This window comes from Sphingomonas sp. GW821-FHT02B09, from assembly GCF_059421875.1.
The window spans coordinates 396,885-512,227 of the sequence record NZ_JBWKVV010000001.1 but is presented as its reverse complement, the minus strand read 5'-3'; the positions used below and the strand labels follow the sequence as shown (position 1 = coordinate 512,227).

The 115,343-nt window shown below is 67.8% G+C and carries 86 protein-coding genes, 1 tRNA gene and 2 pseudogenes (1 of these 89 only partly in view); 47 read left to right on the top strand and 42 right to left on the bottom strand.

Going from position 1 to position 115,343, the window contains the following annotated elements; translation table 11 throughout:
- The 5 genes from AC07U4_RS02280 to dapA form a co-directional block, all read right to left on the bottom strand.
- Nucleotides 1-119 carry the start of a M13 family metallopeptidase gene (locus AC07U4_RS02280; protein WP_495194300.1) on the bottom strand. The gene continues 1,906 nt to the left of window position 1, outside the view, so 119 of the gene's 2,025 nt are visible here — the first part of the coding sequence; its start codon is at nt 117-119; its stop codon lies beyond the left edge, outside the window.
- A 64-nt stretch (nt 120-183) separates the two neighbouring features.
- The gene (locus AC07U4_RS02275) at nt 184-2,247 is read right to left on the bottom strand and encodes a M13 family metallopeptidase (protein ID WP_495194299.1); all 2,064 of its coding nucleotides are present in this window, start codon (nt 2,245-2,247) and stop codon (nt 184-186) included.
- 59 nt (nt 2,248-2,306) lie between these two features.
- On the bottom strand, nt 2,307-2,858 hold the full coding sequence (locus AC07U4_RS02270; protein ID WP_038659222.1) for a DUF2062 domain-containing protein: 552 nt from the start codon (nt 2,856-2,858) through the stop codon (nt 2,307-2,309).
- A gap of 20 nt (nt 2,859-2,878) precedes the next feature.
- Entirely contained in the window at nt 2,879-3,361 is a 483-nt protein-coding gene (gene smpB / locus AC07U4_RS02265; protein WP_038659218.1) for an SsrA-binding protein SmpB, read from the bottom strand.
- Nucleotides 3,362-3,545: 184 nt separating this feature from the next.
- Complete coding sequence (gene dapA / locus AC07U4_RS02260) at nt 3,546-4,430, bottom strand: 4-hydroxy-tetrahydrodipicolinate synthase (protein ID WP_495194298.1); 885 nt, start codon at nt 4,428-4,430, stop codon at nt 3,546-3,548.
- Nucleotides 4,431-4,509: 79 nt separating this feature from the next.
- On the opposite strand from dapA, the gene AC07U4_RS02255 reads away from it, so the two are divergent.
- The 5 genes from AC07U4_RS02255 (at nt 4,510) to AC07U4_RS02235 (ending at nt 8,913) form a co-directional block, all read left to right on the top strand.
- Nucleotides 4,510-6,537, top strand: coding sequence for a lytic transglycosylase domain-containing protein (locus tag AC07U4_RS02255; RefSeq protein ID WP_495194297.1), 2,028 nt, complete (start codon nt 4,510-4,512; stop codon nt 6,535-6,537).
- A gap of 9 nt (nt 6,538-6,546) precedes the next feature.
- On the top strand, nt 6,547-7,032 hold the full coding sequence (gene greB / locus AC07U4_RS02250) for a transcription elongation factor GreB (protein WP_495194296.1): 486 nt from the start codon (nt 6,547-6,549) through the stop codon (nt 7,030-7,032).
- 86 nt (nt 7,033-7,118) lie between these two features.
- A complete protein-coding gene (locus tag AC07U4_RS02245; RefSeq protein WP_495194295.1) occupies nt 7,119-7,499 on the top strand; it encodes a DoxX family protein in 381 nt (126 codons plus the stop codon).
- 23 nt (nt 7,500-7,522) lie between these two features.
- Entirely contained in the window at nt 7,523-8,308 is a 786-nt protein-coding gene (locus AC07U4_RS02240) for an NYN domain-containing protein (RefSeq protein ID WP_495194294.1), read from the top strand.
- 32 nt (nt 8,309-8,340) lie between these two features.
- Nucleotides 8,341-8,913 carry a Uma2 family endonuclease gene (locus tag AC07U4_RS02235; RefSeq protein WP_495194293.1) on the top strand — a complete coding sequence of 191 codons (573 nt, stop codon included), beginning with the start codon at nt 8,341-8,343 and terminating at the stop codon, nt 8,911-8,913.
- Between the two features lie 48 nt (nt 8,914-8,961).
- Here the strand turns inward: AC07U4_RS02235 and ettA are convergent, their stop codons facing one another.
- A complete protein-coding gene (gene ettA / locus AC07U4_RS02230) occupies nt 8,962-10,641 on the bottom strand; it encodes an energy-dependent translational throttle protein EttA (protein ID WP_038659196.1) in 1,680 nt (559 codons plus the stop codon).
- Between the two features lie 160 nt (nt 10,642-10,801).
- Here ettA and AC07U4_RS02225 point away from each other — a divergent pair, with 160 nt between their 5' ends.
- From AC07U4_RS02225 to AC07U4_RS02215, 3 genes are all read left to right on the top strand, one after another.
- A complete protein-coding gene (locus AC07U4_RS02225) occupies nt 10,802-12,199 on the top strand; it encodes a M20/M25/M40 family metallo-hydrolase (RefSeq protein WP_495194292.1) in 1,398 nt (465 codons plus the stop codon).
- Between the two features lie 136 nt (nt 12,200-12,335).
- On the top strand, nt 12,336-12,599 hold the full coding sequence (locus AC07U4_RS02220; RefSeq protein ID WP_038659191.1) for a hypothetical protein: 264 nt from the start codon (nt 12,336-12,338) through the stop codon (nt 12,597-12,599).
- A gap of 152 nt (nt 12,600-12,751) precedes the next feature.
- A tRNA-Ile gene (locus AC07U4_RS02215) sits at nt 12,752-12,827 on the top strand.
- A gap of 368 nt (nt 12,828-13,195) precedes the next feature.
- Here the strand turns inward: AC07U4_RS02215 and AC07U4_RS02210 are convergent.
- Together AC07U4_RS02210 and AC07U4_RS02205 are read right to left on the bottom strand one after the other, a co-directional pair.
- The gene (locus tag AC07U4_RS02210; protein WP_495194291.1) at nt 13,196-14,026 is read right to left on the bottom strand and encodes a 23S rRNA (adenine(2030)-N(6))-methyltransferase RlmJ; all 831 of its coding nucleotides are present in this window, start codon (nt 14,024-14,026) and stop codon (nt 13,196-13,198) included.
- A gap of 164 nt (nt 14,027-14,190) precedes the next feature.
- A complete protein-coding gene (locus AC07U4_RS02205) occupies nt 14,191-14,511 on the bottom strand; it encodes a hypothetical protein (protein WP_137897264.1) in 321 nt (106 codons plus the stop codon).
- A 265-nt stretch (nt 14,512-14,776) separates the two neighbouring features.
- Between AC07U4_RS02205 and AC07U4_RS02200 the strand changes: the two genes are divergently transcribed.
- The 9 genes from AC07U4_RS02200 to cobA all read left to right on the top strand — a co-directional run bounded on the left by AC07U4_RS02200 (nt 14,777) and on the right by cobA (nt 28,135).
- Entirely contained in the window at nt 14,777-16,249 is a 1,473-nt protein-coding gene (locus tag AC07U4_RS02200) for a DUF4139 domain-containing protein (RefSeq protein ID WP_495194290.1), read from the top strand.
- On the top strand, nt 16,183-17,772 hold the full coding sequence (locus AC07U4_RS02195; protein ID WP_495194289.1) for a DUF4139 domain-containing protein: 1,590 nt from the start codon (nt 16,183-16,185) through the stop codon (nt 17,770-17,772). The genes AC07U4_RS02200 and AC07U4_RS02195 overlap by 67 nt, the downstream gene beginning before the upstream one ends.
- A gap of 593 nt (nt 17,773-18,365) precedes the next feature.
- Nucleotides 18,366-18,944 (top strand): ANTAR domain-containing response regulator, encoded by a 579-nt coding sequence (locus AC07U4_RS02190; RefSeq protein ID WP_137897054.1) that lies wholly within the window; start codon nt 18,366-18,368, stop codon nt 18,942-18,944.
- Nucleotides 18,944-20,158: a CmpA/NrtA family ABC transporter substrate-binding protein gene (locus tag AC07U4_RS02185; RefSeq protein ID WP_495194288.1), complete on the top strand. Its 1,215-nt coding sequence runs from the start codon at nt 18,944-18,946 to the stop codon at nt 20,156-20,158. The genes AC07U4_RS02190 and AC07U4_RS02185 overlap by 1 nt, the downstream gene beginning before the upstream one ends.
- 231 nt (nt 20,159-20,389) lie before the next feature.
- Nucleotides 20,390-21,772, top strand: coding sequence for an MFS transporter (locus AC07U4_RS02180; RefSeq protein WP_495194287.1), 1,383 nt, complete (start codon nt 20,390-20,392; stop codon nt 21,770-21,772).
- A 73-nt stretch (nt 21,773-21,845) separates the two neighbouring features.
- Nucleotides 21,846-24,344: a nitrite reductase large subunit NirB gene (gene nirB / locus AC07U4_RS02175; RefSeq protein ID WP_495194998.1), complete on the top strand. Its 2,499-nt coding sequence runs from the start codon at nt 21,846-21,848 to the stop codon at nt 24,342-24,344.
- A complete protein-coding gene (gene nirD / locus AC07U4_RS02170) occupies nt 24,341-24,679 on the top strand; it encodes a nitrite reductase small subunit NirD (protein ID WP_171009305.1) in 339 nt (112 codons plus the stop codon). The genes nirB and nirD overlap by 4 nt, the downstream gene beginning before the upstream one ends.
- Nucleotides 24,676-27,318, top strand: coding sequence for a molybdopterin-dependent oxidoreductase (locus AC07U4_RS02165; protein WP_495194286.1), 2,643 nt, complete (start codon nt 24,676-24,678; stop codon nt 27,316-27,318). The genes nirD and AC07U4_RS02165 overlap by 4 nt, the downstream gene beginning before the upstream one ends.
- On the top strand, nt 27,308-28,135 hold the full coding sequence (cobA, locus tag AC07U4_RS02160; RefSeq protein WP_495194285.1) for a uroporphyrinogen-III C-methyltransferase: 828 nt from the start codon (nt 27,308-27,310) through the stop codon (nt 28,133-28,135). Before AC07U4_RS02165 ends, cobA begins: the two co-directional genes overlap by 11 nt.
- 542 nt (nt 28,136-28,677) lie before the next feature.
- On the opposite strand, the gene AC07U4_RS02155 is transcribed toward cobA, so the two are convergent.
- The 4 genes from AC07U4_RS02155 to AC07U4_RS02140 form a co-directional block, all read right to left on the bottom strand.
- Nucleotides 28,678-28,899 (bottom strand): hypothetical protein, encoded by a 222-nt coding sequence (locus AC07U4_RS02155; protein ID WP_495194284.1) that lies wholly within the window; start codon nt 28,897-28,899, stop codon nt 28,678-28,680.
- Between the two features lie 31 nt (nt 28,900-28,930).
- Nucleotides 28,931-29,254, bottom strand: coding sequence for a hypothetical protein (locus tag AC07U4_RS02150; protein WP_495181228.1), 324 nt, complete (start codon nt 29,252-29,254; stop codon nt 28,931-28,933).
- A gap of 1,203 nt (nt 29,255-30,457) precedes the next feature.
- A complete protein-coding gene (locus AC07U4_RS02145; RefSeq protein ID WP_495194283.1) occupies nt 30,458-30,706 on the bottom strand; it encodes a hypothetical protein in 249 nt (82 codons plus the stop codon).
- Between the two features lie 47 nt (nt 30,707-30,753).
- Nucleotides 30,754-30,975 carry a hypothetical protein gene (locus AC07U4_RS02140; RefSeq protein WP_038665293.1) on the bottom strand — a complete coding sequence of 74 codons (222 nt, stop codon included), beginning with the start codon at nt 30,973-30,975 and terminating at the stop codon, nt 30,754-30,756.
- Nucleotides 30,976-31,114: 139 nt separating this feature from the next.
- Between AC07U4_RS02140 and AC07U4_RS02135 the strand changes: the two genes are divergently transcribed.
- Nucleotides 31,115-31,240, top strand: a complete 126-nt coding sequence (locus AC07U4_RS02135; RefSeq protein ID WP_257015405.1) for a hypothetical protein — start codon at nt 31,115-31,117, stop codon at nt 31,238-31,240.
- 49 nt (nt 31,241-31,289) lie between these two features.
- Here the strand turns inward: AC07U4_RS02135 and AC07U4_RS02130 are convergent, their stop codons facing one another.
- The gene (locus AC07U4_RS02130; protein WP_495194282.1) at nt 31,290-32,873 is read right to left on the bottom strand and encodes a Na+/H+ antiporter; all 1,584 of its coding nucleotides are present in this window, start codon (nt 32,871-32,873) and stop codon (nt 31,290-31,292) included.
- Between the two features lie 587 nt (nt 32,874-33,460).
- On the opposite strand from AC07U4_RS02130, the gene AC07U4_RS02125 reads away from it, so the two are divergent.
- On the top strand, nt 33,461-34,636 hold the full coding sequence (locus AC07U4_RS02125) for a zinc-dependent alcohol dehydrogenase (protein WP_038665288.1): 1,176 nt from the start codon (nt 33,461-33,463) through the stop codon (nt 34,634-34,636).
- Between the two features lie 206 nt (nt 34,637-34,842).
- Here AC07U4_RS02125 and AC07U4_RS02120 read toward each other — a convergent pair whose 3' ends face one another.
- The gene (locus AC07U4_RS02120; RefSeq protein ID WP_495194281.1) at nt 34,843-35,274 is read right to left on the bottom strand and encodes a MerR family transcriptional regulator; all 432 of its coding nucleotides are present in this window, start codon (nt 35,272-35,274) and stop codon (nt 34,843-34,845) included.
- The gene (locus AC07U4_RS02115) at nt 35,271-35,621 is read right to left on the bottom strand and encodes a DUF3147 family protein (protein WP_495194280.1); all 351 of its coding nucleotides are present in this window, start codon (nt 35,619-35,621) and stop codon (nt 35,271-35,273) included. Before AC07U4_RS02115 ends, AC07U4_RS02120 begins: the two co-directional genes overlap by 4 nt.
- A 158-nt stretch (nt 35,622-35,779) precedes the next feature.
- Between AC07U4_RS02115 and AC07U4_RS02110 the strand changes: the two genes are divergently transcribed.
- The 4 genes from AC07U4_RS02110 to AC07U4_RS02095 are packed head-to-tail and all read left to right on the top strand — an operon-like array spanning nt 35,780 to nt 41,808.
- Nucleotides 35,780-36,109, top strand: a complete 330-nt coding sequence (locus AC07U4_RS02110; RefSeq protein WP_495194279.1) for a hypothetical protein — start codon at nt 35,780-35,782, stop codon at nt 36,107-36,109.
- Nucleotides 36,110-36,166: 57 nt separating this feature from the next.
- Nucleotides 36,167-37,429, top strand: coding sequence for a TolC family protein (locus tag AC07U4_RS02105; RefSeq protein ID WP_495194278.1), 1,263 nt, complete (start codon nt 36,167-36,169; stop codon nt 37,427-37,429).
- The gene (locus tag AC07U4_RS02100; RefSeq protein ID WP_495194277.1) at nt 37,426-38,574 is read left to right on the top strand and encodes an efflux RND transporter periplasmic adaptor subunit; all 1,149 of its coding nucleotides are present in this window, start codon (nt 37,426-37,428) and stop codon (nt 38,572-38,574) included. Before AC07U4_RS02105 ends, AC07U4_RS02100 begins: the two co-directional genes overlap by 4 nt.
- Nucleotides 38,575-38,577: 3 nt before the next feature.
- Nucleotides 38,578-41,808, top strand: coding sequence for an efflux RND transporter permease subunit (locus AC07U4_RS02095; RefSeq protein ID WP_495194276.1), 3,231 nt, complete (start codon nt 38,578-38,580; stop codon nt 41,806-41,808).
- Between the two features lie 108 nt (nt 41,809-41,916).
- On the opposite strand, the gene AC07U4_RS02090 is transcribed toward AC07U4_RS02095, so the two are convergent.
- The 7 genes and pseudogenes from AC07U4_RS02090 to AC07U4_RS02060 form a co-directional block, all read right to left on the bottom strand.
- Complete coding sequence (locus tag AC07U4_RS02090) at nt 41,917-43,707, bottom strand: family 43 glycosylhydrolase (protein ID WP_495194275.1); 1,791 nt, start codon at nt 43,705-43,707, stop codon at nt 41,917-41,919.
- On the bottom strand, nt 43,704-44,378 hold the full coding sequence (locus tag AC07U4_RS02085) for a DUF6445 family protein (protein WP_495194274.1): 675 nt from the start codon (nt 44,376-44,378) through the stop codon (nt 43,704-43,706). Before AC07U4_RS02085 ends, AC07U4_RS02090 begins: the two co-directional genes overlap by 4 nt.
- 11 nt (nt 44,379-44,389) lie before the next feature.
- A pseudogene (locus AC07U4_RS02080) lies at nt 44,390-45,988 on the bottom strand (TonB-dependent receptor domain-containing protein); the annotation flags it as partial.
- A gap of 15 nt (nt 45,989-46,003) precedes the next feature.
- Entirely contained in the window at nt 46,004-47,425 is a 1,422-nt protein-coding gene (locus tag AC07U4_RS02075; RefSeq protein WP_495194273.1) for a TonB-dependent receptor, read from the bottom strand.
- A gap of 160 nt (nt 47,426-47,585) precedes the next feature.
- Nucleotides 47,586-49,109, bottom strand: coding sequence for a tryptophan halogenase family protein (locus AC07U4_RS02070; protein WP_495194272.1), 1,524 nt, complete (start codon nt 49,107-49,109; stop codon nt 47,586-47,588).
- The gene (locus tag AC07U4_RS02065; protein ID WP_495194271.1) at nt 49,097-50,518 is read right to left on the bottom strand and encodes a glucoamylase family protein; all 1,422 of its coding nucleotides are present in this window, start codon (nt 50,516-50,518) and stop codon (nt 49,097-49,099) included. The genes AC07U4_RS02070 and AC07U4_RS02065 overlap by 13 nt, the downstream gene beginning before the upstream one ends.
- Nucleotides 50,515-51,516: a LacI family DNA-binding transcriptional regulator gene (locus AC07U4_RS02060; RefSeq protein WP_495194270.1), complete on the bottom strand. Its 1,002-nt coding sequence runs from the start codon at nt 51,514-51,516 to the stop codon at nt 50,515-50,517. Before AC07U4_RS02060 ends, AC07U4_RS02065 begins: the two co-directional genes overlap by 4 nt.
- A gap of 168 nt (nt 51,517-51,684) precedes the next feature.
- On the opposite strand from AC07U4_RS02060, the gene AC07U4_RS02055 reads away from it, so the two are divergent.
- The 4 genes from AC07U4_RS02055 (at nt 51,685) to AC07U4_RS02040 (ending at nt 58,566) form a co-directional block, all read left to right on the top strand.
- A complete protein-coding gene (locus AC07U4_RS02055; RefSeq protein ID WP_495194269.1) occupies nt 51,685-53,964 on the top strand; it encodes a glycoside hydrolase family 3 N-terminal domain-containing protein in 2,280 nt (759 codons plus the stop codon).
- Nucleotides 53,965-54,174: 210 nt separating this feature from the next.
- Complete coding sequence (locus tag AC07U4_RS02050; RefSeq protein ID WP_495194268.1) at nt 54,175-56,358, top strand: penicillin acylase family protein; 2,184 nt, start codon at nt 54,175-54,177, stop codon at nt 56,356-56,358.
- A gap of 317 nt (nt 56,359-56,675) precedes the next feature.
- Nucleotides 56,676-57,962 carry an FAD-dependent monooxygenase gene (locus AC07U4_RS02045; RefSeq protein WP_495194267.1) on the top strand — a complete coding sequence of 429 codons (1,287 nt, stop codon included), beginning with the start codon at nt 56,676-56,678 and terminating at the stop codon, nt 57,960-57,962.
- A 181-nt stretch (nt 57,963-58,143) separates the two neighbouring features.
- A complete protein-coding gene (locus AC07U4_RS02040; protein WP_495194266.1) occupies nt 58,144-58,566 on the top strand; it encodes a VOC family protein in 423 nt (140 codons plus the stop codon).
- Between the two features lie 51 nt (nt 58,567-58,617).
- On the opposite strand, the gene AC07U4_RS02035 is transcribed toward AC07U4_RS02040, so the two are convergent.
- Nucleotides 58,618-59,739 carry a hypothetical protein gene (locus AC07U4_RS02035; RefSeq protein ID WP_495194265.1) on the bottom strand — a complete coding sequence of 374 codons (1,122 nt, stop codon included), beginning with the start codon at nt 59,737-59,739 and terminating at the stop codon, nt 58,618-58,620.
- Complete coding sequence (locus AC07U4_RS02030) at nt 59,736-62,456, bottom strand: TonB-dependent receptor (protein ID WP_495194264.1); 2,721 nt, start codon at nt 62,454-62,456, stop codon at nt 59,736-59,738. The genes AC07U4_RS02035 and AC07U4_RS02030 overlap by 4 nt, the downstream gene beginning before the upstream one ends.
- Nucleotides 62,457-62,591: 135 nt before the next feature.
- On the opposite strand from AC07U4_RS02030, the gene AC07U4_RS02025 reads away from it, so the two are divergent.
- From AC07U4_RS02025 to AC07U4_RS01990, 8 genes are all read left to right on the top strand, one after another.
- A complete protein-coding gene (locus AC07U4_RS02025) occupies nt 62,592-63,692 on the top strand; it encodes an ROK family transcriptional regulator (RefSeq protein ID WP_495194263.1) in 1,101 nt (366 codons plus the stop codon).
- A 220-nt stretch (nt 63,693-63,912) separates the two neighbouring features.
- Nucleotides 63,913-64,524, top strand: coding sequence for a TetR/AcrR family transcriptional regulator (locus tag AC07U4_RS02020; RefSeq protein ID WP_169742516.1), 612 nt, complete (start codon nt 63,913-63,915; stop codon nt 64,522-64,524).
- Nucleotides 64,525-64,830: 306 nt separating this feature from the next.
- The gene (locus AC07U4_RS02015; protein ID WP_495194262.1) at nt 64,831-65,232 is read left to right on the top strand and encodes a hypothetical protein; all 402 of its coding nucleotides are present in this window, start codon (nt 64,831-64,833) and stop codon (nt 65,230-65,232) included.
- Entirely contained in the window at nt 65,229-66,491 is a 1,263-nt protein-coding gene (locus AC07U4_RS02010) for an efflux RND transporter periplasmic adaptor subunit (protein WP_495194261.1), read from the top strand. The genes AC07U4_RS02015 and AC07U4_RS02010 overlap by 4 nt, the downstream gene beginning before the upstream one ends.
- 55 nt (nt 66,492-66,546) lie before the next feature.
- On the top strand, nt 66,547-69,729 hold the full coding sequence (locus tag AC07U4_RS02005) for an efflux RND transporter permease subunit (RefSeq protein WP_495194260.1): 3,183 nt from the start codon (nt 66,547-66,549) through the stop codon (nt 69,727-69,729).
- Nucleotides 69,730-69,740: 11 nt separating this feature from the next.
- The gene (locus AC07U4_RS02000) at nt 69,741-71,162 is read left to right on the top strand and encodes an efflux transporter outer membrane subunit (protein WP_495194259.1); all 1,422 of its coding nucleotides are present in this window, start codon (nt 69,741-69,743) and stop codon (nt 71,160-71,162) included.
- Nucleotides 71,163-71,194: 32 nt separating this feature from the next.
- Nucleotides 71,195-71,794, top strand: a complete 600-nt coding sequence (locus tag AC07U4_RS01995) for a TetR/AcrR family transcriptional regulator (RefSeq protein ID WP_495194258.1) — start codon at nt 71,195-71,197, stop codon at nt 71,792-71,794.
- Nucleotides 71,795-71,895: 101 nt separating this feature from the next.
- Nucleotides 71,896-72,588: a type 1 glutamine amidotransferase domain-containing protein gene (locus tag AC07U4_RS01990; RefSeq protein WP_495194257.1), complete on the top strand. Its 693-nt coding sequence runs from the start codon at nt 71,896-71,898 to the stop codon at nt 72,586-72,588.
- A gap of 206 nt (nt 72,589-72,794) precedes the next feature.
- Here AC07U4_RS01990 and AC07U4_RS01985 read toward each other — a convergent pair whose 3' ends face one another.
- Nucleotides 72,795-75,914 (bottom strand): TonB-dependent receptor domain-containing protein, encoded by a 3,120-nt coding sequence (locus AC07U4_RS01985; RefSeq protein WP_495194256.1) that lies wholly within the window; start codon nt 75,912-75,914, stop codon nt 72,795-72,797.
- 237 nt (nt 75,915-76,151) lie between these two features.
- Here AC07U4_RS01985 and AC07U4_RS01980 point away from each other — a divergent pair, with 237 nt between their 5' ends.
- Nucleotides 76,152-78,953 (top strand): M16 family metallopeptidase, encoded by a 2,802-nt coding sequence (locus AC07U4_RS01980; protein WP_495194255.1) that lies wholly within the window; start codon nt 76,152-76,154, stop codon nt 78,951-78,953.
- A gap of 48 nt (nt 78,954-79,001) precedes the next feature.
- Here AC07U4_RS01980 and AC07U4_RS01975 read toward each other — a convergent pair whose 3' ends face one another.
- Together AC07U4_RS01975 and AC07U4_RS01970 are read right to left on the bottom strand one after the other, a co-directional pair.
- A complete protein-coding gene (locus tag AC07U4_RS01975; protein WP_495194254.1) occupies nt 79,002-80,153 on the bottom strand; it encodes an ROK family transcriptional regulator in 1,152 nt (383 codons plus the stop codon).
- Nucleotides 80,154-80,232: 79 nt separating this feature from the next.
- Nucleotides 80,233-81,102, bottom strand: coding sequence for a DUF6528 family protein (locus tag AC07U4_RS01970; protein WP_495194253.1), 870 nt, complete (start codon nt 81,100-81,102; stop codon nt 80,233-80,235).
- Nucleotides 81,103-81,205: 103 nt separating this feature from the next.
- On the opposite strand from AC07U4_RS01970, the gene AC07U4_RS01965 reads away from it, so the two are divergent.
- From AC07U4_RS01965 to AC07U4_RS01935, 7 genes are all read left to right on the top strand, one after another.
- Nucleotides 81,206-83,914, top strand: coding sequence for a TonB-dependent receptor (locus tag AC07U4_RS01965; protein ID WP_495194252.1), 2,709 nt, complete (start codon nt 81,206-81,208; stop codon nt 83,912-83,914).
- Between the two features lie 61 nt (nt 83,915-83,975).
- Nucleotides 83,976-85,061, top strand: a complete 1,086-nt coding sequence (locus AC07U4_RS01960) for an AraC family transcriptional regulator (protein ID WP_495194251.1) — start codon at nt 83,976-83,978, stop codon at nt 85,059-85,061.
- 110 nt (nt 85,062-85,171) lie between these two features.
- Nucleotides 85,172-86,260: an efflux RND transporter periplasmic adaptor subunit gene (locus AC07U4_RS01955; RefSeq protein ID WP_495194250.1), complete on the top strand. Its 1,089-nt coding sequence runs from the start codon at nt 85,172-85,174 to the stop codon at nt 86,258-86,260.
- A gap of 3 nt (nt 86,261-86,263) precedes the next feature.
- The gene (locus tag AC07U4_RS01950) at nt 86,264-89,314 is read left to right on the top strand and encodes an efflux RND transporter permease subunit (RefSeq protein WP_495194249.1); all 3,051 of its coding nucleotides are present in this window, start codon (nt 86,264-86,266) and stop codon (nt 89,312-89,314) included.
- Nucleotides 89,307-90,722: an efflux transporter outer membrane subunit gene (locus AC07U4_RS01945; RefSeq protein ID WP_495194248.1), complete on the top strand. Its 1,416-nt coding sequence runs from the start codon at nt 89,307-89,309 to the stop codon at nt 90,720-90,722. The genes AC07U4_RS01950 and AC07U4_RS01945 overlap by 8 nt, the downstream gene beginning before the upstream one ends.
- A gap of 176 nt (nt 90,723-90,898) precedes the next feature.
- Nucleotides 90,899-91,378, top strand: a complete 480-nt coding sequence (locus tag AC07U4_RS01940; protein ID WP_495194247.1) for an Hsp20 family protein — start codon at nt 90,899-90,901, stop codon at nt 91,376-91,378.
- 50 nt (nt 91,379-91,428) lie between these two features.
- Nucleotides 91,429-91,941: an Hsp20/alpha crystallin family protein gene (locus AC07U4_RS01935; RefSeq protein ID WP_495194246.1), complete on the top strand. Its 513-nt coding sequence runs from the start codon at nt 91,429-91,431 to the stop codon at nt 91,939-91,941.
- Between the two features lie 84 nt (nt 91,942-92,025).
- On the opposite strand, the gene AC07U4_RS01930 is transcribed toward AC07U4_RS01935, so the two are convergent.
- The 7 genes and pseudogenes from AC07U4_RS01930 to AC07U4_RS01900 form a co-directional block, all read right to left on the bottom strand.
- Nucleotides 92,026-92,247: a hypothetical protein gene (locus AC07U4_RS01930; RefSeq protein ID WP_495194997.1), complete on the bottom strand. Its 222-nt coding sequence runs from the start codon at nt 92,245-92,247 to the stop codon at nt 92,026-92,028.
- A gap of 168 nt (nt 92,248-92,415) precedes the next feature.
- A pseudogene (locus tag AC07U4_RS01925) lies at nt 92,416-93,848 on the bottom strand (glycoside hydrolase family 35 protein); the annotation flags it as partial.
- Nucleotides 93,849-93,882: 34 nt separating this feature from the next.
- Entirely contained in the window at nt 93,883-94,770 is an 888-nt protein-coding gene (gene yghU, locus AC07U4_RS01920) for a glutathione-dependent disulfide-bond oxidoreductase (protein WP_495194245.1), read from the bottom strand.
- Between the two features lie 101 nt (nt 94,771-94,871).
- The gene (locus AC07U4_RS01915; RefSeq protein ID WP_495194996.1) at nt 94,872-96,170 is read right to left on the bottom strand and encodes an O-acetylhomoserine aminocarboxypropyltransferase/cysteine synthase family protein; all 1,299 of its coding nucleotides are present in this window, start codon (nt 96,168-96,170) and stop codon (nt 94,872-94,874) included.
- A 124-nt stretch (nt 96,171-96,294) separates the two neighbouring features.
- Nucleotides 96,295-96,924, bottom strand: a complete 630-nt coding sequence (locus AC07U4_RS01910) for a nucleoside/nucleotide kinase family protein (protein ID WP_495194244.1) — start codon at nt 96,922-96,924, stop codon at nt 96,295-96,297.
- The gene (locus AC07U4_RS01905; protein ID WP_495194243.1) at nt 96,921-98,294 is read right to left on the bottom strand and encodes a sugar porter family MFS transporter; all 1,374 of its coding nucleotides are present in this window, start codon (nt 98,292-98,294) and stop codon (nt 96,921-96,923) included. The genes AC07U4_RS01910 and AC07U4_RS01905 overlap by 4 nt, the downstream gene beginning before the upstream one ends.
- 123 nt (nt 98,295-98,417) lie before the next feature.
- The gene (locus AC07U4_RS01900; protein ID WP_495194242.1) at nt 98,418-100,622 is read right to left on the bottom strand and encodes a TonB-dependent siderophore receptor; all 2,205 of its coding nucleotides are present in this window, start codon (nt 100,620-100,622) and stop codon (nt 98,418-98,420) included.
- Nucleotides 100,623-100,844: 222 nt separating this feature from the next.
- Here AC07U4_RS01900 and AC07U4_RS01895 point away from each other — a divergent pair, with 222 nt between their 5' ends.
- The gene (locus tag AC07U4_RS01895) at nt 100,845-101,846 is read left to right on the top strand and encodes an ATP-grasp fold amidoligase family protein (RefSeq protein ID WP_495194241.1); all 1,002 of its coding nucleotides are present in this window, start codon (nt 100,845-100,847) and stop codon (nt 101,844-101,846) included.
- A 141-nt stretch (nt 101,847-101,987) separates the two neighbouring features.
- On the opposite strand, the gene AC07U4_RS01890 is transcribed toward AC07U4_RS01895, so the two are convergent.
- Nucleotides 101,988-102,173, bottom strand: a complete 186-nt coding sequence (locus AC07U4_RS01890) for a hypothetical protein (protein WP_495194240.1) — start codon at nt 102,171-102,173, stop codon at nt 101,988-101,990.
- 136 nt (nt 102,174-102,309) lie between these two features.
- On the opposite strand from AC07U4_RS01890, the gene AC07U4_RS01885 reads away from it, so the two are divergent.
- Nucleotides 102,310-103,419 (top strand): ABC transporter ATP-binding protein, encoded by a 1,110-nt coding sequence (locus tag AC07U4_RS01885; protein WP_495194239.1) that lies wholly within the window; start codon nt 102,310-102,312, stop codon nt 103,417-103,419.
- Here AC07U4_RS01885 and AC07U4_RS01880 read toward each other — a convergent pair.
- From AC07U4_RS01880 to AC07U4_RS01870, 3 genes are read right to left on the bottom strand one after another with little or no spacing between them, the layout of a single operon-like run.
- Nucleotides 103,380-104,231 carry a carbohydrate ABC transporter permease gene (locus tag AC07U4_RS01880; RefSeq protein ID WP_495194238.1) on the bottom strand — a complete coding sequence of 284 codons (852 nt, stop codon included), beginning with the start codon at nt 104,229-104,231 and terminating at the stop codon, nt 103,380-103,382. The genes AC07U4_RS01885 and AC07U4_RS01880 overlap by 40 nt on opposite strands.
- Entirely contained in the window at nt 104,222-105,103 is an 882-nt protein-coding gene (locus AC07U4_RS01875; RefSeq protein ID WP_137897830.1) for a carbohydrate ABC transporter permease, read from the bottom strand. The genes AC07U4_RS01880 and AC07U4_RS01875 overlap by 10 nt, the downstream gene beginning before the upstream one ends.
- The gene (locus AC07U4_RS01870; RefSeq protein ID WP_495194237.1) at nt 105,100-106,431 is read right to left on the bottom strand and encodes an extracellular solute-binding protein; all 1,332 of its coding nucleotides are present in this window, start codon (nt 106,429-106,431) and stop codon (nt 105,100-105,102) included. Before AC07U4_RS01870 ends, AC07U4_RS01875 begins: the two co-directional genes overlap by 4 nt.
- A 119-nt stretch (nt 106,432-106,550) precedes the next feature.
- On the opposite strand from AC07U4_RS01870, the gene AC07U4_RS01865 reads away from it, so the two are divergent.
- Nucleotides 106,551-109,451, top strand: coding sequence for a TonB-dependent receptor plug domain-containing protein (locus AC07U4_RS01865; RefSeq protein WP_495194236.1), 2,901 nt, complete (start codon nt 106,551-106,553; stop codon nt 109,449-109,451).
- Nucleotides 109,452-109,497: 46 nt separating this feature from the next.
- Complete coding sequence (locus AC07U4_RS01860) at nt 109,498-110,232, top strand: glycosyltransferase family 2 protein (protein ID WP_495194235.1); 735 nt, start codon at nt 109,498-109,500, stop codon at nt 110,230-110,232.
- On the opposite strand, the gene epsC is transcribed toward AC07U4_RS01860, so the two are convergent.
- The 4 genes from epsC to AC07U4_RS01840 form a co-directional block, all read right to left on the bottom strand.
- Entirely contained in the window at nt 110,233-111,171 is a 939-nt protein-coding gene (gene epsC / locus AC07U4_RS01855) for a serine O-acetyltransferase EpsC (protein WP_495194234.1), read from the bottom strand.
- A 104-nt stretch (nt 111,172-111,275) separates the two neighbouring features.
- Nucleotides 111,276-112,589, bottom strand: coding sequence for an NAD(P)/FAD-dependent oxidoreductase (locus tag AC07U4_RS01850; RefSeq protein ID WP_495194233.1), 1,314 nt, complete (start codon nt 112,587-112,589; stop codon nt 111,276-111,278).
- Nucleotides 112,590-113,073: 484 nt separating this feature from the next.
- On the bottom strand, nt 113,074-114,876 hold the full coding sequence (locus tag AC07U4_RS01845) for an acyl-CoA dehydrogenase C-terminal domain-containing protein (RefSeq protein WP_495194232.1): 1,803 nt from the start codon (nt 114,874-114,876) through the stop codon (nt 113,074-113,076).
- Between the two features lie 4 nt (nt 114,877-114,880).
- The gene (locus AC07U4_RS01840) at nt 114,881-115,306 is read right to left on the bottom strand and encodes a MerR family transcriptional regulator (RefSeq protein WP_038659092.1); all 426 of its coding nucleotides are present in this window, start codon (nt 115,304-115,306) and stop codon (nt 114,881-114,883) included.
- Nucleotides 115,307-115,343 lie beyond the last annotated feature (37 nt).

The following is a 115,343-nucleotide window of genomic DNA, read 5'->3' as shown; positions in this document are numbered from 1 at the left end:
CCGTAGCTGCCGAGTTCGGGCTTGCCCGATGGTGCGGCGGGTGCGGGCGCGTTCTGCGCGTGGACGATGCCGGCGAGCGCCGAGGCGCCGAGCAGACCGGCGAGGAGGAAGGACTTCATGCAAGCTCCCGAAAACGAAACCGCCGCCCGCTCGACGGGGAGCGGGCGGCGGATAGACACGTGATTACCAGATCTTGATGCGGTCGGCGGGGGCGAGATAATATTTCTGCCCCGGCTTCACGTCGAACGCCGGATACCAGGCGTCGAGGTTGCGGACCACATAGGCGCGCCACTGGCCCGGCGTATGCGGATCGGTGGTGAGCTGGTTCTTGATCGACGCCTCGCGCGCCTTGGTCTGCCAGACCTGGCCGAAGCCCATGAAGAAGCGCTGGTCGCCCGTGAACCCGTCGAGCACCGCCGGCTTCTTGCCCTTGAGCGACAGCTTGTAGGCGTCATAGGCGACGTTGATGCCGGCGAGATCGGCCATGTTCTCGCCCAGCGTCAGCTTGCCGTTGACGTGGCTGCCCGGGATCGGCTCGTAGGCGCCATATTGCGCGACGACCTTGTCGGTCAGCGCGGTGAAACGCTGGACGTCGGCAGGCGTCCACCAATCGGCGAAATTGCCCTTGGGGTCGAACTTGCGACCCTGATCGTCGAAGTGATGGCTCAGCTCGTGGCCGATCACCGCGCCGATCGCGCCATAGTTCACCGCGGGATCGGCATTGGGATCGAAGAACGGCGGCTGGAGGATCGCGGCCGGGAAAACGACCTCGTTCATCAGCGGGTTGGCGTAGGCGTTGACCGTCTGCGGCGTCATAAACCATTCGCTGCGGTCGACCGGCTTGCCGATCTTGTTGAGCTGGCGGTTGTATTCGAACTCGGCGACGCGGTCGGCATTGCCCAGCACGTCCCCCTTGACGACGCGCAGCGCGGTATAGTCGCGGAACTTGTCGGGATAGCCGATCTTGGGCGTGAAGGCGGCGAGCTTGGCGCGCGCCTTCACCTTGGTCTCGGGCGCCATCCATTCGAGCTTGGCGAGGCGCGCGTCCATCGCCGTGATCAAATTGCGGACCAGCTCGTCGGCCTTGGCCTTCGCCTCGGGCGGGAAGTATTTCTGCACGTAGATCTGGCCGACCGCCTCGCCGAGGCTGCCGTTGACCAGATCGACGCCGCGCTTCCAGCGCTGCTTGAGCTCCGGCGTGCCGTTGATCGTCGTGCCGAACAGGGCGAATTGCGCGTTGACGAAGTTCGACGACAGCAGCGGCGCGGCGTTCGATATGGTATGGAACGCCAGATATTCGCGCCACACCGGCAGCGGCGTCGCCGCGACGATCTTGGCGATGCCGGTCAGCGCCGAGGGCTGGCCGACGATCACGCGGGACTGCGCGCCAAGACCTTGGGCGGCGAGCATCGCCTTCCAGTCGAAGCCGGGCATGCTGGTGGCGAGATCGGCGACCTGCGCGGGGTTATAGCCCTTCTCGACCTCGCGCAGCTCGGCACGCGCCCAATGGACCTGCGCGATCTGCTTCTCGAGATCGTAGATGCGCTGCGCCGAGCCCTGCGGATCGGGCTGGCCGGCCATGCGCAGCATGTCGGCGATATAGGCGACGTATTTGGTCCGTGCCTCGGCGAACTTGGCGTCGTCCTTCAGATAGTAATCGCGGTCGGGCAGGCCGAGGCCGCCCTGGCCGAGATAGACGGCGTAGACAGTATTGTCCTTGAGGTCCTGTTCGATGCCGGCGCCGACCGGCACGTCGATGCCGTGCATCGTCGCCTCGCCGAACGCCTTGGCGAGATCGCTTTGCGAGCGGATCGCCGCGATCTTGGCGAGATAGGGCTTGAGCGGGGTGGCGCCCGCTGCCTCGATCGCCGCGGCGTCCATGAAGGTCGCATAGGTATCGCCGATCTTGGCGGCGACGGGATCGCTGCCCGGATTGGCCGCCGCCCCCTCGATCACCGCACGGGTGCGGGTATCGGACAGATCGCGCAGGATGCCGAAGCCACCCCAGCTCGCCTTGTCGGCGGGGATCTCGGTCCGCGCCATCCACGCGCCGTTGACGTAATTGTAGAAATCGTCGCCGGGCGCGATCTTGCGGTCCATCGCGGTCAGGTCGACGCCGAAGTCGCCAAGCTGCGGCTTGCCGTTGGTGGCGACGGGTGCCGTGGCGGAGCGGGCGGCGGTCTGCGCATAAACCGCGCCGGATGCGGCCGAAGCGAGCAGAATAGCGCCAAGTACCTGTTTACGCATCAAAATCCCCCATAGTATCGAATGTTATCATGTCTGTTGTACCGGCTTGCCGCCGTCCGTCAAACCCGGTTTGCCGCATGTCGATGACGCCATTTGCGGGCGATCCACAATCGCCAGCCGAACGCGCTGAGCGCATAGCCGAGGCCCGCGCAGACGCTGGTCAGGATGACGAGGCCGAGCGCGAACGCCGGCCCCTTGTCCCACAGCCAGCCGAGCGCGCCGGTGACGCGGTGGAGCCAGTCGGTCGCCTCCGCCACCGGCTGGACGATCGCCGGCGCGTCGCTGTGCAGGATCCACGCGCCGATGCGATAGGCGACGAACCACAGGAAGGGGGTGGTGAGCGGATTGGTGATGAAGGTGGTGAGCGCCGCGACCGGCACGTTGGCGCGGAACGGCAGCGCGAACAGCGCGGCGATCGCGATCTGCGCGACCGGGAAGAGAAAGCCGGCGACCATACCGAGCGCGACGCCGCGCGGCACCGAGCGGCGGTTGAACCGCCACAGGCCCGGCTCCATCACCCGATGCGCGACCGGCCGCAGCAGCCGGTTCGATTCCATCGATTCGCGGGTCGGCATGTTGCGACGACACCAGGCGACGCTTTTCTGGAACATGCGGTGCGCGTTCGCTCCGGTCAGCCGCGGTCGCGCATGATGCGACCGGCTTCGCGCTTCCATTCGCGCTCCTTGATCGCGGCACGCTTGTCGTGGTCCTTGCGGCCCTTGGCGAGCGCGAGTTCCACCTTCGCCCGGCCGCGGCCGTTAAAATAGACGCTGAGCGGGACGAGCGTCATCCCCTCGCGCGCGACGGCGCCGTGCAGCTTGTTGATCTCGCGTTCGTGGAGCAGCAATTTGCGCGGGCGCTTGGCCTCGTGGTTGAAGCGGTTGCCGTGGCTGAACTCGGGGACGTTGGCGTTGACCAGCCAGACCGAGCCGTCGCGCACCTCGGCATAGCTTTCCGCGATACTGCCCTCGCCGAAGCGCAGCGACTTCACCTCGGTGCCGGTCAGCGCGATCCCCGCCTCGTAGACGGTATCGATGGTATATTCGAACCGGGCCTTGCGGTTCTCGGCGACGATCTTCTTCTTGTCGAAGGTGGCGGGTTTGGGACGCGACATGTGACCGGCGATGTAGGCGGTGTTGCGGGCAAGGGGAAGCGGGTCACAGTTATAACATTCCGGCTTTCCCTTATCATCACCCCGGCCTTGCGCCGGGGTCCCGCTGTTCATCCGTACGGCGGACCGCAAGAAGCGGGACCCCGGCGCAAGGCCGGGGTGACGGATGGGTGCGTGACGAAGCGGCTTAAACGAGCCCCGCGTGCGCCAGCGCCGCATCGACCGCGTTGCGCGACGCCTCCGACGGCCAGGTCATCGGCAGACGCAGGCCTTGCGGGAAGCCCGGCCGGACGCGGGTCATCGCGTATTTCACCGGCCCCGGCGACGCATCGGTGAACAGCGCGTCGTGGAGCGGATACAGCCGGTCCTGCAACGCCAGCGCGGCGGCATAATCGCCCGCCTGACACGCCGCCTGGAATTCGGCGCACAGTCGCGGCGCGACGTTGGCGGAAACCGAGATACACCCCCTGCCCCCCATCGCGTTGAACGCCAGCGCCATATCGTCGTTGCCGGAAAGCTGAACGAAATCCGGCCCGCAGCCGGCACGATGCGCCGAGACGCGCGCGATCGCGCCGCTCGCATCCTTCACCGCGACGAAGATCTTGGGGAAGGCGGTGACGATCCGCACCAGCGTCGCCGGCTGGATGTCGGTCACCGTGCGGCCGGGTACGTTATAGAGCACGATCGGCAGGTCCGCCTGTTCGGCGAGCCGGGCAAAATGCTGGTAGATGCCCTCTTGGCTCGGCCGGTTGTAATAAGGCGGGACCATCAGCGCCGCGTCGGCCCCCGCCTCCTTGGCGCGGCGGATGTTGGCGGCGGCGACCTGCGTGTCGTTCGAGCCGGCGCCGGCGATCACCGGCACGCGACCCGCCGCCTGATCGACGCAGATGCGGACGATGCCGAAATGCTCGTCGGCGGTCAGCGTCGCCGCCTCGCCGGTCGTGCCGCAGGGGACCAGCGCCGACGATCCTTCGGCGATCTGCCAGTCTATAAGATCACGATAGACGGCTTCGTCGAAGGCCCCGTCGGCGGCGAAGGGCGTGACCAGAGCGGGGATGGAACCAGAGAACATGGGACTTTTCGGGCTCCTGCTGCGCCGGGTCGGGATTTTCGTTCAGGACAGATACGGGTCGAGACCGTATGATGTCCACATGCACCCGACCAGCCTGCCGATCTCGATCCTCATCGCCGCCTTCGCCGGAGTCACCGCGGCGCCCGTACAGCAGCAGATCCCGCCCGGCAATCAGGCGAGCAGCCCCGACGCGCTCGAACGCTATCGCACCCAGATGGCGAACATGTCGCCGCAGGCGCCGCAATCGCCCGCCGACGGCGCGATCGCAGCCGCGATCGCGCAATGGAAGACGATCCAGCAGACCGACGCGCTGCCCTTCGACAGTTATGCCGGCTTCCTGATGGCGCATCCCGGCTGGCCGAGCCAGACCGCCAACCGGCGCGCTGCCGAGCGGCAGGCGGTCAATGCCTCGCCGAGCAACGTGCTCGCCTTCTTCACCCGCTTCCCGCCGCAGTCGACCGCGGGTCTCGTCGCGCAGGCGCGCGCCTATCAGGCGGTCGGGCGCAGCGCCGAGGCGCAGGCCGCCGCGCGCGCGGCGTGGCGCAAGGGCGGACTGTCGGCGAACGACGAGGCGACGATCCTGACGAGCTTTGCCAGCGCGCTGACGCCCGACGATCACGATGCGCGCATGGATGCCTTGCTGTGGCAGAATGCGACCGGCGTCGCCGGCCGGCAGATCGCCTATACCAGCCCGGCACGGCGGCCCGTGTTCGAGGCGCGGCTTGCGTTCCGCACCAATGCCGCCACCGCCGCCGATCTTGCGATGCGCACGCAGGACCAGTTCGCCAGCGACCCCGGCTATGTCGCGGATCGCGCGGTGTGGCTGCGCAATTCGGGCGCGTCGCCGACCGCGCGCAACTGGCTGGCGCGGCCGCGCAGCCTCGCCTCGCGGCCGGGCGCGGTCGAAACATGGTATGAGGTGCTGCTGACCAATGCGCGCGGTGCCGCGGCGGACGGGCAATATCAGCTCGCCTATGACATCGCGCGGCAGGTCGACGACGCCTATCCGGCCGGCACCGACGTCTCGACCAAACCCTATGGCGAGCGCGACGATTATACGAGCCTCGTCTGGCTCGCCGGGCAGACCGCGATGAGGCAACTCGGCAGGCCCGCCGATGCGATGGTGATGTTTGACCGCTACGGCCGCGGCAGCCAGGCGCCGCAGACGCGCGCCAAGGGCTTCTACTGGGCCGGCCGCGCCGCCGAGGCGGCGGGCAAACCGGCGGAAGCCGCCGGTTATTACGCGCAGGCGGCGGGCTATCGCGATCAATTCTACGGCCAGCTCGCGCTCGAGCGGACCGGGCGGCCGCTGGTGGCGCCGCCCGCGATCGGCACGCCGGCGATCGCGCCCGAGGTGCGGCAGGCCTTCGCCAGCCGCGAGACGGTGCGCGCGGCGCGCTTCCTCGGCCAGATCGGCCAGTGGCAGGACCAGACCGCGTTCATCCGCCAGATCGCGGCGGACGCGACGACGCCGAACGATCACCTGCTTGCCGCCGAACTGTCGTCGCAGATCGGCCGGCCCGATCTCGGCGTGCTGGTCGGGCGCAGCGCGATGCAGAACGGGCTTAGCGACTATTCCGCAACCGGTTTCCCAACGGTGGCGGTGCCGGTCGGTTACGAGGACAATTGGACGCTGATCCACGCGATCGCACGGCAGGAGAGCCAGTTCGACAAGACCGCGGTCAGCCATGCCGGCGCGCGCGGGCTGATGCAGCTGATGCCCGCCACCGCGCGCGAGCAATCGGGCAAGATCGGCATCGCCTACGACCCCGGCGCGCTGACCACCGATCCGAAGCTGTCGATCATGCTGGGATCGAGCTATTTCCAGCGCATCTTCACTATCTACGGCAGCTATCCGCTCGCCATCGCGGCCTATAACGCGGGCGGCGGCAACGTGAACAAATGGCTGCGCGCCAATGGCGATCCGCGCACCGGCGCGGTCGACATGGTCGACTGGATCGAGGCGATCCCCTATCAGGAAACGCGCAACTACGTGCAGCGCGTGATCGAGAATGCGGTCGTCTACGACCTCATCAATCCGGCGCGTGCGAAGAGCCGCGGACCGGCGAATACGAGCTGGTATCTCGGCAAGGGCCGTCCGGGCTGAGCCATGGCGATGGAGCAACGGCCGAATTACATCACGCCCGCGGGCTATGCGGTGTTGCGCGCGGAATACGACCGATTGTTCGGCACCGAGCGGCCGGCGCTGGTCGAGACGATCGCCTGGGCGGCGGGCAACGGCGACCGGTCGGAGAACGGCGACTATATCTACGGCCGCAAGCGGCTGCGCGAGATCGACCGCCGGCTCGGCTGGCTGTCGAAGCGGATGAAGGCGGCCAAGGTCGTCGATCCGGCGCGCGCCGAGGACCGGACGCGCGTCTGGTTCGGCGCGACGGTGACGATCGCCGACGAGGACGATCACGAACGGATACTGACTCTGGTCGGCGACGACGAGGCGGAGGCGGGCGCCGGCCGCATCGGCTGGAACGCGCCGATCGCGCGCGCGCTGCGGGGCGCGACGGTGGGCGATCTGCGCCGCGTGCTGCTGCCCGCGGGCGAAAAGGAATATGAGGTGATCGCGATCGCCTATCCCGCGGCATAAGCGGCAACGGACCGTTTCGGCCCTTCGTATTGCGCCGTTTGCCGGCCGGCGCGATGTTTCGGGACGACAACAAAAGGTCTCCCGTCATGCCGATCCCCGACCGCTGGTCCCCCTATCTCCTCAGCGCCTTCCGCTTCGTCTTCGGCCTGCTGTTCCTCGGCCATGGCGTATCGAAGTTCTTCGGCCTCCCACCTTTTCCGATGCCGCTAAATCCGCTGCTCACCGTCGCCGGGGTGCTCGAACTGGTCGGCGGCGCGCTGATCGCGGCCGGGCTGCTGACCCGGCCGGTCGCCTTCCTCCTGTCGGGACAGATGGCGGTGGCCTATTTCCTCGCGCATGCGCCGCAAGGCTGGCTGCCGCTCGCCAATGGCGGCGAGGCGGCGATCCTCTATTGCTTCGGCTTTCTGTACCTTGCCGCCGCCGGGGGCGGGCGGTGGAGCGTCGACGCGCTGCGCTGGCGGGGCTGAGCCGGCTCTGATAGGCCGGGCGGATGCCCGACGACAACAATCGCAACATCGCCCTGCTGATCGACGCCGACAATGCCTCCTGGCATGCGATCGACCCCGTGCTGACCGTGCTCGCCGAGCTTGGTACGGTCAACATCCGCCGCGTCTACGGCAATTGGTCGAAGCCCGCGCTCAAGGGCTGGCGCGACATGACGCTCAAGCACGGCATCGAGCCACAGCAGCAGTTCGACCTGACCAAGGGCAAGAACGCGACCGACATGAAGATGACGATCGACGCGATGGACCTGCTGTTCCGCGGGCGGATCGGGGGCTTCGGCATCATGTCGTCGGACAGCGACTTCATGCCGCTGGCGATGCGTATCCGCCAGGACGGCATCCCCGTCTACGGCTTCGGCAATCTCAAGACGCCCGAGGCGTTCAAACAGGCGTGTACGCGCTTCATCGACGTCGGCGCGCTGGTCAGCGAGGCGAAGGCGGAGGCGACCGCCCCGGTGGCGGCGGCGGCGAAACCGGCGAACGTCGACGTGCCGATCGGCGATTCGCTGCCCCCCTCGATCGCCGCACCCAAGGCGAAGAAGCCGATCGATCCCGAACTGATCGCGCTGCTGATCGACGCCTATCAGTCGGTCAAGCGCGACGAAAAGGGCTATGTCAGCCTGTCGGCGATGGGCCAGCTCGCCGGCAACCGCTCGAGCTTCGACGCGCGCAACTACGGCTATCAGCGCCTGTCCGACCTCATTCAGGCGGTGCCGAATTTCCAGAGCGAGCGGCGTGAGGACGGGCGCGTGTTCGTCAAGCGGGTGCGGTAGCGTCGCGTTCGGCTTGGTGATAAACGGTCGCCATGACTGGACTGGCGCCGCTCATCACCACCCCACGGCGGGTCAAGCTGCGGGTCGAGGACTATCTGGCGCTCGACGCGGCGGGGGCGTTCGATGCCTATGGCAAGACCGAGTTGCTCGATGGCGAGATCGTTCACGTGAACGCGCAGCATCGACCGCATGCCCGGATAAAGTCGCGCCTGTTCCGACTGCTGGCGGACGCGCTCGACCGGATCGACTCTGGATTGGAAGCGCTGGTCGAAGGATCGATCGCGATGCCGCCGCATAACGTGCCGGAGCCGGACATCGCGCTCACCACCGAGCCGGAGGGCGATGGCCTAATTCCGCTCGCCTCGCTCGCACTGGTGATCGAGGTTGCCCATACGTCGCTCCGCAACGACCTTGGACGCAAGCGCAAGGTCTATGCGCAGGAAGGCGTGCCGGAATATTGGGTGATCAACGTGAGGGATCGTGTCATTCATCAGATGGCCGATCCCAAGGGGACGGGCTTTGCGACGCAGCGACGCGTTCCGTTGGGCGAGGTGATCACTGCCCTGACGATTCCCGAGTTGACCATCTCCACCATCGACATCTGAACGCGATGCCGGAAAGGGGCAGCTCCGTTTCCGAAGCCGCCCCTTCGTTCAGCGCGTGAGCTTCTTATACGCCAGCCGCGTCGGCCGATCGGCCGCGTCGCCGAGGCGACGGCGCTTGTCTTCCTCGTAGCTTTCGTAATTGCCCTCGAACCATTCGACGTGGCTGTCGCCCTCGAAGGCGAGGATGTGCGTGCAGAGGCGATCGAGGAAGAAGCGATCGTGGCTGATCACCACCGCGCAGCCCGCGAACGTCTCCAGCGCCTCTTCGAGCGCGCGCAGCGTCTCGACGTCGAGGTCGTTGGTCGGTTCGTCGAGGAGCAGGACGTTGCCGCCCTCCTTCAGCATCTTGGCCATATGGACACGGTTGCGCTCGCCGCCCGAAAGCTGGCCGACCTTCTTCTGCTGGTCGGGGCCGCGGAAGTTGAACGCACCGACATAAGCGCGCGTGCCGAGTTCCTGCTTGCCGAAGCGGAACACCTCGAGCTCGTCGGAAATCTCCTGCCAGACGTTCTTGTTGGGATCGAGATCGTCGCGGCTCTGGTCGACATAGCCGAGCTTCACCGTCGAGCCGACCTCGATCGTGCCGCTGTCGGGGGTTTCCTGGCCCGTGATGAGCTTGAACAGCGTCGACTTGCCCGCGCCGTTCGGCCCGATCACGCCGACGATGCCGCCCGGCGGCAGCGTGAAGTCCAAACCATCGAACAGCAATTTGTCGCCATAGGCCTTGGTCAGCCCCTTGGCCTCGATCACCTTGCCGCCGAGCCGTTCGGGCAGCTGGATGAGGATCTGCGCCTTGCCGGCGACGCGATTCTCCTGCTTCGCCATCAGCTCGTCGAACGCGCGGATACGCGCCTTGGACTTGGTCTGGCGCGCCTTGGGGGTCTGGCGCATCCAGGCGAGTTCGTCGGCGATCGCCTTCTGCTTGCCGGCCTCTTCGCGCTCCTCCTGCTCGAGGCGCTTGGCCTTCTTCTCGAGATAGCCCGAATAGTTGCTCTCGTAGGTGTAGTAACGCCCGCGATCGAGTTCGAGCACCCAGTTGACGACATTGTCGAGGAAGTAACGGTCGTGCGTCACAAGGATGACGTTGCCGGTATATTCCTTGAGATAATTCTCCAGCCACGACACGCTCTCGGCATCGAGGTGGTTGGTCGGTTCGTCGAGCAGCAGGATGTCGGGCTTTTCGAGCAGCAGCTTGCACAAGGCAACGCGGCGCTTCTCGCCGCCCGACAGGCGGGTGACCTCGGCGTCGCCCGGCGGGCAGCGCAAGGCCTCCATCGCCTGTTCGAGCTGGCTGTCGAGCGTCCAGCCGTCGACCGCGTCGATCTTGGCCTGCAGCTCGCCCATCTCCTCCATCAGCGCGTCGAAGTCGGTGTCGTCCTTGGGATCGCCCATTTCCGCCGAAATGGCGTTGAAGCGATCGACGAGGTCGGCGACCGGGCGGACGCCGTCCTTGACGTTGCCCATCACGTCCTTGGTCGGATCGAGCTGCGGCTCCTGCGCGAGATAGCCGACGCGCACGCCTTCGGCGGCCCAAGCCTCGCCGGTGAAATCGGCGTCCATGCCCGCCATGATCTTCATCAGCGTCGACTTGCCGGCGCCGTTGGGGCCGATGATCGCGATCTTCGCCGACGGAATGAATTGCAGATGGATGTTGTTGAGGACGGGCTTGTTCGCGCCGGGGAAGGTCTTGGTCAGACCCTTCATGACGTAGGTATACTGGACGGCCATGTGCCGACGGCTCCTGATCGATAAGGACGGGAAATCTTGGAGCGGCATGTAGCGATCCGATGCCCCCCGTGCAAATGCCGCCGCCGCGGCCCGCCCCGGCTTGTGCTTGACGCGGCCATCGCTCACACCTGGCGATACGATCGAACAGGGAAACGACCGAATGACGCGCATCGCACTGACCTTGCTGGCCCTCGCCTCTTCCACCGCGCTGGCGGCGCAGCGCACCGCGCCGCCGCTGCCCGCCCCGGTCGATGCCAAGGTCGCGGCGCTGCGCGACGCGGCGCTGAAGGACGACGTCGCCTATGACATCGTCGAGGGGCTTACCACCGAGGTTGGCCAGCGGCTCGCGGCGACCGAGGCGGAGGCGCGGGCCCGTACCTGGGGCGTCGCCAAGCTCAAGGCGCTCGGCTTCAAGAACGTCCATGTCGAGACCTATCAGATGCCGGTCTGGCTGCGCGGCGAGGAGCGCGCCGAGGTGCTCGCCCCCTTCCCGCAGACGCTCAAGCTGGTCGCGCTCGGCAATTCGGGCGCGACGCCCGCGGCGGGCCTGACCGCGCCGGTGGTGGTGTTCCGCACCTATGGCGATCTCGCCAACGCCCCCGCCGGGGCGGTGCGCGGCAAGATCGTCTATGTCGGCAATGCGATGGTGCCGACGCAGGACGGATCGAGCTACGGCGCCTACGGCCCTGCCCGCTTCGTCGGCCCGGCGCTGGCGGCGCGGCTCGGCGCGGCGGCGATCGTCATCAAGTCGATCGGCACCGATCATCACCGCAACCCGCATACCGGCGTCACCGACTTCCCCGCCGGTGTCGCCCCGATCCCGTCGGCGGCCTTGTCGGTCAGCGACGCCGAACTGCTCGAACGGATCGCCGACCGCGGCAAGCCGATCACGCTGAAGCTGGTGCTCACCCCGCGCTTCGCCGGCACCGGCACCTCGGGCAACGTCATCGCCGAAGTGCCGGGCAGCGATCCCAAGGCCGGGATCGTGCTGGTCGGCGGCCATCTCGACAGCTGGGATCTCGGTACCGGCGCGATCGACGATGCCTCGGGCGTCGCGATCACCACCGCCGCCGCCAAGCGGCTGCTCGACGGCCCGCGGCCGAAGCGGACGATCCGCGTCGTCTGGTTCGGCGCGGAGGAGCCGGGCGGCTATGGCGGCAAGGACTATGCGCGGGTGCATGGCGGCGAGCGGCATGCGACCGCGGGCGAGAGCGATTTCGGCGCGGACCGCATCTGGCGCTACGAGGTCAACCTTCCCGACAGCGCCAAGCCGATCGCCGACCGGCTGCAGACCGCGCTGGCGCCGCTCGGCATCGGGCGCGGCGCGGGCGTGGGTGGCGACGGTACCGACGTCGGCCCGACGCTGGCGCTCGGCGTCGCCGCGATCGACCTCAACCAGGACGGCACCCGCTATTTCGATACCCACCATACGCCCGACGACACGCTCGACCGGATCGACCCCGAACAGCTGCGCCAGAACGTCGCGGCGTGGACGACGATGCTCGCGATCGTGGCCAATGCGCCGGAGGAGATCGGATCGGTCACGCCGCGGCGATAACGGCCAAAGAATGTCGGAACCTTTCGCCCCGGTGAATTTCGTGATTGACCGGGGGGAGTCGTGCGGTATTTGAGCTGTCTCGCGACGGCGATCGGGCCGGCCGCGATTTTGCTTTGCTTTGCTTGGGAGCAACCGAATGAAGAAGATCGCTTTCGTTCTCGCTGCCGCCGGCCTGATGTCCGTCGCTGCCTGCCACAAGTCGCCTGAAGCTGCTGCCGTTGAGAACAACGGTGACATGCTGGCCGACAACATGGAAGCGCAGGCCGACAACATCGACGCGCTGGCCGACAACACCTCGAACGCGTCGGCTGCTGCCGCGCTCGAGAACGTTGCCGACAACACGAACGCCGCAGCGGACAACGTCCGTGACGCAGCCGAGGCCAAGGCCGACAACCTCTAATCGCGCGGCGTCGGGTTCGCCCGACGCGCCGATCGGGCTGTCGCACGATCTCGAAGGGCGCTTCCCATGCGGGAGGCGCCCTTTTTCGTGGCCCGCGCTCCCACGCACCGGCTTTTTCTTTGCCGCCGGTTGCGCTAGCGAACGCCGAGGTGGGGCCTGTAGCTCAATGGTTAGAGCTGGCCGCTCATAACGGCTAGGTTGCGGGTTCGAGTCCTGCCGGGCCCACCATCCTTCGCCAAATGCCCGAGGAAATCATACGCTTTCGGGTAGGTTGGGCACGATCGGATTGAGGCGGTCAGGCAAATCACCGACACTGGGCGAAAGCGCTGGTCATCGCGGCGCTGGCCATGTGGCCTTGCTTCTCCGATGCAGAGAGTGCCCTCCGAATCACCGCGCCAGCGGGCGACACCCTTGATCTTCCCTGAGTCGCACCGCTCTGAGCGATTGCTTTCCGAAGGCCGTGCGAGGCGCATTGGAACCGCGTGATCAGATCACCGCCACTTCCGGGAATGGTGCGGCAGCAAGTCGACCCCGCGAGATGCTCGTTTGGCATCAGCAACGCGGCACGTCCTCACCAAGGGCGCCGGGGTTCTACATCAAACGCTCAACCAGTCGGCCGTGATCTCCCCTCGGTGCCCCTCCGGGGCAAGCATCGCGCGCAACGCTTCCAGCAGAGACGGCAGCGCCTGCATGAAAGCATAGGGCGGATTGACGATGAAAAGGCCTGCTCCATTGTAGATGTCGGGCTGATCGCCATCGTACAACCAATGCTCCACCTCCAGCATTTTTGGAATGCGGAGCTTCTTCAGCTGCTCCTTCCATCGCCCGTGCGCGGCGCGGTCCTTGAGCGGATACCAGACCACCGTCACGCCGTGCGCCCATTTGCGGTAAGCGGCGGCGAGGGTCGCGGTGATACGGGCGCGTTCATCGAGCTGTTCGTACGGCGGGTCGACCACCACGACGCCGCGTGCAGTTCGGGTCGGTAGCATCGCCAGCCAAAGCTCGTAGGCGTCGCGTTCATGCACGGCAGCGGAAGTATCGCGCATCACCTTGCGCAGGGTATGAGCCTCCTCGGGATGCTTTTCGTTCAGGATAAGGAAGTCTTGCGAACGCAGAAGCTGCGCCAGGACCCGCGGCGAACCAGGATAGAAATGCGGCTCGGGTCCGACATTCACTGCCTGTACCGCTGCGCGATAGTCGTCCAGCAATGGGTTCGGGTCGGCAAAGGCCCGGAGCACGCCTTCGATGGACTCGCCCGTGCGTTGGGCTTCCACGCCGTCGAGGTCGTACAGCCCGCGGCCGGCATGCGTGTCGATCAAGGTCAACGCGCCCGGTTTTTGTTGCAAGGCCTTTACGAGCGCTATCAACAGGCTGTGCTTGACGACATCGGCACTATTGCCTGCGTGAAAGGAATGGCGATAATTCATCGTGAACTCGGATCCTGCCGATCTACCTTAAACGTGTATGGATGCTGCTGAGCGCCGGCTGAGCGCGAAGCAATCGAACAACCGATGCACCTTAAGCCCGCGCCAGCAATCGACGCGGAGGCGCATGGGAATGTCCGATGATCGAAGCTTTGGTCGCGACCGCTTCAATTGCCTTGGGCATCGACTTCGAACACGACCGGCTTGCCCCGCGACATCGGCTCCCAGCCCGCCGACATCGCGGCGCGCACGCATCGCGAAATCGTGGCGTCGTCCAGTTGCAGACGGCCGCGCGGCAAGCCCTTCAAAAGCCGCTTCGGCGGCGGGAATTGCACCCATGCTTCGCGTTTTGCATCGCGCTGGAGAAGGGCGATGATCATTCCCTTCCAGCCTTCATCATCCGACTGATGCGGTTCACGCTGGAGGTGCCAATCATACGTGGCGCCATCGACTTCGACGGCGCCGCCGTTGCTCTGGGATTTCGACATGGCGGCGGCCCTAACATGCTATGTCGCCCAAAGCACGGGTCCGGGGGCGTATCGGATCACGGCAAAGCTGACGGACGTGCGGAACACAGTGCGGCTACAACGACCCAAAGCCGGTCGCTCGCAGGCAAGTTTCGCGCGCCCAGCTTCTACCATCCGTTCAAGTTCCGCATGACCGGCCTGTCCCCCGCGCCGTCTATGTCCGACGTTGCGCGGCGTTGCGCGGCGCCGCCCCGCCCCGTAAGCTCACCGCAGGGGGGGAGAGACTATGCGATCGACGTTGGTTTTGCTGGCGGTTGTGCCTGCCGGGGCATGGGCTCAGGCTGTGCCGCCTTCGGTTGCCGGCCGCAGCGCGCAGGGCGACGTGGCGGTCACGATCTATGCCAACGACACCGCGCTGATCCAGGACACGCGGCAGATGACCCTGCCTGCCGGCATCTCCCGGCAGGAATTCCCCGACGTGTCGAGCGAGATCCGCCCCGCCACCGTCCGCCTGTCGGCCGAGGGCACGACGATCGTCGAACAGAATTACGACTATGACTTGCTGTCGCCGCGCGCGCTGATGGAAAAGGCGGTGGGACAGACCATCACCCTCGTCCGCACCAACCCGGCGACGGGTGCGGAGACGCGCGAACAGGCCCGGGTGCTCGCCTCCAACGACGGCGTCATCCTGCAGATCGGCAGCCGGATCGAGGTGCTGCGCGACGATGGCCTGCCCGTGCGGGTCGTCTTCGATTCGTTGCCGCCCAACCTGCGCGCGCGACCGACGCTGTCGATCACTTTGGATGCGAAGAACGTCGGGCGGCGGCCGGTGACGATCAGTTATCTGACCGGCGGCCTGTCCTGGTCGGCCGACTATGTGGCGCTGTTCGACGAGGGCAAATCGACCGTCGACGTGCAGGGCTGGATCACGCTCGGCAATAGCGGCGGCACCACCTATGTCGATGCCGACGCGCTGCTGGTCGCGGGCGGTCCCGGTGGCAACAGCAGCCGCAGCCTGGGGCTGGCGCCGGGCACCCGGCCGGGGACGCAGAGCGCCGGCCGTGCGCGGCTGGGCGATTTCTATCTCTACCCACTCGGCCACCGCACCACCATCGCCGCCAACCAGCAGAAGCAGGTGAGCTTCCTGTCGGTCGGCGGTGTCGCCGCGCGCAAGCTGTACGCGTTCCGCAACGGCTGGATGGGCAGCGATCAGGAGCCGCGCTCGGCCGACACGGTGATCGGCTTCTCCACCGCGCGCGAGGGCGGGCTGGGCGATGCGCTGCCGGCGGGGACGGTGCGCGTCTATATGCGCGACGCCACGGGGCAGCCGCAGTTCGTCGGCGAAAACGGCATCGGCCACACGCCGATGGGCAGCCAGCTCGCAATCAAGACGGGCGAGGCGTTCGACGTGAAGGTCCAACCCGCGGTCGACAAGCGCGAGAAGATCCTGGCCGACGAGTGGGAACGCACCGCCCGCTACCGGATCAAGGTTCAAGGCGCGCCGACCCGCACGGTCGAGGAATCGCGCAGCGTCACCTACTGGCGCACCGCGATGCGCTACGTCCTGACCAACGCCCGGCCCGAGCCGGTGACGGTCGACGTCAGCCAGACGGGCCTTGGCGACAGGTGGGAAGACACGCGCGTAACGGCGGAGAGCCAGCCGGGCGAGCAGCGCTCGCTCGACGAGCGGATATGGCATGTGCGGGTGCCCGCAAACGGCACCGCGACGCTGACCGCGACCTTCGACACGCGGTACTGACGATCGTGCGCCTCGCCTGGCTCGCCCTGCTGATGGCAGTGGCCACGCCGACGGTGCTCGACGCGCAGGTTGTGGTCACCTCGACCAGGCCCGACGACGTCAGCGTCACCGTCTATGGCGCGCCGGATCGCCGGGGTCGCGAGATCGACCGCAACCACCCCGCCGGTGTCGCGCTCATCACCGAACGGCGGACGATCACCCTGCCGGCGGGCACGGCGGTGATCCGGTTCGAGGGCGTTGCGGGCAACATCCTGCCCGAGTCCGCCGTCGTCGCCGATCTGCCGAGCGGGGTCATCGAGAAGAACCTCGACGCCGACCTGCTTTCGCCGCGCTCGCTCTACGACCGGGCGCTCGGTCGGCGGGTCATCATCCGTCGGACCGACCGCGCGACCGGCAAGGTGGTCGAGCAGCCTGCGACGATCCGCTCCGCCGCCCGCGGCGCCGCGCTGGTCACTTTGGCTGCCGGCACCGAGGCGCTGCGGTGCACCGGCCTTGCGGAGGCGATCGTCTATCCGGAGGTGCCAGCCGGCCTGTCCGACAAGCCGACGCTGTCGATCCGAACCACCAGCGCGCACGCGTCCACCGCCACCCTGACCCTGTCCTACCTCGCCACCGGGTTCGACTGGCAAGCGGACTATGTCGTGACGATGCAGCCCGATGGCCGCTCCGCTGACCTGTTCGCGTGGGTGACGCTCGCGTCGAACGACGTCACCAGCTTCCCCAACGCGCGGGCGGCAGCCGTGGCCGGCAAGGTCAATCGGGTGGAGTCGGACCGGCCAGCGATAGTCGGCATCGACCGTAATCGCGCGCTGACGCTGCGATGCTTCCCGACCGGCGCCGATTATTCCTCGCCATTGCCACCTCCCCCGCCCCCGCCGCCGCCGCCACCGCCGCCCCCGCCAGCGCCGATGGCTCAGGAAATCGTCGTCACTGGCGCCAGGATCGCGAAGCAGGAGGAACTCGGCGACCTCAAGCTCTACCGCTTCCCCGACCGGGTCACCGTCGTGGCGAAAGCGCAGAAGCAGGTGGCATTCCTCGCCCGGCAAGGCGTGGCGATGCGCGCGGTGTATGTCAGCGACGTCTTCGACGACGATGCGAGCGCCCCCCGCCTGATCCTGCGCGCGCGCAACACCACCACCGGTGGCCTCGGAGCGCCATTGCCGGCGGGGCAAGTCGAGGTGTTTCAGGAGATGGGCGGTCGGCGGTTGTTGATCGGCTCCACGAGGACCGACGACAAGGCGGTGGGCGAGGACGTCGAGTATCGGCTCGATGCCGGCCCCGGCGTGTCGGTGGAGATCGCCGATCGGCCGGCGCGCCGTCACGCGGACGGTCATCTGCTGACGGTCACCAACGCCAACCCATGGCCGATCGAGTTCGAGGCCAGGCTCGGGACCAGCGGTGACGGCCAGCATCTGCGATTCCGGCAGCCCCTCCGTCGGCGCAACGGCCGCTACGTCTGGGCGACGACGGTGCCGGCGAACGGGCTGGCGACGTTCGATTACGAGATGCTCGGGTCTCATTAGATTACCGGACATGCTGACCAGTTTGGTCATCCGTCGCACGCCTGACACTCTCCGAAACCGGACGCTCGTAAATGTGAGTAGACCCAAGCTTCGGCGAACCCAAACAGCCGCTGCAAGAGGAAATGCGGTTCGGCAACGGCTTTCCTCGATAGAGTTCGATCCACGAAGCAGAAATGGCAGGGATCGGATCTAACAGCACCATCTTGGCTTGCTGATTTTATATTCCCTGATGGGTGGATGAGAGAGAATCTAGCGGGAGCTCATTGAACACACAATAAGACGAGTCGCCTGTTCATCGCGATTGGCTGATTACCTGCAACGAGCGGCGTGCGGTATGCCGGCTGGCACGACCGTGGCATTGCCGCTTTGACGCTGCTGACGCACTTGCGGTCGTCCGAGCATTGATCGCCAACCGCCCCTGGAAGTTCACATCTGTCTCCGCGCCAATTGATCATTCTCTCGGCGATTTAGCGCGCAACCCAGAACCTTTGGTTGCAGGCGGCAGGCCGTTCGAACGAGCCGCTAATCCCTGCAATGACAGGACTGCACCAACCGGCTTCGCGAATCGGGGGGGTGGGGGGTATGGCTTGAGCATGCGTATCGCGATCATCGACACGAGCACGACGCGTGCCGCGATCATCTCCGACGGATTGCGCGAGGCGGGCCTCCACGATCTCGTCCTGATCGACGGCACGCGTGGCATGGTCGCCGCGCTGGAGAAAGCGGCGCCCGACGTCGTCCTGATCAACCTCGAAAATCCGAGCCGCGACGTGCTCGAGGAATTCTTCGCGGTGTCGCGCGCGCTCGCCCGGCCGATCGCGATGTTCGTCGACCAGAGCGATGCGGAAACCACCGCCGCCGCGGTCGACGCCGGCGTGTCCGCCTATATCGTCGACGGCCTCGCCAAGCAGCGGATCAAGCCCGTCATCGACCTCGCGATCCGGCGGTTCCAGGCGTTCGCCCGGTTGCAGGACGAATTGCACGAAGCCAGAAGCGCGCTCGCCGACCGCACCACCATCGATCGCGCCAAGGCGATCCTGATGAAGCGCCGCGGCATCGACGAGCCGACCGCTTACGGCCTGCTCCGCGCGCAGGCGATGCGATCCAACCGCCGGATCGCCGAGATCGCCGATGCGATCATCACCAGCGACGCGCTCATGGGAGATTTGTGATGGCGCTCGACCGGGTCCGCATCGGGTTCCTGCCGCTGGTCGATGCCGCGCTGCCGATCCTCGCGCGCGAACAGGGGTTCGCCGAAGCCGAGGGGCTGGAGATCGAGCTCGTCCGCGACATGACCTGGGCGACGGTGCGCGATCGGCTGCTCTATGGCCATACCGACGCCGCGCACATGGTCGCGCCGCTGGCGATCGCGACCGCGCTGGGCCGCGGGCGGCCCGCGGTGCCGATGGCGGTGCCGTTCGTGCTGGGGCTGAACGGCAATGCGATCACGCTGTCGCTCCCGCTCGCCGCGCTGGTGATGGACGGCAATGTGCTCGGCGATCCGGCCGTGCTCGGCGTGCGGCTGAAGGCGGTCGCGGCCGAGCGTCTCGCCGCGGGGCGGCGGTTGCGGTTCGGCGTGGTGCATCGCTATTCGAGCCACAATTACATGCTGCGCTATTGGTTGGCGGCAACAGGCATCCGGCCCGATACCGATGTCGAGATCATCACGACCAGCCCGACCTTCGCCGCCGACGCTTTGGCGGCGGGGGAAGTCGACGGCATCTGCGTCGGCGAACCGTGGAACGGCGTCGCGGTCGATCGCGGCGTCGGACGGATCGCGCTGGTCACCGCGCAGGTCTGGCGGCGCGGCGTCGAGAAGGTGCTGGCGATGCGCGCGGCGACGCTGGACGAGCGCCGCGACGTCGTCCACCGCCTGATCCGCGCGCTGCATGCCGCGGCCGCGCACTTCGTCGATCCCGGCACGCGCGAGGCGAGCGCGGCCATCCTCGCGCGACCCGCCTATCTCGACGCGCCGATCGATGCCGTGACGCGGGCGATCAGCGACCGGGTACGGCTCGTCAAGGATGCCACGCCGATCCATGTCCCCGACTTCATGTTCCAGTATCGCGAGGCGGCGAACTTCCCGTGGCGCAGCCAGGCAGCCTGGCTGTATTCGCAGATGCTGCGCTGGGACAGCACGCCGTTTTCGGCCGGGGAGGCAGCCACCGCGCAGGGCGTGTTCCGTCCCGACGTCTACCGCGCGGCGCTGGCCGGATCGGGCGCGCCGCTGCCCAATGCGAGTTCGAAACTGGAGGGCGCGATCGCCGCGGACAGTATCGGCGCGGGATCGACGCAGGGGCGACTGATCCTGGGCAATGACGCCTTTTTCGATCGGCGCGCCTTCGATCCGGACGATATCACGGGATATTTGAGCAGCTTACCGTAAAGTTGCTGCATCTGCGAAACGGCGCTTGCGTGAGCGCGTCACTTCGATCATCCTGACGGCGTTCGGCAAGGGAGTCGGACACGACATCATCGCGAGACCGGTTCCAACGACGGGGCCAGACCGCGCAAGGCGATCCACCGATCGTCGAGAGGCAACGAAGCCGTCCAGATGCGTCCGCAAGGTCGCCGTCTGGGCGGCTTTTTCTTTGTCCAACGCAGATGGGGAAACATCATGCTGTTCGCATCGCCGGGGATCGAAGTCACCGGATCGAAGGCCACGAGGATCGACCTGTTCAGCGCCGCCACGCCGCAGATGCGCGCGTTCCACGTCACCTGGCTGGCGTTCTTCGTGTGCTTCTTCGCCTGGTTCGCGGCGGCGCCGATGATGCCGCTCATCAAGGCCGAGTTCGGCCTCAGCAAGGACCAGATCGCCAATATCAACATCGCCGCGGTGGCCGTCACGATCCTCGTGCGGCTGGTGGTCGGGCCATTGTGCGACCGGTTCGGACCGCGTCGCGCCTATACGTGGCTGCTGCTGCTCGGCGCGATCCCGGTCTTCGGGCTCGCCTTCGCCCGGACCTACGAGACGTTCCTGTTCTTCCGCCTGGCGATCGGAGCGATCGGCGCGTCGTTCGTGATCACCCAATATCACACGAGCGTGATGTTCGCGCCCAACGTCGTCGGCACCGCCAATGCGACCGTCGGCGGCTGGGGCAATGCAGGCGGTGGCGCGGCACAGAGCCTGATGCCGCTGGTGATCGCGGCGATGATCGGGCTTGGCGTCGAGCACGCCTGGGGATGGCGCGCGGCGATGTTCGTGCCGGGTGTGGCGATGGTCGCGATGGCGTTCGTCTATGCGCGCTACACGCAGGACACGCCGCAAGGCGACATCGTCGACCTCCGCGCGGCCGGCATCGCGCTCGACGGCGGCAAGGCGACCGGCATGGCGATCTTCCGCCGCGCCGCGGCCAATTACCGGACGTGGATGCTCGCCGCGACGTACGGCGCGTGTTTCGGCGTCGAGATCTTCATCCATAATATCGCCGCCAGCTATTACGTCGACCGGTTCGGACTGTCGCTGACCGGCGCCGGGCTCGCCGCCGGGATCTTCGGCGGCCTCGCGCTGTTCGCCCGCGCGCTCGGCGGCATCGCCAGCGACCGGATCGCGCTCGTCAAGGGGCTCGACGGTCGCGCGTTGCTGCTGTTCGGACTGATGCTCGGCGAGGGTGTCGGGCTGGTGCTGTTCGGCAATGCCGGCAGCGTCGTGCCTGCCATCCTCGCGATGACGATGTTCGGGCTGTTCACGCACATGGCGTGCGGCGCGACCTATGCGCTGGTGCCGTTCGTCGACCGCAAGGCGCTGGGCGGGGTCGCGGGGCTGATCGGTGCGGGCGGCAATATCGGCGCGGTCGCGGCGGGATTCCTCAACAAGGCGTCGGCGACGCCGCAGCAATGCCTGATCGTGCTCGGCTATGTCGTCGCCGGCACTGCGGTGTGCGCGCTGGCGGTGCGCTTCTCCGCCGCGCACAAGTCGCAGGAGCAGGCGCTGTTCGATGCGGCGCTCGACGCGCGGCGCGATCGCGGCCTGCCCGGCGGCGGCGCGGTGGCGGCATGAGCCGCTGCCCGACGCCGCGCCGCGACCCGCTCGCCGCCGCCACCCGCATTTTCTTGCTGCAACTGGATTGGACATGCTGATGGAACATCGGGTCATCACCCCCGGGTCGGACGCCCGCGAGCATCTCGTCGTGATCGGCAACGGCATGGCCGGCTGCCGCGCGGTCGAGGAGCTGATCGCGCGCGATCCCGCCCGCTACCGCGTCACGATCTTCGGCGCCGAACCGCATGTGAACTACAATCGCATCATGCTCTCGCCGGTGCTCGCGGGCGAGAAGACCTTCGAGCAGATCGTCATTAACGACGCGGCCTGGTATGCGGCCAATGCGATCACGCTGGTGACCAGCGACCCGGTGCAGGCGATCGACCGCGCCGCGAAGACCGTCACCGCGAAATCGGGGCTGACCGTAGCGTACGACCGGCTGCTGATCGCGACCGGCTCCGACCCGTTCATCATCCCGGTGCCGGGCAAGGATCTGCCCGGCGTCATCTCGTTCCGCGACATGGCCGACGTCGATCACATGCTGGCGGCGGCCGACCGGGGCGGCGCGGCGGTGGTCATCGGCGGCGGGCTGTTGGGGCTGGAGGCGGCGCATGGCCTGACGCTGCGGGGCATGAAGGTGACGGTGATCCACCTGATGCCGACGCTGATGGAACGCCAGCTCGACGAGGCCGCGGGATGGCTGCTCAAGTCGGCGCTGGAATCGCGCGGCCAGGTGATCCTGACCGAGGCCAACACCGCCGAAATCGTCGGCGACACGCACGTCGAAGGCGTCCTGTTGAGAGACGGGACGCTGATCCCGGCGAGCCTCGTCGTCATGGCGGTCGGCATCCGCCCGTCGGTGGCGCTCGCGCGCGACGCCGGGCTGGAGATCGGGCGCGGGATCAAGGTCGACGACCATATGGTCACCAGCGACCCGTCGATCCTCGCGGTCGGCGAGTGCGTCGAGCATGACGGCAACGTCTACGGCCTCGTCGCGCCGCTCTGGGACATGTGCCGGGCGCTGGCCGATGGCCTCGTCGGGCAGCATAGCGGCTATCGCGGATCGGTGACGTCGACCAAGCTCAAGGTCGCCGGGCTCGACGTATTCTCGGCGGGCGATTTCTCGGGCGGTGCCGGCGCGGAGGACATCGTGTTGCGCGACGCGTCGCGCGGCATCTACAAGCGCGTGGTGGTCAAGGACGACCGCATCGTCGGCGCGGTGCTGTACGGCGACACCGCCGACGGCGGCTGGTATTTCGACCTGCTCAGGCGTGGGGAGGACATCGCTCCAATCCGCGACATGCTGATCTTCGGCCAGTCCTTCGCCTCGGGAGGGGCGCAGGCGGACCCTAAGGCGGCCGTTGCGGCGCTCTCCGACGATGCGGAGGTCTGCGGCTGCAACGGCGTCACCAAGAGCAAGGTCGTGGCGTGCATCGGCGCCGGCAACACGACGCTGGATGCGGTCCGCGCGACCTGTAAGGCATCGGCGTCGTGCGGATCGTGCACCGGCGTCGTCGAAACGCTGCTCGCGGTGACGCTGGGCGACGACTATTCGGGCGAACGCACGGTGAAGACGATGTGCAAATGCACCAGCTTCGGCCACGACGACGTCCGCCGCGAGATCGTCGCGCAGGGCATGCGATCGATCCCCGAAGTGATGCAGAAGATGAGCTGGTCGACGCCCGACGGATGTTCGTCGTGCCGACCCGCGCTCAATTACTACCTGCTCTGCGCGTTGCCCGGCGCGTATAAGGACGACCAGCAGAGCCGGTTCGTCAACGAACGGCTGCACGCCAACATCCAGAAGGACGGCACCTATTCGGTCGTGCCGCGGATGTGGGGCGGCGTGACCAACCCGCGCGAGCTGCGTGCGATCGCCGATGTCGTCGAGAAATACGACGCTCCGCTGGTCAAGGTGACGGGCGGCCAGCGGCTCGACATCTTCGGGATCAGGAAGGAGGACCTGCCCGCGGTCTGGGCAGATCTCAACGCCGCGGGGATGGTCAGCGGCCATGCGTACGGCAAGTCGCTGCGCACCGTGAAGACCTGCGTCGGCTCCGACTGGTGCCGGTTCGGCACGCAGGATTCGACCGGGCTCGGCGTCAGGATCGAGCAAATGACCTGGGGCTCCTGGATGCCGCACAAGTTCAAGATCGCGGTCAGCGGTTGTCCGCGCAACTGCGCCGAGGCGACGATCAAGGATTTCGGCGTGGTCTGCGTCGACAGCGGCTATGAATTATCGGTCGGCGGCAACGGCGGGATCAAGGTCCGCGCGACCGATTTCCTGTGCAAGGTCGCGACCGAGGAGGAGGCGATGCATCATTGCGCCGCCTTCATCCAATTGTACCGCGAGGAAGCACGCTACCTGGAGCGCACCGCGCCGTGGATCGAGCGGGTCGGCGTCGACTATATCCGCGAACGCATCGCCGACGATGCCGCGGGCCGCGATGCGCTGGCGGCGCGGTTCCTGTTCTCGCAGACCTTCATGCAGGACGATCCCTGGACGGCACGCGCCGCGGGCGCGCACGGCGAACAGCATGCGCCGATGGCGCGCTTCACCCCCATCGACGCTACGAGAGAAATGGCATGATCGGCGAATGGCTCGATATCGGCTGGGTCGACGAGATTCCGGTCCGTGGCAGCCGCACGGTGCAGGTTGCCGGCGGCGACGACATCGCGGTGTTCCGCACCGGCGAGGGCAAGGTGTTCGCGCTGGCCGATCGCTGCCCGCACAAGGGCGGCCGGTTGTCGCAGGGCATCGTCCACGGCGGCGCCGTGGCGTGTCCGCTGCACAATTGGCGGATCGCGCTCGATACCGGCGAGGCGCTGGGCGAGGACAAGGGGTGCACGCCGGTGATCCCGGTGAAGGTGTCGGGTGGGCGCGTCCTGATCTGCCGGACGTCGACCATCAAGGCCGCGGCGTGATCGGGGCGCCGCTTCCTGCCCCCGGCGGGGATAAGGCGGGGACGAGCGCGCCCATCCGCACCACCTGCGCCTATTGCGGGGTCGGCTGCGGCATCCTCGCGACCCCGACCGGCGAGCGGAGCGCCGATATCAAGGGCGACCCCGACCACCCCGCCAACGCCGGCAAGCTGTGTTCGAAGGGCACGCATCTCGGCGAAACGACCGGCCTCGAAGGTCGCCTGCTCACCCCGATGATCGGCAGGCGTGCGGCTTCGTGGGACGCGGCGCTCGGCCTCGTCGCCAGGCGCTTCCGCGAGACGATCGCGCAGCATGGCCCGAACAGCGTCGCCTTCTACGTCTCCGGCCAGTTGCTGACCGAGGATTATTACGTCGCCAACAAGCTGATGAAGGGGTTCATCGGCGCGGCGAACATCGACACCAATTCGCGGCTCTGCATGGCGAGCGCGGTGGCCGGGCACGTCCGCGCGTTCGGCGAGGATATCGTGCCGGCGTCCTACGACGATCTCGATGCCGCCGACCTGATCGTGCTGGTCGGATCGAACGCCGCCTGGTGCCATCCGATCGTCTATCAGCGCATCCGCGCACGCTGCGACGCGGGCGCGAAACTCGTCGTGATCGATCCGCGCCGCACCGAGACCGCGGACGAGGCCGATCTTCACCTTGCGATCCGGCCCGGCACCGACGTCGCGCTGATGAACGGTCTGCTGGCGTGGTGTCGCGACGCGGGGGTGGTCGACTACGCCTATCTCGCGCGCCACGTCGCGACGCCCGACGGCTTCTGGGACCAGTGCGAAGGGGGAAGCGACCTGTGGTCGGTGGCGCGCGTCTGCGACGTGCCGCCGCAGGAGCTCAGGCGGTTCTTCGAACTGTTCGCCGCCACGCCGAAGACCGTGACGATGTTCAGCCAGGGGGTGAACCAGTCGCTGGCGGGCACCGACCAGGTCAATGCGATCATCAACCTCCACCTCGCCACCGGGCGGATCGGCAAGCCCGGTGCGGCGCCCTTCTCGATCACCGGCCAGCCCAATGCGATGGGTGGCCGCGAGGTCGGCGGGCTCGCCTCGAGCCTTGCCGCGCACATGGATTTCACGCCGGCGAACGTCGCGCGGGTCGGCCGCTTCTGGGCCGCGCCCAACATGGCGACCAGGCCCGGGCTGAAGGCGGTCGACCTGTTCCGCGAGCTGGGACAGGGGCGGATCAAGGCGATCTGGATCATGGCGACCAACCCCGCGGTCTCGATGCCCGACGCCGGACGGGTGCGCGAGGCGCTCGCCGATTGCCCCTTCGTCGTCGTCTCCGACGTGGTCGACACCACCGACACCTCGGTCCACGCGCACGTCCGCCTGCCCGCCGCGGCCTGGGGCGAGAAGGACGGCACCGTGACCAACTCCGACCGCACGGTCAGCCGCCAGCGCGCGTTCATGGCGGCGCCGGGCGAGGCCAAGCCGGACTGGTGGATCGTGACGCAGGTCGCGCGCCGGATGGGGTGGAAGACCGCCTTTCCCTACGATCGCCCCGCCGAGATCTGGCGCGAGCATTGCCGCCTGTCCGCCTATGAAAACGACGGTACCCGACTGTTCGCGCTGCCCGGCCATGCCGCCAAGGGCAATGCCGAATATGACGCGATGGCGCCGTTCCGTTGGGGCGGCACGCCCTTTTCCGACGGGCGCTTCCCGACACCGGACGGCCGGGCGCGGCTGATCCCCGTCGCGCAGAAGCCGGTGGCGGCGCCGCTCGGCCAATGGCCGATGACGCTCAACACCGGGCGCTACCGCGATCACTGGCACACGATGACCCGCACCGGCCTGTCGCCCAGACTCGCGCGGCACCGCGAGGAGCCGCTGGTCGAGATCCATCCCGACGACGCCTCCGCACGCGGGATCGTCGACGGCGATCTGGCCCGGGTGACGACGCCGCAAGGCAGCAGCCTGTTCCGCGCGACGGTCGTCACGTCGCAGCGGGCGGGCGAGGTGTTCGTGCCGATTCACTGGACCGATCGCACCGCGACGGGTGGCCGCGCCGGCCGCCTCCCCCGCCCGCTCGCCGATCCGGTGTCCGGACAGCCCGGCTTCAAGTCGACGCCGGCCAGGATCGACCGCGTCGAAACGACGTGGCGCGGCTTCCTCATCGTCCGCGGCGAACTCGCGACCCCGCCCGACTGCCTGTGGGCGACACGGGTTGCAGTGCCACACGGCAGCGCATGGGATATGGCAGGCACTGGCGACGCCGACGCGCTCGACGAATCGCTGCCCAAGGGCCAGCGGATCGAGGCGATCGACGCGGCACGCGGCAGCCGCCGGGTCGCGATCCTCGACGGCGGCCGGCTCTGCGCGGTGCTGTTCGTCACGCGCGACGGCAGCCTCCCCCCGCGCGATTGGCTCGTCGCGCAACTGGGCGAGGCGACCGCCGCCCCGACGCTGCTCGCCGGGCGGGCCGCGGGCGTGCAGGTCGACCGCGGGCTGATCGTCTGCGCCTGTTTCGACGTCGGCCTCAAGACCATCCTGGTGGCGATCGCCGACCAGCATCTCGCCGACGTCCCCGCGATCGGGGCGGCACTCGGCGCGGGCACGAATTGCGGGTCGTGCCGCCCTGCCCTCGCCAAACTCCTCGCCACCGAAGGATCGACGCATGCCGCATGATTTCCCACCCGGTTCGGTCTGGCTGGTCGGTGCCGGCCCCGGCGACCCCGACCTGCTGACCCGGAAAGCGGAGCGACTGCTCGCCGCCGCCGATATCGTCTTCTACGATGCGCTGGTCGGCCTGGACATCCTCGCGCACATTCCGCGCCACGTCGAGCAGGTCGGCGTCGGCAAACGATCGGGTCGCCATTCGAAGGACCAGCCCACGATCAACACGCTGCTCGCCGAGGCGGCGCTGGCCGGCAAGCGCGTCGTCCGCCTGAAGGGCGGCGACCCGTCGATCTTCGGCCGGTCGACCGAGGAGATCGATCATCTTGCCGCGCAGCACATCGCGGTGCGGATCTGCCCCGGCATCACCGCGGCGAGCGCCGCCGCCGCATCGGGCGGCGCCTCGCTGACGCTGCGCGGTCTCGCCCGCAAGCTGACCTTCGTCACGGCGCATGCCCGCGCCGGCGAAGCGCTCGACCTCGACTGGCATGCGCTCGCCGATCCTGATGCGACGCTCGCGGTCTATATGGGCCGCGCCGCCGCCGCCGAAGTGTCGCGCAAGCTGATCGCCGCCGGCCGCGCCGGCGACACGCCGGTCATGGTCGCGGTCAACGTGTCGCTGCCGAGCGAGCGTATCGTGCGCGGCAAATTGTCGGCGCTGGCGTTTCTGGTCGAGACCATCAGCGATAGCGATCCGTCGCTGCTGCTGATCGGCGAAGCCGTCGCCACGGCGCGCGACGAACGCAAGGCGTATTCCAGTCTGCTATCGACGGTAGTAGCGCATGCGGATCACATATTGCCCGCGGGCAGTTGCGCCGAGAACCTATGATCTATCAGCTAGGGCGTAAGTCCGGAGTGCTCCGGCGGACCCTCGACGGCGCGTCTAGGGTTTGAATGCACTCCAGCCGGTCCGCCGGTGGAATTTACACTATTTTACCTCGCGTTTCAGATCGATCCAAGCTCCAGCCCGGTCTACGTGCGGATTAGGATTCGATTGCGCCAGACGATTGCCATAAGTTCGTCCGCAATCTTCCGAACACGGCTACCCGTGACAAGGATGGTATCGGCTGGTGCCGGAGAGGTCATCTTATCGGCCGGTAAGACCGACGAGGTCTGCGGAGAACCGGTCGGGGCAGAGGCAGACGAACAGGCGAGCAGCTGCAGCGCGCTGGCTACGCTAACACTCGGAAATTTCATAGCTCCCCCGGGGACGGTCAGGCCCTCGTGGCTCCGATTGACGCCCTAGGTCGGCCGCACTGCACACCGGTGACGGCGCTATTACGGATTCTAGTCAAACTGCCGATGGCATCTCGTCGATCCGTTTGCAGACATTCTTCCCGACCTGCCGGCTCGCCGAAAACGGGGGTCCGTTCATGCCGCCGGGTCTTCATCGTCCGATTTGGCGTCGATGCCGCGCGCAGCCAGCGCCTCGCGCAGCTGGCGCTGGATACTTGCCCCGTTGAGGTGGCCGTGGACGCCATCCCGTCCTTCCGCGCTCAACTGCGCGCGGATGTCGGCGACCGAATGGCAGGCCCCGGACCGGGCCAGCTGGAAGGCGCGCTCGATGGTGCCGATCTCATTGTCCCTGTTCATAGGCTCTCGTCGCTTATCCCCGATAGGTCGGTCAAATGGTTGGCTCGGTCTGCAAGCCTGGCGCATCGGTCGACCTGCGGCCCGCTTTGCGCTCGGCCGCGACGAACTCCGACGATCGCAGGTTGATGCGGTCGTACAGTTCCAGCAGGTGATTGACCTCGTCGATCACCGTCGCCTGCTCACGTCGCCAGCGATCACTCACGTCCGCCGTCGGGACACCGTCGCGGCCGTCGTGGATCGTGAAGCCCTGGTCGAGCAACCATAAGGCATCCTGCGCTCGCGAACGTTGCCGCCGCAGGTGAAACACCCATTGCTCGATGACCCCTGACGGGACCAGCCTTTCGATCTCACCCATTGCTCGCGCCTATCCGCCTTGCGCTGCGTGCGCCAGCTACGATCGAGGCCCCGCAACATCTTATGGCAAGCCGGCGACAAGGATCTCACAATCTGGCCTGACCGTCGGTGGCTCCGAATTGCTCGGGAAGGAGGAACCCAAGCCGGCGCGTAGCGCTCCGTCCGCCTGTCAGGTGGGGAAACGGACGAAGCGCCGGCACACTCTCCAGTACGCAACAGGGAGTCTGCGCTCCGGATCGCTTTCATCGCATCGTCGGATTAAGATTACGCGAAGAAGCGGTGTTCGATGCGACCGATCTTAGCCCGTCAGAAGCCACCGCTGATGATCCGCCACCAGCCTCTGAGCCGTTGCCTCCACTTGGGGCGTTCGTGCTTGGGCATAGGCTTCTGTTCGGTGTTGCGCCGCGCGCGGTTGCTGGTTGGTCGGCGAGCCATGCCGCTTCATGACCGCTGCCGATTGCATCGGTCGTGAACGTGCCGGACGGACGTGGTTCAGCTTTGCCTGAGAACGGGACGTTCGCGTCATGACGATCGATAGGACGCGTCCTGCCACGCTGGGTCAAAAGAGCAACAGGACGCGGGCTACGGCTCATTAGGGGGAATCGCGCAGCCGAGGCGATGATGATCGCTGCAACGACCGCCATCAATGATCGAGAAGCACTATAGGTGTCAGCGGATATACCTAGTTCGCCCGCCGCCGCAGCCTTGGGAAGTCCAGAAGAGGATGCCGGACCGCGGCGATCTCTATCGCCGGCTAAATTGAACGCGGCGATTGCGACGACCACCGGATCACGTGCGGCGGAGGCACGAGAAACAACTTGCGTCCGCTATGTGCGGCATGCCCGTTGTCATCCATCGTCTCGTCGGTCTGGATCACGATACGTCAGATCGATGCTTCTCATCCGGTGCAGGCTGAAGAGATGCGCGTGGGCGATCGCGGACCTGGCGCAACGCGCGCGACGCATATGCGCCTTCTCCTGTGCGCACCGCGTTTCGTGATAGATCCGAAGGGCTCTCAATTCTTCGCTTGGCACACGTCTCTCCCGGTGACGCATGCATCGTTGATGATCGAGATTATCCAGTGGTTAAATAGCCACTTTGATGATCGATACCGCTCAAATCCGTCAAATAGACCCAAGATCGCATCGATGCGATGCTCCTCTACCGACCCATAAAACCGGGCAGCCCACGCATCCGTATCGGGTCAAGTCCTGGCGGTGATGGGCACGGATACGCGACCTTCCCGCCGCGGCCTGGCATGCGTCGCACCGGCGTCGACCGCCTCGCCATGACGCGTGGCGTACAGACGGCGGAGGATCAGAGCGAGGTCGCGCTCGGTGAGGTGCGATACGGGATCGATCACCGCACCCTCGGGCAGAGGTTCGACGAAGGCGGCCAGGCGGTTGCATGCCGCACCCAGTTCCGGATCGAACGTGTCGTCGAAATCAGCCATCGGCGGAACCTACCCATTCTGCCGGCCCCTGCAAGATGATGACGTGCCTACGCCTGTTCCGCGTCCGGATCGAAGGCCTTCCGAGCCGCCTCGTCGCTTGCTTCGGCCTTGTCGTCCGTCTGGTCGGCGCGGCCGGTATCACTCTGCCCCCTGCCATCATCCGCCTTGCCGGCGCTCGTGCGGTGTTCCGAACGAGGTGCGGCCTTGTCGATAGCCTCGCCGCGGTCGTCCGCCTTCGCGCTTCCAATCGTCTGCTTGTCGTCGGGCATAAGGCTCTCCTGTTCCGCTCTCCAACGTCCAAGGCATGGATTCGGCAGCCGATCCCGAGGGCGAACCGAAATGGCGTGCAACGATCCAGGTGGAAGGGTGTACCGCAGGACCGGGCGCCTCGCCCGAAGGATAATGACAATGGCCAAAAGCCAGCACAAGTCGAACAAGGAAGCCCGCAAACCCAAGGCCGTGAAGGTCAAGACGATCGCCGCCAACGCGTCCACCAAGGATAACCCGGTCGCCATGGTCACGATCCGCAAGTAAACGGGATCCCGTCTGCCGTGAGGATCGCCGCGCAGCGTCCGTCGTTCGATCAGCCCTTCGCGGCGGTGGCGGCGAGTTCCTCGAGATCGAGGTCATGTTCGAGGTCGTGGAGCGTTTCGTCGTCGATACGCCCGGCGCGGTGCAGCCGGACCAGTTCGGCGCGGCCTGCGGTGACGGCGGCGATGATGACGTCGAAATGGCTCGCGATCGCCACGTCGCGCTCCTCGGCCGTGCCGTCGAACGCATCCGCTGCCGTCGCGCGGGTCCGGTAGCGCCGCAACAGCTGCGGGTGGATGACCGTGCCATCGGCCGCCACCGCCTCGCGTTCCACGACGGCCAGCTGCGCCCGGAACAGCATCGTCTCGGCGGCATGCAGATCGAGCGGCGGTCGCGTGCTGCCGTCTTCCGCCGGCTTCATCCTCCGGATGATCCAGCCGAGCAAGGTGCCCTGCACCAGCACGGTGACCAGGATCACGGCAAAGGCGGTGACGAGCATCAGGTCCCGCGCCGGCATCGCCTCGGGCAGCGACAGCGCGACCGCCAGCGTCACCACGCCGCGCATTCCCGCCCAGCTCATCACCACCGCCGCGCGTGGCCCGAGCGGTTGCCGTCGCGTCCACCCGATGCGACGAAGGATCGCGAGGCCGGCATCGACACCGAAGATCCACAGGAAGCGCGCGACGATCACCGCCGCGACGATGAGCAGCACGGGCCGTGCCATCGTATCCACCACCATGCCGAGCCCGCCCACGCGGTCGAGCAAGCCCCGGAACGACAGGCCGATAAGCAGAAAGACGGCAGCTTCGAGCAGAAATACGAGCACCTGCCAGAACGCCAGCGCCCGGATGCGCACGCGCGCGTCGAAGACGACGTGCTGGAACCAGCCGCAGGTCAGGCCCGCGGTGACGACGGCGATGACACCGGAGACGTGCAGCCGTTCGGCCGCGATATAGGCGCTCCAGCAGACCAGCACGGTCGCCGCGATCATCAGCGTATCGTCGCCGAGCCGGCGAAGCAGGGCCACCCACAACCCGCCGATCGCCGCCCCAACCGCGATGCCGCCTGCGACCAGCAGGAAGAAGGTCCCGGTCGCCGCCCCCAGATGGAAGCCGCCGGTCAGCACCGCCGCCACTGCGAACCGAAACAGGACCAGCCCGGCGGCATCGTTCAACAGGCTTTCGCCTTCGAGCAGCGTGGTCAGCCGCCGCGGCAGCCTGACCCGCTGCAACACGGCGCGTGCCGATACCGCGTCGGGAGGCGACAGGATCGCGCCCAAAGCGACGCAGGCGGCCCATGGCAATTGGGGCATCAGCACCTTGGTCACGATGGCCACGACCGCGGTCGTGAAGAAGACCGCACCGACCGCGAGCGACAGGATGCCGGCCATGTGCCTTCGAAACGGTGCGATGGCGGTGAACCACGCACCGTCCATCAGCAGGGGTGGAAGAAACAGGACGAGGACCAGTTCCGGGTCGATCGCGATCCCCTGCACGCCCGGAACGAAGGCCACCGCGCATCCGCCGACGATCAGTGCGGCTGCCGGCGGCAGCGACACGCGCCGAGCCAGATAGTGAAGCCCGACCACCACCAGGAACATGCCGATGATCAGCTCGAAGTTCGCCGCTGGATGCACGGGGCCGCCCTTTCCTACTCGTCAGGTCATGCTGTGCAATCTGCCCCCAAGGCGGTCAACGTGACCCCCGCAGCATTTCGGGGCCGCACGCCCATCTCCCTGTTTCCCGACGTGTAGCGACAAGCGTGGAATGGGCGGGGCGGATCGATCGACATGGAATGCCCCGCCTTTTAAGGACGATCTGTATCCGCGACAGGGGGCTGACCTGCACTTTCAAGACACGCGCCGGGCCTTGTTACGGTCCGCCATGCTGACCCCAGTCGGGTTCTGGACGGCAGCGCATGCGCGGCTTGCCCCGGTTGCGGCGGCAAAACGGCCACCTCGTGCTGCCGGCGAGGCTGTTGAAAGTCCTGACGGCACGCGACGAACTGGCTTTGACCGTTCGGATCAGAGAGACGGAGTTTTAAGTCCGGCCCAGATGCTCCTTGACGGCGTTCAGCGCGCGCGAAGACGTCGGCCTCGACCGGAAAGGCGGACGTTCCTTCCCACGGACATTACTTCCGGGTCCATTCCGCGAAGCAGCGCGTTGGGTTTATACAGTCGCTTTTCCGATCCGGGCGGAGCTCCTGGTCATACGGAGAAGAATCATGCGCGCATTATGCTGGCACGGTAAGGGCGATGTCCGCGTCGACACCGTCGCGGACCCCGAGATCAAACATCCGCGCGATGCGATCATCAAGGTCACGGCCTGTGCGATCTGCGGGTCGGACCTCCACCTGCTCGACGGCTATCAGCCCACGATGGAAGCCGGCGACATCCTCGGCCACGAGAATATGGGCGAGGTCGTCGCATTGGGCTCGGAAGTCACCAATCTCAGGATCGGCGACCGCGTCGTGGTGCCGTTCACGATCAGCTGCGGTGACTGCTGGTTCTGCCGCAAGGGTCTGTTCGCCGCCTGCGACCGGACCAACCCCAATGCGGAGATGGCCGCCAAGGCGATGGGCCATTCGCCCGCCGGCCTGTTCGGCTTCAGCCACATGCTGGGCGGTTATTGCGGTGGGCAGGCCGAATATCTCCGGGTACCCATGGCGGACATCGGCCCGATCAAGATCCCCGACACCGTCACCGACGATCAGGCGCTGTTCCTCTCGGACATCTTCCCGACCGGCTACATGGCCGCCGAGAATGCGCAGATCGAACCGGGCGACACCGTCGCCATCTGGGGCTGCGGCCCGGTCGGTCAGTTCGCCATCCGCTCTGCACTGATGATGGGCGCGGGTCGCGTGATCGCGATCGACGAACTGCCCGAACGGCTCGCCATGGCGGAAGCGGGCGGCGCCGAGACGATCAACTTCGCCGAGACCGACGTTTACGACGAACTGCAGGCACGGACCAAGGGACGCGGCCCCGACAGCTGCATCGATGCGGTCGGCTGCGAGGCGGCGGGACATGGCGCAGCCGATGCCGTCATGGACAAGGTCAAGGCCAGCATGATGCTCGCCACCGATCGCGTTCACGTCCTGCGCCAGGCGATCATGAGCTGCCGTAAGGGAGGCACCGTCTCGGTGCCCGGCGTCTATGTCGGCATGGGCGACAAGCTGCCGATCGGTGCGGCGATGAACAAGGGCCTGACCATCAAGCTCGGCCAGACCCACGTGCAGCGCTACACCAAGCCGCTGCTGGAGAAGATCGTGGCCGGCGAGATCGACCCGAGCTTCGTCGTGACCCATCCCGCCAGTCTGGAGGACGCACCCGAAATGTACGCCAAGTTCCGCGACAAGGAAGATGGCGTCATCAAAGTGGTGATGCGCCCGCACGGTTAATTGCTGCGCCGTGCGTATCGGTCTGCGTCCGCTTCCTATTGGAGGCGGACGTTCTCCGGGATTCACCTATGGTCGTTCGGAGGAGGCCTTGGGCTGCCGATATCGGACGATCGTTTATGCGTTTCGTTGGGTTTTCGCTCAAGAACAAGGTAGCATACTCACCATTCTCGATCGATATTCCGACCGATGTCAGGACAGTCCACGATTCAACCTACCGCGCCCGGCCCGCTCTTGCCGGGGAGCCGTGGCAAGAAGGTCTGGAGGATCTGGCAATCCGCCACCGTGCCTCCGGCGCAGCGCGCGATGACACTGGCGAGGTCGCGTCGCAACGCGACGAGGTCCGCGATCTTTTGGTCGATTGCGTTCAGATGCCGTTTGGCCAGTTCGTCGACCTCGCCACAATCCCGATCCCGCTCTATCGCCATGTCCAGCAATGCGCGGACTTCATCGAGCGAGAAGCCGAGGTCCCGTGTCCGCCGGATGAAGCGGAGCCGCTCCAGATCAGCGGGACGGAAGGCCCGATAGTTTCCGTCGGTCCGCGCCGGGGCGGCGATCAGCCCGACCCGCTCGTAATAGCGGATCGTCTCGACCGTCGTCCCGGTCTCCCTGGCGAGCTTGCCGATCGTCAAATGGGTCACAGCGCGATCCCCAACCTCGAGGCGGACACCGTCATCGCCGTATAGAGCAGTACCGTCACCGCGCACCCGGCGGCCAGAGCCCACCAGACAGGCACGCCGCTGCGGATCAGGAACGGGATGACGAGGAACATCGGCAACGACGGCAGCACATACCAGAAGGTCGCGCTCGCATGGGCTGCCAGGCGATCGGGATCACCCGTGTCGTGCCACAGCCACATCATGCCGAGGATGGAGACGAGCGGCAGCGAAGCGACGAGAGCGCCGAACCCCGGGCTGCGACGCGCCACCTCGGATACAGTGGCGACGATCACACCCGAGAGCAGCGACTTCACGACGAACCACATCATTCGCTTGACCCTGTAGTAGCTACAGGGTGCATATAACCTGTCGGACGCACTTCGCGAGGGACGACGGCCATGGCTTGCGGCGGTTGCGGCAGAACCTCGGACGAGAGGGGGGCTGCCGAACGGGGTTACACGGTGCCGGCAGAATGCTAGGCACAGCCATGCGCAAGCTCGTGCCCCTCCTGGCGTGCCTGATGCTGGTCCTGACGGCCTGGGCCGGGATGGCGCATGCCGCGGAAGCAGGCGGCGTCGAGATGAGCAGGACCGAGACGGCCGTCCATGCACCGGGCGATGGCGACGAGGTGCCTGCCGACGCGGACAAGGCCTACCCCCACCATCACGCCAGCTGCCACGAGCACCACGCGGACACGCCGGTCGTCGGGACGATGATCGGCCGGACGTTCGTCGCATCGACGATACCGCCCGCAGTGCGCAGCCGTGCGCTGAGCGGACACGACACGGAAGCCGGCCTCCGACCGCCGCAGGCCTGACGCGTCGATCGGGCGCGTGCGCACGCGCGTCCGGGTCACTACCGTCGGGAGCAATTCATGCATCGCATCATCGCGGCCGTTCTGGCGGCCGGCGCCTGCGCATCGTCGTCGCAGGCCCAGACCGAACAGACCGCCGCCGCAATGCGGGTCCTCACGCTGGCCGAAGCGATCGACCGGTCAGGCGCGTCGTCGCCGTTCCGGGACGTGGCGGCCGCGGGTATCCGCGCCGCCGAAGCGCAGCGCCGCCTCGCCGGCCTCCGCCCCAATCCATCGATCGTCGGCGAGGCGGAGAACGTCGCGGGCACCGGCCTCTATCGGGGACTGCGCTCGTCGGAGACGACGCTCGGCGTCGCGCTGCCGGTGGAGCGCGGCGGCAAGCGTGGCGCCCGCATCGCCGTCGCCGACGCGCAGATCGAACGTGCCGGCCTGCAGGCGGAGATCGCGCGCGCCGACCTGCGGCTGCGGGTGACGCAGACCTACACCGCCGCCGCCGCCGCCCAGCGTCGGGTTTCCATTGCGGAGGATCAGGTCGGCATCGCCGCCGAGGTCCTGCGTGCCGCCCGCGTCCGGGTGCAGGCCGGTCGCGCATCACCGCTCGAGGAGCAGCGCGCCGACGTGGCGCGCATCGCCGCCGCGGGGACGCTCGAACGGGCACGCCGGTCGGCGGCGGTGGCCTCCGACAATCTCGCCCGGCTGCTCGGCATGCCGGTGGGCCGGCTCGACAGCGGCTGGTTCGACGCGGTGTCTTCGGTCGGTCCGTCGCGGCCCATGACGCCGTCGGCATCGCTGACCGTCGCCGCGGCGCGTGCCGACCTCGACACGGCCACGGCCCAAGTCCGTCTCGCGCGCAGCCAGCGCGTGCCCGATCTGACGGTCAGTGCCAGTGCCCGCCGGCTGGAACAGACCAACGACGTCGCGGGCGTGTTCGGCATCTCCATCCCGCTGAACGTCTTCAACAACGGGCGAGCGAGCATCGCCCTCGCCGAGGCGCAGCGCGAGGAGTCTGACGCACGGCGGCGCGTCGCGCTGCTCGACGCCGAGCAGGACGTGGCCACGGCGCAGGCCGAGGCGGAGAACGCCGCGACGACGGCACGCAACGCCGCCGGACCCGCGCTCGCCGCCGCGACCGAGGCCGCCCGGATCGCCCGCATCGGCTACCGCGAGGGCAAGTTCGCACAGCTCGACCTGCTCGATGCCGAGCGCACGCTGCTCGAAACCCGCACAACCGCGATCGATGCGCTCGCCGCCCATCACGATGCGCAGGCACGGCTGGAACGGCTGACCGCCGCCGCGCCGCTTTCCAAGGACGATCACCGATGAACCGCATCCTGAAGACCGCGATGCCGGCGGTCCTGACCCTCGCCGTCACCGGCTGCGGCCGCTCGGCCGAGCCCGCCGAGAACGCCAGTGAGGCAGGCGAGACGAAGGGAGCGGCCAGCGGCGATCCGACGACCGCCACGCTCTCGGCGCAGCAGATCGCCGACGCCGGCATCGAGGTCACCCGGCCGACCGTCGGCGGCGTCGCCGGGGCGATCGAGCTTCCCGCGACCATCGAGGGCGACCCGCAAGGCGTGCAGGTCGTGTCGGCCGCGATCGGCGGCCGCCTGGTCGCGCTGACTCGCAACCTCGGCCAGCCGGTCCGCCGCGGCGACACGCTGGCCGTCATCGAGAGCCGGGAGGCAGCAAGCCTCAACGCCGAAGTGGCAGCCGCACGGGCTCGCTCCGCGCTCGCACGATCGAATCTGCGCCGCGAGCAACGGCTGTTCGCCGAACGCGTATCGCCCGAACAGGACCTCGTCGCCGCCCGCACCGCCGCGACCGAGGCGGACATCGCGGTGCGTCTCGCCAATCAGCAGCTGTCGGCCACGGGCGGGGGCGCCGGCGCTCTCAACCGCATCACGGTGCGCTCGCCGATCTCCGGCCGGGTGATCGCCCGCTCCGCGACGCTCGGCCAGCAGATCGCCGCCGACGCCGAGATCTTCCGGGTCGCGGACCTGGCCAGAGTGTCGGTGACCATGTCACTGGTACCGGCCGATGCCGGTCACGTCGCGCCGGGCACCCGCGTCGAGGTCACGTCTGCCGGACGGCGTCAGGACGGCCGCGTGACCTTCGTCTCGCCGATCCTCGACGAGACCACCCGCCTCGTGCCGGTAATCGCCACCATCGACAACGTCGGTGGCACCTGGCGCGTCGGCGAGACCGTCGGCGTCTCCGTGCTGCTGCCCGCCAAAAGCGATCGCAGCGTCGCCGTGCCGTCGGCCGCGGTGCAGATGATCGGCGACAGGCCGCACGTCTTCGTGCGGACCCCGTCCGGGTTCAGGGCGATGCCGGTGACGCTCGGCCGCACCAACGGCGGCTCGGTCAGAGTCACCGCCGGGCTGACCGGGGAGGAGCGCATCGCCTCGACCAACTCGTTCACGCTCAAGGCCGAACTCGGCAAGGCGCAAGCGAAGGACGAGGACTAGGCCATGGTCGCCCGCCCCGTCCTCGCCGGCATCGTCACCTTCGCCGTCGAAAAGCGCTGGCTCGTCCTGCTGCTGACCGTCGCCGCGGCACTCGCCGGGGTGTTCGCGATCCAGCGCCTGCCGATCGACGCCGTCCCCGACATCACCAACAATCAGGTGCAGATCAACGTCGTGGCGCCCGCCCTCTCGCCCGACCAGATCGAGAAGCAGGTCGCCTTCACCGTCGAGACGGCGCTCGCCGGCATTCCCAGCCTCGCATACACCCGGTCGCTCAGCCGCAATGGTTTCGCGCAGGTCACCGCCGTCTTCGACGAGGGGACCGACATCTATTTCGCGAGGGCGCAGGTCGGCGAGCGGTTGCGCACCGCCGCGGAGACTCTGCCCGACGGGGTGAACCCGGAGATGGGACCGATCGCCACCGGACTCGGAGACATCGTCATGTGGACGGTCGAGTATCGCGAGCTCGACGAAGTCAATCACCGCAACGGCGAACCCGGGCTCCAGAAGGACGGCAGCTATATCACCCCCGAGGGCGACCACCTCGTCACGGCCGCCGACAAGGCGACCTACCTGCGCACCGTCCAGGACTGGATCGTCACGCCGCAGCTGAAGAGCAGCGCCGGCCTCGCCGGGGTCGACAGTCTCGGCGGCTACACCAAACAATATCTCGTCGTCCCCGACATCCAGCGGATGGCGGCGATGCGGATCACGCTGCAGGATCTCGCCACCGCGCTGGAGCGCAACAACAGCAGCGCCGGTGCTGGCGTCGTGAACCGCAACGGCGAAGGCCTTGCCGTTCGCGTGGACGGGCGCGTCCGCAACGCCGACGAACTGGCGCGCACGGTGATCGCCACGCGCGAAAGCGTGCCGATCCTGCTCAGCCAGATCGCCACCGTTCGTACCGGACAGGCGTTGCGTATGGGGTCGGCATCCGAGAACGGCCATGAGGTCGTCGTCGGCACCGCGGTGATGCGGATCGGCGAGAACAGCCGCACCGTCTCCACCGGGGTCGGCGAACGGCTGAAGCAGATCGGCCGGGCGCTGCCCGTCGATGTCGTCGTCAAGCCGGTGCTCGACCGCACCGAGCTGGTCAACGCGACCATCGCCACCGTAGCGCGCAACCTGGCGGAGGGCGCGCTGCTCGTCATCGTCGTGCTGTTCGCGCTGCTCGGCAATGTCCGCGCGGCGCTGATCGCGGCGCTGGTGATCCCGATCACCATGCTGCTGACCAGCGTCGGCATGCTGCGCGCCGGCGTCTCGGCCAATCTGATGAGCCTCGGCGCGCTCGACTTCGGCCTGATCGTCGACGGCGCCGTCATCATCGTCGAGAATGCGCTGCGACGGCTCGGCGATGCCCAGCACGGCCGCCCCGCGCCGCTGCCGCTCCGGCAGCGCCTCGACCTGGTCGCGGCATCGGCGCGCGAGATGATCCGCCCGTCCGTCTACGGTCAGGCGATCATCATCCTCGTCTACGCGCCGCTGCTCACCTTCACCGGCGTCGAGGGCAAGATGTTCGAGCCGATGGCGCTCACCGTCATGATCGCGCTCGTCTTCGCGTTCATCCTGTCGATGACCTTCGTACCGGCGGCGATCGCTTGTCTGCTCGGCCGACCGGTCGACGAGAAGGAGAGCCGGATCATCGGCTGGCTGCGTCGCCGCTACGAGCCGGGCCTCGGCAAGGCGATGGGGCGACCGGGGGCCACGCTCGGCGTCGCCATCGGTACGCTCGCGCTCGCCGGCGTCGCCTTCACCACGTTGGGACAGGAATTCCTGCCGCAGCTCGACGAGGGCAACATCCTCGTTCAGGCGGTGCGCATCCCCGGCACCTCGGTCGACCAGAGCCAGGCGATGCAGTTTCGGATCGAGAAGATGCTCGCCCGCCAGCCCGAGGTGCGCTTCGCTTTCTCGCGGACGGGGACGTCGGAGATCGCCTCGGACCCGATGCCGCCGAACGCGACCGACACTTTCGTCATCCTGAAGCCGCGTGCCGAGTGGCCCGACCCCGGTCTCGGCAAGGAAAAGCTGGTGGAGCGCATGGCGCAGCGGCTCTCGACGCTGCCCGGCAACGCCTATGAGATCACCCAGCCGATCCAGATGCGCTTCAACGAACTGATCGCAGGCGTGCGGGGCGACATCGCGGTGAAGGTCTTCGGCGACGACTTCGGCGGTATGACCGACGCCGCCGGCCGCATCGCCGCCATCCTGCGCAAGACGCGCGGCGCCGTCGACGTGCGGGTCGAACAAACCGAAGGGCTGCCGATGCTCGACATCCGCCCCAACCGCATGGCGATGGCGCGGATCGGCGTCACCGCCGGCGACGTGCAGGATACCGTCAGCGCCGCGATCGGCGGTCGCGAGGCGGGCGTGATCTTCGAGGGCGACCGGCGCTTCCCGGTCGTGATCCGCCTGTCGGACGCGTCCCGGTCGGATCTGACCAAGGTGGCGCAGGTGCCGGTGCCGACGTCGGCCGGCGGCTTCGTGCCGCTGTCGACGGTGGCCGACATCGCGGTCGTCGACGGGCCGAACCAGATCAGCCGCGAGAACGGCAAGCGCCGCGTCGTCGTGCAGGCGAACGTCCGCGACCGCGACGTCGCCGGCGTCGTCGCGGAGGCACGTGCGGCGATCGACGCGCAGGTGAAGATGCCGCCGGGCACCTACGTCGCATGGGGCGGGCAGTTCGAGAACCTGGCCTCGGCGCGCGACCGGCTGTTGTTCGTCATACCCGTCTGTTTCGCCGCCATCATGCTGCTGCTCTACGGTGCGCTCGGCTCGGTGCGCGACGCAGCGATCGTCTTCACCGGCGTGCCGCTGGCGCTGGTCGGTGGCGTGCTGGCCCTGACCTTGCGGGGCATGCCGTTCTCGGTATCCGCGGCGGTCGGCTTCATCGCGCTGTCGGGGATCGCCGTCCTCAATGGCCTCGTGATGGTGTCGTCGATCCACGACCTGATGGCCCGGGGCATGGACCGGGTTCAGGCCGCGCATGACGGTGCGCTCGCCCGGCTTCGCCCGGTCGCGATGACGGCGCTGGTGGCGTCCCTCGGCTTCGTGCCGATGGCGCTGGGCCATGGTGCGGGTGCGGAGGTGCAGAAGCCGCTGGCCACCGTCGTGATCGGCGGCCTCGTTTCGGCGACGCTGCTGACCTTGTTCGTGCTGCCGACGCTCTATGCCCGCCTCGGCGGGGGGAACGCGACGCATGTTGGATTCTTGCGGGAAACCCGATCGGGGAGACGCTAGAGAGGTGACCGAATACCCGTTCGATGCTTGCGGTCATCCTCGAACTTCACACAATGATCCGAGCGACCATTACCGAACAAACCGCCGCTCGGCCGTCGCCACGACGCGCTACATCGCCGCCACCCGGCTGAGCGGCGAGACGCCATTCTCGTCGAACGCCTCGACCGCGGCGTAATAGCCCTGCCCCCTGGTCAGCGCGCGCAACGGCAGTACCGCCGCCGGTCCGTCCGCGACGCGGTCGGCGAAGACCTGATAGGTCAGCGCGAGCCGGTCGGGGCGTATCCCCCAACGCACGTTATAGCCGACGGCGCCGGCGATCCGCTGCCAGCGGATCGTCGCGTCGCGCGTATCGGCGGCGCGCGTCGCCTCGACCAGTTCGGGTGCGACGGGGGCCGCCCCGCCAGCGCTGCCGAAGACGCGCAGGTCGGCGATCGCGAGATGCGCGCCGCCGATATGGCCGTGGACGTAGCGGACGAAGCGGGCGGCCGTCGGTCGCGGCAGTTCGAAATAGGCGTTGGGGCGGTCGCGCCGTGGCGCTTCGGTGTGTGCGAGCGGCCGCCATTCCCGCCCGTCGCGCGAGGATTGCAGCTGGAATTCGGTGTAGATATCGGGTGCGTCGCCGAACCGCCCGGCCTGATAGTCTACGAAGTCGACCTGCACCGCGCGTATCGTCTTCACCGCCCCGAGATCGATCGTCAGCGTCGCGCCCGGCGCCTTGTCCGGCGACAGCCAGAAGCTGCGCGGATTCTCGTCGGTGGCGTCGCCCGGCCCATGCCCCGCGACGCTGCCGCTCGCCTGCGCGCGCTTCCGGTAGGAGAGCAGCATCCAGCCGGTGAACAGCGTATCGGGATCGGTGACATGCCCGGTCGGCAGCCGCTGCGGAAAGTCGCCGAAGCGGGTCGATACGCGCATCTGCCCGTCGGTATCGAACACGGTCGGCCACAATCCGACGCGCCGCTCGAACGTCCAGTTATAGCCGATCCACGGCGTCCCGGTGTTCCACCAATTGCCGTGCAGATCCTGGAACGTATTGCCATGCCCGGCGCCCTGCACGAAGCCGCCGGGTTTGTAGCCGATGGGATTATAGGCGGCGTAGGTGAATGGCCCCATTGGCGAGGTGCCGACGTAGGTGCCGGTTGCATATGCATTATATTCGGTGCCCGGGGCGCCATATTGTAGATAGTAGCGGCCACGGACCTTGGTCATCCATGCGCCCTCCATATACGGCTTGACCGGCGTGCCGTCGGGGGTGGTGCCGCTGTGATCCTGACCGAAACGCTCCCAGCCGTGACGGTCGGGATCGAGCAGGATGAAGGATTTGCGCGGGCTGCCGTACGTCAACTTGCCGTCAGCGAAGCTGACGGGCGCGCCGTAGATCGGGAAGACGTTCGACGAATTCCAATAGAGGTACCAGCGCATGTCGTCGTCCCGGAACAGGTCCGGGTCCCATGGTCCGGGCGGCACCTCGCCGGGCTTGATCGTCTCCTCGAAGCCCGATCGCACCGCGCCCGGCAGCGGCGGCATGCGGCGGACGAACAGGTCGATGCGCCCGCTCGCCGGATCGCTGCTGCTGTAGATCGTCCCCTGCGTCGTCATCGACGGCATGATCAACAGCCGCTCGCCGTCCGAGGACACGGCGGGTGCGACGATCCCCTCCGCCGGCCAGCGACTGGGTTTGACGAAGCGCCAGGTGACGAGGTCGGTCGAGCGCCAATATCCGTCCGCCAGCGTGAGGAAGAGGTAATAGGCGCCCTTGAACGGCACGATCACCGGGTCGGCGCCGGTGCGATACGACACGCCTTCGTTGACCTGCTCGAAATTGTAGCGGTAGTCGAGGTCGACCGGATTGGCATAGGTCTGCGCCGGCACGGCGGCAGCGAGCGCGAGCCAGGCGATCATCGCTGCGCCTGGACGAACAGGTTGGCGGTCAGCCGCCCCTGCCGCGGATCGGCGCTGAGCGGCAGATCGTCCGGGATGATCCCCGAATGGAGCAGGCAACCCTGATAGATGACGACGCGATCACGCCGCGCGTCGACCCGGCCGATCTGCTCGAACGCGGCGGTGCTCTCGTTGATATAGCCGTCGAGCGCCGGACCGTCCCGACGCGCGGCAGCAAGGAAGGCGGCGCGATTGCCGTCATCGACGCGCTCGATCCCGGTGGCGCGCTGCCGGTAGAAGGCGGTCCCGGCCGGCTGGTCGGAGAGATAGTGCAGCACGGCGATATAGCCTTCGTCCGTCGCGTCGAAATGCGGCGCGCGTTGCACCGGCGTGAGCGTCTGCGGCGCGGCGGTGACGATCGAGAAACTCGCCTCGATCCAGTCGAAGCCGTCGATCGCGAAGGCGCCGCCGATGAACGGCGCGACACGGTCGAGAAGCGCGGTGGCATAATCGTAGGCCGCACCGTCGCCGGCAGCGAGGACGCGGCGAACCCCGGGGTAATGGCCGCCCGCCGCGGGGTAAGGCGCCAGCGCCGCCGCGAGATCGACGATCCGGTCGACCGCGCCGCTCGCATCGTCGACGACGACGACCGGGCTCTCGCCGTGCCCGATGCGGAGCAGGCTCGGCGTCATCGTGCCGGTCCTCAGAACTTGTAGCGCGCGCCGACCTGGAACGAGCGCGGCACGCCTTGCGTGTCGTTCTCGCGCTTGGTGGGATTGACGCCCGACCCGGCGCCCCAGGCGGTGTAGGTGCGGTTGACCGAATCGAACAGGTTGAACGCGGCGAAATTGACCTCGAGATCGGTCCCCCACGGCATCCGGAACGTCTTCGAGATCCGCGCGTCGACCGAGGCGTAGCCGACGATCTGGTCGGGCCAGAAGACGCCGCCGAAATTGCCGTATGTGCCGGTCGTGCCTAGGAACTCCGCCGGCGCCGGACGCGTGATGACCTGACCGAACGACGGCCCCGAACTGAACGTCCCGGTGAGCGACAGCTTGGTGTCCCATGGCCCGCGCGCAATGCCGGTGCCGACGAAACGCCATTTCTCGACGCCGGCGACGTAATTCCAGCCATAGGCATCGACGCGCGGACCGTTGTAGAATTCGTCGCTCTGCAATTCCTGCGCGACGTTGCTCTTCGCCTGCTGCAAGGTCAGCGTCGCGGTGAAGCCCCATTTCGACCCGGTGACGAACGGCTTCTCCGCGGTGAAATAGACCGCGTTATATTCCGCCTTGCCGTCGTTCGAACCGATGTTGAGCTTGCCGCTATAGCCCGGCAGGATGCCGGAGGCGGGGAAGTTGTCCTCGATCCACTGATCGCCCTGGCTGGTGTACTGGCCGCTCGGCAGACGGTTGCCGCGCACATATTTGAAGATGTTGTGGCTGCGGATGTGGCTGAAGGTGATCGACGTCTGCACCACGCCCAGCCGCTTGCGCACGCCGAAGTTGAACTGATCGGAATAGGGCAGCTTGGTGTTGTTGTTGAGCAGCCAGACGTCGCCGCCGACGCCGGTCGCCGTCGCCGCGGCGCGCAGATTGTCGACGTTCTTGTAGCTGTCGTTCCACACCAGGGTCGTCGCCGGCAGGACACCGCCATTGCCCTGGCGGAAGCTGGCGCAGGTCGGCTGCCCCGGCCCGTCGCAGAAGCTGAGCGTGACGGTGCGCTGGTACAGCGCCTTGACCGTCTCGATCCCCGCGGTGATGAACAGCGGCCGGTCGTAATATCGCCCGGCGCCGGCGAACAGCACCGTGTCGCGGTCGCCGTTGATATCGTACGAAATGCCCAGCCGCGGCTGGAACGCCTTCCAATACGGCTTCCGGTTGCTGCCGTTCGAGATATAGTCTTCCGGATTGATCCCCGCCGCCTGCCACGGCTGATAGTTGCGCAGCGCGGTGGCGATCGCGTCGGGCGTGACGAACTTGTCGTTCTTGGCGTTGGTCTCATAGTCCCAGCGGATGCCGGCGTTGACCGTGATGTGATCGTTGACCGTCCAATCGTCCTGGATGAACAGGCCGATCTGCGTATCCTTGACCTTCGCTGCCTGGACCGGGACGACCGACACCGCCGCCTGCTGCGGCGTCGACGCATCGAAGGTCGTGTAGGTCGAGGGGGTGAAATAATAGGAGCCGTTGCCGAGATTGTCTTCGGCGCGCGACAAGTCGTTGAGCGATACCTTGACGCCGGCCTTGATGACGTGCGCGTTGCTGAAGAAGGTGACGTTGTTCTTGAACGTCCAGGTCTTCTGATTGTCCGACTGTTAGAAGCCGTTGGTGCCGAGCGCAGCGACGACCGAACCCGGCTGGCCGAGGATGATCTCCGGACCGCTGCCGGTGCGCGGCGTGCCATTGAAGACGGTGTTATAGGCGATCGTCGCCTCGTTCAGCCAATTGTCGCCCCGGTGATTCCACTCGAGCTGATAGAGGTCGATCTTCGATTGCAACAGATGGCCGTGCGACGGCACCGACGTGCCGCCGAAATCGGCGAGATTGCTCTCGCGGCGGAAGAAGCCGCTGAAATTGACCGTGTCGGCGTTGCTGACGAAGGCAGTGAGCTTGCCGAAATACAGCTTCTGGTGGAAGTCCTGCGCATAGCTACCGTTATATTGATCGGCGATCGCCTGCGGCACGACCTGCGACGGCTGATCGGTGTTGGTGGTGCCGAGCAGGACCGCGGCGGAAGGCGCCTTCTGGTCGGTCGCTTCGAACGCGCCATAGAAATGCAGCACGTCCTTGATGATCGGTCCGCCGAAGTCGCCGCCATATTGCTTGCGGTCGTAATCGCCCTGCTTGAGCGAACCGTCGCGGTTGTTGGCCTTGCCCGGCCGGTCGAAATATTTGGTGCCGTAGAAGCCCTTGGGCTGCCATTCGCCGAAGATCGTACCGTGGAAGTCGGTGCCGCCCGACTTGGTCACCGCGGTGATGATCGCCGAACCCGCCTGCTCGTACTCGGCCTTGAAATTCTGCGTATCGACCTTGAACTCCTGCACCGCGAGCTGCGGGAACGGATTGCCCTGGCTGAAGTTCTGGCCGGCGACGCCGCCGTGGTTGACCTGGTTCTTGAGGCTCAGGCCGTCGATGAAGACGTTGACGTTGTCGGCGCTGATGCCGCCCGCCTGCACCTGCCGGTTGCTGCGCCCCGGCGTCACCGAGACGCCCGGTGCGAGCGCGGCGAAGTTGAGGAAGTTCCGGTCGCTCTGCGGCAGGCTCTCGATCTGCTGTTGCGAGACGTTGGTGGAGATTTCGGCGGTGCGCACCTCCTGCGTGCGGCGGCCGGTGACGACGATGTCGCTGCCCGTGCCACTGCCCGCGTCGGCGGAGGTCGTCGTCTCGGTCGCGCCGGCCTCGGTCGCCGCGGCGGGGGTGTTGATGTCGAGCGTGATCGTCTGGCCGACCGGCACGACGACCTGCTGCGGCTGCTGACCGTCGACCGCGACGCGATAGGTGCTCGGGCGAATGCCGGGGATGGTATAGGTGCCCGCATCGTCGGTGCGGCCGCGGATGACCTGCCCGGTGGTGAGATCGGTGATGACGACGGCGGTACCGGGCGCAGCGCCCGCGACCTTGCCGCGCAGCGTCGACGTCGACTGGGCCAGCGCCGGCGCGCCGACGGCGAGCGCCATGGCAAGCGCCGCGGCCGAAATGCCGCGACGGAACCGTGCGGCCTGATACCCTGCTGCCATTGCAAACCCCTCCGTCTGTCACCCGATCTTTGCTTCCACCGGCGCGTCGACGAGCGACGGCAGCGGATCGCGCTGGGCATATGAAACCGGTTACTCGCCTCCGTAACCGGTTACAACACGGCTCGCGCTAAAGACTTGGACCGTTGCGCTCCGGCAACAGTCAGGCCTGGCAGTGGCGGGCGATGAACGCCTCGTGCGTCGGCATCCCGGCGGCGACCTCGGCGATCACCTCCTCGACATCGCCAAGAAAGGCGGCGGCCTGTGCGGCGGGGATCATGTCGACCATCGGATCATAGGCCGCGCGCAGGCGCTGGCCGAGCAGGACCTGCACCCAGCTTTCCTCGCGGAACAGCTCGGCCTTGCCGTGCATGAAGAACCGCGCCGACGCCGCGAACAGCGCAAGCCGTTCGGTGAGGCTGTCGGGCACGTCCATATGCTTGACGTAGCGCCAGAATTCCGTGTCTTCGCGGTCGGTGACCTTGTAATGCGCAATGATGAAATCGCGCACGTCGCGATATTCGAAGTCGGTCTGGCGATTGTATTCGGCGATGTCGGCATCCTGAAAGCCGCGCCCGGGGAACAATGCGATCAGTCGGAGGATGCCGGTCTGGATCAGGTGGATGCTGGTCGATTCGAGCGGTTCGAGAAAACCGCCGGCAAGTCCGAGCGCGACGACATTCTTTTCCCATGCGCGCCGCCGCTTGCCGGGACGGAAGCGCACCGGCCGCGGATCGCCGATCGCCGGGGAGTCGAGATGCGCGAGCAACGTCCGCGCGGCCGCCTCGTCCGAGACGAAGCGGCTGGCATAGACATGGCCGTTGCCGGTGCGATGCTGCAGTGGGATCCGCCATTGCCAGCCGGCATCATGCGCGATCGAGCGGGTATAGGGCGTCAGCGGCCCCTGCCGTGCGCTCGGCACCGCCAGCGCGCGGTCGCAGAGCAGCCAATGGTCCCAATCCTCGTAGCCGACCCCCATCGCATCGCCGATCAGCAGCCCGCGCATGCCCGAACAGTCGACAAACAGGTCGCCGTCGACCGTCCGTCCGTCGGCGAGCACGACATGATCGAGGAAGCCGTCCTGCCCGCGCCGGTTGGCGGCGACGATCCGCCCCTCGATCCGCTCGACCCCCGCCGCTTCGGCGCGGCCACGCAGGAAGGTGGCGTAAAGGGCGGCGTCGAAGTGATAGGCGTAATCGAGGTCGGCGATCGGCGAATTCGGATGCGCCGGATCGGGCAAGGCGAAGCGGTTCATCCGTGCCGCCAGCGTGTTGAGCGCATAATGATCGAGTGGTCGGGCCTCCCCCGTCGCCCGCGCCTTGAGCCAGAATTGGTGGCAGTGCAGCCAATAGAGGTCCTGACCGATCTTGCCGAACCCATGGATGTAGCTGTCGCCGACGCCGCCCCAGTTGCGGAACTCGATGCCGAGCTTGAACGTCGCCTGCGTCGCGCGGACGAACTCGAATTCGTCTATGCCGGCGAGGCCGTTGAAGGTCCGGATAGCGGGGATCGTCGCCTCGCCGACGCCGATCGTGCCGATCTCCGCCGATTCGATCAGCCGGATCGTATAGGCGCCGAGCAAGAGCCGCGAGAGCAGCGCCGCGGTCATCCAGCCGGCGGTGCCCCCGCCGACGATCGTGATCGTCTTGAGCGGCGGATTGGGATGGCTCCCGCTCACCCCAGCCATCCGCCGGCGAACCCTGCCCGCGTCAGCCCGCGCCGGATCGTCGGCGAGCGGCGCATCGCCCGCCACACGCCCTCGTCGCGCATATTGGCGATCGCGCCGAGGATCGCGCCCTGATCGATGCCCAAATAATCCCCGTCGACCCAGCCGCTCGTGGCATCCACCGACCCCGCCTCCAGCTTGACGTCGGTATAGCGGAACGACGGGTTGAAGCTGTCGAGAAAGCCATATTTGCCGTAGAGCCCGGGCCATGCCTTCATCGCATTGGCGGCGGGAACGACGATCTCCGGCGCGAAGGCGAGGCTGCCCAGCGCGGCGGTCGGCGCCAGCGTCCCATCGTCACGCTCGTCCGGCTGGCCGAGCGGGCCGCGCGCCGAATAGCCGAAGAATTCCGCGGTCCGTTCCTTGAACGGCAAGCGGAAATTGCCCGGTCCGTCGCAGGCGGTCAGTCCCCAGATATCGCGGCCATAGCCGTCCCAGCGCATCGGGTTGGCGATGCAATAGGCGCGATTGGCATAGGTCGCGCGGCGGCTGTTCTCGAAATAGTCGAAGCCCGCCTGCCGCATCGTCGCATCGCGGATGCCGCGGAAGTCGATCCACATCTGGCTGTACTGATGGCCGAACAGCGGCGCGAAGGCGAGATGCCGCGTCGTCCCCCGCCCGCGCCAGAAGCCCGGATAGGTCTTCGTCCACGCATCCCACGCCCCGTCGGCGAGCGGCTTGCCCCGGCTGCCGAGGCCGACGATGTAGACCATCATCCCCTCGTTATACCCCTCCCACGGCCGCTCGATGAAGCCCTGCCCCGGGTGCCAGCCCATCGATACGCTGCCACGCGCGTTGGTGAACCACGGCCAGTCGGCGCGATCGGTGATTTCCTGCGCCAGCCGCCGGATCTCCGCCTCTGCCGGATCGGCGCGATCGTACCAGGCGCCGGCGAACAGGATGCCGAGGAAGAGGAGCGTGGTGTCGACGCTCGACAGCTCGGTATCGCGGAAGCGCTGGCCGGTCTTCATGTCGAGGAAGTGATAGAAGAAGCCCTTGTGCCCGCTCATTCCCGCCGGCGCGTCACCCTGCGGCGCGGCAGCGAAGAAGCGCAGCGTGGCGAGCGTCAGGTCGCGCGCGGCTTCGCGCCTGATCCAGCCGCGCGCCACCCCGACGGGATAGGCGGTCAGCGCGAAGCCGACCGCGGCGATGCTGGCGAAAGACGGCGTCGGCCAGCGATCCGGCACCAGCCCGTTGTCGCGATTGGCGAGATCCCAGAAGAAGCGGAAGGTCCGCTGCTCTAGGTCATCGAACCAGCCGGGCAGCGCGACGCGCGGCGCCGCCCCTGCCAGAGCGGGCAGGCAGGCGGCGGCGGTGGCGAGCGGGGCGCGCGCCAGCAGCGCGCGGCGGTCGATCGGGGTACGGATCATATCGGCAGGGGTCCGGTGGTGGAGCGGATGACGAGCTCGGTCGCGACGATTTCCGTGTCCGGCGACAGCGCGCCGCCGTCGAGCGCATCGATCAGCCGCGCGGTGGCGCTCGCCCCCATTTCGGCGAGGTTGATCCGCACCGTCGTCAGGCCGAGATAGCGGGCGAGCGGAACGTCGTCGAAACCGGTGACCGCGATGTCGCCGGGGACCGCCACCCCCGCCTCGCGCAACGCGCTCATCGCGCCTAAAGCCATCATGTCGTTGGCGGCGACGATGCCGTCGCACGTCTCACCCGTGGCGATCAGCCGGCGCACCGCCGCGACGCCCGATTCCTCGCGGAAATCGCCTTCGATGACGATCGGGTCGCTATCGGGTGCGTGCACCGCCATCGCCGCGAGGAAGGCGTCGCGGCGTTCGCGTCCATCGATATTGCCGTCCGGGCCGCTGATGTGCAGGAGCCGCCGGCGGCCGGTCGCGGCGAGGTGCGCGACCGCTGCCCTGATCCCGGCGGCATTGTCGATCCGATAGGCGGCGCGGCCGGTCGTCTCGCGGCAATTGACCAGCACCGCCGGTACGTCGCGCGGCAGCGCCTCGTCGAGCTCGGCGACATCGAGCTGCGGCGCCATCACGATCAGCCCGTCGACGCGGCCGCGCATCGATCGCATCGCCTGCGCCGCCAGCGCCGCATCGGCGTGCATGTTCGACAGCAGAAGGTGATAGCCGCGCGCCGTGACCTCGCGATCCATGCCGCGGACGATCTCCGAGAAGAATTCGCCGTAGAGGTCGGGCAGGACGACACCGATGGCATGGCTGCGGGCCAGCGACAGACTGCGCGCGCCGGCGTGCGGCACATAGCCGAGCGCCTTGGCCGCCGCGAGTACGCGCGCGCGCATGTCGGGGCGGACGCTGCTATGCCCGTTGAGCGCGCGCGATACCGACGCGACCGATACCTCGGCGACGCGCGCGACGTCGCGGACCGTGGCGGATGCCTGTTTCATGCCCTCCCCTTGCGTGCCATCCCCGACCTTCTATCGTCGCGACACATCTTGTGCGACGCCGGTGAGCTGTGTAACCGGTTACAGGATAGCGTCAACGCGAAAAGCACCGGGTCCTTCGCGGGTCACCCCGGGCACGCGCGACGACGGCGATGAGGGGACGACCTGGATATGACCGACATCACCATCTCGCGGCGTGCGGCGCTGCTCGGCGCCGGGACGATCGCGGCCTGGGCCGCCAGTCCGGCGCGTGCGCTGCTCGCCGCGGCGGCGGACGCCGCCTTGCCCGCCGGGATCGAGGCGATCCTCGCCCGAATGACGCTGGAGGAGAAGGCGGGCCAGTTGCAGCTCAACGCCGCGGCGTGGAGCGGCGGCATCGCCACCGGGCTCAACCCGCCGACGACCGGCGGCCCGAGCTTCGAAGGTCAGCTCGTCGACGCGGTCGCGGGCAAGCTCACCGGCGTGTTCAACGGCAATGGCGCGGTGATGGCGCGGCGGATGCAGCAGGCGGTGATGCGGGAATCGCGGCTGAAGATCCCATTGCTCTTCGCCGCCGACGTGATCCACGGCCACCGCACCATCTTCCCGGTGCCGGTGGCCGAGGCGGCGAGTTTCGATCCCGATCTGGCGATGCGCACCGCACGCATGGCCGCCTATGAAGCCGCAGCGGCGGGGATCGACTGGACCTTCTTCCCGATGGTCGACATCGCCCGCGACCAGCGCTGGGGCCGGACGATGGAAGGCGCGGGCGAGGACACGCTGCTCGGCCAGATGTTCGCCACGGCGCGCGTCCGCGGCTTCCAGGGCAAGCAGCTCGGCGACATCGACGCGGTGATGGCCTGCATCAAACATTTCGCCGCTTATGGCGCGGCCGAGAGCGGGCTCGATTACAACAGCGTCGACCTGTCGGAGCGGACGCTGCGCGAAGTCTATCTGCCGCCGTACAAGGCGGGGTTCGACGCCGGCGCGATGAGCGGCATGGCCTCGTTCAACGAGATCAACGGCGTCCCCGCGACCGGCAATGCCTGGCTGATGCAGCAGGTGCTGCGCGACGAATGGAAATTCCCCGGCATCATCGTCTCCGATTACACCGGCGACGAGGAGATGATCGCCGCCGGCTTCGCCAAGGACGGCAAGGATGCCGCGCGCCTCGCCTTTCTGGCCGGGGTCGACATGAGCATGCAGTCGAATCTCTATGCGCTGCACCTCGCCGAGCTCGTCCGCGAAGGCGCGGTGCCGCAGGCGACGCTCGACCGGTCGGTGCGGCGCGTGCTGATGGTCAAGCACCGGCTTGGCCTGTTCGACGATCCGTTCCGCCGCATCGATGCCAAGCGCGAGACGGCGCGGTCGCGCACCAAGGCGGCGCTCGCGCTGTCGCGCGAGGCGGCGCAGAAATCGATCGTGCTGCTCAGGAACGACGGCGACCTGCTGCCGCTCGATCCGGCGCAGCGCATCGCGCTGATCGGTCCGTTCGCGAGCGGCCAGCACGACCTCAACGGGCCATGGGTGGTCTATGGCGACAACAACCAGGCGATCGATCTCGCCACCGGCGTCAAGGCGGCGGGCGCGCGTACCGTCAGCGTGACGCCCGGTTCAGGCGTCGAGGAGCCGCTCGCCGGCGGGATCGACGCGGCCGTTGCGGCGGCGCGCGCCGCGGATGTCGTCGTGCTGGCGATTGGCGAGAGCGAGACGATGTCGGGCGAGGCGCAGTCGCGCACGTCGATCACCGTGCCCGCGCCGCAGATGGCGCTGGCCGAGGCGGTCGCCGCGACGGGCAAGCCGATCGTCGTGCTGCTCAAGAATGGTCGCGGTCTCGCGCTGGACGGCGCGGTCAAGGCGGCACCGGCGATCGTCGTCACCTGGTTCCTCGGGTCGGAGACCGGCCATGCCATCGCCGACGTGCTGTTCGGCAAGGTCGGCCCGTCCGGACGCCTCCCGCTGAGCTTCCCACACGAAAGCGGGCAGGAACCCTATTATTACGCGCACAAGGCGACCGGGCGCCCCGCGCCCGACGGCCCGCGCGAACCGTACAAGGCACAATGGCGGACGTCGCCCAATGCCGCCCTCTATCCGTTCGGCCATGGCCTCACCTACGGCAAGGTCGGCTATGCCGCCGCGAGCGTACCGGCGACGCTGGCGTGGGACGGGCGGATCGAGGTATCGGCGACGATCAGCAACACCGGCACGCGCGCCTGCGAGGAGCTGGTCCAGCTCTACATCCGCGACCGCGTCGCCAGCATCACCCGGCCGGTGCGCGAGCTCAAGGCGTTCCGCAGACTCGCGCTGGCGCCGGGCGCGAGCGAGACGGTGCGCTTCACGCTGACCCGCGCGCAGCTCGAATTCCTCGGCGGCGACCTGCGGCCCACGGTCGAACCCGGCACGTTCGACGTATGGATCGCGCCCTCGGCACAGGCGGATGGCGTGCACGGCACGTTCGAGCTGGTGCGCTGATCCCGTTGGCGGCGTGGAGCGGCGGGGAACGCCTTGTCGCCTTCCCCTACCGCGATACGGCGGCGTGATCGGCCAACGGGCGGCCCGCATCATAGACGTGTTCACCGCCATCGTGGCCAGGCCCAGCGTCGCGCCACCGTTCCCGCCCAGCCATCAGCGATCGTCGGCCGACACATGGTCTTTCGTTTTATCCCGCCCTAGGCTCTGGGGATGGACAAGGTTCTCCGGCGCACGCGCACTTCCGTGATCCTGTCGGCCCTGCTGGCGACCGCGCCGAGCCCGCCGCCGGGCGAGGCGACGCGCTGGCAGGCGCAGGCCGCGCGCGTCACGATCACGCGCGACGATTGGGGCATTCCCCATATCTGCGGACGGACGGATGCCGACGCGGTGTTCGGTCTGATCTACGCGCAGGCCGAGGACGACTTCCCCCGCATCGAGGCCAATTATCTGACCGCACTCGGTCGCACCGCCGAAGCGGTGGGCGAAGACGCGATCTGGGCCGATCTGCGCCAGCGACTGTTCGTCGATCCGGCCGCGCTTCGCCGCGACTATGCCGCCAGCCCCGCCTGGCTGCGCACGCTGATGCAGGCCTGGGCCGACGGGCTGAACTTCTATCTGGCGACCCATCCCCGGACGCGCCCCAGGGTCCTGACCCGCTTCGAACCCTGGATGGCGCTCAGCTTTACCGAGGGCAGCATCGGCGGCGATATCGAGCGGATCACGCTCAGCGACCTGAAGACCTTCTACGGCACGCCCACCCCGCCGACGCCCGAGGAATTGGGTGCGGTGCCGCGCGAGCCGTCGGGATCGAACGGTATCGCCATCGCCCCGCGGCTGACGGCGAACGGCAAAGCGCTGCTGCTCGTCAACCCGCATACGAGCTTCTATTTCCGGTCCGAGGCGCAGATGACCAGCGCCGAGGGCCTCAACGCCTACGGTGCCAGCACCTGGGGCCAGTTCTTCGTCTATCAGGGCTTCAATGCCAAGGCGGGGTGGATGCACACGTCGTCGACCGTCGACGCCATCGACGAATTCGCCGAGCGGATCGAACGGCGCGGCGCCGGCTACGCCTATCGCTACGGCAGCGAGCGGCGCCCGGTGGCGACCCGCACCGTCGCGTTGCGCTACCGCAAGGCCGACGGCACGATGGCGGAGCGGCGCTTCACGACCTATCGCACGCATCACGGTCCGATCGTCGCGAGGAAGGCGGGGCGCTGGATCGCGACCGCGCTGATGTGGAAACCCGTCCCCGCACTCGAACAAAGCTATCTGCGGACCAAGGCGACCGATCTCGCAAGCTACATGGCGGTCGCCGAACGCAAGGCGAACGCGTCCAACGACACGCTGTTCGCCGACGACAAGGGCGAGATCGCCTTCCTGATGCCGCAGTTCATGCCGGTGCGCAGCGACCGGTTCGACTATACCCGCCCGGTCGACGGCAACGATCCCGCAACCGACTGGCACGGGCTGCACAGCCTCGCCAGCCTGCCGAGCGTGGTCGCCCCGCGGATCGGATGGGTGCACAATACCAACGACTGGCCGTGGAGCGCGGCAGGTCCCGACAGCCCCAAGGCGACGGATTATCCCCGCTATATGGATCAGGTCGGCGGCAATGCACGCGGCGTGCACGCCGATCTGCTGCTGACCGGCAAGAGCGGCTGGACGGCCGAGCGGCTGCGCGCCGCCGCCTTCGATCCCTATCTGCCCGCCTTCGCGCAGCTGCTGCCCGGGCTCGTCGCGGCGTGGGACGCCTTGCCCGCACGCGATCCGCGCCGTGAGGCGCTCGCCGCCCCGATCGCCGTGCTGGAAGGCTGGGATCGGCGCTGGGGCCAGGAGTCGGCCGCAACGAGTCTCGCGGTGTTCTGGGGCGACCAGCTGTGGCACGAGGTCGGCGGCTTCGCGCAGGCCGAACGGCTGAACGTCCCCGACTATATCGCCACCCGCGTCGGTGCTGACGCCAAGCTCGCGGCGCTGTCGGATGCGGTCGACCGACTGACCCGTGACTTCGGCGGCTGGCGCATACCGTGGGGACGGATCAACCGATTCCAGCGGCTCGACGATGCGATCGCGCCGCACTTCGACGACGCGGCGCCCTCCATCCCCGTGCCCTTCACCTCGGCCCAATGGGGCAGTCTGGCCTCGTTCGGGGCGAAGCGCTGGCCGGGTACGACGCGCTATTACGGCACCAGCGGCAACAGCTTCGTCGCCGTCGTCGAATTCGGTCCGCGGGTGAAGGCGATGGCGGTGATGGCCGGCGGCCAGAGCGGCGACGCCAGCTCGCGTCACTTCGCCGATCAGGCCACGCGTTACGCCCAAGGCAGGCTCCGTCCGGTCTATTTCTATCCCGACGAACTGAACGGGCATATCGAGCGTCGCTATCGACCGGGCGACTAGCGCGCCCGTGTCGACACCGCGGATCGGAATTGCGGCAGGGCGTGACGTCGCGCCGCCTTCTGACGTCGTCCCGTCGATTGCAGGCATTGAAGGATATTCCCCGGACGATGGCGATCCGCTATGGGAGGATCGTCGGAAAAGGCAGGCTTGGTGTGGTCAGCCCAAGCCCTTCCGGTAACGGAAGCTCTGGTCTTTGGCCTCGGCCGGGACCCCCACGACGAACAGCGGACGCCGGTTAGCGGCGCCCGGCCGTTCGTCCGTGAGGGTGCCTGAATGGGGAACGCTCCGGTCGAACATCGACTGGAGGAGCCACAACCATGTTACCCGATCATTCCACCTACGACGTCATCATCGCCGGCGCGGGACCCGTGGGCCTGTTCCTGGCGTGCGAGCTCGGGCTCGCCGGCTGCCGCGTCCTCGTGCTCGAGCGCGCCGCCACGCCAGTATCGCCGCTGAAGACGCTGCCGTTCGGCCTTCGCGGGCTGAACCTGCCGACGCTGGCGAGCCTGTCGCGCCGCGAACTGCTCGAGCCGCTCAAAGCGCTCACGATGGCGCAGACCGTAGCCGTCACAGCGCCATGGACGGCCGGCAAGAGGCGTCCCGCCGGGCATTTCGCTGGCCTGCAATTCTTCCGCGACCTGGTGGACGACGAACAATGGCCAGCGCAGGCACGCGGCGGCAACGAGACGCTCGCCGTCACGATGGCGGATATCGAGCACGTGCTCGCGACCCGGGCGGATGCGCTCGGCGTCACGATCCGCTACGGCTGCGCTATCGACGACGTGCTGGCGCTCGCGGACTGCGTCGAGGTGCGTGCTGGAGGCGGCCCGCTTCGTGCCCGCTGGCTGGTTGGCTGCGATGGCGGACGAAGCACGGTGCGCAAGGCCGCCGGGATCGGCTTCGCCGGCACCGAGCCGGAGTTCACCGGCTATTCGATGGCGCTACGCCTCGACGAACCCAATCCGCTCCGCCCCGGCCGCCAGCATAGCGCGACGGGCATGTATACCTATGCGCCGCCCGGCGTCGTCACGATGATCGACTTCGATGGCGGAGCGAACCACCGCACCACGCCGCTCACCCGCGACCACGTACAGGCCGTCTTGCGGCACGTCTCGGGAACGGACGTCGCCGTGAATGCGGTGGAGCTGGCCACGACATGGACCGACCGCGCCTTTCTGGCGGCCTGTTATCGTCGGGGGCGCGTGCTGCTGGCCGGCGACGCCGCCCACGTACATGCCCCATTGGGCGGACAGGGCCTCAATCTGGGTATAGGTGACGCGACGAACCTGGGGTGGAAACTGGCCGCGGTCGCGAACGGCCGGGCACCATCATCGCTGCTCGACAGCTACGAGCAGGAACGGCGACCGATCGCCGAACAGGTGCTCGACTGGTCGCGGGCACAGGTCGCGCTGCTCAGGCCGGATGCGGGCGCAGCGGCGCTGCGCGCGATCGTTCGGGACCTGATGGAGACCCGTGACGGTGCGACGTATTTCGCCCACCGTATCTGGGGCGTCGGCCAGATCGATCGCCCGGACGCGGCTGCCGGCGTCGCCGGGGAGCCAATCGAACGCCGCGGCATTGATCCCGCTAACGGAGATCGATGATGATCGTGCTCGCTATCATTCTTGCCGCGTCGAGCCAGCTCGATCGCTGCCTCGATTCCGGGGCCGACGCCAGCCACGGCCCCGGCTATCGAATGCGGGGACGACGGGCGGCGTCGGGAAGAGCATAGTTTGCGAACGAGCCGAGTCGACGGCCGTCGTTGCGATGGAGAGGACCTCAACCATGCCCAAGATGATCTTCGTCAACCTGCCGGTCGCCGATGTCGCGGCATCGACCGCTTTTTACGAGGCGATCGGCTTCGCGAAGAACGCGCGGTTCAGCAACGCGCAGGCATCGTCGATGGTGTGGTCGGACGCGATCTACGTCATGCTTCTCGCCAAGACCTTCTTCGCCACATTCACGGAGAAGACGATCGTGGATGCGGCGACGCACTCGACCGGCCATTACGCGCTGTCGTTCGACAGTCGCGAAGACGTCGACGCGATTACGCGCGCGGCGGTCGAGGCGGGTGGACGCGAGCTGCACGAACCACAAGACATGGGTTTCATGTACAGCCGCGCGTTCGAGGACCTCGATGGCCACGGATTCGGGCCGTTCTGGATGGATCCCGCCGCCGTCGAGGCGGGGCCGCCGGATCAGGCTTAGGCATCAGCCCCCGGGTGGCGGCCGGACATCCGGTACGGACGGCGCGCGGCGTCATCCGTCGCCGGTGAACACCGACGGGCCGGGCGGGGCGACGTCGGTCGGCGACAGCAGCCGGCCGGTGTCGGGATCGTAGCGGAAGGTCTCGCGGATCGCGTCGGTGTCGACGGTCAGCAGGCCGTGCGCGAGGTCGTCGGCGACGGTGATCCGCCGCGGCGCCTGCCCGGGACAGGCGACGATCGCACCACCCGCGAAGCCGCCGGCGCCGGCCGGGCGGATATGGCAGGGCGGCCCGTCCGCTGCGCCGAGATCGAGCCAGCCTTCGGCGGTGATGCGATGGGTGTAGACGGCACGCCCGTCCGCACCGATCGTCGTGAACGCCTCGCCGCGGCCGAAACGCCGCTGCGGCGCTTCCAGCCCTTTCACGCCCACGACATTGTGGCTCAGCAAACCGTCCGGCCCGATATAATAATGGCCGATCTGCGTGCCGATATTGTCCGGCCAGCGCAGATGCATGTGGACGTGCGGCGGGGAGTCGCGATGATCGTGGGGAGCGTTGGTGTCGAAGCCCATGATCTGGATCGTCCCCAGCCCCGCCCGCCCGACATGCGCGCCCAGCCCGAGTTCGCGCACCACCTCGCGCTGCGCGAATTCGAGCGTGTCGGCCGCGGCGCGCTCGACCGCGGGGAAACGGCCGCCGGCATAATCGCCCGCGCGCCGTGCCGGATCGGCATGTTCGAAGCGCAGCACCATGCCCGGCTCGACGATATGCGTCGCGACCTCGTCGGCGGTGATCGCATCCGCCGGCACCGGCGGCAGCGCCACGACCAGCCGCGCACCCTCGCGCCGGAACGGCAGGTCGCCGCCCTCGAGGATCACCCGCCGGATCGTCGCGGCCGGGCCGGCGAACCCGAGCTCCAGCGACCGCATCCGCGGCACCGACACGGCGACGACCGTCTCGCGGGCATTGTCGGCGTTCCAGTTGGGGTCGGTGACGATCCGGCACGTCGGACAGCTCGCCGGATCGAAGCGGACGCCCCCGCCCGCGCCGCGCTTGACGAATTTGAGCACGACGCGGACCATCGGTTCGGCCGGCGCCCGACCGGCCTCCTGCGCCGCAGCCGCGGCGGCGGCGAGCATCAGGGCCGCCGTCATCACCCCCGGCAGCAGCCTCACAGTTTCGGCGTCCACGACAGGCCGAGCCAGATCGTCCGCCCGACCGGGAAGAAGTAATTGACGTCCTCGCGCCGGCGCCCCTGACGAACGACGAACGGCGCTTTGGTCAGGTTCTGCACCTGGCCGACGAGATCGAGCCCGTCGCGCACCGCAAGCCGCGCCTGCACGTCGAATTGCTGGCGCGGCTCCTGATAGAGGTCGCGCAGCGGCGTATCGCCGTCCGCCGATTGTAGCGCGCGGCCGATGCGATTGTACGAACCGCGCAGCTCGACCGGGCCGGTCACGTAGAAGACGGTGAGGTTGGCGATATAATCGGGCTGCTGGATCAATCCGCTGGTCCGCCGCGTCGCGGGCAGCCCCGTCCTGATCCCCGCCGCGCTGACCGGCTGGCGATACGATCCGTCGAGCAGCGTGACGTTGGCGTTGAAGCCGAGGCCCGGCACCGTGGCGATCCGATCGATCGTATAGCCGATCTCCAGCCCCTTCACCCGCGCCGACGCCGCGTTGCGCGGCGTGGTGACGAAGACATTCTGATAGGTGACTCCCTGGAACAGCGTCGCCGGCCCCTGCTGGCTGCTGGTGAAGATCTCGTTGCGGATAGCCTTGGTGAAGGCGGCGACCGAGATCATCCCCACGCCGGGATACCATTCGTAGGACAGGTCGTAGTTCCACGCCTCGCGCGGCTTGAGGTCGGGATTGCCGGTAGCGATCGTCAGCGTGCCGTCGGTGCCGATCCCGAAGGTGTTGCGGACGGCATATTGGCTGTAGTCTGGCCGGCCGATCGTCTTCGACACGCCGGCGCGCAGCCGCATGCCGTCGCCGAGCTGATAGGTGGCAAGCGCCGAGGGCAGCCAATAGGCATAGCCGGTGGTGCGCCGCACCGCGCGATAGGCGGTCGCCGCGGTGCCGGTCGGCTGGTTGGTGTCGACGACGAGATGCGTATCATCGTAGCGCACCCCGGCCTGCACGTCGAAATCGTCGGTGCGGAACAGCGCCTGCGCATAGGCGGCCTTTGTGGTCTCCAGATCGCGGAAATCGTCGGCGGCATTGTTGGCGACCTGATTGGTCGCGACGAAGGCGCTGCGCGTCGCCGCGAACCGCTGCCACGCCGCCTGCCGGTCGATCAGCAGATAAGGGACGGCGGGCGTCATATAGGCGCCGGGGCGCCGGTCGTAGAGGATGCCGCGCATCGTTCCGATCGTCGTCTGCCCGGCGGCATCGGCGGGGACATATTCGGCATAGCGCTGGTCATAGGCGAGATCGGTGCGCGTCACCGCCGCGCCGATCCGCGCGCCGAAGCCGCGGTCGGCCGCCGCGGCGTTGAGGCCGAGATCGACCTTCGCGAAATCCACCGTTGAATCGAGATCGCGATCGATGCTGCGATAGTAGAGCGCGCGATAGCTGTCCGGGTTGTTCGCCGCGGCGCCGTCGTTGAACGTCAGCCGCGGCCGGCCTTTGACGACGCGATAGGCATAGCCGAACGCCGGCAGATAGCCTGCCGTGGCGCTGCCCGCCTGCGGATTGGTGTCATATTTGATCATCTCGCGCAGCTCGCGATAGGTCGCCTGCGAACGCGCGAGCGTCGTGTCGAGCACGACGCCACCGCCGAAATCGTGATGCCCCTTGGCGTCGACCAGCCAGGTATCGCGCGTCACCGGCTGATAGGTCAGCCCCTGCTGCAGGTCGCCGCGCGCGAAGCGGCCGCTGGTCGGCGTGACGTCGGTCGGCGCGCCGGTCGGAATGGTCAGCATCTCGTACCGCGTCTCGGTATCGGTGTCGTGATAATAGCCGCCGAACAGCGCCAGCGCGGTCGCATCGTCGGGTCGCCATTCCAGCTTCAGATTGCCGCTGAGCCGGGTCCGCATATTCTCGAAGAAATAGTCCTGGTTGCGCACCGGCACCGGATAACCGGTCGACAGGGTGGCGAACGGCGTGCGCGCCCCCGCGGCGGTGAAATAGGACCAGCCCGCGCCATTGCTGTCGCCGGGCAGCTCGGCGCGCGCGGTCGACGGCAGGCGCTGATATTCCGCCGAGGCGACCACGCCGAAATCGCGGTTGGCGCCGAACCGCGCCGCGGCGGTCGCATCGGTACGGATCGTCACGCCACCGCCGCGGACGAGCTTGCCCGCGGTGTCGTTGTCGCCGGCATTGGCGTTGAGCACGAGGCTGCGGTCGCCGCGGCCGTCGAAGGCGCTTTTCGACACGATGTTGATCTGGCCGCCGAGCGCATGCGGATCATATTGCGCGCTGACGCTCTTGATCGCCTCGATCCGCGAGACGAGCGATGCCGGCAGCATCTCGAGCCGCGCACCGCGATAGACCCAGTCGGGCGAGGCGAGCGGAATGCCGTCGATCGTGACGAGATTGTAGCGCGGATCGAGGCCGCGGATCGTCGCGCGCTGGTAGATGTCGCGGTTCTTGGTCGCGTCCGCCCCGCCGACCACCGACACGCCGGTGATCCGCCGGCTCGCCTCGACGATGTTGAGGTCGGGCAGCCGGCCGACATCATCCTGCGCGACGGAATCGAGGATCACCGCCGCCTCGCGCTTCGCCTTGGTCGCCGAGCGCTGCGACGCGCGGAAGCCGGTGACGACGATGTCCGGCTGGTCGCCGTCGCTGTTCGCGTCCGGTGCGACCGCCGCGCCGTCCCTCACCTGCGCCTGCGCCTGCGCCGGCATTCCCGCCAGCATCGTGCCGGCCGCCAGCGTTAACAGCATGGAATGCCTCGATAGATATGTCATGAGCCCCCCGACTTCGTCTAATACATATCATCCTGTACGATATATATTTGACAGTCTGAAGACGCCGGGGCTAACGCCGGGTCGGTCGACCTGTGCGTGAGGTTAGTGAAGATGAACCACCTCTCCCTGACCCCGCGCGCACGCCGCGTGCTGACCCTCGTCAGACGGCACGGCAGCCTGTCGCGGTCGACGCTGATCCGCGACACCGGCCTGTCGGGCACCGCGATCTTCCGCGCCACCGAGGAGCTGGAGGCGGCGGGGCTGGTCCGCGCCGGCGAGGCGGTGGCGCACGGCCGCGGCCAGCCGAGCGCGACGATCCACATCGTCCCCGATGCCGCCTTCAGCCTCGGCCTGTCGGTGATGACCGACCGTGCCGACGTGCTGCTGCTCGACCTCGCCGGGGCGGTGCGCGCGCGCCGCGAGATCAGCCTGCCGGGGATGCCGCGCGACGGACTGCTCGACGCGGTCGTGCGCTTCCGCGACGAACAGCCCCTGCCCGACCGGATCGTCGGCATCGGCGTGGCGATCGCCGGCTTCTTCACCGCCCCGCGCACCGTCAACCCCGCCCCCGAGCTCGACGACTGGGCGCTGGTTGATCTCGAGGCGCTCGTCAGCCGCCGCCTCGCCTTGCCCGCGATGGTCGAGAACATCGCCGCGGCCACCGCGATCGGCGAGCACCTGCTCGGCGTCGGCGCCGACTTCGGCAGCTTCTGCTACGTCAACGTCGCGGCCGGCTTCCGCGCCGCGACGGTCGTCGATGGCCAGCTGCTGCGCGGCCATCACGGCAATGCCGGCGAGATCGCCGGCCTGTTCCCCTTCGCCGGCCGCACCACGCCGAACCTCGGCGACCTTCGTGCGATGCTCGCGGCCCACGGCACCGAGTGCGACGGCATCGGCGATCTGGTGGAACGATTCGATCCGCGCTGGCCCGGTGTCGAGCCATGGCTCGCCGCGCGCCAGGAGTCCTTCACCTGGCTGTTCCAGACGCTGCGCTACGCCTTCGACTGCGAGGCGATCGTGCTCGGCGGCCGGCTGCCGCGCGCGCTTGCCCGCCGGATCGTCGACGGCGTGCAATGGCCGGAACTCACCCTGCCGGAGCGGCGCGGCGTTCGCGAACCGCCGGCAAAGCTCGCGGTGGCGGCGCTGGCGCCCGATCTGGCGGCACCGCTGGGCGCCGCGGCGCTGATCCTCCACCACCGGATGTTCGACTGATCGGGCCGCCGTCGCAAGATCGACCTCCCGCATGACGTACGATGCCGTCCGCCCGATTGGGACGATGCCGCAGATACTCCCAGTCCAACGGCTTGCAAGGCGGTCGATCCACATTCCACTCCCGACCGCCCGACCGCTTTCGAAAACTGATCGCGGACGAATGACTTACTATGTGACGGCCCTCGACGCGGGCGGCATCGACCATTATATACCGAGCGTTATGCAATCTGCTCCTGCCGTTGCGACGCGTGGCCGGCCACGCGAATTCTGCACCGAAGCGGCGCTGGCCGCGGCGCTCGGCGTGTTCTGGGCGAAGGGCTATGACGGCGCGTCGATGGCGGACCTGACCGCGGCGATGGGCATCACCAAACCCAGCCTTTACGCCGCGTTCGGCAATAAGGAACAGCTCTTTCATCGTGCGCTCGATCTCTACGGCGCCGAGAAGATGGCCTATACCCGCGATGCCCTCAAACAGCCGACCGCCCGCGCGGTCGCCGAGCATCTCATGCGCGGCGCGGTCGTGGCGCAGACCAGTACCTCCGATCCCAAGGGCTGTCTGGGCGTCATCAGCGCCACCGCCTGCGGGGCCGAGGCCGAATCGATCAGAGGCCATATTATCGAGCGTCGCGCTGCCGCGCATGCAGCGCTGGTCGAGCGCTTTCGCGCGGCGCAGCGCGATGGTGACCTTGCCCCCGGCGCCGATCCGGAAGGACTCGCGCAATATCTCTACGCGATGCTGCAGGGCATGGCGGTGCAGGCCGGATCCGGCGCGACCCGCGCCGACCTGGACCGCGTCGTCGACATCGGGCTGATGATGTGGCCCAGCCGCTGAACGCGAAATAAATTACCGGCCGGTACAGAAAGACGTTGATCTTCTCGGAAGCGGTTAATATACCATCCGGTACGGAATGAAGCGCCACGCCGGCGGTTCACGATCGAAGGAGCCGACATGGATCCTGGACTGACCGGACGACCCGACGCGACCTGACGGTCGCGCCCGCCACTTCTCATCACGACCTGCCGCAACGGGCCGCCAGCGCCCGCCGGCTCCGTGCGCCCGCCACCGATCGATCGGTGTGCCCCGTCGTCGTCCGCGATGGCGGGCGGTGTTCGCGCACGTCCAATTCAGGGATCTCGCATGGCCTATCTGATGCTCGACGCCGACCGCCTCCCCGCCCTTCGCCCTGCCACACCGGCCGTGGTGCCGGCGATCGACGACCAATCTGCCGCCCGACTCACCGGGCTGGAATGGTCGGTCGTCGCCCTGGCACGCAAGGACGCCTTGTCGTCGCTCCGCCGCCCCGGCCGCATGGCCAGCGCGCTCGGCGCGCTGTTCCGGCAGCCGCACAACCCGATGCTCGCGGACGAGCGTCTGGAGGCGCTGCGCCGGATCGCGGTCTTCGCGTGGCATTACGGTTATACGATACCGAGCGCCGAGCTGACCCGCTTCCTCAACGCCGGTTTCTCGCCGGCGCAATATGAGCTGATGACGGACAGTATCGGCGTCGCCCGCCGCAAGACGATGGGAGCGCGTCGATGACCGTGCACGCCCCCGTGGACACGACCCACGCGACGCCGCTCGCCCCGCCAGCCGCGTCATCGCCGCTGCTGCGCCGGTCGCTGTGGATCGGCGTCCCCGCCTTGCTCGCGATCGCCGCCGGTGTGGCGGTCAATCGCAGCGAGCCGGCGACTGCCTCGGCCGCCCCCGCACCGACCGTCACGGTCGCCGCGCCGCTACAGCGCGACGTCGCGCAATGGGACGATTTCGTCGGCCGCTTCGAACCGAGCCGCACCGTCGAGGTGCGCGCGCGCGTGTCCGGCGCGGTGACCGCGCTGCACTTCACCGACGGCGCGACCGTGCGACCGGGCCAGTTGCTGTTCACGATCGATCCGCGCCCGTTCGCCGCCGCGCTGGCCGAGGCCCGCGCCGGGCTGGCAAGCGCGCGCAGCGACCTTGCGCTGGCCCGCGCCAACCTCGACCGCGCCAACCGGCTGGAGGCGGAGGATGCGGTGTCGAAGGGCGAGCTCGACCAACTGAGCGCCCGCGTCCGCGCCGCCACTGCGGCGATCGCCGCCGCGGAGGCGCGCGTGCGCGCCCGCGCGCTCGACGTCGAGTTCACGCAGGTCCGCGCGCCGATCGGCGGGCGGATCTCAAGCCGCCGCGTCGACCCCGGCAACCTCGTCGCGGGTGGCGACACCAGCGGCACGCTGCTCACGACGATCAACGCGCTCGATCCGATCTATTTCACCTTCGACGGATCGGAGGCGCTGTTTCTCAAGGGGAAGCGCGCGCGCGCCGCCGGCAACGTCGCCCCGGCAGTCGACGTACGGTTGCAGGACGAGAGCGACTATCGCTGGCACGGCAAGCTCGACTTCACCGACAACGGCTTCGATCCGCGTTCCGGCACGATCCGCAGCCGCGCCGTGCTGGCCAACCCGGACATGTTCCTGACCCCCGGTCTGTTCGGCAACATGCGGCTGGCCAGCGGCGGCACCACGCATGCGCTGCTGGTGCCGGATGCGGCGGTGCAGACCGATCAGGCGCGCAAGACGCTGCTGACCGTCGCGCGCGACGGCACGGTGGTGGTCAAGCCGGTGACGCTCGGCCCGGTTGTCGACGGGCTGCGGATCGTCAGCGGCGGGCTGTCGCGCGGCGACCGCGTCGTGATCGGCGGCACGCAGATGGCGATGCCGGGAACGAAGGTGCAGGTGCGCACAGGCCGCATCGCGCCGGTCGTCGCCGCCCCCGCCCCCGGCGGCCTGTCGCCGACCACCGGCGAGGCGACCTTCACCTCCTGACGCTTCGCCGACCCACGTCCCGGCCGTCTTCATCCTCGTAAAGGGGGAGCCTATCATGCGCCTGTCGCGCTTCTTCATCACCCGCCCGATCTTCGCGGGCGTCATCGCGGTCATCATCACGCTGGTTGGCGCCATCGCTTACTGGGGGCTGCCGGTCGCGCAATATCCCGACATCGTGCCGCCGACCGTCACCGTATCCGCGAGCTATCCCGGCGCCTCGGCCGAAACCGTCGCGGAGACGGTCGCCGCACCGATCGAGCAGGAGATCAACGGCGTCGACAACATGCTGTACCAGTCGAGCCAGTCGACCGGCGACGGCAACGTCACGATCACGGTCACGTTCAAGATCGGCACCGATCTGGATGCGGCGCAGGTGCTGGTGCAGAACCGGGTCGCGATCGCGGTCCCCCGCCTGCCCGAGGAGGTGCAGCGGCTGGGCGTCGTCACGCGCAAGACCAGCCCCGACTTCCTGATGGTCGTCAATTTGATCTCGCCCGACAATTCGCTCGATCGCGGCTATATCTCCAATTACGCGCTGACCCAGGTCCGCGACCGGCTCGCACGGATCGACGGCGTCGGCGACGTGCGCCTCTTCGGCAGCCGCGACTATGCGATGCGCGTCTGGATCGATCCCGGCCGCGCCGCCGCGCTGAACCTCACCGCCGGCGATATCGTCGCGGCGCTGCGCGCGCAGAACGTGCAGGTCGCCGCCGGTTCGCTCGGCCAGCCGCCCTATTCGCACGGCAGCGCCTTTCAGCTCAACGTCGAGACGCAGGGGCGCCTGCTCGAACCGGGACAATTCGCCGACGTCGTGATCCGCACCGACGCCGACGGACGGCAGGTGCGCGTCCGCGACATCGCGCGCGTCGAACTGGGTGCGCAGGACTATAATTCCAACACCTATCTGTCCGGCCAGCCGACCGTGATCGCGGCGGTGTTCCAGCGTCCCGGCTCCAACGCGCTCGCCGCCGCCGAGAAGGTCGAGGCGGAGATGCAGGCGATGTCGAAATCCTTCCCCAAGGGGCTGGAATATCGCGTCATCTACAATCCCACCGAATTTATCGCGCAATCGGTGGATGCGGTGATCCACACCCTGTTCGAGGCGATGGTGCTGGTCGTGCTCGTCATCCTGGTGTTCCTCCAGAAATGGCGCGCAGCGATCATCCCGATCGTGGCGATCCCGGTGTCGCTGGTCGGCACGTTCGCGGTGCTCGCGGCGGTCGGCTATTCGCTCAACACACTGTCGCTGTTCGGATTGGTGCTGGCGATCGGCATCGTCGTCGACGATGCGATCGTGGTGGTCGAGAATGTCGAGCGCAATCTGGCGCGCGGCCTGCCGCCGCTGGAGGCGGCGATGGTGTCGATGGACGAGGTTTCTGGCGCGCTGGTCGCGATCGTGCTGGTGCTCTGTGCGGTGTTCGTGCCGACCTTGTTCCTCACCGGCCTGTCCGGCGCCTTCTACCAGCAATTCGCGGTGACGATCGCGACGGCGACGGTGATCTCGCTGATCGTCTCGCTGACGCTGTCGCCCGCGCTCGCCGCCATCCTGCTGCGCGCGCACGACACGCACGAGGGCGGCAACCGCGCCATCCGCTTCGTTCGTGCCGCGGGTGACCGTTTCAACACCGGATTCGAGCGGTTGAGCGTGCGCTACGCCGCGCTCACCGCCCGGCTGGTGCGACGGCCGAAGCGGATGATGGCGGTCTATGCCGGGCTGATCGTCGCCACCGTCGGTCTGTTCTGGGCGACGCCGACCGGCTTCATCCCGGCGCAGGACCAGGGCTATTTCCTGACCATCGTCCAGCTCCCCGCGGGCGCCTCGGTCGAGCGTACCGACGCGGTGGTGCAGAAGGTCGCCAAGCGCATCCTGCCGCTCGCCGGCGTTAAGGGCGTGGTGATGCTGGCGGGCTTCGACGGCCCGTCGCAGACGCTCGCCCCCAACACCGCCGCCGCTTATGTGCCCCTGAAATCGTTCGCCGAGCGCGAAAAGCTGGGCGTCACCTTCGCGGGGCTGATGGACGCCACCCGCAAGGCGACCGCCGACATCGACGAGGCACGCATTCTCGTCGTCCCGCCCCCGCTGATCCAGGGGATCGGATCGGCGGGCGGCTATCGGCTGATGGTGCAGGACCGGCAGGGTGCCGGCTACAAGCAGCTCGACGCCACCGCGGGCGCATTGATCGCCAAGGCCAACCAGACCGAGGGGCTGGCGCAGGTCTATACCTTCTTCAACACCGCGACGCCGCGCATCTTCGCCGACGTCGATCGCCCCAAGGCCGATATGCTCGGCGTGCCGCCGGCGCGCGTGTTCGAGGCGTTGCAGGTCTATCTGGGCAGCGCGTTCGTCAACGACTTCAACCTGATCGGCCGCACCTATCGCGTCACCGCACAGGCCGACGCGCCGTTCCGCTCGACCCCCGCCGACATCGCCGACCTCAAGACGCGATCCGACAAGGGCGGGATGGTGCCGCTGGGGTCGGTCGCGACCTTCCAGGACCGCACCGGTCCGTATCGCGTCACGCGCTACAATCTCTATCCGGCAGTCGAGTTCGATGGCGACACCGCGCCCGGCTATTCCTCCGGGCGGTCGCTGATCGCGATGGAGAAGCTCGCCGCCGACACGCTGCCGCGCGGTTATGGCAGCGAATGGACCGGCATCGCCTATCAGCAGAAAGCGGCGGGCAGCACCGCGGGGATCGTCTTCGCTCTGGCGGTGGTGTTCGTCTTCCTGGTGCTGGCGGCGCAATATGAGAGCCTGCTGCTGCCGCTGTCGATCGTGCTGATCGTGCCGATGTGCCTGCTGGCGGCGATGATCGGAGTCAATCTGCGCGGGCTCGACAACAACGTCCTGACGCAGATCGGGCTGGTCGTGCTGATCGCGCTCGCCGCCAAGAATGCGATCCTCGTCGTCGAATTCGCCAAACAGGCCGAGGAGCAGGTCGGCCTCTCGCCGGTCGAGGCGGCGGTACAGGCCGCGCAGGTGCGGCTGCGTCCGATCCTGATGACCAGCTTCGCGTTCATCCTCGGCACGGTGCCGCTGCTGGTCGCCAGCGGTGCGGGCGCGGAGCTGCGGCAGGCGCTGGGGACGGCGGTGTTCTTCGGGATGATCGGCGTCACCGGCTTCGGGCTGATCTTCACGCCGACCTTCTACGTCGTCTGCCGTGCGCTCGGCCTGCGACTTGCCGCGCGCCGCGTCCGCCATGATGCCGCCGATCCCGCGCTCCAGCCTGCCGAATGAGGAGGGCCGATATGCTCAAATCCCTGACCGCTGCCGTCTCGCTGCTCGCGCTCGCCGCGTGCGCCGCCGGCCCCGACTATCGCCCGCCGGTGACCCCGCCGACCGCCGCCGCGCCGTTCGTCGCGACGAGTGCCGCGACCAGTGTCGCCGCGCCCGACGATCATTGGTGGCGGCTCTATGACGATCCGGTGCTCGACGAGTTGGTGACACAGGCGCTGGCCGCCAACACCGACCTGCGCGTTGCGGTCGCCCGCCTCGCCCGAGCGCGCGCCACGCTGCGCGAGGTGCGTACCGACCGCACCCCGCGCGCCACGCTAGGCGCGGGGGCCACCTACAACCGCTTCTCGCAGGCGCAGCGCCCGCCCGGCGTCGGCAGCGAGACGTGGCTGATCGACGGCGGACTCGACCTGTCCTACGAGGTCGACCTGTTCGGCCGCATCGCGCGCAACGTTGCCGCCGCGCGCGGTGACGTCGCGGCCGCCGATGCCGACGCCGATGCGGTCCGCGTCGCGATCGTCGCGGACACGACCCGCGCCTATGCCGACGCCGCGGCCGCGGCCGAGCGGATCGCGGTGGCCGAGCGGATCGTCGCTTTGCTCGACCGGCAGGTGCGCACCACCGAACGCCGCGTCGACGTCGGCATGACCACCCCGCTCGACACCGCGCGGATCGCCGCGCTCCGCGACCAGCGCAGCGCCGATATCCCGCTGTTGCAGGCCGAGCGGCAGGCGGCCTTGTTCCGCCTCGCGACGCTAACCGGCCGCACGCCGCAAGAGCTGCCCGCGATCGCCGCGCAGCGCACCGCGACGCTGCGCCTGACGCAGCCGATCCCGGTCGGCGACGGCGCCACGCTGCTGGCGCGGCGCCCCGACGTGCGCGCCGCCGAGCGCCGGCTGGCGGCGGCGACCGCGCGCATCGGCGTGGCGACCGCCGACCTCTATCCGCGGATCACCCTGGGCGGGTCGATCGGGCAGACCAGTACCGGGCTGGGCAATCTGTTCGGCGCCGGGCCGCTTAACTTCCTGCTCGGTCCGCTGCTTAACTGGACGGTCAACCGCGACCGCGCGCGAGCACGGATCGCCGGGGCGGAGGCCGATACGCAGGCGGCGCTGGCGACCTTCGACGGCACCGTCCTTACCGCGCTCGGCGAAACGGAGACGGCCTTGTCCAATTATGCCCGCGCGCTGGACCGCCGCACCGCGCTGCAACGCGCGCTCGACCAGGCCGATCGCGCCACCCGCATCACCCGCGCGCAACGCCGCGAGGGGCGGATCGACAGCCTGTCGCAGCTCGACGCCGAACGTACGCTCGCCGATGCGCAGGCCGCGCTCGCCGGGCAGGACGCTGCGATCGCGACCGCGCAGATCGACCTGTTCCGCGCCTTGGGCGGCCGCTGGGCGCGCGAGACGGCGGGAGGCGGGCGGCAATCCTAGACGATCGGTCTAGCCGATGATACGTCAGGGTCATGTCACCTCCGCCTCCCGATACCAGTACGCGTGCCACGATCCTCGCGACGGGCCAGACGATCATGAGCCGCAAGGGGTTTTCCGCCGTCGGCCTGACCGAGATCCTGAAGGACGCCGGCGTGCCCAAGGGCTCCTTCTACCATTATTTCGCATCGAAGGACGCGTTCGGCGAGGCGATACTCGCCGCCTATTTCGCCGATTATCTCGCCGAGATGGATGCGCTGGGCGCGCGGCCCGGCCTGACCGGTGCCGAGCGGCTCATCGCCTATTTCGCGGCCTGGCGCGACAATCAGGGCGCGTTCGACTGTCAGGGGCGCTGCCTAGCGGTCAAGCTCGGGGCCGAGGTCGCCGATCTGTCCGAGCCGATGCGGCTGACGTTGAAGACGGGTACCGCCGCGATCATCGCGCGTATGACCCGCATGGTTGGAGATGGCGTCGCCGATGGCTCGGTCGGCGTGACCGGGGCGGCCGAAGACGTGGCCGCGTCGCTCTATCAGCTCTGGCTCGGCGCCAGCGTGATGGCGAAGATCGTGAGGACGCACGCGCCCTTCGACATTGCGCTGCACTCGACCCGGCAGCTTCTCGGCCTGACGCCGTGACGGAAGCCGAGTCGGCGTCCTGAACCATCGATCCACAAAGCCGTAGACGACCGGTCTAATACAATCTATGTCGGGCTTTGTCATAGCGAAGGAAGCCAGACATGAAGATTTTGATCGTCCTCACCTCGCACGACCAGCTCGGCGATACCGGCAAGAAGACCGGCTTCTGGCTTGAGGAACTGGCCGCGCCTTATTATGTCTTCAAGGATGCCGGCGCCGAGATCACGCTCGCTTCACCAAAGGGTGGTCAGCCGCCGCTCGATCCCAAGAGCGACGAACCGTCGTCGCAGACCGATGCCACCCGCCGCTTCGCCGCCGACCCAGAAGCGCAGGCCGCTTTGGCCAACACGCACGTACTGGCCGAGCAATCGGCTAGGGATTTCGACGCGATCTTTTATCCCGGCGGCCACGGCCCGCTGTGGGACCTCGCCGAAGACCCGCGGTCGATCGGCCTGATCGAGACGGCCATCGCGGCGGACAAGCCGGTCGCGCTGGTCTGCCACGCGCCGGGTGTCCTGCGCCACGTCAAGGGTCCCGATGGCACGTCGCTGGTCGCCGGCAAGACCGTCACCGGCTTCACCAACAGCGAGGAAGCCGCGGTCGGCCTGACCGACGTGGTACCCTTCCTCGTCGAGGACATTCTGAAAGCGAATGGCGGCCAGTTCACCCGCGGCGACGATTGGGCATCGCATGTCGTGGCAGATGGCCTGCTCATTACGGGGCAGAACCCCGGCTCGTCGGCAGATGCCGCGCAGCGGCTGCTTGACCTGCTCGCCGAGCGCAGCACGGACTGACGGTCCGGTACGCGGCCCGGCATGGGGCGATGCCGGGCTGCGATCTGGATAGGCGTTTGTAAAACTACTATCGGTAAAGGGATTTGCACGACTTATATCGATGATGTTGGTTGTTACTTCTTCATACAGTAGTTCAATTGTTTCAAAAATGCTGGCATCTAAAAATAGCTGATTCTAGAAATGGCGAACATCTCATTTAAGTTTTATTAGAGGTTCACGCGCGCCTCGGCATACAATACCCGTCCACGTATGTCGTAGCGGGATGCGTCGAACGGCCGGCGGTCGATCATCGCGAACGGCGGCTTGGCGTTGAAGATGTTGCGGCCGCCAGCGCTCAACGTCAGCTTCGGCGTCGCTTGCCACCGCGTGGTGAAATCATAGGTGGTCAGACTGGCAATGTGCATCGGCTGATCCTTCACACCGTCAAAATCGGAATCCCAGAATTCACCGTCTTCCCGCGTCAGGTCGTAGGTATTCTCATAGGGCGGTATGTATCGCACGGTCAGCCGGGCCATCAGATCGGGGCGGGTGAAGTCCAGATTGCCGACGATCCGGTATTTGTCGATACCAGTCGATGTACCGAGATTGTTGATCGTCGAAACGCGCCCAGCATAGGAAACCTGTTGTTTGAAGTTCCGCGAATAGAGGATCGATGGCGTGATCAGGCCGATACCGGTCGCAATCGCGTAGCTGAATTGTACATCCAGCGACTCGCTTTTGTCCCAGCCGATGTTGATCGGCTTGATGATCTGGCGAACGATATATCCGCTGGCATCCCGTACAAAAAATTCCGGTATCGCAAAGTATTCCGTTGCGGGGATCAGGTCGAACAACTCAGTCGAATCGCTGATCCGGTCGCGGATGCGGGTCCGGTAATAGTTCACTTCGAGATTGAGGTTATGCAGCGCGCGTGGCGGCGTAATCACCAATCCGAGGTTGTAGCTGCGCGCTACCGACGGACGTAGCGTCGGATTGGCTTGCGTTTGAGCCGGAATCGGACCGTTCCAGGTGTAATAAGGATCGTCAGCCGGAGCGAGGGGATCGGAGAAAATGTATATCTCGAAGTTCGTCTGACCCGCAACGACATCGTAAAGCGCGGTGAAGGGTGGAGGCGTAAAGTTGGACGACACGCTGCCCCTCAACAGCAGGCCACCTATCGGCGTCCAGGCCAGCCCGACGTCGGGACTGAGCCGGTCGAAGGTCGACTTGCCGCGGATGAGTGTGCCGCCGTCAGCGTACGGTATATTGTCGACTGTGCCGATCGGCCCGTGGGAATCATACCGATCGTAGCGCGCCTTCAGCGACAGATCGAGGGTGTGGAAAAGCGGTATTCCCATCGTCTCCGCGATCAACGGTACGCGCAGCTCCGCATAGGCCGCCCATAACCGCGTATTCAGCCGTTCTGCGGTTCGCTGGACGATGCGGGGGCTCTTCACCGAATTGGTCCGTGTTTCCCCGCCGATCGCCAGGCGCACCTTGCCGGCCGGCAGCGTGATCGGCGCAGCGGTGAACAGGATGTCGGCATCCTGCGCGCCCGCCGACGTCGCCAGCCGATGGGTGGTGACGAAGAAGACGCTGGCGGGGACGCCGAGTTTGCCGGTTCCATCATCAAGGAAGTTGAACGCCAGCGCCGGATCGCTGCTGTTGATTGCCGCGCATTGTGCCGCGACGATCGCATCGAGATTGGGCGCGGTCACGGTGCCGGTGCTGGCGACGCAATGGCCGTATCGGGTGCTGGTCAGGTTTTGGATGCCCTGCTGCGTCCCGGTCGCGGTGTTGCGCGAATAGGAGTAATTGCCCGAAAGCGCCGTTTCCGGATCGAATTCGTAGCGAAGCCCGCCGTTGACCGTATGCGAGCGGATCGTTGTTTCCTGAAATCCTCGGCGCATGCGCCCATTGGCGTAATCGGCACTGGGATAATAATAGACGCCAAACGTGTTCGCGATCACCGCCTCGGCGGGAAAGTCGCTGCGCTTGAGCGGACTATATGCCTGGGTGAACGGCACGACGATATCGATAGTCTGCCACAGTTCGCGCAGGTTCGCCTTGTTGATCGAGCCGAGATAGTCGAGGGTGACGCGCAACCGATCGGTGATTTTCTGCTCGATATTCAGGGACAGGCCACCACTACGCTGATGCTCGCCGGCGTCGACCGGAATGTTCGGCGCGATCGTCTCGCGATCGATCGGGCCCAACCCGGCGAAGGTCGGATGCGCCATGTCCCCGCCCGGCTTCCACTGGTAGGTCTCATCGACGTCCTTTGCTCTCTGCCCCTTTGACGCCAGGATTTTGTAATCCAGCACGATGGCCCCGGGCTGTGCGCCATCTCTCGAGGATCGTTGGTCGAGAGCATATCTCGACCGCCCCAAAGCCACGAGTTGTTCTCGCGTAATGTACCGGCGGTAGTCGTGCGTGACATAACCGAGCTTGACGTTTTGCGCCGGATCGATCTGCGTCAGCGACAGCGTCCCGGTGATCGATCCACTGCCCCATGAGGTCGCGGCAAGATAGGTCGCCTGGGTCGTGCGCGCGCCGGTGCTGGAATTCTCGTGCCGTAGCGTCGCAGCATAGCCATTATAATGCTTCTTCAGGATGAAGTTGACCACGCCGGCCATCGCGTCTGCCCCGTAGACCGCGCTGTTGCCGCCCAGACTGACCTCGACCCGGTCCACGGCGGCGAGCGGTATGGTGTTGATGTTGGCGAAGCCATCCTCCACCCCCGCCGCACCGGCGATGCGCCGGCCGTTGACCAGCACCAGCGTATTCTTGGTGCCCAGTCCGCGCAGATTGACCCCGGCGACGCCGAGGCCGCCCAATCCGTGCGCATCTTGGTTCGCGGCCTTGTCGCGATTGTTCAGGCCATAGCCTACCGATGCCTGGTTCTGCGGCAGGCTACGAATGAAATCCTGCACGTTGGAGACGCCGAGCGCCTTGATGTCGTCCTGCGTATAGACTTTCACGTCGCTGGTCGGATCATAACCGCCGATACGTGAGCCGGTGACTACGATGGATCCATCCGCCGCGGTGTCCGCCTTGCGTCGATCGGACGTCGGCCGCGCGGGTTGCGATTCGCCGGGCGCGGCCTCGTCCACCGTCTGATCGCCTTGCTTCCGTTCGGACGCTTTCTGATCGTCGACTGCCTGAGCAGGTGGAGTTGCGTCCGCATCCTCGGCGCTGGTCGCAGGCGCGTCCTCCACCGCAGGCGTCGGCGCCTCCGAGGCAGGGCGCGCCTGCGCAAGTGCATGCCCTTGAAACAAAAACGCCGGCGGCAGCAGCATCGTACCGACAAGCAGAATCGTCTTTGTTTTTACATAGTTCGAATGCACTGACTTCCCCCGACTTTATCAAGTCACTGCATAGCCAAGATAATGTTCGAATATGCCCCGAACGATACTTGGCAATGGCGTGATGCCCGATTTCTGACCGGATGCAGAACAAAGCCGAAGCAAGCATTTTTACATACCGATATAGTAGGAATTTCATGGAGTGGTGATCAAGACGGCCTATTGGTTGCCGCGAGGATCTGTACTCATCAATAGCAAAGTCTTGAGCGAGTTTAATCTATGAAGGTTCGGAAGACGCTGATTTTGTGCTTTTTCATGGCGTCCTGCGCGCTACCGGCATTGACCGTACAAGCGGCGGCGGCCCGGCCACATCGCACGGCGGCAGCGGTCGCGGCCGCCCGGCACGACGCTCCGGATCTGATCGAACAGATCAAGCTGCCGTTCGAGCGCTTCACCCTGCCCAACGGGCTGACCGTGATCGTCTATCCCGACCACAGCGTGCCAAAGGTGCTGGTATCGGTGACCTACCGCGTCGGCTCGAAGGATGAACCCCAGGGCAAGACGGGATTTGCCCATCTCTTCGAGCATATGATGTTCCAGGAGACGGAAAATCGGAAAGGCGAGTATTTCAAGAAGTTGCTCGATGACGGTGCGATCGACGTCAACGGCAACACCACCACCGACCGGACACGATACTATGAGGTCGTGCCGACGCGCGAGCTGGACCTAGCGCTGTGGATGGAAAGCGACCGGATGCAATATCTGCCCGGCGCGATCGACCTCAAGGCACTCGACGGGCAGCGCGCCGTGGTCAAGAACGAGAAGCGGCAACGCGAGACGCCGGAATCCGCCGCACGCAGCGCAGCCTATACCGCCGCTCTCTATCCAAAAGGCCATCCGTACGATCACGCGCCGATCGGATCGATGCAGGATCTCGACAACGCCAGCGTCGCCGATGCACGGAGCTGGTTCGACAATTATTATGGCGCCGGCAACGCCATCCTGCTGCTTGCCGGCGATATCGACCCGGTGACGGCACGCGAGAAGGTCGCGCGCTATTTCAAGGATGTGCGACCGGGCAAGCGCGTCCAGGAGATCAAACGCTGGGTGCCGGTGCTCGGCGAGGGCAAGCAGCTCCACTTCTTCGGCAAAAGCGGCACGATCCAGCTCGAGCGCACCTGGCCGGTGCCGACCGGGGACGAACGCGAGGGGACGCTGCTCCAAATGTTCGCCTCCGCGATCGCCGGTGCGCCGCAGCTCGCGCTCAATCAGGCGCTGGTCGAAAACGACGGCCCGGCCCTCGGCGTATCGGCGAGCTTCGGCGACGCTTCGGTCAACGGCACCTTCTCGATCGGGGTCGACGTCAAACCGGGCGCGGAGATCGCCGAGATCGACCGGCGCATCGACGCGGTGATGGCGAAGCTGCTGCGCGACGGGCCGGACCCGGTGGTGCTGCGCCAGAATTTCGCGATCAAGGACAAGTCGCTGCTCGCCTCGCTGGAGAATCCGCAATCGGTCGGCGGCCTGCTGGAGGCGGGCGAACTGATCGCCGGCGATCCCTTGCTGTTCAAGGTCGGCCGCCGTTGGGAGAAGGAAGCGACACCGTTCGAAATTGCGGCGGTGGCGCGCAAATGGCTCTCGCGTCCCTATCTCGCGGTCCGCACCGACCCGGAACCGAAAACACAGCCGGCAATTGCCGGATCGGTCGACCGGCATCAACCGCCGGTAGCCACGGCGGTGACATCATCGTCGCGCCCCTTCCCGACGATCGAGCGCGCGACGCTCGCCAACGGCGCCAGACTGGTCGTCGTGCACCGGCCGCGGCTCCCGCTGGTCAGCGTCGCACTCCAATTCGCCACCGGCCAGATGATCGACCATCGCTATCCGCGGGGGCTGTCGACCCATACGTTCGGCAGCCTGTTCGAGGGCAGTCAGCGTTATCCCCACGGCGCGTTGGAAGCGCGGATGCGCGATCTGGGGATATTTCCCGGCACCGGCAGCGGCGACCGGCGCTGCACTTTGAGCTTCGCGAGCGACACGGCCGGGCTGGGCGCGGGGATCGACCTCGTCACCGAGGTGCTGCGCGAACCGTTATTCCCACAGAAGAAGATCGACGAATATATCGCCCGCGTCGATCAGACGTTCGATGCCTATGAGAGCAATCCCGCCAATGCGCAGAGCGCGTTGTTCAACTCGGCATTATGGGGTCGAGACCATCCTTACGGCTGGATCGACACGCGCGCCGAGGCGAAGAAGGTGTCGCGCGACGAGATGCTCGCTTTCTATCGCAACGAACTCGCGCCGGCCAATCTGACCGCCTATTTCGTCGGCGACATCACGCTCGAAAAGGCCCGTACGCTCCTCGAACAGCATCTCGGCAACTGGCATGTCGATGCCAAACCCGCCGCGACGATCGCCACCGCGCCGGCCCGTCCGACCGGCGTCCGCGTCGTGCTGATCGACGTGCCCGGTGCCGAGCAGAGCAACATCCTCGCCGGCCGCCTGATCGAGCCTTGGGAGGCGCGACGGACGATGGCCGAACAGCTCGCCAATTCCGCACTCGGCGAAAGCTTCACCAGCCGCATCAACATGACCGTGCGCGAGGAGAAGGGTTGGTCGTACGGCATGTATTCGCACCTCGGCGGCTCGGTCCAGTCGCAGCGCACCTTCTACGTCAGCGGCGCGGTGCAGACCGACAATACCGCCGACGCGATCCTCGAGATCGTCAAGGAGATCGGCGCGTTCACCCACGACCGGCCGCTGACGTCGGCAGAGCTGGACGGACAGAAGACCGCCGTGCTCAACCGGATGGAAACCGGATTGAGCTCCAACGCGGCCTATCTCGGCGCGATGCTCGACGCGGACACGCGCGGCATGCCGCTCGATTATGTCACCGGCGTACCGGATATCGTCCGCGGCATCTCACTGGACGAGGCGCGCAAGGTTGCCGCGGAAACGTTCCGCACCGACGATTTCGTCTGGAGCATTTCCGGCGACCTCCGCCGGATCGAACCCGCTATCCGGGCGCTGGGACTTGGGCCGGTGGAGGTACAGGACGTCTATGGGCGGCGGTTGCGATGAATGCCGGCCTGCATGCCAGATCACTGGTGCTCCTCCCCAATCAACGCGTTAGCTGAAGAACGCGGCGCGCATCGGCAGCATTGCAGCACCGATGACGGGGGCGTCAGTGCCGATCGCGGAGCCGACGATCCGCGGGGCGGGACGGTGATGCCCCCGACGCTCGGGATTGGTGAAGCGGATGCGGGCGGCGATCCGGTCCGCCAGCGCGGGCGGCAGTCGGCCGCCGAGTACGATCAGTTCGGGATCGAGGATCGCGGAGATCGCCGAGGCGACGAGGTTGAGCGAGGGCGCGCACGTGTCGAGCCAGCCGTCGATTGCCGGATCGTGCGGATCGAAGCCAGAGAGCATGGCATGCAGGTCGGGCCACGAATGGCCATGCGCGGCAAGCCAGAGCCGCAGCTTCTCCAGATTCGGTTGCGCCCAGCCTTCGGGCAGGATCGAGGCGAATTCGCCGGCGTTGCGATGCGCGCCGCGCATCGGCGCACAGCCCGCGACCACACCGCCGCCGAAGCCTGCCGCGAAATAGAGATAGGCGAAATCGCTTACCGTCCGCCCGACCCCCAGCATCGCCTCGCCCACCGCGGCGACATTGCCGTCATTGTCGATCCATAACGGCCCGCCGAGCCGATCCGCCAGCATTGTATCGAGCGGTATCAACGCCCAGGGATCGAGCTGCGCAGGCGGGTTGAGCCGCGCTCCGTCGCCGACGAAATAGCCGGTCACCCCCACGCCGATGCCGATCCGCCGCGCTGGATCGAGCCCGGCGGTCCGGACGGCATCGTCGATCAGGCGCGCGAGCTGATCGGCCGCGACCGCGAAATCCGCGCTCTCGAGCGGCGCCGAGGCGCGCGCCCGGATCGCACCGGTGATATCCATCAGCGCGAGCGAGACCGCATCGGTCATCACCGAGATGCCGACGGCAAAGGCCGCGTCGGCGAGCAGGCGCAGCGGCGCGCTCGGCTTGCCCCGGCCGCTGATCTCCGGCGCCCCCTCGCCCACCAGACCGCGCTCGAGCAGCGGTTCGACCAGCCGGGTGATCGAATGCGGAGCGAGGCCGGTCGCCCGCGAGAGATCGGCCCGCGAGGCAGCCCCCCGCTTCGACAGCAAGGTCATCACCACGCGCTCGTTGGCGGTCGCCGTCCGACGGCCGTCGTCGCGCAGGAAGGATGCCGGGAAGGCGCCGGCGAACGGATCGATCATCGCTCCTCGACACCGTGCCCACCGCGCCGTGTCAACTGGCCAGGGGCAAAGACGCCGCCGAAAGCGGTGCGGCGGCGGTTCATCGTACCCAGCGCACCTTGTAGAGATGCAGATCGGGTACCGGCACCTGCTGCCGGTCGCTGCCATCCGGTCGCATCACCGTGAAGCCGTGCGCCCACCAGCTCGCCTCGGCCTGCACCCAGGCGATGCGATCGTCGACCGCACTCACCGCCTTGACCTGCCGGCCGGGATTGAGCGGCACATAGGCTGCGAAGCTGCCGCCATCGGGATCGAAGCGCCATACGCCGTCGTCGGTCGTGACGAAATAGCCGCCGTCCGGAGCAGGCGACAGATCATGGCCGTCGTGCCGGCCCGGCAGCGGCCAGCGCGCGCTTTCGACCAGCCGCGGCCCGGCCGCGCCGCGGTCGAGGCGGAAGGCCTGAACGAGATCGTGCGACAAGGCGAACAGCCGTTGACGGCGCTCGTCCCACACCGCGCCATGACCGGAGGGCAGCGGTAGGGTCTGGACGACCCGCTCGCTGTGGCGGATATCGAACAGGTCGAGCCGGTCGCCGGCCGGATCGATCGACAGCGCGATCGCGACCAGGCCGCCGGGCAGCAGTGCCGCCGAATGCGCCATCGGCACATGGGCCCGGAACCGGACCCGCCCCGTCGCCCGATCGATCAGCACCGCGCCGCCGGTCGAGGCGGTGACGAGGATCGCGCGGCCGTCCTCGACCGGTTTGCATTCGTCGATATGGCCGAGCAGGCGGTCGCGATAATCGCGCGGCAGATCGGTTGCGGTTTTGGCCGACCAGCGCCACGACTCGGTGGTGGCTTTGTTGTCGATCTTCAACTCACGCACCTGATCGTCGCCGCAGGCATAGACTAGGCCGGATACCTCCACCGATGTGGCGGCGAGCAACATGCCGAGCAACATCATTGTCATAGGTCCCTTCGTCTGCGCGGCTGCGCCAGATCGCGCCGCGTCACCGTTATGTCACCTATAGTTATTAAATGACGCTCCCAAGTCAAACCTAGGGGGAAATGTCATGTTGCTGCGTACCACCTGCCGTGTCCTGTTGATGCTGTCCGGCGCGGTCCCCGCGATCGCCGCCGCGCAGAGCGACACGCTTCCATCGGCGTCGCGCGAGAATCCGTCGGCCACCGCCGGACCGGAGGCGGAGGGGGATATCGTCGTCACCGGCGCACGGTTGCAGGCCAAAAAGGACATCGCTGCGAAGCGCGAGATCGCTGTCATCTCCGACAGCATCAGTTCCGACGAGGTCGGTACGCTGCCGGACTTCGGGCTCGGCGAGGCGCTGACCCGCGTGCCGGGTGTCTCGACGATCCAGAACAACGGCCGTGGCGAGGCGCAATTCCTCTCGATCCGCGGGCTCAACGCCGATTACAATCTCGTCGAGATCGACGGCGTGCCGCTGCCCGCCAACGAGATTTCGCGCCGCAACGTCTCGCTCGACGTGATCCCGTCGTCGCTGGCGAGCCGGGTCGAGGTCTATAAGTCGATGACCGCGGCGATGAACGGCAACGCGATCGGCGGCATCGCCAACCTGCGCACGCGCAGCGCGTTCGACAATGGCGGCAAGAGCTTCGTCGGCGGTCGCGTCGATATCGGCCGCTGGGACTTCCGGCGCACGCGCGGCGGCAACCCGCCGTCGGGCCAGGCCGAACTGGTCGGCGCGACGACCTTCGGTCCCGACCGGAAGTTCGGCATCGTCGTCGCCGGTAGCTATTTCCGCCGGGTGAGCGCGTCGCTCGACAGCGCGAGCACGACGCCGCTCTACGTCGATCCCGCGAGCGGGCGGCGGCTGAACCCGGCGATCAGCGACGCCAGCAATGCCGCCGTCGTGCCGTCGGTGCGCCGCTGGCTGCACTATGACAATCTTCGCCAGCGCTACGGCGGCTTCGCCAAGCTGGAGTTCGACGATCATGCGATGTTCAGCGGCGCACTGACCGTCGCCGACTTCCATCACACCAACGACGAGGATCGTCAGGCGAACAGCGTCACACCGAACACGGCGGTGACCGCGGCGACCAACACCTACACCTATATCACCGATGTCACGCCGTCGGGCGGCAAGGTCACCAGCGGCAATTACGCCCAGGCCGACGAGTCCCGCTTCTTCCAGAAGCGCGGCATCAAATATGCCGACCTGCATGGCGAACTGACGCCCGGCGACCATATCCGTGCTGACCTCGGGGTCAATTATGCGGTCGCCACCTATCGTCAGGATGCGACGACGTCGGTCTTCCGTATCCCCGCCGGCACACGTCTCGCTTACGCTTATGCGCTCACGCCGGGCGGCTTCCCGCAATTCACCTTCGCGGAGCCGGCCTATGTGACCGATCCGACCAGGTACAATTTCTACGACTATCAGACCACGCCCGACGATCAGAAGGAGAAGGCGCTGACCGCGCGCGCCAATCTGACGGTCAACATGGCGAATGAGGATGACGGTTTCGGCTTTGCGACGGGCGCCTATGCCCGCTTCCTTGACCGCCGCTACGACCGCACCGTCAGCGATTACACCCCCGTCGCCGGAGCCGCACCACTCTCCAGCTTCATCGCGCCGCAGCGTTATACGCCCTATAACGGCAGCGGACAGCGCGTGATGTTCTTCGATCCGGCCGCGGTCACCGCCTATTTCCACGCCAATCCCGGCAAATTCACGGCGAACGCGACCAACGGCCAGGCAAGCCTGCAATCCGACTATACGCTGACCGAAGAGATCAAGGCCGGCTATCTGATGGGGCGCTACGCCCGCGACGCGGTGCGGCTGACCGCCGGCATCCGCTACGAAGACACCGGATTGTCGACGGGCTCGTACAATTTCACCACGCTCGGCAAGACGACGCGTCTCGGCTACGGGCAGCAGCGCCAGCATTATCACGACTGGCTGCCGTCCGCGCAGCTCGATTGGACCGTCACCGCGGACCTGCGCGCCCGCGCCGCCTTCAGCCGGACGCTCGCCCGGCCCAATTACAACGATCTGGCGGGACGGCAGTCCATCGCGATCAACACCGGGACCAACTTCGTTACCATCACGACCGGCAACGCGCAGCTCCGCCCCCGCCGCAGTGACAATTACGACGTCAGCCTCGAATATTACGCCAGCCGCGATGTCCTGTTCTCGGCGGCGGGCTTCATCAAGACGGTGCGCGACGAGATCCTGACGGTCAGCGACACCGCGCTGCAACCGTATAACGGCGTCGTCACGCAGGTCACCACCACGCGACCGGTCAATGCCAGCGGCACGGTGATCCACGGCGTCGAACTCAATGCGGTGGTCACCCGCATGGCCTTCCTGCCGCAACCGCTCGACGGCCTCGGTTTCGCCGCCAACGTCACCCTGCTGCAACCGACGCCGCCGACGGTGATGATGACCAGCGGCAGCCGCCGCCGCCTGTCCAGCCTGGTCGAGAGCGCGAACGTCGTCGCCAATGTCCGTGCGTTCTACACCCTCGGCCCGGTGACGGTGCAGGGCGCATGGAACCACCTCTCGCCACTGTTGCTGACCGTCTCGACCACCGATCCGACGCAGGACGTCCGCTACAAGGCAAGCGACACCTTCGATGCGCAGGTGCGTATACGCCTGTCGCGCGCGATCACCGTGGTGGCACAGGGCAAGAACCTGTCGGACAATCGCCCGACGCGTATGGTTGGTCCCGGCTTCGGCCTGCTCAGCGAAGAGCTCGAGAATGGCCGCGCCTATTATCTCGGCACGTTGTTCCGCTTCTGAACGGACGGGGGAGGCCGCGGGCGGGGCGTTCGACGGCGGTACTGGACATATCAGCCGCACCATGGTTTCGGCGACGCATGACCCGCAGCCCGTACCGCCGGTGATCGCAGACCTCGACCTTCTGTTTCGCGGCGGTGCGATCGGGTTGCTGATGCTGGCGGCGGTGGTATTCGCGCGTGCGCCGGCCTCGCTGCCCAGCCGGTTCGGCGTGGCGCTGACATCGTGTACGATCGTCGGAACGCTCGCCGGCCTGCCTCATCCACCGGGCGTGTTCGATCCGCTGCTGGATCTGAGCGCGAGCGCGGCGATACCGCTGTTCTGGCTGTTCGCGCGCGCGTGGTTCGACGATGCGTTTCGCCCCACGCGCGCCGCCCTGGGCCTGTCGGCGGCGTTTCTGGGCTGCACGCTGTACGCCAGCCTGGCGGCACGCGGCTGGGCGCCGCCGATCGTCGGGCTGGAAGTAGCGGTCTATCTCGGCGGGATGGCGTTCGCCGTCCATGCGCAATGGCTGGTCTGGCGCAACCGGTCGGGCGATCTGGTCGAGGCGCGACGGACGGCGCGGACGATCTTCGTCGCGTCGATCGGGCTCATCATCCTGTGGCTGCTGGGCAGCGAGATCGTCGGCCGCGTCACGGGTGAGCGCGCGCTGTCCGGCATGGCGGCCGCGGCCGGACTGTTCCTCGGGGCGTTCGTGATAACCGCGCTGCTGTTCGGATTGCGGCATCCCGAGGTCTTCCCCAGCACGATTGCCGGCATAACGGACGAGGACGCGGTGCCGGAGTCCGTGCCGGAACCGCTCGACGCGGCTCTCGAACACCGGCTCGCGACGATGATGACGCAGGAGCGCGCCTATCGCGATCCCGAACTGACGATCGGCACGATCGCCGCCCGCGTCGAGACGCCGGAATATCGCGTGCGCCGGCATATCAATGGCGGCCTCGGCTATCGCAACGTCAGCGACTATCTCAACGAACATCGGATCGCCGAGGTTCGCGACGCGCTGGCCGACCCGGCGCAGGCGGACGTGCCGATCCTGACGATCGCGATGGACGCGGGCTTCGGGAGCCTCGTGATGTTCAACCGCGTCTTCAAGCAGCGCCTGGGCGAGACGCCGAGCGCGTTCCGGCGGCGGCATATCGGCGGCTAGCCCGGTTGCGGACCGGTCCTTTCCGAAAATGACCGGTCGATTTCGAGGAATTGCAGGCCCGCACCGCGCCGGACCGGCAGGGCGACCGCGTTCACCAACAGGACGCGTCGATGCCGAATATCCTCCCTTTCCCGGTCGGGCTGATCGCCACCGGTCTGACCCTCGCCTGCGCCGGCTGTTCCCCCGAGCCGATCGCATCGCCGCGGGCCGATACCACGCTGGTCGATACCGTCACGATCCATCATGCCGGCGGGCGCACCGCCTCGTTCGACGGCATCGTGCGTCCGCGCCGCGATCTCGCGCTCGGCTTCAAGACGGGGGGGCGGGTGCTCGCATTGGCGGTGCAGGTCGGCGACCATGTCCGCGCCGGGCAGGTGCTCGCCCGTCTTTCGCGCAGCGCGGCGATCGCCGATAGCGGACAGGCGCGCGCCGAACTGGCGGCGGCGAGTGCCGAGGCGGTGCGGGCCGACGAGGCGGCACGACGCGCGGCGGGGCTGGACGGGATCGGCGCGCTGTCGACCGCCGAGGTGCGCGACCGCGCGCTGGCCGCCAGCGCTGCCACGGCGAAGCGCGCGGCGGCGGCGGCGGCGTTCGCGCACAGCCGCGCGACGCTCGCCGATGCTTTGCTGGTCGCGCCGGAGGACGGGGTGGTGACCGAACGCACGGTGGAGCCCGGCATCGTCGTCGAGGCCGGCAGCCCCGTCGTCCGGCTCGCGGCGGGCGCTCCCGAAATCGAGGTGCGCCTGCCCGAGCGGGCGCATCCGGCCGTCGGCACGCTGGCGGAGGCGAGCTTCTGGTCGGCGCCCGATACGATCGCCGAGGTACGGCTGCGGCTGGTCGGACCGGCGGCGGACGGCGCGCTGCGCCTCCGCACCGCGCGGTTCGCGTTGCTCCGCGACCTCCCGCCGATCCCGTTCAACAGTTCGGCCACCGTCACGCTGCAAACGCCCGATGCCGATGCGACCGTCCGCGTGCCGCTGACCGCGCTCGGCGCGCGCGGCGGCCGGCCGCACGTCTGGTCGCTGGCGATGGCCGGCGACCGCGTCCATCGCCGGCCGGTGCGTCTCGTCGATCTGCGCGGCGACGACGCGATCGTGGCCGGACTGCGCGACGGCGAGCGGATCGTCGCGAGCGGCGGCGATACGCTGTCCGAGGGGCAGCGCGTCGTCATGACCGGCGTCGTCCCGGGCGGCAATTGAGCGATGGACCGGTTCAACCTATCGCGCTGGGCGATCCGTCACCCGGCGCTCGTCGGCTTCCTGATCGCGCTGCTGTTCGCGGCGGGCGCCGCCCAGTTCTTCGCGCTCGGCCGCGACGAGGATCCGGGCTTCACGCTGAAGGAGATGATCGTCGCCGCCGCCTGGCCCGGCGCGACGCCCGCGCAGATGCAGGCGCAGGTCGGCGATCCGATCGAGCGCCGGCTGCGCGCCACCGAGCAGCTCGATTTCCTCCAGACCTATTGCGTCGACGGCCATTGCGTCATCCGCGTCTCGCTGAAGGACGGTGCGCCCAGCAGTCGCGTACCGGCGATCTGGCAACAGGTGCGCAATCGGCTGAAGGATATCGAGCCCGATCTGCCTTCGGGGGCGTCGGTCGCCGCCGATGACGATTATGCCGATGTCTACGGCTACGTCTTCACGCTGACCGGCGCGGACAATGCCCGGCTGGTGACGCTTGCCGAACGCGCGCGCGAGGCGATGCTGCGCGTCCCCGGCGCGGGCAAGGCGCGGATCATCGGCGAAATCCCGCGCCGCGTGTTCGTCGATCTCGACGGCCGCCGGCTCGCCGCGATGGGCCTGTCGCCGGATGCCGTCGTGCAGGCGCTGGCGAATCGCAGCAGCGTCGCGCCGTCGGGTACCGCCGAGCGTTCGATGCGCGTGCCGGTCCGGATCGGCGGTGCGATCGACGGCGTCGATACGGTCGCGGCCACCGCAGTCCCCGCCGCGACCGGCTCCATCTCCGTCGGCGATCTCGGCGTGGTGAGCAACGACTCTGCCGATCCGCCCGACGGGCTGGTCCGCCATGGCGCGCGGCCCGCGGTGGTGCTGGCGATCGCGATGGCACCCGGCGCGGACGGGCTCGGCTTCGGCCGGCAACTGGCGCAGGCCGCCGCGGATTTCGCCCGGACGCTGCCCGCCGGGGTCCGGATGACGCAGGTCCAGGACCAGAGCCGCAACATCCGCGAGGCGGTCGATGCGTTCCTCATCAAGTTCTTCTGCGCGCTGTCGGTGGTGCTGCTGGTCGCGTTCGTCACGCTGGGGTGGCGCACCGGCGTCGTGGTCGCGCTGTCGGTGCCGCTGACGCTGGCGATCGTCGCGCTGTTCATGGGGGTGAGCGGGATCGGGCTCGAACGGATCTCGCTCGGCGCGCTGATCCTGTCGCTCGGCCTGCTCGTCGACGATGCGATCATCAGCGTCGAGGCGATGGTCGTCCAGCTCGAACAGGGTGCAACGCGATCCGATGCCGCCGCTTATGCATGGACGCACACCGCCTTCCCGATGCTGACGGGAACGCTGCTGACGATCGTCGGCTTCCTGCCGGTCGGCTTCGCGCAATCGACGACCAGCGAATATGCCGGCGGCATCTTCTGGGTAACCGGGTCGGCGTTGCTGGTCAGCTGGGTCGTCGCCGTCGTGTTCACCCCCTATCTCGGCGTGCGCCTGCTCCCCGAGGCGCACGCGCGGCACGACGCCGCCGCGCGATACGACACGCCGCTCTATCGCCGGCTCCGCAGCGTGGTCGAGGGGTGCATGACCCACCGCAGGGTGGTGGTCGCCGCCACCGCCTTGCTGCTCGCAGCGAGCCTCACCGGCGCGCTGCTGGTCCGCCAGCAGTTCTTCCCCATATCCGACCGGCCCGAGATCATCGTCGACGTCAGCCTGCGGCCCGGTTCCTCGCTGACCGCCACCGCGGCGGCGGTGAAACGGATCGAGGCGGGCATCGTCGCGGATCGCGACGTCGCGCAGGTCGACAGCTATGTCGGCGAGGGCGCTCCGCGCTTCTATCTGCCCTACGGCCCCGCCCTGCCCGATCCGGCGACCGCGACGATGGTCCTGGTCGCGACCGATCTGCGTGCACGCGAACGCGTCATAACGCGGCTTGCCGCGAACCGCGCCGCGCCCGAAGCCAGGCTGCATATCCGTCGCCTGTCGCTCGGACCGAGTGCGGGCTTCCCGGTACAATATCGCGTGACCGGCCCCGATCCCGAGACGTTGCGACGCCTGTCGGCGCGCATCGCGACGGTGCTGCGCGCGACGCCGAATACGACCGCGGTACAGGTGGACTGGGGAACGCCGTCGGTCGCGATGCGGCTCGATCTCGATGGCGCGCGGGTGGCGCGGCTCGGGCTCGACCGGGCACGGCTGGCTGGCGAGGTCGCTACGATGATGTCGGGTCGGCCGGCGGGCGAGGTGCTGCGCGGAACCAAGCGGATCGGCATCGTCGTGCGCGGCAGCATGGCGGAGCGTAACGATCCGGGGCGGCTCGCCGATCTGGCGGTGAGCACCCCCGGCGGTCCGGTCCCGCTCGGCGAGATCGCGCGGATCGGCGTGACCACCGAACAGCCGATCATCTGGAAACGCGACAATATGCTCTGCATGACGGTGCAGGCGGATATGACGGGCGACGTCCAGGCGTCGGACATCGCCGCGGCCGCCGAGGACCGCATCGCCGCCATCGCGCGATCGCTACCCGCCGGCTACCGGATCGAGGCGGGCGGCGACGGCGAATTGTCCGCCAAGGCGAATGACGCGATCTACCGGCTGCTGCCGATCACCGTCGCGCTGATGCTCCTGCTGCTGATGATCCAGTTGCAGAGCATCGGTCGCACGCTGCTGGTGCTCGCCACCGCGCCGCTCGGCGTGATCGGCGCGGTGGCGGCGCTGATCCTGACCGGGGCGCCGTTCGGCTTCGTCGCGCTGCTTGGGCTGATCGCGCTTGCGGGCATGATTATGCGCAATTCGATCATTCTAGTCGATCAGGTGACGCACAACCAGGCCGGGGGCATGGCGCTCCACGCGGCGATCGTCGCGGCGACGATCGGTCGCGCCCGGCCGGTGGTGCTGACCGCGCTGGCGGCGGTGCTCGCGTTCATTCCGCTGTGCTTCAACATCTTCTGGGGACCGATGGCGATCGTCATGATCGGCGGGCTGATCGGCGCGACCGCGCTGACCCTGGTGGCGCTGCCGGCGCTCTATGCGCTGGCGTTCGATCGCCCGTCGCCCCTCACCGAGCAGGACAATCGACATGCGTGATCGCAAATGGGCGCTGATGCTCGCCGTCGCACTGGCGGGCTGCACCGTCGGGCCGGATTTCACGCCGCCCGCACCGATCCTGCCGCCGGTCTGGCAAGCGGCGGATACCGCCGCGTCGCCGACCCCCGGCGATGCGCCTTGGTGGCGCAGCTTCGACGATCCGGTGCTCGACGCGCTGGAGGTGCGCGCCGGCACCGCCAATCTCGATATCGCAGCGGCGATCGAACGGATCACCGCCGCGCGGATCGAACGCGGCCAAGCGCGCGCCGCCGGCGCACCGCAGGTCGAGGGGCAAGCGGGCTATAGCCGCGAGCGTCTCGGCACGGCAGGCATCGCTTCGGTCACGCAGACGCTGCTCGGGATCACGCCGGCGGCGACACCGCCCAAAGGCGTCGACTTCGATCTCTACAGCGTCGGCGTCGGCGCGAGCTGGGAGCTCGACCTGTGGGGCGGCCACCGCCGGCAGGCCGAGGCGGCACAGGCCGCGGTCGAGGCCAGCGACGCCGCCGCGCGCGGCGTGCGCCTGTCGGTCGAGGCGGAGGTGGCGCGTACCTACTTCCAGTTGCGCGGCCTGTGGGACGAGCGTCGCATCGCGCAGGACGGCGCCGGCCTCGCCGAGCGCAACGTCGGGATCGCCCGAACGCTGCTGGCGCGCGGTCTCGCCACGCCGATCGACCTCGCCGCGCGCGAGGAGGCCTTGCGGACCCTGCGCGGCGAGATCGTCGATCTCGACCATCAGGCGGCGATGGCGATGCGCGCGCTGGCGATCCTGATCGGCGCAACCCCGGATAGCGTGCCGATCGACCCGGCGACGCCGCCGCCGCCACGACCGTTGCCGCCGGTGGCGGTGCGCCTGCCCTCGGCGGTCGCGCGCCTGCGCCCCGACATCATCGAGGCCGAAGCACGGCTCCACGCGGCCACCGCGCAGATCGGCGTCGCGCAGGCGGATTTCTATCCGAAGATCAGCCTGACCGGGCTCTTCGACATCGACGTGCTCCATCTCGCCGATTTCGGCTGGGATGCACGCAGCACCAGCATCGGGCCGGGCCTGTCGCTGCCGATCTTCTCCGGCGGACGATTGCAGCGGCAAGTCGACCTGCGCCGCTCCGAAGCGCGCAGCGCTGCGCTCGCCTATCGCCAGACCGTCATCACCGCATGGCGCGAAGTGGATGACGCCCTGTCGGCCAGCCGCGCGGCGACGACCCGCCTCGATCTGTCCGACCGCGACCTCGCATCGCGGCGACGGACGGCGGCGATGGTCGAGGCGCGTCATGCGCGCGGCGATCTGGCGGCGGGGCCGGTGACCGAGGCACGGCAGGCGGCCCTGTCGGCGGAACGCGCGGCCATACGACAGCGGGTCGCCGCCACTCTCGCGCGTATCCAGCTTCACCGCGCACTCGGCGGCTAGGTTCGTGCGCCCGCGCCACGCCCCTAAAAAATCTGCCGGCAGCCTCTTGATCTCGCGATGACCATTCCCAGTTTTCGCGCGCCGGACGCCGAACCGGGTCCGGACCGGACATCGAGGGCGCCGGTTCACGCGCCGGTGCCGCTCATGTCCAGATCGCTTCACAGGAGGGTTTGGAGATGAGGACCAATTTCGATTTCACGCCATACCGCCGCTCGACGGTGGGGTTCGACCGCCTGTTCGATCTGCTGGAGACAGGACGCAGCGACGCCGCCGACGGCTATCCGCCGTTCGACATCGTGCGCGAGGGCGAGGATCGGTATCGCATCACGCTAGCGATTGCCGGTTTCCGCCCCGACCAGATCGAGGTGATCGCGCAGCAGAACCAGCTGATCGTCACCGGCAAGCGCGACGAGGAGAGCGGCGAGGCACGCTATCTGCACCATGGCATCGCCGCGCGGCCGTTCGAGCGGCGCTTCCAGCTCGCCGACTTCATCGAGGTGGACGAGGCACGCTGCGACAACGGCCTGCTCAGCATCGCGCTGAAGCGCGTCGTTCCCGACGCGATGAAGCCGCGCCGGATCGCGATCGAGGGTGGTTCGTCCGCCACCCCCGCGCGCCTCGGCGAGGGCAGCAGCGACGCGCTCCGCGCCGCCTGATCCGTCGATCGACCTGCATCATGACACTGACCAGAAAGGAGACAGCACCCATGGCCATTCGTGATCTGATCCCCTGGAGCCGCACGGACGATCGCGTCCCGGCGCCGTTCGCGGTCGAGCAGGATCGGCGCGATCCGTTGCTGTCGCTGCACCGCGAGGTGAACCGCCTGTTCGACGATGTCGTACGCGGCTTCGGCGTGCCCGCTTTCGCCGGTACGGAGCGCGCGTTGCTGACGCCCAGGCTCGAGCTCAGCGAGACCGATGCGGAGATCCGCGTCATTGCCGAGCTGCCCAAGCTCGACGAGAAGGACGTCGAGATCCTCACCGAGGACGGCGTGCTGACGCTGCGCGGCGAAAAGAAGTCGGAGGTCGAGAACAAGGACCGCGGTTATTCCGAACGCAGCTATGGCCGGTTCGAACGGCGGATCGCGTTGCCGCGCACCGGCGAAACGGACAAGGCGAGCGCAAGCTTCCGCAACGGCGTGCTGACCGTCACGCTGCCAAAATCGGCGGCCGCCACCGACAATGTCGGCCTCATTCCGATCCACAGCGATCCGGTCTGATCGGCGCGTTCAACACGCCGACCGATCGAGCCAGCCCCACGCGACGCCCCGGCCGCAGCCGTGAGCGTCGCGTGCGGCGGTGCGTTATTGCGCCTCGCGTGTCGTCGTGATCTTGCCGTAGACCGGCGCCTTGACGGTCGTCAGGCGATCGGTGGCGTCGCCGGTGAGGTCGAAGGCGACGATGCGGTTGGCGCCGGCCTGCATCCACGGTGCGGGCGCATAGAGCGTATGCACCGGGCCGATCGACCAGAAGCGGCCGAGATTGTGCGCGCCAAGCCAGAGCTGCCCCTTACGCAGGCCGCGCATGTCGAGATAGGTGTCGCCCGGCCGGTCGACGGTCATCTCCGCCTCATAGAAACACGGGCCGGTGCAGGGCGCGGCGGTGAAGCGCAGCCCCGATAGATCGTCCATCGGCAGGCGGTACATCCGCCAGTCCTTCAGTACCGCGCCGTCGAGCGTCACCGCGCCGGTCAGTCCGGTCTGTTCGGTGCGGATCGCACGCGAATAATTCACCCGGCCGGTGTTCTCGACCAGCACGTCGAGCGTCGCGGCACCGGCGCGGGCGGGCAGCGTCACCGTCTCCTGCCCCAGCCGGCGATCGAGCGTGCCGACCAGTTTGCGGTCGACATAAACCTGCGCATAACTGTGCATCCCCTTGAGCGTCAGCGTCTTGCCCGCGCCCGTCGGCAGCGTGACACGATACAGGACATAGCCGTAATTCTGATCGAGTTCCTCGAAGGTCATCGGCAATTTGGCGCGGACCGGTTCGGGCAGATGGTCCCAGAGCGACGCGCTGCGCCGGATGGGCGAGACCGGGAAGGTGACCGCGACCGTCGGCGCCGGGGTCGGCGCAGCGGGCTTGCCGGTGACCGCAGCGATGGCATTGGCGATCAGCGCATATTTGTAGCGCGGATTGCCCGCCTCATCGATCGGCGCGTCGTAATCGTAGCTGGTCGTATCGGGATGGTAATCGGTGCCGGTGTGCGAATCGGCGCCGTTCATCCAGCCGAACGTCGTGCCGCCGTGCACCATATACAGCGAGATCGAATAGCCGCGCTGCAGCATGAAGCGCATCTCTTCGGCCTCCTTGCGGCCGTCCGTCTCGTGATGGTCCTCGCCCCATTTGTCGAACCAGCCCGCCCAATATTCGCCGACCATGCGCAGCCCCGCGGGCCGATACGCCTCGAGCTTGGCGACCGCATTGGCCGCGCCGCCCGAGCCGAAATTGACCACCGAGGGCAGATGCGGCAGCGAGCCCTTGGCGAGGTCCGACGCCTGGTTCGAGGTGAACAGGATGCCGTCGGCGAGGCCGGCACGGCGATAGGTCGCCTCCAGCCCCTGCAGATACGCCTTGTCGTCGCCGAACGCGCCATATTCGTTCTCGAGCTGCACCGCGACGATCGGCCCGCCGTTGGCGAGCAGCAGCGGCTTCACCTCCTGCCCGAGCCGGACGATCCAGCGCTCGACCGCGGCGGTATATTTGGGTCGGTCGAGCGCAGGACGACCTTTCGATCCTTGAGCAGCCACGCCGGATAGCCGCCCAATTCCCATTCGGCACAGACATAGGGGCCGGGGCGCAGGATCACGTTCAGCCCCTCCGCCTGCGCGTCGCGGATGAAGGCGGCAATGTCGTTCTGGCCGGTGAAATCATAGACGCCGGGCCGCGGTTCGTGGACGTTCCAGAAGGCGTAGGTGGTGATCGTGTTGAGACCCATCGCCTTCGCCTTGCGCAGGCGGTCGCGCCAATAGGCGCGCGGGATGCGGACGTAATGGATCTCGCCCGAGATGACCTGATACGGCTTGCCGTCCCTGACGAAGCCGGCGCCGCCGACCGCGAAGCCGCGCGCCGGGGTCTCCGCATGCGCCCCCGTCGTCGCCGCCACGATGGCGAGCGCCGCCCCCCACATCGATCGCTTCGCCAAGGTCATTCGTCTCTCCCCGTTATGGATTGGTCGTTGCCACCAGCGCCGCGTCGATATCCGCCGCCTCGTGCCGTTCGCGCAGGATGCTGCCCGGCTCGCCGATGATGCGGTTGACGATGCGGCCGCGGCGCACCGGTTCGCGCGCGGCGATGCGGTCGGTCCAGCGTTGCAGATTGGGATAGTCGCCGGCGCTCAGGAACGTGCTCGCGCCATAGGTGCCGGTGAGCAGCCCGCCATACCACGGCCAGACCGCGATATCGGCGATCGAATATTCGTCGCCCGCCAGATACGGGTGGTCCGCCAGATGCGTGTCGAGCACGTGGAGCTGGCGCTTGGCCTCCATCGCATAGCGGTCGATCGCATATTCGATCTTGATCGGCGCATAAGCGAAGAAATGGCCGAAGCCGCCGCCGACGAACGGTGCCGAGCCCATCTGCCACATCAGCCAGTTGATCGCCTGCACCCGCGCCGCCGGTCCGGTCGGCAGGAAGGCGCCGAATTTCTCGGCGAGATAGAGCAGGATCGATCCGCTCTCGAACACCCGCGTCGGCGGGGTCGTGCCGTGATCGGCGAGCGCCGGGATCTTGGAATTGGGGTTGAGCGCGACGAAGCCGCTGCCGAACTGGTCGCCCTTGCCGATCTCGATCAGCCACGCGTCATATTCGGCGACGGCATGGCCCGCCGCGAGCAGCTCCTCAAGCAGGATCGTCACCTTCTGCCCGTTGGGCGTGCCGAGCGAGTAGAGCTGGAGCGGATGGCGGCCGACCGGCAGCGGCGCATCGTGCGTCGCGCCCGAGACGGGGCGGTTGATGCTGGCGAACTGGCCGCCGTTCGCCTGATTCCACGTCCACACCTCGGGCGGTACGTAGCCGGCGGGCAGATTGTTCGCACTATCCTGATCGGCCATGGTCGGTCCTTTCGTCGTTGGTCTATCGCCGGGTCCGGCGGCCGCCAAGCTCGCCGGCCTAGCGGTCTGTTAGGCAAGGGTTTTGTCGATCGGCCGGCTGACTAGACCGCGGCGCGGTCGAGCGCCTGGCGCAGGTCGGCGAGGATGTCCTCCTCATGCTCCAGACCGACCGACAGGCGGACGTAGCCATCGGAGACGCCGGTCGCTTTCCGTTCCCCGGACGACAGCTGCGAATGGGTCGTCGACGCCGGATGGATTGCGAGGCTGCGCGCGTCGCCGATGTTGGCGACGTGATAGAAGAGCTTCAGCGCGTTGATGAAGGCGCGCCCCGCCGCCTCGCCGCCGGCCAGTTCGAAGCCGACGAGGCCACCCTGCCCGCCGGTCAGATAGCGCGCGGCCCGTTCCGCCTGCACGCCGGTCTGCACCGAGGGGTGGATGACGCGGATCACCTCGGGCCGCGACTGGAGGAAGGCAACGACCGCCGCGGCATTGGCGCAATGGCGCGGCATGCGCAGCGGCAGCGTCTCGAGCCCCTGCAGGATCTGAAAGGCGTTGAACGGCGACAATGCCGCGCCGAGATCGCGGAGCAGCACGGTACGTGCGCGCAGGATATAGGCGATCGGACCCAGCGGTTTCGCCGCCTGGCTCCACACCGCGCCATGGTAGCTGGCGTCGGGCGTGTTGAGCAGCGGCTGGCGCTCGGGAAACGCCTCCCAATCGAAATTGCCGCCGTCGACGATGATGCCGCCGATCGACGTGCCGTGGCCGCCGATATATTTGGTGGTGGAATAGACGACGATCGCCGCGCCGTGATCGAACGGCCGGGCGAGCAGCGGCGCCGCGGTATTGTCGACGATCAGCGGGATGCCGATCGGCCGGCCCAGCGCTGCGATCTCGGCGATCGGCCCGGCGATCAGCTTGGGATTGGGCAGGGTCTCGACATACCAGGCGCGCGTCCGCTCGTCGCTCGCGCGCGCGAAGGCGTCGGGATCGGCGGGATCGACGAAGCGCACCTCGATCCCCTGGTCCTTGAGCGTGTTGGCGAACAGGTTCCATGTGCCGCCGTACAGATCGGTGCCGCTGACGATATTGTCGCCGGCACGCGCGAGATTCTGCACCGCATAAGCGGACGCCGCCTGCCCCGACGCCACCGCCAGCGCCGCCGCGCCACCCTCGATCGCGGCGATCCGCCGCTCGAGCACGTCGGTCGTCGGATTGCCCAGCCGGGTATAGATATTGCCGAGTTCGCGCAGCGCGAACAGATCGGCGGCGTGATCGGTGTCGCGGAACTGGTAGGAGGTGGTCTGGTAGACCGGCGGCGCCACCGCGCCGGTCGCCGGATCGGCGCGCCAGCCGGCGTGCAGCGCGAGCGTTTCGGGGTGCAGCGTGTGATCGACCATGGCCATCGTCCTCTTCGAGCGGGTGCTGTGTCGACCGCGATGCTAGCCACGCGCCGTTCGAAGGGGAGATACTTTTGCTTGCCGCCGCCCAGCCGGCGCCATGGCCGTGGGCCGCGTCGCGGGATCAGCCGGGCGTCACGTCGACGGCAAAATCGGCGCGCATTGCGCTCCGTTCGATGAGGACGGCATTGGGCTCGTCGGTACGATCGATCCAGTCGAGCGCCTCGGCGGGGCTGCGTCCGAAGGCCATGTGCCTCGCGAGCAGCCAGTCGCGGCGTTGTGCCGACGGGGTGCGGACGTAGCAGCAGCGATCCAGCAGACCGCGCACCGGCGACCATGGTCCGTCGAAGAGCAGGTAATTGCCCTCCACCACGACCAGCGGTGTGCCTGCCGGCACCGGGATCGCGCCGGCGATCGCCTCTTCGATCGCGCGTTCGAACCGGGGGGCGTAGACGGTTTCGCCGGCGACCGGATGCCGCAGGCGATCGAGCAATGCGACGAACCCGGCGACGTCGAACGTGTCGGGCGCGCCTTTGCGATCGCGGCGGCCGAGCCGGTCGAGCTCCGCATTGGCGAGGTGGAAACCATCCATCGGCACGACGACCGACTGGTCGGCGAACTGCCGCGCAATCCGGTCGGCGAGCGTCGACTTGCCCGCGCCGGGCGGACCGACGATGCCCAGCAGCGCGCGACCGCGGCGGGCGAGCAAGGCATGGATCGCGTCGCCGAGCGGTGCGGGTAACGCCTCCGTCATCGCGCCGACGCGAAGGTGCCGTTCTGCAGGCTCGCCTCGATCTCCTCAAGCGATCGGCCCTTCGTCTCGGGGACGAAGCGCCAGACGAACCCCCAGGCGAGCAGGTTCATCCCCGCGAACAGCCAGAAGGTCGCAGCGGTGCCCAGCCCCTCGACGAGGCTGAGCGTGGTCAGCGTCACCAGCAGGTCGAAGCTCCAGTGCGACAGAGCGACGAGGCTCATCCCCTTGCCGCGCACCGACAGCGGGAACACCTCCGCGCCGACGAGCCAGATCGCCGCCGAGATGCTGCCGACGTTGAACACCTCGTAGCCGAGCAGCCCCGCCGCGGCGACCCAGCGCATCGCGCCGGTCGGCGCGCCGTGTGCGAAGGCGATCGCGATCATCGCCAGCCCGATCACCGCCCCCGGCAGGAACCGCAGCATCAATCTACGCCGCCCCCAATGATCCACGGCCCAGGTGCCGAAGATCGTCGTCAGCACGATCGTCACGCCGACGACGAGCGCGGTTAGCAGCGCCGCATTCTGGCCGAGCCCGGCGTTGGTCGCGATCGTGGGCGCGTAATAGATTACCGCGTTGGTGCCGGTGATCTGCGAGAACATCGCGACCCCGGCGCCGGCGATCAGTGCCGGGCGCATGCGGCCGGACAGCAGCGTCCGCCAGCGCCCCTCGACGTGGACCGTCTCGCCGATCGCGGCGAGTTCGGTCTCGACCTCCGCCGCGCTCGGCCGCAGTCGTGCGAGGATGGCGCGCGCCCTCGCCACGTCGCCCTTGAGCGCGAGATAGCGCGGGCTTTCCGGGAGCACGATCATGCCGATCAGCAGGATCGCCGCCGGCACGACGCCGAGCAGGAACATCAGCCGCCAGTCGCCGCCCTCGCCCAGCAGACCATCGGCGACGTGGCTGCCGCCGAGAAGCCAGCCGACGATCGTCGACACCAGGATGCCGCCGACGACCGCGAGCTGGAACATCACCACCATCGCGCCGCGCCGTGCCGCCGGCGCCAGTTCGGCGATATAGACCGGGATGATCTGGCTCGCCGCGCCGACCGCGAGACCGAGGACGAGACGCGCGGCGGTCAAAGACGCCACCGAGCCGGCGATGGTCGACGCCACGGAGGCGATCATGAAGACGATGGCGGCGACCATGACGGTGGGCCGCCGGCCGATCCGGTCCGACAGCGGCCCGGCGCCCATGCATCCGACGAGCGCGCCGGCGACGATCGCGGCGGTGACGATCTGCTTGCCGACGACCGAGATCGGGAAGCTGTCGCCGATGAACAGCAACGCCGCCGAGATGATGCCGGTATCGTAGCCGAACAGCAGGCCGCCCAGCGCGGCGATGCCGGCGATCAACAGGACATGAGCACGCATCCGCAATCCTTCGTTCCGGCCGATCGACGGCTGACACCCGGCCGTAATCCGCAATCGCCGTTCGTGCCAGTGGGGCGGTATTGGAAGGATCGATGCGGCTTCGCTGACCAAGTGGCCGCCAGCTTATCCTAGCGTGTAGCGCAAGGTCGCGAATACCGTGCGGGGACTGCCGTAGTAATTCCCGCGGGCGGTCGAGAAGATGCGTGCGTAATAGGTGCGATCGAGCACGTTGTTGACGTTGATCGACACGCCGAGCTGCTCGGTGAGCTTGTAGCCCGCGCGCAGGTCGAGCACGGCGTAGCTGCCCTGTCGAACCAGGGTGGACAGCACGCGCGTGCCGTTGGCGGCGATCGACGACCGCGTGCCGCCGGAGGTCGCCCCGAAGACGGTCAGGCCGCCGCCGATGCTGGCGCCGGCCAGCATGCCGTTTGTCGGCGCGTAATTGGTGAACAGCTTGCCCATGTGGCGGGGGATCACCGGGACCAGCGATGTGCCCTCCAGCGCCGGGTTGATGTCCTCCAGCAACTTGGTGCGCGTGTAGCTGTAGCCGCCGTTGATCCGCCAGCCGGGCAGGATCTCGCCCGTCGCCTCCAGCTCGATGCCGCGTGCGCGTACCTTGCCGAGCTGGTAGTAGAGATTGGCGTCGACGGGGTCGTTGAACAGCCGGTTGCGCTGCGTGATCTGATAGGCCGCGGCGGAGAGCAACAGCCGGTCGTGCATCAGCGAGACCTTGCTGCCTGCCTCGAACTGCTCGCCGACCATCGGCTCGATACTGCCGCCGTCGCCGCGCTGGCGACCGACCGGCTGCGCTTGCGGCGTGAAACTGTCGGCATAGCTGGCGTAGAGGTTTAGGTGGCCGGTCACGTCCCAGACCAATCCGGCATAAGGCGTGAAGCGGTTGTCGATCGTATAGCCGGTGCGGGCCCCCGGGGTCGGCAACACCGTGCGCGTGTCGGTATCGAACCAGGTCAGCCTTCCGCCGCCGATCAGCGTCAGCCCGGCGAGCGGGCTGAGCCGCATCTGGCCGTACAGGCCATATTGTTCGAGGTGGGTGACCGATCCGCCATAGACCTGCGTGACGCATTGCGGCGGCGTCTGCACCGGCGTGCAGATCCCCGCGGTGCCCTGCACCGGATAGGGCGGCAGCGGGCCATAGGGATCGAGCGGCGGCTCGGCCGGCGAGACGGGATTGAAGACGTCGATCCGCGCATAATTCGACAGGCGGGTGAAATAGGAGGTGCCGGCACTCGCCTGGTAATCGGCGCCGAGGATCAGCGTCTGGTCGCGCCCGAACAGCGGGAAGCTGCCGATGCCGTTGACGTCGAACGACCGCGTCTGCTGCTTGCTGTCGCCGCGATAGGCGATCTGGTTGGTGAGGCCGCGGTTGGCCGGCGTCACCGGCTGCGCGCCGATATAGCTGTAGACGTCGACGCGGTCGACATCGGTGTAGAGCCCGGTCGCGCGCAACGTCCAGCGATCGGAGACGCGATGCGCCAGCTCGACGAAGCCCGACCAGGTCTTCGCATCGAAGCGGTTCCAGTCGGCGCCCAGATAGGTCGATCGCCGCACGTCGAGCAGACGCCCGTCGCTGCCGTCGGCACCGCCGGCATAGCCGGGCAGGCCGGACTGGACCGCCGGGCGGAAGCGATCGTAATTCGCGCCCGCGGTCAGCGTCGTCCGCGAACCGATCTCCAGCGTACCCACGGCGAAGGCGTCGAGCCGGTTGCGATGCGCCGTGTCGAAGAACTGGTTTTGATCCTGCGCCATGACGCCGGCGCGGAGCGCGGCGACGCCGCCGACCGGGGTCGAGACGTCGAGTTCCAGGCGGAGATTGTCGTAGCTGCCGTAGCCGGCGCTCGCCTGCATCCGGGCGGTATCGAGCGGCCGCTTGCGCACGAGATTGATGCTGCCGGCGGGATTGCCCGAGCCGCTGAACAGCCCGGCCGGCCCCCGCAGCACCTCGAGCCGGTCGTAGAAGAACAGGTCGGGCACCGCCGAGGGAAAGTTGACCGACAGCGTCGGGACGCCGTCGATCAGATAGTTGTTGATCGCGAAGCCGCGCGAGAGGAACGACGGGTCCTCGCTGCCGACGCCGTTGACGGTGATGCCGTTGGTCGCGGTCAGCGCGTCTTCGAGCGTGAAGAGGTTCTGCGCCTCGATCTGTTCGCGGTCGACGACGGTGATCGTGTTGGGCGTGTCCTTGAGCGGCGTGACGGTCTTGCCGACGCCGCGGCCATAGCTCTTGCCGACGACGAGGATTTCGTCCTCCCGCTGCGGATCGGCGGCGCCAGCCGCGACGGGTTCGGCCTTGGCCGACGAGGCCGGCATGGGCGCGGCACCATTCACGGGAGCCACGCCTGCGAGTAGAACGCCTAGATAGATCACTTCACTTCCCCTTCGATGCCGGCGACCTAACGGCATCGTTGTTGCGAGTCACTAGCAATATCAATTGCTGGACCATGTCTTATTGTTAACGGCTTGTGGCCGGAGCGTATGGGCGTCCGCCGTCGTGGCGATTGCCTGTGAAAGAACCCCACGCTACCCGAAGGGATGGATCGCACCCGCCCGCCCGTCTCCTGCCGCGTTGCGGATACGCCCGCGGCCGATGACGACGCCTGTCAGGCCGCCGACGGTGTGGCCTTCGATGCCGCCGCGCCGATGACGCGCGCGTTCAACCATGTCATCGCCGGTCCGCATTTCCGGCGCCGCTTCGGCCGATGGCCCCTGCCCGCCGCCGACCCGGGCTCGACGATCAACGACGTGATCTTCGACCGGATGATCGATCCGCGCTGGACGCCGCTCGAACGCGCCTTCGTCGACAAGGAGACCGCGAAACGGGAATCGCAGCGGCTGTCACCGGGCCTGCGCGTGCCGGAGACGCGGCTGGTGGTGGCGATGGACGACGTACCGTCGCCGGAGGCGCTGTTCGGACGGCTGCGCCCCTTCGTCGGCACCGCGACGATCGCCAAGCCGACGCATGCCAGCGGCGGCACCGTCTTTCTGCGCGACGTCACCGGGCCGGAGGACCTGCGGCGCTTGTTCTGGCTGGCGCGGGCCGACTACGCGTCGATCCTGCGGGAGATGCAATATTGGCGGCTGCCGCGGAAGATCATCGTCGAGACGCTGGTCCCGAGCGCCGCGGGGACATCGCCCGACGATTACAAATTCCATTGCGTGCGCGGGCAGCCGCTGGTCTGCCAGGTCGATCACAGCCGCTTCGGCAGGCCGTGGAGCCGGCTCTATCGCGTCCCGAGCTTCGAGCCGATGGACCGCGACGACGGGCTGGCGCCGCCCGCCGGCCATGCGCTGCCCACCGCCGAGCGGATCGCGGCGATGATGGCGGCGGCCCGCGCCTTGTCAGCGCCGTTCGAATTCGTCCGCGTCGATCTCTACGACGGCAGCGACGGCATCTATTTCGGCGAACTGACCTTCACGCCGGCGGCATCGCTCGGGATCGCGCCAGCGGCGGCGGGCGATCATGCCGAGAATGCGACGCACCGCGTCTATAGCAGGATCGTGATGGCGGCGCTGGCCGGCGACGGACGGGCCTGATCGCTCGACCGCCTCTCGGCGCCGGCGCGCGTCAGAACAGGCCGATCTTCGCCCCCAACGCGTAGATCATGCCGCCGAAGCCCACCAGGAAGAGCACGGTGGCGACCGTCGCGCCGAGATCGACCCCGGCGTGGCGGCGCTTCACAGGCCCGGTGCCGCCTTCACGATGCCGGGGACCTGCTCCAACGTGTCGAGGATGAGGCGGAGGTCGCCGGCGGTCAGCGCGCTCGCCTCGTCGACATACGCGCCCGCGTCGAAGGTCGCGGCGAACGCGTGGAGATGGTTGAGGGCTTCGCCCAACCGGTGGGTCGCTGCATCTTCGGTCATGCCGCCAGCCTAGCCACCCGCCGACGATTCGCACAAGCGCAGCGCGGCCGGCACGCGACTCCGCCAACCTGCGGCCGTAACTTTGGTTTGACAGCGGCCACCGCCGCCTCGCAGGACCGAGCATCGGGAGACGAGCGTGGCCAGCGTCGAAATATCAGGACTGACCAAAGGCTTCGGCGGCGTGACCGTGCTGCAGCCGACCGACCTCGTCGTCGAAGACGGCGAATTCCTCGTGCTGGTCGGCCCGTCGGGATGCGGCAAGTCGACGCTGCTGCGGATGATCGCCGGGCTCGAAGACCCCAGCGGCGGGCACGTCGCGATCGGCGGGCGCGACGTCACCCATGCGCCACCATCCGAACGCGGCGTCGCGATGGTCTTCCAATCCTATGCGCTCTATCCGCAGATGACGGTCGCGCAGAATATCGCCTTTCCGCTGAAGGTCGCCGGCGTCGCCAAGCGCGAGATCGCCGAGCGGGTGGCGGCGGTGGCGGCGATGCTCGATCTTTCCGACCTGCTCGACCGGCGCCCCCGAGCGCTCTCCGGCGGCCAGCGCCAGCGCGTGTCGATCGCGCGGGCGGTGGTGCGTCGGCCGCGCGTGCTGTTGCTCGACGAGCCGCTATCCAACCTAGACACCGCGCTGCGCGCGCGGATGCGGCACGAATTCGCCCGGCTGCACCAGCAGCTCGGCGCGACGATGATCTACGTGACGCACGACCAACTGGAGGCGATGACGCTCGCCAACCGCATCGTCGTGATGAGCGAGGGCCGCGTCGAGCAGGTTGGCGCGCCGCTCGACGTCTATCGCCGCCCCGCCAGCCTCGCCGTCGCCGCGGCGATCGGCTCGCCGGGGATGAACCTGCTGCCGGTGACGATTGTGCAGGCCGGCGAGGACGGCACCGCGGTTCGTCTGGCGGGGGGCGCCACGGTGCGCACCGCCGCCCACGTCCCCGCCGATGCGGTGGGTGGCGCCGCGACGCTGGGCGTGCGGCCCGAACATCTCGTCGCGGCCGCGGAGGGCGCCTTTGCCGGCGTGGTCGAGCTGTTCGAGCGGCTCGGGCCGCTGTCGTTCGCGCATCTCGGCGCGCAGGGGGCGATCGGCACGATCGTCGCGCAACTGCCCGGGGATCGCGCGGTGACGCTCGGCGAGACGCTGCGCTTCGACGTCGCCGCGGCGGACACGCATCTGTTCGCCGCGGACGGCCGAGCCTATCCCTTGATGCTGCCGCCGAGCAGCCCGGTCAGATAATAACGCTGGAGCGCGAGGAACAGCAGCAGCACCGGCATCGTCGTCACCACCGCCGCCGCCATCATCAATTCGCCGTCCGCGGCATGCTCCCGCCCGATCGCAGCGATCGCCACCGGCAGGGTGTAGAGATGCTGGTCGGCGAGCACGATCAGCGGCCACAGGAAGTCGTTCCAGCTCCCCAGGAACAGGAACAGCGCCAGCGTCACGACGATCGGGGTGAGCAGCGGCAGCACGATGCTGACGAAAATCCGCGTCTCGCCCGCGCCGTCGATCCGCGCCGCGTCGATCATCTCGTCGGGGATGGCGAGCGTCGCCTGGCGGACGAACAGGATCGCGAAGATGCCGGCGAGGCTGGGCAGGATCACGCCGGCATAGCTGTTGACCAGCCCCAGCTCCCTGAAGATCAGGAACAAGGGCAGCATCGCCACCTGCCCCGGCACGACCAGCGACGCGATCAGCAACTGGAGCAGCCGCGCGCGGCCACGGAAGCGCAGCTTGGCGAAGGCATAGCCCGCCGGAACGGTCAGCAGCAGCCCGAGCAGCGTCGAGACCGCCGCGATCCCCAGACTGTTCACCAGCGCCGGTACGATGCGATAGTCAAACCAGGCGCCGTCGATCGATCGCCGGACCAGCAGCTCGTAATAATTCTCGCCCGACCAATGCGACGGCCACAGCGGCGTCGGCAGGATGGTCGATTCACCGCGCGGCATGAACGAGACAACGACCATATAGGCCAGCGGCGCGATGGTGAGCGCGGTCAGCGCCGCCACCGCGCCGGTCGATACGATCGTGCGCAGCCGCCTCACAGCCATTCGTGGCGCCTTCCGATCCGCGTCTGCACGATCGTCACCGCGAGGATCATCAGGAACAGCACGAACGCGACCGCGCTCGCCTGCCCGAGGTTCCACCATTTGAAGCCCTCGTCGAACATGAAGTAGAGCACCGTCGTCGTGCTCTGCGCCGGGCCGCCGAGCGTCATCACATAGGGTTCGGCGAAGATCTGCAGGAAGCCGGCGACGCTCATCACCGTCGCCAGCAGCAGCGTCGGGCCGATCGCCGGCAGGGTGACGTGCCGGAAGCGGCCCCACCGCCCCGCCCCGTCGAGCCGCGCCGCCTCGATCAGCTCGCCCGGCACCGCCGACAGCGCGGCGGTGAAGACGATCATGTTGTAGCCGAAGATCTTCCAGGTCACGAACAGCAGGATCGCGGGGATCGACACATGCGGGTCGCCGAGCCAGTCGACCGGCGCGATGCCGACAGCGGCGAGCGCGCGGTTGATCAGGCCGAAGCGCTGGTTGAACAGGATCCGCCACACCACCGCGGTCGCGACGACGCTGGTCACATAGGGGGCGAACAGCAGCACCCGCCACAGCGGCTTCCACCGCACCGTCGCATCGTTGAGCAGCAGCGCGACGAACAGCGAGGTGCCGATCGCCATCGGCACGCCGAGCACGGCGAACAGCAGGGTGTTGCCGAGCGCGCGCCAGAACAGCGGCGTCGACAGCAGGCCGGTGAAATTGCCGAGGCCGACGAAATGCAGGTTCGACCAGTCGGCGAGCGCGTAGATCGAATAATCGGTGACCGACAACGCCAGCGCGAGTGCGGTCGGCAGTACGAAGACGAGCGCGATGATCGCAAGCACCGGCGCGGTGAACAGCCAGCCGGTCCGCTCCTGCCGGGTCATGCGATCCGCCCCGCCTCGACCAGTGCGCGGCGCTTGGCGAGCAGCCCGTCTACCCTGCGGTCGAGCGCTGCCAACGCCTCGTCCGTCGTCTGGACGCCACGGACGATCCGCTCGGCGGCGAACTGCACCTCGGTCTGGATCTGCTCCCATTCGATCACCGGCGGGGCGGCGGCGGGCTGGCGCATCTGGTCGGCGAACGGGCGCAGCACCGGCGCGGCGAGTTGCGGCGCGGTCCAGGCGCCGACGCGCGCGGGCAGATTGCCGATCAGCCGCTGGTAGCGCAATTCGCTTTCGATCGAGGTCAGATGGCGGACCAGGGCCCAGGCCTCGCGTGGGCGCTTGCTCTGTGTCGAGACGCACAGGCTGGCGCTCAGTCCCGACACCGGACCGGCGCCGTGCGGTCCCGGCAGCCGCGCGGTCGCCCAGCGCGTGCGCGGGAGCAGATCGGCACGGCGGGCGAAATCCTTGAGCGTCGTCGGACCGCTCGGCCAGACCGCGCAATAGCCGGTGGCGAAGGCGGCGACGGGGTCCTGCACCTCGGTCGACAACGCCATCGGCGCATATCCGTCCGTGTAGAGCGAGACGTAATAGGCGAAGGCGGCGCGTGCCTCGGGGGTCTGGAAGGCGCCGCGCGTGTTGCGATCGCGCAACATCGTCGCGCCGGCCTGCGACAGCATCGTGATGAGCCCGTTGGGCCAGTTGAGCAGCATGAGGAAGACGTAATCGTCCGGCCGGCGGCGCTTGATCGCGCGCGCCATCGCCCGCCAGCCATCCCAGTCCTCGGGCGGGCTGTCATAGCCGGCCTCGCCGAGGATATCGCGGCGGTAGAATTGCACCTGCGGCGCGACCGACCACGGCACCGCATAGTCCCGTCCCGCGAAGCGCGTCTCCGCCAGCACGCCGGGAAACATGTCGGCGACGAGGTCGGACGACGGCAGTGGCGCGATCGCGCCGATCGTGGCGAACTCCTGCACCCAGCCGTTGAACAGCATCAACACGTCGGGCATCGCCCCGCCGGCGAAGGCGGTGAGCAGCTTCTCGTGGCTCGCGGTGGTCGGCAGCGACTGGACCTCGACCGGGACGCCCGTCGCGGCGGTGAAGGCAGGCATCAGCAGCGGCGAATAATCGCCTTCATAGCTCATCGCCCACATCGACAACGGCGCTTCTGTCCCGCCCGGTCCCGCGCAGCCGGCGAGCGCCAGCGCCGGGATCAGTCCGAGGGCGGACCTGCGCGTCCATGCGACGTCCGTGCTGCCCTCTCCCATCGCGGCGACGATGCCGCATCCGCTGCCGGGGCACCACCCCATACGATCGATTAAATCGTTCATATGTCGACTGTTTTATCTACTACGTGGCCGCTGCGGCGATTGAACCGCCGGGCGATGCCGGTAAGGATCGCGACAACAGAACGCCGGCCGAAACCGAGCCGGCACACAGGGGGATCATCATGTCGCGCCGCATTCACCGCAGCCGCTGCCTATTGTCAGGTGCGGCGCTCTTCCTTGCGCCGCTCGCGCAGGCCCAGACCGCCGCACCCCCGGACGAGCCTGCCGCCGACGCACCGGCCGACGACATCATCGTCACCGGATCGCGCATCCAGCGCCCCGATTATGCCGCGCCCAATCCGATCGTGTCGTTCGGCGCTGCCGACCTGCAGCAATCGGGCAACACCAACGTCACCACCTTCCTTCAGCGCGTGCCGGCGCTGACCAACTCGCTCGACAGCACGCGGACCGCGGGCAGCAACCAGGCGGACGGCAGCTTCGGCCAGGTCGGCCTCAACCTGCTCGACCTGCGCGGGCTCGGCCCCAACCGCACGTTGGTACTGGTCAACGGCCGCCGCCACGTCGCGGGCCAGCCCGACACCGCCGCGGTCGACATCAACGCGATTCCGACCGACCTGATCGACCGCGTCGACGTGCTGACCGGCGCCGCTTCGGCCGTCTACGGTGCCGACGGCGTGTCGGGCGTGGTCAATTTCGTGATGAAGCGCGACTTCGACGGGATATCGGCGCGTTCGCAATTCGGCATCTCCGACCGCGGCGATGCCGCCAACCGCTTCGCGTCGATCGTCGCGGGACACAATTTCGCCGATGGCCGTGGCAACGTCACGCTCGCCTACGAATATAACGCCGACGAACCGCTCGCCAACGACGATCGTTCCTACCTCACCGCCGCGCAACGCCAGTATTTCGTCAATGTCGATGGCTATGTCCCCGGCCAGGCGGGCAGCTACCAGAAGGCGCCGCTCGGCGACCTGCGCTACCCCTATAGTTCGAACCAGGGCATCATCTACATCGGCGACCAGACGTTCCGCGGCGACGGCGCGATCTACACGCCGGGCCGCATCCTGCAGAACGACGGCTACAGCATCGGTGGCGACGATACGCCGGTGGCGGGCTATATCGGCGACATCTTCCCGCGCACCCGTCGCCACGCGGTCAACGCGCTCGCGCATTACGACGCATCGGACGCGTTCAAGGTCAGCCTCGAAGGCAAGTTCGTCCAGTCGACGATCACCAGCTTCAGCGGCTATGGCGGCAATTATCCGGCGACGATCGCGCTCGACAATCCGTTCATCCCCGCGACCATCCTCACCGCGGCGCGCGCGGCCGGCCTGACCTCGATCGACGTCAACCGCAACAATTTCGACATCCCCCGTCGCGGCGAGACCGATCGCCGACGCACCTATCGCGGTGTCGTCGACGTCGCCGGACAATTGAACGACCACGCCAGCTACGACGTCTCCTACACCTACGGCCAGACCGACGTCCGTGCGACCAAGCTCAACGACCGGGTGAACACGCGCTTCCTCGAAGCGCTCGACGCGGTACGCGGCCCCGGCGGCACGATCGTCTGCCGGTCGGCGGCGGCGCAGGCGGCGGGCTGCATACCGGTCAACACCTTCGGCGGTGCCACCGTCGATCCCGCCTCCTACGCTTATTATCTCGACAATCCGGTGAGCAACGCGCGGATCACCCAGCATGTCGTCAATGCCGCGCTGACCGGCGACTTCGGCCGGTTCTTCGAGCTGCCGGGCGGCCCGATCGCCTTCGCCGCGGGCGGCGAATACCGGCGCGAATCGAGCCGCTTCACGCCCGCCCAGTCGCTCGTCGACAATGCCTTCTACCAATATGACGAATATATCATCCCGACCGCGTCGCGCGGCCGTTTCGACGTGTGGGAGGCGTTCGGCGAGCTCAACGCGCCGCTGCTCAAGGACCGGCCGTTCTTCCACCTGCTCTCGGTCGGCGCGGCGGGACGCTATTCCGACTATTCGACGGTCGGTTCGACAAAAGCCTATCAGTTCAACGGCATCTGGGCGCCGATCCGCGCGATCAGCTTCCGCGGCTCCTACGGGCGTTCGGTACGCGCGCCCAATATCGGCGAGTTGTTCCGCCCGACGACCGGGTCGAGCGCCTTTTTTTCCGACCCGTGCTACGTCGGCAACCGCAATCTCGGCAGCGCGTCGCGCGCCGCCAATTGCGTCGCGCTGATCAGCGGGCTGGGCGGCAATCCGGCGACCTTCACCGCGGCGAACAATCCCGATGCTGCGATCTTCATCCCCGGTTCGGTGTCGGGCAATCTCGATCTGAAGGCGGAGGTGGCGCGGACGTGGACCGCGGGCGTCGTGCTGCGCCCCGATGTCGTCCCCGGCCTGTCGATCGGCGTCGACTGGTACGACATCCGCCTGCGCGACGCGATCAACAACCCCAATGGCGATGCCGCCAACAGCATCGCTGCGCTCTGCGTCGACCAGCCGACGCTCGCCAATCCGTTCTGCGGGCTGATCAGCCGGCGCACCGGCACCGGCTTCATCAACGGCTATACGATCACGCCGCAGAACGTCTCCGCCTTCCGCACCTCGGGCGCCGAGCTCAACGTCGCCTATCGCTTCCGCACCACCGGCGCCGGGACCTTCGACGTGCGGCTGGTCGGTGGCTATCTCAACACGCTCGAACAGGTCGCGACGCCGGGCGCCGAGGTCGAGAACAACGTCGACCAGATCTTCCGCCCGCGCTGGAACGCGACGCTGTCGCCGACGTGGAGCGACGGGCCGCTGACGCTCAGCTACAATCTGCGCTGGCAGAACGGCGTGCGCCGCTTCAGCCGCTTCGAGAGCGACGGCAACGCCAACCTCGTCGATCCCCGTTATTTCCGCTACAAGGCGCTGTGGCAGCACGACGTGCAGGCGCAGATCGAGGTCGCCCGCGATTTCGCCTTCTACGGCGGGGTCAACAACCTGACCGACCAGAAGCCCGATATCGGCTTCCAGACCAACGTGCCGATCTCGCCGGTCGGCCGCTATCTCTACGCGGGTGCAAAGGTGCAGTTCGGCGGCAGCTGAGCCGCCCGGCGCTTGATCGTGCGGCGGAAACTGGCATGGAGCGGCGATGCTCCATGTTCCGCTGCTGTTCGCGCCGCTCGCGACCTATGACGTCGTCATTCCCTGCCACAACCGTGCCCATGTCGTGGCCGATGCCGTCGCCAGCGTGCTGGCGCAGGACCATCCGCCCGCCCGCGTGATCGTCGTCGACGACGGCTCGTCCGACGACAGCGCGGCGGTGATCCGCCGCCTCGCCGCGGCGCACCCGTCGGTCGAGGCGATCGTGCTGCCGCGCAACGTCGGCGCATCGCAGGCGCGCAACACCGGCGCGGGTGCCGCCCGGTCCGACTGGATCGCCTTCCTCGACAGCGACGACGTCTGGCTGCCCGGCGCGGCGCGGGCGCTGCTCGACGGCACCGCGGGCGGGCTGCACGACATCGTCGTCGGCCATTTCGCCCGCGTCGAGGGCGACGGCGCGCCGCAAGCGCCCGAATGCGGCTGGGACGGCGGCTGCATCCGTCGCGGGCTGGCCAGCGGCGGCGTCATCGGGCCGAGCTGGTCGATCGTCCGCCGCGCGATGGTGGCGCAGGTGGGGGGATTCGACCCCAGCTTCCACAATTGCAACGACTGGGACTTCTACACCCGGACCGCCGCGGCGGGCGCGCGCTTCGCCCGGATCGACGCCTGCGTCGCGCTCTATCGCACCGTCGCGGGCAGCCGGCTGGTCAACGACACCGCAATCGGCGCACGCAACGCCGACCGCGTCCTCGCCCACCCCTATCTGATGGCGCTGACCGCCTGATCAACCCGTCGCGGCGGGGATCGGCAAGGCGCGGAACAGCGGCGCCGGCGCCTCGACCAGCGTGTCCGCCGGCACGTCCTGACGCAGCCAGACGCCGCCGCCGATGCGCGAGCGCGCGCCGATCGTCACCCGGCCGACGATCGTCGCATTGGCGTGGATCACCACGTCGTCCGCGACGATCGGATGGCGCGGCGCGCCCGATTTGTCGCCGAACAGATCGGGGTCGCCACCCAGCGTGACGCCCTGGTACAGGCGGACGCGATCGCCGAGGATCGCGGTCTCGCCGATCACCACCCCGGTGCCGTGATCGATGAAGAACCGCCGGCCGATGCGCGCGGCGGGGTGGATGTCGATGCCGGTGCCGGCATGCGCGATCTCGGCGATCAGGCGCGCGACCAGCGGCGCGCCCAGGCGATACAGCAAATGCGCGATGCGATGATGGATGATCGCGGTGAACGACGGATAGGCGACCAGCACCTCGTCGACGCTGCGCGCCGCGGGATCGGCGGCATAAGCGGCCTCCACGTCGCTATCGAGGATGCGGCGGATCTCGGGCAGGCCGGCGGCGAAGGCCCCGATCAGCCGCTCGGCCTGCAGCGCCGTCGCACGGACATCGCCCTCGCTGCCGCTATAGCCCAGTTCGAGGTCGATCTGCGCGGCGAGTTGCGCCAGCGTCGATTCGAGCGAGGCGGCGATGAACGCATTCTCGTTGGCGGCGGTCAGCTCCGATGGGCCGAGCCGCAGCGGGAACAAGGCGGTGCCGAGCTCCCCGGTGATCCGCTTGAGCGCCTGACGCGAGGGAAAGCGGCTGCCGCGTTCGTCGTTGTGCGGGTGCGCGGTACGCCAAGCGATGCGGGCGCGCTGCAATTGTTCGACGACGACGTCGATCTCCTGCGGGAAGACGATCGACGGATATTCGTCGGCGCTGGGCTCAACCATGATTTCGATCCTTGCTGCGGCCCGTCATCTCGGCGGAGCGCAGCATCTTGGCAAAGCAGCTTGATTTGCCCCGCGCAAAGACTGGATATCAGCGCCCGCCGGGGTCAGTGCAGCTTGAGCCGCGGCCGGACGATGCGGTTGACGTGGCCGATCACGATCAGCGCGCAGCCCTTGATCCAGCCGTGGATGGCGATCAGATGCATGCGGTAGAGCGACAGATAGACGAACCGCGCCAGCCGCCCCTCGATCGCCAGCTTGCCCCCGACCAGATTGCCCATCAGCGTGCCGACGGTAGAAAAGCGGCTCAGTGATACCAGCGAGCCGTGATCCCGGTAGACGAACGGCCGCAACGGCCTGCCCGCCATCCGCCGCTTGAGGTTGACGAATACTGCCGCGGCCATCTGATGCGCCGCCTGCGCACGCGGCGGCACCGGGCGGTCGCTGCCCGGCAGCCGGCATGCCGCACAATCGCCGATCGCGAAGATGCGATCGTCGCTGACGCTCTGCAACGTCGGCGTCACCACCACCTGCCCGCCGCGGGCGAGGTCGAGCCCGTCGAGCCCGTCGGCGATCGGCACCGCCTTCACCCCCGCCGCCCATACCATCAGGTCGGCGTCGATCCGGTCGCCGCTGCCGGTAGTCAGGCCGTCGCGATCCGCCGCGGTCACCGGCGTCTCGATCAGCACGCGGACGCCGAGCGCCTCCAGCTCGCCGCGCGCGGCATCGGCGAGCCGCTCGGGCAGAGCGGGAAGGATGCGCGGTCCCGCCTCGATCAGCGTCACCGCGAGCCGGCTCTCGTCGAACACCTCCAGCCCGTAATGGCCGAGCGCCGCAGCGGCGTTGAACAGTTCCGCGGCCAGTTCGACGCCGGTGGCACCGCCGCCGACGATGGCGATGCGGACGTGCGCGTCGCTGGCGGGATCGGCGGTCATCGTCCGCGAGACGCGCAGGCAATGATCGAGCAGCCGGTCGCGGAAGCGGTCGGCCTGCGCCCGGCTGTCGAGGAAGGTGCAATTCTCCGCCACGCCGGGCGTACCGAAATCGTTGGTCACCGAGCCATAGGCGAGCACCAGATAATCGTAGCGGATAGCGTGCGCGGCGATCACCTCGCGACCCTGATCGTCGTACACCGGCGCCAGTTGGACCTGACGCACAGTCCGGTCGATCGCGCGCAGCGTGCCGTAGAAGAAGCGATAGCCCCAGCGATGGCAATGGCTGCGATAGCCGACTTCGTCCATATTGGCGTCGAGCGAGCCGGTCGCCACCTCGTGCAGCAGCGGCTTCCAGATATGCGTGCGGTTGCGATCGACGACGATGATGTCGTGCGCCTTGCGACCGTAGCGCGCACCGAGCCGGGTGGCGAGTTCGAGGCCCGCTGCACCACCGCCGACGATGACGATCTGGGTCTTGGACGTCATGGCTTCGTCTCCGCATCGAACACGCGGGCGGGCGCCGCTCGCGCGTTGGTTACGGCATCCCCTCGTTTCCGATCGGCGGACCTAGCGGCGGCCGATCTGATCGTCTTGCGGCACAGTATACCGTGCCGGGACCTATTGGGTAAATCTCGGCCGCCCGGCCCACTCTTTGCGTCAGGCCCTTAGCCAACCCGTAATCAAGGCGAGCAAGACGTTGGTAAAACGTCGGACGCCCCGGACGGAAACCTGGGTACAGCCTTGCGTGTCGTAACGGGTCTTGCAGAGCTATCCAAAGCGCCGGGCATTTGGCGAAACTTCACCAGTGCTCCCGCGCAAGCGGGAGCCCAGGAGTCACGAGCACCTTGGTTCGTTGCCCTGCTTGACCCTGGGTTCCCGCATCCGCGGGAACACTGGATTGGAAGTCGGCTTCGGCAAAGCCCCACGGGAGCACAAGCCCCGCCGCCCAAACCGCCGGCACCCCCGCGGATCACGCCGCGCGGAACATCTCCGGGGGCAGCGCCATCAGGCTCTCCGCGCCACCCTCGATCTTGCGGCGCAGCGCGCCCGCGTCGGGCGCGATCCGCTCGGCGAAGAAGCGGGCGGTGACCAGCTTGGCGTCGAGGAACGCCGGGTCGCCCTCGCCCGCAACCTTCAGCTCGGCGGCCGCCTTCGCCATGCGCAGCCACATCAGGCCGGTCGCCACGATCCCCATGAGATGCATGTACGGCACCGCGCCGGCGCCGACGTTCTCCGGGTTCTTCATGCCGTTCGCCATGAACCACATCGTCGCGGCCTGCAGCTCGCCGAGCGCCTTCTTGAGCGCGGTAGCGATCCCCGCCGTCGCTTCGACGGCTTCGGCCGCCGCGGTTTCCTCGGCGACGATCTTGAACAGCGCCTGCACCGCACGACCGCCCTTCAGCGCGAGCTTGCGGCCGACGAGGTCCATCGCCTGCACGCCGTTGGTGCCCTCGTAGATCATCGCGATCCGGGCATCGCGGACATATTGCTCCATGCCCCATTCGGCGATGTAGCCGTGGCCGCCATAGACCTGCTGCGCATTGGTCGCGACCTCATAGCCCTTGTCGGTACCGACGCCCTTGATGACCGGCGTGAGCAGGCCGATCAGGTCGCCCGCCATCTCGCGCTCGGCATCGGTGCCGGCATGATGCTCCAGATCGACCTGCAACGCACCCCACAGGCAGAGCGCACGCAGCCCCTCGGTCCACGCCTTGGCCTCCATCAGCATGCGGCGGATGTCGGGATGGACGAACAAGGTGTCCGCCTTTTCCTCGGGCTGCTTCGGCCCGGTCAGCGCACGGCCCTGACGACGATCCTCGGCGTACTGGACGGCATTCTGATAGGCGACCTCGGCGATGCCGAGCCCTTGCAGGCCGACGCCGAGCCGCGCCGCGTTCATCATGATGAACATCGCGGCGAGGCCCTTCATCTCCTCGCCGACCAGCCAGCCCTTGGCGCCGTCATAGTTCATCACGCAGGTCGAATTGGCGTGGATGCCCATCTTGTGCTCGATCGAGCCGCAGGTGACCGCGTTGCGCTCGCCGAGGCTGCCGTCGGCGTTGACCAGCACCTTGGGCACCACGAACAGCGAGATGCCCTTCGAACTGTCGGGCGCGCCCGGCGTCTTGGCCAGCACGAGATGGATGATGTTGTCGGTGAGGTCGTGCTCGCCCGCGGAGATGAAGATCTTGGTGCCGGTGATCGCATAGGAACCGTCCGCCTGCGGCTCCGCCTTGGTGCGGATCAGGCCGAGGTCGGTGCCGCATTGCGGCTCGGTGAGGTTCATCGTGCCGCCCCATTCGCCCGACACCATCTTGGGGACGTACATCTGCTGCTGCTCGGGGCTGCCCTTGGCGACCAAGGCGGCGATCGCGCCGTGGGTCAGGCCGGGATACATGGCGAAGGCCATGTTCGACGAGATCATATATTCCTGGAAGGCGATCGACACGACGTGCGGCATGCCCTGCCCGCCATATTCCGGCGCGTTGCCCAGCGTCGCCCAGCCGCTCTCGACGTACTGGTTATAGGCGTCCTTGAAGCCGGCGGGGGTGGTGACGCTGCCGTCCTCGTTCCGGGTGCAGCCTTCGAGATCGCCCGACTGGTTGAGCGGGAACAGCACCTCGGCGACGAAGCGGCCGCCCTCCTCCAGCACCGCCTCGACCACGTCGGGGGTGGCGGCGTCGAAGCCGGGCAGATTGGCGTATTCCTGCAGGCCGACGACATGCTCGAGGATGAAACGCGTGTCGCGGACGGGGGGCGTATACTGGGGCATCCGATTATCCTTGTGTGTCGGCGATATGGACGGCCTCGACGACCGCCACGAATTCGGTGAGTTCGGCGATCGCGGCGTCGATGTCGTGCTTCTGGCGTTCGAGCAGTTCGATCCGTGCGCGGCAGCGGTCGATCGATACCTGTCGCTGGAGACGGCGGCCGTCGTCGAGATCGTAGAGGTCGATCATCTCGCGGATCTCGCCGAGGCTGAAGCCGACGCGCTTGCCGCGCAGGATCCAGGCGAGCCGCGCGCGGTCGCGATGCGAGTAGATGCGCTGGGTACCGCGCCGCTCGGGCGCGATCAGCCCCTCGTCCTCATAGAAGCGCAGCGCCCGCGCGGTGACGCCGAACTCTTCGCACAGATCGGAAATCGTGAAGGAGTCGCGATCGTGGCGATGTTCGATCACGGCATAAGCGGGTGACGAGGCCATGGCCAATTCGTTACGTCACGTTTACGTCAACGTCAAC

Bases quoted from the DNA above. Each gene is read 5' to 3' on its own strand.
- AC07U4_RS02275 (WP_495194299.1), bottom strand. From the start codon at position 2,247: ATGCGTAAACAGGTACTTGGCGCTATTCTGCTCGCTTCGGCCGCATCC.
- AC07U4_RS02270 (WP_038659222.1), bottom strand. From the start codon at position 2,858: ATGTTCCAGAAAAGCGTCGCCTGGTGTCGTCGCAACATGCCGACCCGC.
- smpB (WP_038659218.1), bottom strand. From the start codon at position 3,361: ATGTCGCGTCCCAAACCCGCCACCTTCGACAAGAAGAAGATCGTCGCC.
- dapA (WP_495194298.1), bottom strand. From the start codon at position 4,430: ATGTTCTCTGGTTCCATCCCCGCTCTGGTCACGCCCTTCGCCGCCGAC.
- AC07U4_RS02255 (WP_495194297.1), top strand. From the start codon at position 4,510: ATGCACCCGACCAGCCTGCCGATCTCGATCCTCATCGCCGCCTTCGCC.
- greB (WP_495194296.1), top strand. From the start codon at position 6,547: ATGGAGCAACGGCCGAATTACATCACGCCCGCGGGCTATGCGGTGTTG.
- AC07U4_RS02245 (WP_495194295.1), top strand. From the start codon at position 7,119: ATGCCGATCCCCGACCGCTGGTCCCCCTATCTCCTCAGCGCCTTCCGC.
- AC07U4_RS02240 (WP_495194294.1), top strand. From the start codon at position 7,523: ATGCCCGACGACAACAATCGCAACATCGCCCTGCTGATCGACGCCGAC.
- AC07U4_RS02235 (WP_495194293.1), top strand. From the start codon at position 8,341: ATGACTGGACTGGCGCCGCTCATCACCACCCCACGGCGGGTCAAGCTG.
- ettA (WP_038659196.1), bottom strand. From the start codon at position 10,641: ATGGCCGTCCAGTATACCTACGTCATGAAGGGTCTGACCAAGACCTTC.
- AC07U4_RS02225 (WP_495194292.1), top strand. From the start codon at position 10,802: ATGACGCGCATCGCACTGACCTTGCTGGCCCTCGCCTCTTCCACCGCG.
- AC07U4_RS02220 (WP_038659191.1), top strand. From the start codon at position 12,336: ATGAAGAAGATCGCTTTCGTTCTCGCTGCCGCCGGCCTGATGTCCGTC.
- AC07U4_RS02210 (WP_495194291.1), bottom strand. From the start codon at position 14,026: ATGAATTATCGCCATTCCTTTCACGCAGGCAATAGTGCCGATGTCGTC.
- AC07U4_RS02205 (WP_137897264.1), bottom strand. From the start codon at position 14,511: ATGTCGAAATCCCAGAGCAACGGCGGCGCCGTCGAAGTCGATGGCGCC.
- AC07U4_RS02200 (WP_495194290.1), top strand. From the start codon at position 14,777: ATGCGATCGACGTTGGTTTTGCTGGCGGTTGTGCCTGCCGGGGCATGG.
- AC07U4_RS02195 (WP_495194289.1), top strand. From the start codon at position 16,183: ATGGCATGTGCGGGTGCCCGCAAACGGCACCGCGACGCTGACCGCGAC.
- AC07U4_RS02190 (WP_137897054.1), top strand. From the start codon at position 18,366: ATGCGTATCGCGATCATCGACACGAGCACGACGCGTGCCGCGATCATC.
- AC07U4_RS02185 (WP_495194288.1), top strand. From the start codon at position 18,944: ATGGCGCTCGACCGGGTCCGCATCGGGTTCCTGCCGCTGGTCGATGCC.
- AC07U4_RS02180 (WP_495194287.1), top strand. From the start codon at position 20,390: ATGCTGTTCGCATCGCCGGGGATCGAAGTCACCGGATCGAAGGCCACG.
- nirB (WP_495194998.1), top strand. From the start codon at position 21,846: ATGCTGATGGAACATCGGGTCATCACCCCCGGGTCGGACGCCCGCGAG.
- nirD (WP_171009305.1), top strand. From the start codon at position 24,341: ATGATCGGCGAATGGCTCGATATCGGCTGGGTCGACGAGATTCCGGTC.
- cobA (WP_495194285.1), top strand. From the start codon at position 27,308: ATGCCGCATGATTTCCCACCCGGTTCGGTCTGGCTGGTCGGTGCCGGC.
- AC07U4_RS02155 (WP_495194284.1), bottom strand. From the start codon at position 28,899: ATGAACAGGGACAATGAGATCGGCACCATCGAGCGCGCCTTCCAGCTG.
- AC07U4_RS02150 (WP_495181228.1), bottom strand. From the start codon at position 29,254: ATGGGTGAGATCGAAAGGCTGGTCCCGTCAGGGGTCATCGAGCAATGG.
- AC07U4_RS02145 (WP_495194283.1), bottom strand. From the start codon at position 30,706: ATGGCTGATTTCGACGACACGTTCGATCCGGAACTGGGTGCGGCATGC.
- AC07U4_RS02140 (WP_038665293.1), bottom strand. From the start codon at position 30,975: ATGCCCGACGACAAGCAGACGATTGGAAGCGCGAAGGCGGACGACCGC.
- AC07U4_RS02135 (WP_257015405.1), top strand. From the start codon at position 31,115: ATGGCCAAAAGCCAGCACAAGTCGAACAAGGAAGCCCGCAAACCCAAG.
- AC07U4_RS02125 (WP_038665288.1), top strand. From the start codon at position 33,461: ATGCGCGCATTATGCTGGCACGGTAAGGGCGATGTCCGCGTCGACACC.
- AC07U4_RS02115 (WP_495194280.1), bottom strand. From the start codon at position 35,621: ATGATGTGGTTCGTCGTGAAGTCGCTGCTCTCGGGTGTGATCGTCGCC.
- AC07U4_RS02110 (WP_495194279.1), top strand. From the start codon at position 35,780: ATGCGCAAGCTCGTGCCCCTCCTGGCGTGCCTGATGCTGGTCCTGACG.
- AC07U4_RS02105 (WP_495194278.1), top strand. From the start codon at position 36,167: ATGCATCGCATCATCGCGGCCGTTCTGGCGGCCGGCGCCTGCGCATCG.
- AC07U4_RS02100 (WP_495194277.1), top strand. From the start codon at position 37,426: ATGAACCGCATCCTGAAGACCGCGATGCCGGCGGTCCTGACCCTCGCC.
- AC07U4_RS02095 (WP_495194276.1), top strand. From the start codon at position 38,578: ATGGTCGCCCGCCCCGTCCTCGCCGGCATCGTCACCTTCGCCGTCGAA.
- AC07U4_RS02090 (WP_495194275.1), bottom strand. From the start codon at position 43,707: ATGATCGCCTGGCTCGCGCTCGCTGCCGCCGTGCCGGCGCAGACCTAT.
- AC07U4_RS02085 (WP_495194274.1), bottom strand. From the start codon at position 44,378: ATGACGCCGAGCCTGCTCCGCATCGGGCACGGCGAGAGCCCGGTCGTC.
- AC07U4_RS02075 (WP_495194273.1), bottom strand. From the start codon at position 47,425: ATGGCAGCAGGGTATCAGGCCGCACGGTTCCGTCGCGGCATTTCGGCC.
- AC07U4_RS02070 (WP_495194272.1), bottom strand. From the start codon at position 49,109: ATGGCTGGGGTGAGCGGGAGCCATCCCAATCCGCCGCTCAAGACGATC.
- AC07U4_RS02065 (WP_495194271.1), bottom strand. From the start codon at position 50,518: ATGATCCGTACCCCGATCGACCGCCGCGCGCTGCTGGCGCGCGCCCCG.
- AC07U4_RS02060 (WP_495194270.1), bottom strand. From the start codon at position 51,516: ATGAAACAGGCATCCGCCACGGTCCGCGACGTCGCGCGCGTCGCCGAG.
- AC07U4_RS02055 (WP_495194269.1), top strand. From the start codon at position 51,685: ATGACCGACATCACCATCTCGCGGCGTGCGGCGCTGCTCGGCGCCGGG.
- AC07U4_RS02050 (WP_495194268.1), top strand. From the start codon at position 54,175: ATGGACAAGGTTCTCCGGCGCACGCGCACTTCCGTGATCCTGTCGGCC.
- AC07U4_RS02045 (WP_495194267.1), top strand. From the start codon at position 56,676: ATGTTACCCGATCATTCCACCTACGACGTCATCATCGCCGGCGCGGGA.
- AC07U4_RS02040 (WP_495194266.1), top strand. From the start codon at position 58,144: ATGCCCAAGATGATCTTCGTCAACCTGCCGGTCGCCGATGTCGCGGCA.
- AC07U4_RS02030 (WP_495194264.1), bottom strand. From the start codon at position 62,456: ATGCTGTTAACGCTGGCGGCCGGCACGATGCTGGCGGGAATGCCGGCG.
- AC07U4_RS02025 (WP_495194263.1), top strand. From the start codon at position 62,592: ATGAACCACCTCTCCCTGACCCCGCGCGCACGCCGCGTGCTGACCCTC.
- AC07U4_RS02020 (WP_169742516.1), top strand. From the start codon at position 63,913: ATGCAATCTGCTCCTGCCGTTGCGACGCGTGGCCGGCCACGCGAATTC.
- AC07U4_RS02015 (WP_495194262.1), top strand. From the start codon at position 64,831: ATGGCCTATCTGATGCTCGACGCCGACCGCCTCCCCGCCCTTCGCCCT.
- AC07U4_RS02010 (WP_495194261.1), top strand. From the start codon at position 65,229: ATGACCGTGCACGCCCCCGTGGACACGACCCACGCGACGCCGCTCGCC.
- AC07U4_RS02005 (WP_495194260.1), top strand. From the start codon at position 66,547: ATGCGCCTGTCGCGCTTCTTCATCACCCGCCCGATCTTCGCGGGCGTC.
- AC07U4_RS02000 (WP_495194259.1), top strand. From the start codon at position 69,741: ATGCTCAAATCCCTGACCGCTGCCGTCTCGCTGCTCGCGCTCGCCGCG.
- AC07U4_RS01995 (WP_495194258.1), top strand. From the start codon at position 71,195: ATGTCACCTCCGCCTCCCGATACCAGTACGCGTGCCACGATCCTCGCG.
- AC07U4_RS01990 (WP_495194257.1), top strand. From the start codon at position 71,896: ATGAAGATTTTGATCGTCCTCACCTCGCACGACCAGCTCGGCGATACC.
- AC07U4_RS01980 (WP_495194255.1), top strand. From the start codon at position 76,152: ATGAAGGTTCGGAAGACGCTGATTTTGTGCTTTTTCATGGCGTCCTGC.
- AC07U4_RS01975 (WP_495194254.1), bottom strand. From the start codon at position 80,153: ATGATCGATCCGTTCGCCGGCGCCTTCCCGGCATCCTTCCTGCGCGAC.
- AC07U4_RS01970 (WP_495194253.1), bottom strand. From the start codon at position 81,102: ATGACAATGATGTTGCTCGGCATGTTGCTCGCCGCCACATCGGTGGAG.
- AC07U4_RS01965 (WP_495194252.1), top strand. From the start codon at position 81,206: ATGTTGCTGCGTACCACCTGCCGTGTCCTGTTGATGCTGTCCGGCGCG.
- AC07U4_RS01960 (WP_495194251.1), top strand. From the start codon at position 83,976: ATGGTTTCGGCGACGCATGACCCGCAGCCCGTACCGCCGGTGATCGCA.
- AC07U4_RS01955 (WP_495194250.1), top strand. From the start codon at position 85,172: ATGCCGAATATCCTCCCTTTCCCGGTCGGGCTGATCGCCACCGGTCTG.
- AC07U4_RS01950 (WP_495194249.1), top strand. From the start codon at position 86,264: ATGGACCGGTTCAACCTATCGCGCTGGGCGATCCGTCACCCGGCGCTC.
- AC07U4_RS01945 (WP_495194248.1), top strand. From the start codon at position 89,307: ATGCGTGATCGCAAATGGGCGCTGATGCTCGCCGTCGCACTGGCGGGC.
- AC07U4_RS01940 (WP_495194247.1), top strand. From the start codon at position 90,899: ATGAGGACCAATTTCGATTTCACGCCATACCGCCGCTCGACGGTGGGG.
- AC07U4_RS01935 (WP_495194246.1), top strand. From the start codon at position 91,429: ATGGCCATTCGTGATCTGATCCCCTGGAGCCGCACGGACGATCGCGTC.
- AC07U4_RS01930 (WP_495194997.1), bottom strand. From the start codon at position 92,247: ATGCGCGGCCTGCGTAAGGGGCAGCTCTGGCTTGGCGCGCACAATCTC.
- yghU (WP_495194245.1), bottom strand. From the start codon at position 94,770: ATGGCCGATCAGGATAGTGCGAACAATCTGCCCGCCGGCTACGTACCG.
- AC07U4_RS01915 (WP_495194996.1), bottom strand. From the start codon at position 96,170: ATGGTCGATCACACGCTGCACCCCGAAACGCTCGCGCTGCACGCCGGC.
- AC07U4_RS01910 (WP_495194244.1), bottom strand. From the start codon at position 96,924: ATGACGGAGGCGTTACCCGCACCGCTCGGCGACGCGATCCATGCCTTG.
- AC07U4_RS01905 (WP_495194243.1), bottom strand. From the start codon at position 98,294: ATGCGTGCTCATGTCCTGTTGATCGCCGGCATCGCCGCGCTGGGCGGC.
- AC07U4_RS01900 (WP_495194242.1), bottom strand. From the start codon at position 100,622: ATGCCGGCCTCGTCGGCCAAGGCCGAACCCGTCGCGGCTGGCGCCGCC.
- AC07U4_RS01895 (WP_495194241.1), top strand. From the start codon at position 100,845: ATGGATCGCACCCGCCCGCCCGTCTCCTGCCGCGTTGCGGATACGCCC.
- AC07U4_RS01890 (WP_495194240.1), bottom strand. From the start codon at position 102,173: ATGACCGAAGATGCAGCGACCCACCGGTTGGGCGAAGCCCTCAACCAT.
- AC07U4_RS01880 (WP_495194238.1), bottom strand. From the start codon at position 104,231: ATGGCTGTGAGGCGGCTGCGCACGATCGTATCGACCGGCGCGGTGGCG.
- AC07U4_RS01875 (WP_137897830.1), bottom strand. From the start codon at position 105,103: ATGACCCGGCAGGAGCGGACCGGCTGGCTGTTCACCGCGCCGGTGCTT.
- AC07U4_RS01870 (WP_495194237.1), bottom strand. From the start codon at position 106,431: ATGAACGATTTAATCGATCGTATGGGGTGGTGCCCCGGCAGCGGATGC.
- AC07U4_RS01865 (WP_495194236.1), top strand. From the start codon at position 106,551: ATGTCGCGCCGCATTCACCGCAGCCGCTGCCTATTGTCAGGTGCGGCG.
- AC07U4_RS01860 (WP_495194235.1), top strand. From the start codon at position 109,498: ATGCTCCATGTTCCGCTGCTGTTCGCGCCGCTCGCGACCTATGACGTC.
- epsC (WP_495194234.1), bottom strand. From the start codon at position 111,171: ATGGTTGAGCCCAGCGCCGACGAATATCCGTCGATCGTCTTCCCGCAG.
- AC07U4_RS01850 (WP_495194233.1), bottom strand. From the start codon at position 112,589: ATGACGTCCAAGACCCAGATCGTCATCGTCGGCGGTGGTGCAGCGGGC.
- AC07U4_RS01845 (WP_495194232.1), bottom strand. From the start codon at position 114,876: ATGCCCCAGTATACGCCCCCCGTCCGCGACACGCGTTTCATCCTCGAG.
- AC07U4_RS01840 (WP_038659092.1), bottom strand. From the start codon at position 115,306: ATGGCCTCGTCACCCGCTTATGCCGTGATCGAACATCGCCACGATCGC.